Annotated in this window: 105 protein-coding genes (1 of these 105 only partly in view); 40 read left to right on the top strand and 65 right to left on the bottom strand. The window is 68.0% G+C overall.

The genetic code is table 11. The features are described from left to right. The 5 genes from ACIIOY_RS07885 to ACIIOY_RS07865 form a co-directional block, all read right to left on the bottom strand. Window positions 1-524, bottom strand: the start of a protein-coding gene (locus tag ACIIOY_RS07885; RefSeq protein WP_411034096.1) for a CobW family GTP-binding protein. 598 nt of this gene lie to the left of the window's left edge; the window shows 524 of its 1,122 coding nt (coding positions 1-524); it begins with the start codon at window positions 522-524; the stop codon falls past the left edge of the window. Beyond that, a complete protein-coding gene (locus tag ACIIOY_RS07880) occupies window positions 521-2,827 on the bottom strand; it encodes a xanthine dehydrogenase family protein molybdopterin-binding subunit (protein WP_411034095.1) in 2,307 nt (768 codons plus the stop codon). The genes ACIIOY_RS07885 and ACIIOY_RS07880 overlap by 4 nt, the downstream gene beginning before the upstream one ends. Further along, entirely contained in the window at window positions 2,824-3,306 is a 483-nt protein-coding gene (locus ACIIOY_RS07875; protein WP_411034094.1) for a (2Fe-2S)-binding protein, read from the bottom strand. The genes ACIIOY_RS07880 and ACIIOY_RS07875 overlap by 4 nt, the downstream gene beginning before the upstream one ends. Further along, a complete protein-coding gene (locus ACIIOY_RS07870) occupies window positions 3,303-4,166 on the bottom strand; it encodes an FAD binding domain-containing protein (protein ID WP_411034093.1) in 864 nt (287 codons plus the stop codon). Before ACIIOY_RS07870 ends, ACIIOY_RS07875 begins: the two co-directional genes overlap by 4 nt. A 63-nt stretch (window positions 4,167-4,229) precedes the next feature. Further along, the gene (locus ACIIOY_RS07865; RefSeq protein ID WP_411034092.1) at window positions 4,230-5,621 is read right to left on the bottom strand and encodes a nucleobase:cation symporter-2 family protein; all 1,392 of its coding nucleotides are present in this window, start codon (window positions 5,619-5,621) and stop codon (window positions 4,230-4,232) included. Between the two features lie 161 nt (window positions 5,622-5,782). Between ACIIOY_RS07865 and ACIIOY_RS07860 the strand changes: the two genes are divergently transcribed. From ACIIOY_RS07860 to ACIIOY_RS07820, 9 genes are all read left to right on the top strand, one after another. Then, entirely contained in the window at window positions 5,783-6,679 is an 897-nt protein-coding gene (locus tag ACIIOY_RS07860) for a LysR family transcriptional regulator (RefSeq protein ID WP_411034091.1), read from the top strand. A 160-nt stretch (window positions 6,680-6,839) separates the two neighbouring features. Continuing rightward, a complete protein-coding gene (locus tag ACIIOY_RS07855; RefSeq protein ID WP_411034090.1) occupies window positions 6,840-7,634 on the top strand; it encodes an aldolase in 795 nt (264 codons plus the stop codon). A 220-nt stretch (window positions 7,635-7,854) separates the two neighbouring features. Further along, window positions 7,855-9,150 (top strand): amidohydrolase family protein, encoded by a 1,296-nt coding sequence (locus ACIIOY_RS07850; protein ID WP_411034089.1) that lies wholly within the window; start codon window positions 7,855-7,857, stop codon window positions 9,148-9,150. 52 nt (window positions 9,151-9,202) lie between these two features. Next, window positions 9,203-10,195, top strand: a complete 993-nt coding sequence (locus ACIIOY_RS07845; RefSeq protein ID WP_411034088.1) for a BMP family lipoprotein — start codon at window positions 9,203-9,205, stop codon at window positions 10,193-10,195. A gap of 94 nt (window positions 10,196-10,289) precedes the next feature. Then, a complete protein-coding gene (locus ACIIOY_RS07840) occupies window positions 10,290-11,363 on the top strand; it encodes an ABC transporter permease (RefSeq protein ID WP_411034087.1) in 1,074 nt (357 codons plus the stop codon). A gap of 19 nt (window positions 11,364-11,382) precedes the next feature. Next, entirely contained in the window at window positions 11,383-12,315 is a 933-nt protein-coding gene (locus ACIIOY_RS07835) for an ABC transporter permease (protein ID WP_411034086.1), read from the top strand. A 5-nt stretch (window positions 12,316-12,320) separates the two neighbouring features. Further along, window positions 12,321-13,853 carry an ABC transporter ATP-binding protein gene (locus ACIIOY_RS07830; protein WP_411034085.1) on the top strand — a complete coding sequence of 511 codons (1,533 nt, stop codon included), beginning with the start codon at window positions 12,321-12,323 and terminating at the stop codon, window positions 13,851-13,853. 57 nt (window positions 13,854-13,910) lie between these two features. Further along, window positions 13,911-14,810, top strand: a complete 900-nt coding sequence (locus tag ACIIOY_RS07825; RefSeq protein WP_411034084.1) for a LysR family transcriptional regulator — start codon at window positions 13,911-13,913, stop codon at window positions 14,808-14,810. Window positions 14,811-14,944: 134 nt separating this feature from the next. Further along, window positions 14,945-16,723: a patatin-like phospholipase domain-containing protein gene (locus ACIIOY_RS07820; protein ID WP_411034083.1), complete on the top strand. Its 1,779-nt coding sequence runs from the start codon at window positions 14,945-14,947 to the stop codon at window positions 16,721-16,723. A 49-nt stretch (window positions 16,724-16,772) separates the two neighbouring features. Here ACIIOY_RS07820 and ACIIOY_RS07815 read toward each other — a convergent pair whose 3' ends face one another. After that, window positions 16,773-17,693: a LysR family transcriptional regulator gene (locus tag ACIIOY_RS07815; protein ID WP_411034082.1), complete on the bottom strand. Its 921-nt coding sequence runs from the start codon at window positions 17,691-17,693 to the stop codon at window positions 16,773-16,775. 143 nt (window positions 17,694-17,836) lie between these two features. On the opposite strand from ACIIOY_RS07815, the gene ACIIOY_RS07810 reads away from it, so the two are divergent. The 3 genes from ACIIOY_RS07810 to ACIIOY_RS07800 all read left to right on the top strand — a co-directional run bounded on the left by ACIIOY_RS07810 (window position 17,837) and on the right by ACIIOY_RS07800 (window position 23,208). Continuing rightward, window positions 17,837-18,634 carry an alpha/beta hydrolase fold domain-containing protein gene (locus ACIIOY_RS07810; protein ID WP_411034081.1) on the top strand — a complete coding sequence of 266 codons (798 nt, stop codon included), beginning with the start codon at window positions 17,837-17,839 and terminating at the stop codon, window positions 18,632-18,634. Between the two features lie 54 nt (window positions 18,635-18,688). Beyond that, entirely contained in the window at window positions 18,689-19,879 is a 1,191-nt protein-coding gene (locus ACIIOY_RS07805; RefSeq protein ID WP_411034080.1) for an efflux RND transporter periplasmic adaptor subunit, read from the top strand. 122 nt (window positions 19,880-20,001) lie between these two features. Beyond that, window positions 20,002-23,208 carry an efflux RND transporter permease subunit gene (locus tag ACIIOY_RS07800; protein WP_411034079.1) on the top strand — a complete coding sequence of 1,069 codons (3,207 nt, stop codon included), beginning with the start codon at window positions 20,002-20,004 and terminating at the stop codon, window positions 23,206-23,208. A 73-nt stretch (window positions 23,209-23,281) separates the two neighbouring features. On the opposite strand, the gene doeB is transcribed toward ACIIOY_RS07800, so the two are convergent. The 10 genes from doeB to ehuR all read right to left on the bottom strand — a co-directional run bounded on the left by doeB (window position 23,282) and on the right by ehuR (window position 32,968). Further along, on the bottom strand, window positions 23,282-24,289 hold the full coding sequence (gene doeB, locus ACIIOY_RS07795) for a N(2)-acetyl-L-2,4-diaminobutanoate deacetylase DoeB (RefSeq protein ID WP_411034078.1): 1,008 nt from the start codon (window positions 24,287-24,289) through the stop codon (window positions 23,282-23,284). Window positions 24,290-24,292: 3 nt separating this feature from the next. After that, entirely contained in the window at window positions 24,293-25,474 is a 1,182-nt protein-coding gene (gene doeA, locus ACIIOY_RS07790; RefSeq protein WP_411034077.1) for an ectoine hydrolase DoeA, read from the bottom strand. Between the two features lie 10 nt (window positions 25,475-25,484). Beyond that, the gene (gene eutC / locus ACIIOY_RS07785; protein ID WP_411034076.1) at window positions 25,485-26,477 is read right to left on the bottom strand and encodes an ectoine utilization protein EutC; all 993 of its coding nucleotides are present in this window, start codon (window positions 26,475-26,477) and stop codon (window positions 25,485-25,487) included. After that, on the bottom strand, window positions 26,474-27,457 hold the full coding sequence (eutB, locus tag ACIIOY_RS07780; RefSeq protein WP_411034075.1) for a hydroxyectoine utilization dehydratase EutB: 984 nt from the start codon (window positions 27,455-27,457) through the stop codon (window positions 26,474-26,476). The genes eutC and eutB overlap by 4 nt, the downstream gene beginning before the upstream one ends. Before the next feature lie 3 nt (window positions 27,458-27,460). Then, window positions 27,461-28,228: an ectoine utilization protein EutA gene (gene eutA / locus ACIIOY_RS07775; RefSeq protein ID WP_411034074.1), complete on the bottom strand. Its 768-nt coding sequence runs from the start codon at window positions 28,226-28,228 to the stop codon at window positions 27,461-27,463. Continuing rightward, window positions 28,228-28,890: an ectoine/hydroxyectoine ABC transporter permease subunit EhuD gene (gene ehuD / locus ACIIOY_RS07770; RefSeq protein ID WP_411034073.1), complete on the bottom strand. Its 663-nt coding sequence runs from the start codon at window positions 28,888-28,890 to the stop codon at window positions 28,228-28,230. The genes eutA and ehuD overlap by 1 nt, the downstream gene beginning before the upstream one ends. Window positions 28,891-28,892: 2 nt before the next feature. Beyond that, complete coding sequence (gene ehuC, locus ACIIOY_RS07765; RefSeq protein ID WP_411034072.1) at window positions 28,893-29,552, bottom strand: ectoine/hydroxyectoine ABC transporter permease subunit EhuC; 660 nt, start codon at window positions 29,550-29,552, stop codon at window positions 28,893-28,895. A gap of 203 nt (window positions 29,553-29,755) precedes the next feature. Further along, window positions 29,756-30,607, bottom strand: coding sequence for an ectoine/hydroxyectoine ABC transporter substrate-binding protein EhuB (gene ehuB / locus ACIIOY_RS07760; RefSeq protein ID WP_411034071.1), 852 nt, complete (start codon window positions 30,605-30,607; stop codon window positions 29,756-29,758). A gap of 67 nt (window positions 30,608-30,674) precedes the next feature. Next, on the bottom strand, window positions 30,675-31,460 hold the full coding sequence (gene ehuA / locus ACIIOY_RS07755; protein WP_411034070.1) for an ectoine/hydroxyectoine ABC transporter ATP-binding protein EhuA: 786 nt from the start codon (window positions 31,458-31,460) through the stop codon (window positions 30,675-30,677). A 122-nt stretch (window positions 31,461-31,582) separates the two neighbouring features. Further along, the gene (ehuR, locus tag ACIIOY_RS07750) at window positions 31,583-32,968 is read right to left on the bottom strand and encodes a MocR-like ectoine utilization transcription factor EhuR (RefSeq protein ID WP_502226613.1); all 1,386 of its coding nucleotides are present in this window, start codon (window positions 32,966-32,968) and stop codon (window positions 31,583-31,585) included. A 103-nt stretch (window positions 32,969-33,071) separates the two neighbouring features. On the opposite strand from ehuR, the gene ACIIOY_RS07745 reads away from it, so the two are divergent. The 3 genes from ACIIOY_RS07745 to ACIIOY_RS07735 all read left to right on the top strand — a co-directional run bounded on the left by ACIIOY_RS07745 (window position 33,072) and on the right by ACIIOY_RS07735 (window position 36,651). Then, window positions 33,072-33,554: an Lrp/AsnC family transcriptional regulator gene (locus ACIIOY_RS07745; RefSeq protein ID WP_411034068.1), complete on the top strand. Its 483-nt coding sequence runs from the start codon at window positions 33,072-33,074 to the stop codon at window positions 33,552-33,554. A gap of 194 nt (window positions 33,555-33,748) precedes the next feature. Continuing rightward, window positions 33,749-35,245, top strand: coding sequence for an NAD-dependent succinate-semialdehyde dehydrogenase (locus tag ACIIOY_RS07740; RefSeq protein ID WP_411034067.1), 1,497 nt, complete (start codon window positions 33,749-33,751; stop codon window positions 35,243-35,245). 32 nt (window positions 35,246-35,277) lie between these two features. Continuing rightward, window positions 35,278-36,651 (top strand): aspartate aminotransferase family protein, encoded by a 1,374-nt coding sequence (locus ACIIOY_RS07735; RefSeq protein WP_411034066.1) that lies wholly within the window; start codon window positions 35,278-35,280, stop codon window positions 36,649-36,651. A gap of 55 nt (window positions 36,652-36,706) precedes the next feature. Here ACIIOY_RS07735 and ggt read toward each other — a convergent pair whose 3' ends face one another. Then, window positions 36,707-38,299, bottom strand: a complete 1,593-nt coding sequence (gene ggt, locus ACIIOY_RS07730) for a gamma-glutamyltransferase (RefSeq protein WP_411034065.1) — start codon at window positions 38,297-38,299, stop codon at window positions 36,707-36,709. Between the two features lie 131 nt (window positions 38,300-38,430). Beyond that, window positions 38,431-39,300 (bottom strand): LysR substrate-binding domain-containing protein, encoded by an 870-nt coding sequence (locus ACIIOY_RS07725; protein ID WP_411034064.1) that lies wholly within the window; start codon window positions 39,298-39,300, stop codon window positions 38,431-38,433. 97 nt (window positions 39,301-39,397) lie between these two features. On the opposite strand from ACIIOY_RS07725, the gene ACIIOY_RS07720 reads away from it, so the two are divergent. Continuing rightward, on the top strand, window positions 39,398-40,387 hold the full coding sequence (locus tag ACIIOY_RS07720; protein ID WP_411034063.1) for a bile acid:sodium symporter family protein: 990 nt from the start codon (window positions 39,398-39,400) through the stop codon (window positions 40,385-40,387). Here the strand turns inward: ACIIOY_RS07720 and ACIIOY_RS07715 are convergent. After that, window positions 40,336-41,094 carry a DUF8692 domain-containing protein gene (locus tag ACIIOY_RS07715; protein ID WP_411034062.1) on the bottom strand — a complete coding sequence of 253 codons (759 nt, stop codon included), beginning with the start codon at window positions 41,092-41,094 and terminating at the stop codon, window positions 40,336-40,338. The two genes, ACIIOY_RS07720 and ACIIOY_RS07715, sit on opposite strands and share 52 nt — an antisense overlap. A gap of 205 nt (window positions 41,095-41,299) precedes the next feature. After that, window positions 41,300-42,196 carry a LysR family transcriptional regulator gene (locus ACIIOY_RS07710; RefSeq protein WP_411034061.1) on the bottom strand — a complete coding sequence of 299 codons (897 nt, stop codon included), beginning with the start codon at window positions 42,194-42,196 and terminating at the stop codon, window positions 41,300-41,302. Window positions 42,197-42,292: 96 nt separating this feature from the next. Between ACIIOY_RS07710 and ACIIOY_RS07705 the strand changes: the two genes are divergently transcribed. Both ACIIOY_RS07705 and ampC read left to right on the top strand, forming a co-directional pair. Continuing rightward, window positions 42,293-43,042 carry a sulfite exporter TauE/SafE family protein gene (locus ACIIOY_RS07705; protein ID WP_411034060.1) on the top strand — a complete coding sequence of 250 codons (750 nt, stop codon included), beginning with the start codon at window positions 42,293-42,295 and terminating at the stop codon, window positions 43,040-43,042. A 223-nt stretch (window positions 43,043-43,265) separates the two neighbouring features. Further along, window positions 43,266-44,468: a class C beta-lactamase gene (gene ampC, locus ACIIOY_RS07700; RefSeq protein ID WP_411034059.1), complete on the top strand. Its 1,203-nt coding sequence runs from the start codon at window positions 43,266-43,268 to the stop codon at window positions 44,466-44,468. Between the two features lie 17 nt (window positions 44,469-44,485). Here the strand turns inward: ampC and ACIIOY_RS07695 are convergent, their stop codons facing one another. The 4 genes from ACIIOY_RS07695 to ACIIOY_RS07680 form a co-directional block, all read right to left on the bottom strand. Further along, entirely contained in the window at window positions 44,486-44,698 is a 213-nt protein-coding gene (locus ACIIOY_RS07695) for a hypothetical protein (RefSeq protein WP_411034058.1), read from the bottom strand. 71 nt (window positions 44,699-44,769) lie between these two features. Continuing rightward, entirely contained in the window at window positions 44,770-47,001 is a 2,232-nt protein-coding gene (locus ACIIOY_RS07690) for a xanthine dehydrogenase family protein molybdopterin-binding subunit (protein WP_411034057.1), read from the bottom strand. Next, the gene (locus tag ACIIOY_RS07685; RefSeq protein WP_411034056.1) at window positions 47,001-47,498 is read right to left on the bottom strand and encodes a (2Fe-2S)-binding protein; all 498 of its coding nucleotides are present in this window, start codon (window positions 47,496-47,498) and stop codon (window positions 47,001-47,003) included. The genes ACIIOY_RS07690 and ACIIOY_RS07685 overlap by 1 nt, the downstream gene beginning before the upstream one ends. Then, window positions 47,498-48,895, bottom strand: coding sequence for a c-type cytochrome (locus ACIIOY_RS07680; RefSeq protein WP_411034055.1), 1,398 nt, complete (start codon window positions 48,893-48,895; stop codon window positions 47,498-47,500). The genes ACIIOY_RS07685 and ACIIOY_RS07680 overlap by 1 nt, the downstream gene beginning before the upstream one ends. Window positions 48,896-49,072: 177 nt before the next feature. Between ACIIOY_RS07680 and ACIIOY_RS07675 the strand changes: the two genes are divergently transcribed. Next, window positions 49,073-49,531 (top strand): hypothetical protein, encoded by a 459-nt coding sequence (locus tag ACIIOY_RS07675; protein WP_411034054.1) that lies wholly within the window; start codon window positions 49,073-49,075, stop codon window positions 49,529-49,531. A gap of 103 nt (window positions 49,532-49,634) precedes the next feature. Next, window positions 49,635-51,605, top strand: coding sequence for a protein-L-isoaspartate(D-aspartate) O-methyltransferase (locus tag ACIIOY_RS07670; protein ID WP_411034053.1), 1,971 nt, complete (start codon window positions 49,635-49,637; stop codon window positions 51,603-51,605). An 11-nt stretch (window positions 51,606-51,616) separates the two neighbouring features. Here ACIIOY_RS07670 and ACIIOY_RS07665 read toward each other — a convergent pair whose 3' ends face one another. Continuing rightward, complete coding sequence (locus ACIIOY_RS07665) at window positions 51,617-52,360, bottom strand: sulfite exporter TauE/SafE family protein (protein ID WP_411034052.1); 744 nt, start codon at window positions 52,358-52,360, stop codon at window positions 51,617-51,619. Window positions 52,361-52,503: 143 nt separating this feature from the next. Here ACIIOY_RS07665 and ACIIOY_RS07660 point away from each other — a divergent pair, with 143 nt between their 5' ends. Then, complete coding sequence (locus ACIIOY_RS07660) at window positions 52,504-52,758, top strand: DUF982 domain-containing protein (RefSeq protein ID WP_411034051.1); 255 nt, start codon at window positions 52,504-52,506, stop codon at window positions 52,756-52,758. Here ACIIOY_RS07660 and ACIIOY_RS07655 read toward each other — a convergent pair. Next, window positions 52,745-53,410, bottom strand: coding sequence for a DUF6064 family protein (locus ACIIOY_RS07655; protein ID WP_411034050.1), 666 nt, complete (start codon window positions 53,408-53,410; stop codon window positions 52,745-52,747). The two genes, ACIIOY_RS07660 and ACIIOY_RS07655, sit on opposite strands and share 14 nt — an antisense overlap. Beyond that, window positions 53,410-54,321: an aldo/keto reductase gene (locus tag ACIIOY_RS07650; RefSeq protein WP_411034049.1), complete on the bottom strand. Its 912-nt coding sequence runs from the start codon at window positions 54,319-54,321 to the stop codon at window positions 53,410-53,412. Before ACIIOY_RS07650 ends, ACIIOY_RS07655 begins: the two co-directional genes overlap by 1 nt. 365 nt (window positions 54,322-54,686) lie before the next feature. On the opposite strand from ACIIOY_RS07650, the gene aztD reads away from it, so the two are divergent. Together aztD and ACIIOY_RS07640 are read left to right on the top strand one after the other, a co-directional pair. Further along, the gene (aztD, locus tag ACIIOY_RS07645; RefSeq protein ID WP_411034048.1) at window positions 54,687-55,922 is read left to right on the top strand and encodes a zinc metallochaperone AztD; all 1,236 of its coding nucleotides are present in this window, start codon (window positions 54,687-54,689) and stop codon (window positions 55,920-55,922) included. A gap of 572 nt (window positions 55,923-56,494) precedes the next feature. Then, entirely contained in the window at window positions 56,495-57,319 is an 825-nt protein-coding gene (locus ACIIOY_RS07640; protein ID WP_411034047.1) for an ABC transporter permease, read from the top strand. 75 nt (window positions 57,320-57,394) lie between these two features. Here the strand turns inward: ACIIOY_RS07640 and ACIIOY_RS07635 are convergent, their stop codons facing one another. From ACIIOY_RS07635 to ACIIOY_RS07610, 6 genes are all read right to left on the bottom strand, one after another. Beyond that, window positions 57,395-58,549, bottom strand: a complete 1,155-nt coding sequence (locus ACIIOY_RS07635; RefSeq protein WP_411034046.1) for a mandelate racemase/muconate lactonizing enzyme family protein — start codon at window positions 58,547-58,549, stop codon at window positions 57,395-57,397. Between the two features lie 13 nt (window positions 58,550-58,562). Beyond that, window positions 58,563-59,771 (bottom strand): D-mannonate dehydratase ManD, encoded by a 1,209-nt coding sequence (gene manD, locus ACIIOY_RS07630; protein ID WP_411034045.1) that lies wholly within the window; start codon window positions 59,769-59,771, stop codon window positions 58,563-58,565. Window positions 59,772-59,774: 3 nt separating this feature from the next. Continuing rightward, window positions 59,775-61,487, bottom strand: a complete 1,713-nt coding sequence (locus ACIIOY_RS07625) for an ABC transporter ATP-binding protein (protein ID WP_411034044.1) — start codon at window positions 61,485-61,487, stop codon at window positions 59,775-59,777. Continuing rightward, window positions 61,484-62,638 (bottom strand): ABC transporter permease, encoded by a 1,155-nt coding sequence (locus ACIIOY_RS07620; protein ID WP_411034043.1) that lies wholly within the window; start codon window positions 62,636-62,638, stop codon window positions 61,484-61,486. Before ACIIOY_RS07620 ends, ACIIOY_RS07625 begins: the two co-directional genes overlap by 4 nt. After that, the gene (locus ACIIOY_RS07615; protein ID WP_411034042.1) at window positions 62,635-63,621 is read right to left on the bottom strand and encodes an ABC transporter permease; all 987 of its coding nucleotides are present in this window, start codon (window positions 63,619-63,621) and stop codon (window positions 62,635-62,637) included. Before ACIIOY_RS07615 ends, ACIIOY_RS07620 begins: the two co-directional genes overlap by 4 nt. A gap of 77 nt (window positions 63,622-63,698) precedes the next feature. Next, entirely contained in the window at window positions 63,699-65,639 is a 1,941-nt protein-coding gene (locus ACIIOY_RS07610) for an ABC transporter substrate-binding protein (protein WP_411034041.1), read from the bottom strand. Between the two features lie 168 nt (window positions 65,640-65,807). On the opposite strand from ACIIOY_RS07610, the gene ACIIOY_RS07605 reads away from it, so the two are divergent. Next, entirely contained in the window at window positions 65,808-66,506 is a 699-nt protein-coding gene (locus tag ACIIOY_RS07605) for a GntR family transcriptional regulator (RefSeq protein ID WP_411034040.1), read from the top strand. Between the two features lie 23 nt (window positions 66,507-66,529). Here the strand turns inward: ACIIOY_RS07605 and ACIIOY_RS07600 are convergent, their stop codons facing one another. From ACIIOY_RS07600 to ACIIOY_RS07570, 7 genes are all read right to left on the bottom strand, one after another. After that, window positions 66,530-67,276 carry an SDR family NAD(P)-dependent oxidoreductase gene (locus tag ACIIOY_RS07600; RefSeq protein ID WP_411034039.1) on the bottom strand — a complete coding sequence of 249 codons (747 nt, stop codon included), beginning with the start codon at window positions 67,274-67,276 and terminating at the stop codon, window positions 66,530-66,532. 14 nt (window positions 67,277-67,290) lie between these two features. Next, the gene (locus ACIIOY_RS07595; RefSeq protein WP_411034038.1) at window positions 67,291-68,382 is read right to left on the bottom strand and encodes a glycerol dehydrogenase; all 1,092 of its coding nucleotides are present in this window, start codon (window positions 68,380-68,382) and stop codon (window positions 67,291-67,293) included. Then, window positions 68,373-69,146, bottom strand: a complete 774-nt coding sequence (locus ACIIOY_RS07590; protein WP_411034037.1) for an SDR family NAD(P)-dependent oxidoreductase — start codon at window positions 69,144-69,146, stop codon at window positions 68,373-68,375. Before ACIIOY_RS07590 ends, ACIIOY_RS07595 begins: the two co-directional genes overlap by 10 nt. Before the next feature lie 114 nt (window positions 69,147-69,260). After that, window positions 69,261-70,763, bottom strand: coding sequence for a xylulokinase (locus tag ACIIOY_RS07585; RefSeq protein WP_411034036.1), 1,503 nt, complete (start codon window positions 70,761-70,763; stop codon window positions 69,261-69,263). A gap of 57 nt (window positions 70,764-70,820) precedes the next feature. After that, on the bottom strand, window positions 70,821-71,792 hold the full coding sequence (locus tag ACIIOY_RS07580; protein ID WP_411034035.1) for an ABC transporter permease: 972 nt from the start codon (window positions 71,790-71,792) through the stop codon (window positions 70,821-70,823). A gap of 11 nt (window positions 71,793-71,803) precedes the next feature. Beyond that, window positions 71,804-73,315: a sugar ABC transporter ATP-binding protein gene (locus ACIIOY_RS07575; RefSeq protein ID WP_411034034.1), complete on the bottom strand. Its 1,512-nt coding sequence runs from the start codon at window positions 73,313-73,315 to the stop codon at window positions 71,804-71,806. An 85-nt stretch (window positions 73,316-73,400) separates the two neighbouring features. After that, entirely contained in the window at window positions 73,401-74,381 is a 981-nt protein-coding gene (locus ACIIOY_RS07570) for a sugar ABC transporter substrate-binding protein (protein WP_411034033.1), read from the bottom strand. 199 nt (window positions 74,382-74,580) lie between these two features. On the opposite strand from ACIIOY_RS07570, the gene ACIIOY_RS07565 reads away from it, so the two are divergent. From ACIIOY_RS07565 to ACIIOY_RS07540, 6 genes are all read left to right on the top strand, one after another. Beyond that, on the top strand, window positions 74,581-75,204 hold the full coding sequence (locus ACIIOY_RS07565) for a glucose-6-phosphate isomerase family protein (protein WP_411034032.1): 624 nt from the start codon (window positions 74,581-74,583) through the stop codon (window positions 75,202-75,204). A gap of 28 nt (window positions 75,205-75,232) precedes the next feature. Continuing rightward, window positions 75,233-75,886, top strand: coding sequence for a bifunctional 4-hydroxy-2-oxoglutarate aldolase/2-dehydro-3-deoxy-phosphogluconate aldolase (eda, locus tag ACIIOY_RS07560; RefSeq protein ID WP_411034031.1), 654 nt, complete (start codon window positions 75,233-75,235; stop codon window positions 75,884-75,886). Then, window positions 75,883-76,836, top strand: a complete 954-nt coding sequence (locus ACIIOY_RS07555) for a shikimate dehydrogenase family protein (protein WP_411034030.1) — start codon at window positions 75,883-75,885, stop codon at window positions 76,834-76,836. The genes eda and ACIIOY_RS07555 overlap by 4 nt, the downstream gene beginning before the upstream one ends. Continuing rightward, window positions 76,833-77,771, top strand: a complete 939-nt coding sequence (locus ACIIOY_RS07550; RefSeq protein WP_411034029.1) for a phosphoglycerate dehydrogenase — start codon at window positions 76,833-76,835, stop codon at window positions 77,769-77,771. The genes ACIIOY_RS07555 and ACIIOY_RS07550 overlap by 4 nt, the downstream gene beginning before the upstream one ends. A 6-nt stretch (window positions 77,772-77,777) precedes the next feature. After that, complete coding sequence (locus ACIIOY_RS07545) at window positions 77,778-78,641, top strand: MBL fold metallo-hydrolase (protein ID WP_411034028.1); 864 nt, start codon at window positions 77,778-77,780, stop codon at window positions 78,639-78,641. 131 nt (window positions 78,642-78,772) lie between these two features. Next, entirely contained in the window at window positions 78,773-79,663 is an 891-nt protein-coding gene (locus ACIIOY_RS07540; RefSeq protein ID WP_411034027.1) for an SIS domain-containing protein, read from the top strand. A gap of 14 nt (window positions 79,664-79,677) precedes the next feature. On the opposite strand, the gene ACIIOY_RS07535 is transcribed toward ACIIOY_RS07540, so the two are convergent. The 7 genes from ACIIOY_RS07535 to ACIIOY_RS07505 form a co-directional block, all read right to left on the bottom strand. After that, window positions 79,678-80,829 (bottom strand): DUF2218 domain-containing protein, encoded by a 1,152-nt coding sequence (locus ACIIOY_RS07535; protein ID WP_411034026.1) that lies wholly within the window; start codon window positions 80,827-80,829, stop codon window positions 79,678-79,680. Next, entirely contained in the window at window positions 80,826-81,620 is a 795-nt protein-coding gene (locus ACIIOY_RS07530) for an ABC transporter ATP-binding protein (RefSeq protein WP_411034025.1), read from the bottom strand. Before ACIIOY_RS07530 ends, ACIIOY_RS07535 begins: the two co-directional genes overlap by 4 nt. After that, a complete protein-coding gene (locus tag ACIIOY_RS07525; RefSeq protein ID WP_411034277.1) occupies window positions 81,617-82,666 on the bottom strand; it encodes a FecCD family ABC transporter permease in 1,050 nt (349 codons plus the stop codon). The genes ACIIOY_RS07530 and ACIIOY_RS07525 overlap by 4 nt, the downstream gene beginning before the upstream one ends. 11 nt (window positions 82,667-82,677) lie before the next feature. Then, a complete protein-coding gene (locus tag ACIIOY_RS07520) occupies window positions 82,678-83,805 on the bottom strand; it encodes an ABC transporter substrate-binding protein (RefSeq protein WP_411034024.1) in 1,128 nt (375 codons plus the stop codon). Between the two features lie 70 nt (window positions 83,806-83,875). Continuing rightward, window positions 83,876-86,422 (bottom strand): TonB-dependent siderophore receptor, encoded by a 2,547-nt coding sequence (locus ACIIOY_RS07515; RefSeq protein ID WP_411034023.1) that lies wholly within the window; start codon window positions 86,420-86,422, stop codon window positions 83,876-83,878. Between the two features lie 163 nt (window positions 86,423-86,585). Continuing rightward, on the bottom strand, window positions 86,586-87,539 hold the full coding sequence (locus ACIIOY_RS07510; RefSeq protein ID WP_411034022.1) for a FecR family protein: 954 nt from the start codon (window positions 87,537-87,539) through the stop codon (window positions 86,586-86,588). Window positions 87,540-87,659: 120 nt separating this feature from the next. Then, window positions 87,660-88,172 carry an RNA polymerase sigma factor gene (locus tag ACIIOY_RS07505; protein ID WP_411034021.1) on the bottom strand — a complete coding sequence of 171 codons (513 nt, stop codon included), beginning with the start codon at window positions 88,170-88,172 and terminating at the stop codon, window positions 87,660-87,662. A gap of 205 nt (window positions 88,173-88,377) precedes the next feature. On the opposite strand from ACIIOY_RS07505, the gene ACIIOY_RS07500 reads away from it, so the two are divergent. Further along, window positions 88,378-88,995 carry a flavodoxin family protein gene (locus ACIIOY_RS07500; RefSeq protein WP_411034020.1) on the top strand — a complete coding sequence of 206 codons (618 nt, stop codon included), beginning with the start codon at window positions 88,378-88,380 and terminating at the stop codon, window positions 88,993-88,995. A gap of 16 nt (window positions 88,996-89,011) precedes the next feature. Here the strand turns inward: ACIIOY_RS07500 and ACIIOY_RS07495 are convergent, their stop codons facing one another. From ACIIOY_RS07495 to ACIIOY_RS07485, 3 genes are all read right to left on the bottom strand, one after another. Beyond that, window positions 89,012-89,215, bottom strand: coding sequence for a hypothetical protein (locus tag ACIIOY_RS07495; protein WP_411034019.1), 204 nt, complete (start codon window positions 89,213-89,215; stop codon window positions 89,012-89,014). A 62-nt stretch (window positions 89,216-89,277) separates the two neighbouring features. Beyond that, window positions 89,278-89,583 (bottom strand): hypothetical protein, encoded by a 306-nt coding sequence (locus ACIIOY_RS07490; RefSeq protein ID WP_411034018.1) that lies wholly within the window; start codon window positions 89,581-89,583, stop codon window positions 89,278-89,280. Between the two features lie 85 nt (window positions 89,584-89,668). Further along, window positions 89,669-89,899 carry a hypothetical protein gene (locus tag ACIIOY_RS07485; protein ID WP_411034017.1) on the bottom strand — a complete coding sequence of 77 codons (231 nt, stop codon included), beginning with the start codon at window positions 89,897-89,899 and terminating at the stop codon, window positions 89,669-89,671. Window positions 89,900-90,259: 360 nt separating this feature from the next. Between ACIIOY_RS07485 and ACIIOY_RS07480 the strand changes: the two genes are divergently transcribed. Further along, window positions 90,260-90,649, top strand: coding sequence for a BON domain-containing protein (locus ACIIOY_RS07480; protein WP_411034016.1), 390 nt, complete (start codon window positions 90,260-90,262; stop codon window positions 90,647-90,649). A gap of 25 nt (window positions 90,650-90,674) precedes the next feature. Here ACIIOY_RS07480 and ACIIOY_RS07475 read toward each other — a convergent pair whose 3' ends face one another. Continuing rightward, entirely contained in the window at window positions 90,675-91,169 is a 495-nt protein-coding gene (locus ACIIOY_RS07475; protein WP_411034015.1) for a BON domain-containing protein, read from the bottom strand. 143 nt (window positions 91,170-91,312) lie between these two features. On the opposite strand from ACIIOY_RS07475, the gene ACIIOY_RS07470 reads away from it, so the two are divergent. After that, window positions 91,313-91,597, top strand: coding sequence for a DUF2188 domain-containing protein (locus ACIIOY_RS07470; protein WP_411034014.1), 285 nt, complete (start codon window positions 91,313-91,315; stop codon window positions 91,595-91,597). Here ACIIOY_RS07470 and ACIIOY_RS07465 read toward each other — a convergent pair. Both ACIIOY_RS07465 and ACIIOY_RS07460 read right to left on the bottom strand, forming a co-directional pair. Next, window positions 91,587-92,225: a UdgX family uracil-DNA binding protein gene (locus ACIIOY_RS07465; RefSeq protein WP_411034013.1), complete on the bottom strand. Its 639-nt coding sequence runs from the start codon at window positions 92,223-92,225 to the stop codon at window positions 91,587-91,589. The genes ACIIOY_RS07470 and ACIIOY_RS07465 overlap by 11 nt on opposite strands. A gap of 37 nt (window positions 92,226-92,262) precedes the next feature. Further along, window positions 92,263-92,778, bottom strand: coding sequence for a sigma-70 family RNA polymerase sigma factor (locus ACIIOY_RS07460; RefSeq protein ID WP_411034012.1), 516 nt, complete (start codon window positions 92,776-92,778; stop codon window positions 92,263-92,265). 140 nt (window positions 92,779-92,918) lie between these two features. Between ACIIOY_RS07460 and ACIIOY_RS07455 the strand changes: the two genes are divergently transcribed. Further along, window positions 92,919-93,164: a DUF6894 family protein gene (locus ACIIOY_RS07455; RefSeq protein WP_411034011.1), complete on the top strand. Its 246-nt coding sequence runs from the start codon at window positions 92,919-92,921 to the stop codon at window positions 93,162-93,164. On the opposite strand, the gene ACIIOY_RS07450 is transcribed toward ACIIOY_RS07455, so the two are convergent. Next, a complete protein-coding gene (locus tag ACIIOY_RS07450) occupies window positions 93,142-93,852 on the bottom strand; it encodes a Crp/Fnr family transcriptional regulator (protein WP_411034010.1) in 711 nt (236 codons plus the stop codon). The genes ACIIOY_RS07455 and ACIIOY_RS07450 overlap by 23 nt on opposite strands. 294 nt (window positions 93,853-94,146) lie before the next feature. On the opposite strand from ACIIOY_RS07450, the gene katE reads away from it, so the two are divergent. Further along, window positions 94,147-96,264, top strand: coding sequence for a catalase (gene katE / locus ACIIOY_RS07445; RefSeq protein WP_411034009.1), 2,118 nt, complete (start codon window positions 94,147-94,149; stop codon window positions 96,262-96,264). A 39-nt stretch (window positions 96,265-96,303) separates the two neighbouring features. Here the strand turns inward: katE and ACIIOY_RS07440 are convergent, their stop codons facing one another. Together ACIIOY_RS07440 and ACIIOY_RS07435 are read right to left on the bottom strand one after the other, a co-directional pair. Then, a complete protein-coding gene (locus tag ACIIOY_RS07440) occupies window positions 96,304-96,858 on the bottom strand; it encodes a DNA-3-methyladenine glycosylase (RefSeq protein ID WP_411034008.1) in 555 nt (184 codons plus the stop codon). Between the two features lie 41 nt (window positions 96,859-96,899). Then, complete coding sequence (locus ACIIOY_RS07435; protein ID WP_411034007.1) at window positions 96,900-98,048, bottom strand: helix-turn-helix domain-containing protein; 1,149 nt, start codon at window positions 98,046-98,048, stop codon at window positions 96,900-96,902. Window positions 98,049-98,201: 153 nt separating this feature from the next. Here ACIIOY_RS07435 and ACIIOY_RS07430 point away from each other — a divergent pair, with 153 nt between their 5' ends. Further along, window positions 98,202-98,861, top strand: a complete 660-nt coding sequence (locus ACIIOY_RS07430) for a DUF6766 family protein (RefSeq protein WP_411034006.1) — start codon at window positions 98,202-98,204, stop codon at window positions 98,859-98,861. 100 nt (window positions 98,862-98,961) lie between these two features. Here ACIIOY_RS07430 and ACIIOY_RS07425 read toward each other — a convergent pair whose 3' ends face one another. From ACIIOY_RS07425 to ACIIOY_RS07395, 7 genes are all read right to left on the bottom strand, one after another. Next, the gene (locus ACIIOY_RS07425) at window positions 98,962-99,213 is read right to left on the bottom strand and encodes a YMGG-like glycine zipper-containing protein (protein ID WP_411034005.1); all 252 of its coding nucleotides are present in this window, start codon (window positions 99,211-99,213) and stop codon (window positions 98,962-98,964) included. Between the two features lie 157 nt (window positions 99,214-99,370). Continuing rightward, complete coding sequence (locus ACIIOY_RS07420) at window positions 99,371-99,967, bottom strand: general stress protein (RefSeq protein WP_411034004.1); 597 nt, start codon at window positions 99,965-99,967, stop codon at window positions 99,371-99,373. 22 nt (window positions 99,968-99,989) lie between these two features. Beyond that, on the bottom strand, window positions 99,990-100,307 hold the full coding sequence (locus ACIIOY_RS07415; RefSeq protein ID WP_411034003.1) for a PepSY domain-containing protein: 318 nt from the start codon (window positions 100,305-100,307) through the stop codon (window positions 99,990-99,992). Window positions 100,308-100,403: 96 nt separating this feature from the next. Next, entirely contained in the window at window positions 100,404-101,168 is a 765-nt protein-coding gene (gene budC, locus ACIIOY_RS07410; RefSeq protein ID WP_411034002.1) for a meso-2,3-butanediol dehydrogenase, read from the bottom strand. 86 nt (window positions 101,169-101,254) lie between these two features. After that, the gene (locus ACIIOY_RS07405; RefSeq protein WP_411034001.1) at window positions 101,255-102,358 is read right to left on the bottom strand and encodes an AI-2E family transporter; all 1,104 of its coding nucleotides are present in this window, start codon (window positions 102,356-102,358) and stop codon (window positions 101,255-101,257) included. Window positions 102,359-102,524: 166 nt separating this feature from the next. Then, window positions 102,525-103,217, bottom strand: a complete 693-nt coding sequence (locus tag ACIIOY_RS07400; RefSeq protein WP_411034000.1) for a DUF72 domain-containing protein — start codon at window positions 103,215-103,217, stop codon at window positions 102,525-102,527. Between the two features lie 79 nt (window positions 103,218-103,296). After that, on the bottom strand, window positions 103,297-104,793 hold the full coding sequence (locus tag ACIIOY_RS07395; RefSeq protein WP_411033999.1) for a sensor histidine kinase: 1,497 nt from the start codon (window positions 104,791-104,793) through the stop codon (window positions 103,297-103,299). 278 nt (window positions 104,794-105,071) lie between these two features. On the opposite strand from ACIIOY_RS07395, the gene ACIIOY_RS07390 reads away from it, so the two are divergent. Then, window positions 105,072-105,329: a hypothetical protein gene (locus tag ACIIOY_RS07390; RefSeq protein WP_411033998.1), complete on the top strand. Its 258-nt coding sequence runs from the start codon at window positions 105,072-105,074 to the stop codon at window positions 105,327-105,329. Between the two features lie 247 nt (window positions 105,330-105,576). Here ACIIOY_RS07390 and ACIIOY_RS07385 read toward each other — a convergent pair whose 3' ends face one another. Continuing rightward, a complete protein-coding gene (locus tag ACIIOY_RS07385) occupies window positions 105,577-106,227 on the bottom strand; it encodes a GntR family transcriptional regulator (RefSeq protein WP_411033997.1) in 651 nt (216 codons plus the stop codon). A gap of 190 nt (window positions 106,228-106,417) precedes the next feature. On the opposite strand from ACIIOY_RS07385, the gene ACIIOY_RS07380 reads away from it, so the two are divergent. The 3 genes from ACIIOY_RS07380 (at window position 106,418) to ACIIOY_RS07370 (ending at window position 110,806) form a co-directional block, all read left to right on the top strand. After that, the gene (locus tag ACIIOY_RS07380; RefSeq protein WP_411033996.1) at window positions 106,418-107,809 is read left to right on the top strand and encodes a malonyl-CoA decarboxylase; all 1,392 of its coding nucleotides are present in this window, start codon (window positions 106,418-106,420) and stop codon (window positions 107,807-107,809) included. A gap of 23 nt (window positions 107,810-107,832) precedes the next feature. Next, window positions 107,833-109,353 (top strand): malonate--CoA ligase, encoded by a 1,521-nt coding sequence (locus ACIIOY_RS07375; protein WP_411033995.1) that lies wholly within the window; start codon window positions 107,833-107,835, stop codon window positions 109,351-109,353. A 112-nt stretch (window positions 109,354-109,465) separates the two neighbouring features. After that, window positions 109,466-110,806 (top strand): SLC13 family permease, encoded by a 1,341-nt coding sequence (locus tag ACIIOY_RS07370; RefSeq protein ID WP_411033994.1) that lies wholly within the window; start codon window positions 109,466-109,468, stop codon window positions 110,804-110,806. A gap of 47 nt (window positions 110,807-110,853) precedes the next feature. On the opposite strand, the gene ACIIOY_RS07365 is transcribed toward ACIIOY_RS07370, so the two are convergent. Next, window positions 110,854-111,297: formyltetrahydrofolate deformylase (locus tag ACIIOY_RS07365; RefSeq protein ID WP_411033993.1), on the bottom strand; the 444-nt coding region annotated here is incomplete at its 5' end.

Here is a 111,297-nt window from a genome sequence, read left to right as displayed (position 1 = left end):
GCAAGGTCGATCTTGTTGACGAGGATGCGGTCGGCCGCGACGATCTGGTTGACGGCCTGGTTGTCGCTGCCGTCGAGCACCGGGTCGTAGAGGTGCTGGTCGATGTGCTTCGCGTCCACCAGCGTCACGACGGCGTCGAGCTCCACCTCCTCGGCGACGCCCCGGTCGACGAAGAAGGCGGTGGCGACGGGCGTCGGATCCGCGAGGCCGGAGGTCTCGACGATGATGTGGTCGAACTTGTCCTTGTGGCTCAGGAGCTTCTTCATCACGTCGATCAGGTCGTTGCGCACGTCGACGAAGCAGCAGATGCAGCCGTTCTGCATCTGGAAGATCTCCTCGTCCGAGGCGAGCACCAGGTCGCTGTCGACGTCCACCTCGCCGTATTCGTTCTCGATCACCGCGATGCGGTGGCCGTGGCGCTCGGTGAGGATGTAGTTGAGCAGCGTCGTCTTGCCCGATCCCAGGAACCCAGTGAGGATCGTGATCGGGAGTTTGCGGTTCGCCGGCTGGATGTGCATGTTCATGCGCCCTTCTCCCTCAAGGCTTTCAGGATGTCTTCCGGGGTGATCGGATAGTGGTGGAAGCGCACGCCGATCGCGTCGTGGATGGCGTTGGCGATGGAGGGGCCGATGGCGATGATCGGGTCTTCGCCGACGCCCTTGGCGCCCCAGGGCCCGCCCGGATCGGGCGCGGCTTCGAGGATGATCGTCTCGATGTCCGGCATGTCCATGGACAGCGGCATCTTGTAGTCGACAAGGCCGGCATTGAGCGAGCGGCCGGTCTTCTTGTCGATGACGTAGTCCTCGGTCAGCGTGTGGCCGATGCCCTGCTGGATGCCGCCCTCGATCTGGCCCTCGGCGGCGACCGGGTGGATGACCCGGCCGACGTCGTGCACCGGCACGACGCGCTTGACCTCGACGATCCCGGTCTCGGTGTCGACCTCGACCTCCGTGAAGTGCGCGGCGAAGGAATAGGACTTCGTCGGCTCGTAGGTGCCGTTGCCGACGATGTTGGCGGCGGGAATGCCGCGCGAGGGGCCCATCGCCTCGGCCACCGTCATGAAGCGGCCCGGCTCGGCCTTGACGAAGATTTTCCCTTCGGAAAGGTCGATCTCGCCGGCCTTGACCTGGAGCTTCATCGCCGCCCGCCCGAGAACGGCCTCGCGCACCTTGCCGGCGGCCATCTTGGCGGCGGTGCCGACGAGATAGGTCGTGTGGCTGGCAAACGCGCCGATGTCCCACGGCACGACGTCCGTGTCGCCATGGACGACGCCGACATCCTCGAAGCGCACGCCGAGCTCCTCCGCGACGATCTGCGCCAGCGCGGTATGGGCGCCCGTGCCGAGGCCGGCCGCGCCGGTCAGCAGCGTCACCGTGCCGTCCTCGTTGACCTTCACCGTGGCGTTGCCCTGCTCCTTGATGCCCGGATAGGCGGAGGAGCCGTGCATCTCGCAGCCGACGCCCCAGCCCTTGCGGATGTGCGGGCGCTTCGGGTCCGGCGTGCGGTCGCGCTCGCGCAGCTTCTTCCAGCCGACGGCCTCGATGCCGTGCTCGATGCAGGTCTCCAGCCCATGGCCGATGATCGGATGGCCGGAGGGCGCGATGTCGCCCTGGCGCACGGCGTTCTTCAGCTTCAGGTCCGCCGGGTCCATGCCGAGCCGTTCGGCCGCCTCGTCCATCTGGATGTCGAGGGCATAGTAGCTCTGCACCACGCCATAGCCGCGGAAGGCGCCGTTGATCGGCGTGTTGGTGTAGACGCAGCGCCCTTCGAGCCGCACGTTCTCGCAGCGGTAGAGCGAGGTCGCGGCATTGGTGCCGACGATGGTCACGCCCGGGCCGTGCGAGCCGTAAGCGCCGGAATCGTAGACGAGCTTCATGTCGCGGGCGACGAGCGTGCCGTCGTTCCTGAAGCCCTGCTTCAGCCAGATCCTGCAGGGGTGTCGGGCGCGCCCGGCCACGAAGGTCTCGTGGCGGGTGAACTCCATCTTCACCGGCCGGCGCGTCTCCTTGGCAAGGAGCGCGCAGAGGAATTCGTGCTGGAAGAGGTCCTGCTTGGCGCCGAAGCCGCCGCCCATGTGGTCGACGAGGACGCGCACCTTGGTCAGCGGCAGGCCGAGCACTTCGGCCAGGATGCCGCGCACCATGAAGGAGGTCTGGGTCGAGGTCCAGAAGGTCAGCTTGTTGGAGCCGTCCCAGTCCGCGATGCAGACATTCGGCTCCATGTAGGCCGGATGCGGCCGCCCGCCGGAGAAGGTGCCTTCGAGCACGAAATCCGCCTCGGCGAAGCCGGCCTCGACATCGCCGCGGCTGACGCGCACCGGATCGAGCACGAGGTTGCCGCCGGGGCCGACGTCGTGGATGAGCGGCGCGCCCGGCCGGGCCGCGTCTTCCGGCTCGAAGACGGCCGGCAGGGCCTCGTATTCCACCTCGATCAGGTCGAGCGCCTCGTCGGCGATCTCCTCGCTGGTCGCGGCGACGGCGGCGACGCCCTCGCCCCAGAACCGCACCTTGCTGTCGAGGATGTACTGGTCCTTGGTGCAGGAGGCCGAGCGCGGGTGCGGCGAGCCGTAGTGCAGGACGCGCGGCACGTTCTCGTGCGTCAGCACCGCTTTTACGCCCGGATAGGCGAGCGCCTTGCCGACGTCGATGCTCCTGATGCGGGCATGGGCGACGGCGGCGCGCTTGATCTTGCCGTAAAGCATGCCGGGCAGCTTGATGTCGCCGGTGTACTGCGCCTCGCCCGTGACCTTTTCGAGCACGTCCTCGCGCCGGACGCTCTTTCCGACGATCTTGAACGCGCGCTTCTCGATAGGGGTGGTGATGTTCATGATCTTGCTGCCTCCATCGCGCGCGCGGCGGATTTGATCGCGTCGAAAATCTTGGTGTAGCCGGTGCAGCGGCAGATATTGCCGGAGAGGCCGAAGCGGATGTCCTCGTCGGTCGGGTTCGGGTTGTCGTCGAGCAGCTTCTTGGCCATCATCAGGATGCCCGGCGTGCAGAAGCCGCATTGCGAGGCCCCGTGCCGCATGAAGGCGTCCTGCAAGGGATGCAGCTCGCCGACGTCCGGCTGGAGCCCCTCGATGGTCTCGACCGTGCGGCCTTCCGCCTCGACGGCGAGCATGAGACAGGCATTGACCGGCTCGCCGTCGACGACGACGGTGCAGGCGCCGCAATCGCCGACGTCGCAGCCCTTCTTGGTGCCGGTGAGGCCGACCTCGTCGCGCAGCGCGTCGAGCAGCGAGCGGCAGGTCTCGACCGCGATCTCGCGCGCCTCTCCGTTCACGGTGAATTCGACGATCCGTTTCATGCGGAAGCCTCCAATGCCTGTCTGATGGCGCGGCCCGTCAGCACGCCGACCATGTCGCGGCGGTAATCGGCGCTGGCGCGCACGTTGCTGATCGGCGTGCACTCCTCCATCGCCCTCGTCGCGGCGCTTTCGACCGTTGCCGCATCGAGCGCCGTGCCGCGCAGCATGGCTTCGGCCCCGGGGGCGCGCAGCACGGTCGCGCCGACCGCGCCGAGCGCGATGCGGATGTCGCTGCACAGGCCGTCTTCCATGGAGAGGCTGACGGCGACGCCGACGGTGGAAAGCTCCATCGCCTTGCGGCGGCCGTGCTTGATATAGGCCTTGCCGGCGTTGTCGGCGGCAGGCGGCACGGTGATGCCGGTGACGATCTCGCCCCTGGTAAGCACGGTCCTGCCGGGGCCGGTGAAGAATTCGGCGAGCGGCACGACGCGCATGTTCGTGGGGCTGTAGATGTGGATGAAGGCCCCGTCCGCGACGAGCGGCGGGATCGTGTCCGCGGACGGCGAGGCGCGACAGACGTTGCCGGCGACCGTGGCGCGGTTGCGCACCTGGATGGAGCCGAGCGAGGCGAGCGCGGCGCGCAGGTTCGGGTAGCGCTCGCGCACCAGCGGCAGGCGCTCCAGCCGTCCCACGGTCACAAGCGCGCCGAAGGTCAGGCCGCGCGTCTCGTCATAGGCGATGTCGGACAGGCCCGGGATATGCTTGATGTCGACGACATGGCGCACGCGGCGCAGCCGCTCGCGGATCTCGACCAATAGGTCCGTGCCGCCGTTGAACAGGAAGGTGTCCTCGCCGAGGTCGGTGAGAAGGCGGGAGGCATGCTCCAGCGTCTCCGCCCGATGGTATTCAAAGCGCCTCATGGCATTCCTCTTGGGGTTCGGGGCTCCGGCGGCGCCAGGCCGCCGGACTGATGCTTCGGCTCCTCAGGCCGGGTCGGCCGCGGGCGCGCCGTTCTTGAGCTCGGGCGCGTCCGTCTCCTTCGCCGGTATGCCGTTGAAGAGGATGTTGAGGAGCGCCGCCGCGAAGGTGCCGACGAGCACGCCGCTGTGCAGGAACTTCTCCATCGCCGCGGGCAGCTTGTCGAAGATGTTCTCCGCCACCACCGGCACCATGGCGAGGCCCACGCTGACGGCCACGATGTAGAGGTTGCGCCGGTTCGCGGCGAAATCGACCTTCGACAGGATCTTGACGCCCGTCGCCGAGACCATGCCGAACATCACGATGGCCGCGCCGCCGACGACATAGCTCGGGATGGACGCGCTGACGAAGGCGACCTTGGGCAGCGAACCGAGCAGGATCAGGATGACGCCGCCCGCCGCCACCACCCAGCGGCTGAGGACCCCGGTGATCTGGAGCAGGCCGACGTTCTGCGCATAGGTCGTGTAGGTGAAGGTGTTGAGCAGGCCGCCGATGATGTTGCCGACGCCGTCGGTCCTCAGGCCTCGGGCAAGGTCGGCCTGCGAGATCTTGCGTCCCGCCATGTCGCCGACCGCCAGGAACTGCCCGGTCGATTCGATCATCATGACCGTCATGACCGCACAGAGCGATAGGATCGACCAGAACTCGAAGACCGGCCAGCCGAAGGCGAGCGGATGGATGATGCGCACCCAGTCCGCGTCCGCCACGCCGTGGAAATCCACCCTGCCGGCGGCGATCGCGATGGCAAAGCCGATGCCGATGCCCATCAGCACCGCGAGATTGGACAGGAAGCCTTTCAGGACGCGCGTCAACAGCAGGATCGACAGGAGCACGATGGCCGCGACGGCGAGCGCGAAGGGCGCGCCGTAGGCGGGATTGGGGATCATGCCCTCCGGACCGCGGATCATCGGCTGGCCGCCCGCGGCCCAGTTCACGCCGACGCGCATCAGCGAGAGCCCGATGACCAGCATGACCGTGCCGGTGACGACCGGCGGGAAGAACCGCACCCAACGGCCGAAGAAGGGAGCGGCGATGATGGTGAAGACCCCGGAGCCTATGACGGCGCCGATGACGCCGGGCATGCCGAGATCGGGATTGGTGCCCGTCGCGATGATCGACGGGACGGCGGTGAACGAGATGCCCATCATGATCGGCAGCCGGATGCCGACGTTCCAGATGCCGAGCGACTGGATGATGGTGACGATGCCGCAACAGAACAGGTCCGCGCTGACCAGCATCGCGATCTGTTCCTTGGGCAGTTGCAGGGCGCTGCCGACGATGAGCGGCACGGCGACCGCCCCGGCATACATGACAAGAACGTGTTGCAGGCCCAGAGCCATGAGGCTCGGGACAGGATACATCTTCTCGACGGGATCCGTCGTTGCAGGATGGGTCATTCGCTTTCCTCCCAGCGAATAGCGTTCCGGCGCGGTGGGGGGCATCTTGGCCTCATGGTTCGTCACCGCACGCCGTACCAGGGGATCATGCGGCTGGCCAAATCAGTAAACAATCGGCATAATTATATTTATTCATCTAATGACTGAATGAATGGATCGGCATGGACATCACGCTGAAGCAGCTTCGGGCCTTCGTCACCGTCGCCAATCTCGGGCAGTTCACGCTGGCCGCAGACAGGCTCGGCTCCTCGCAGTCGGCGGTCAGCACGCTGGTCCGGCAGCTGGAGAACAATCTCAACCTGCGCCTCTTCGACCGGCACACCCGCCTTCTTCGCCTGACGCAGGCGGGCATGGACATCCTGCCGGTCGCGGCCCGCGCCGTCGCGGACATCGAGGGCATGGTGGAAAGCTCGCGGGAGCTGAACGCGCTCCGGCGCGGCAAGGTGTCGATCGCCGCCGGCACGGTGCAGGCCGCGCTCCTGCTGCCGCAGCTCGTCAACGCCTTCAACAAGCTCTATCCCGAGATCACTGTCGCGCTCCACGACGTCGCAGAGAAGATCGTGCTGGAGCACGTCGCCAACGGCTCGGTGGACCTCGGCCTCGGCACGGTGCCGGAGGAGGACGCCGATCTCGTCGGCACGCGGCTCATGACCGACGAGTTCCTGGTCGTGCTGCATCCCGACGACCCTCTCGTCAAGGTCCCGAAGCTCCGCTGGAACGACCTTTCCGAGCGCAGGCTCATAGGCCCGCAGCGCGGCAACCCGATCCGCGAACGGCTGGAAAGCGAGCTGGCGCGAAACGGCATCATCCTGCCGCTCGACAAGGCGATGCAGGAGGTGGCGCTGCCGCTGACCATCATCGGCATGGTCGAAGGGGGGCTCGGCGTGGCGATCATGACCTCGGCGGTCGTCAGGCTCGCGACCTCCATGGGCCTCGTCGTGCGCACGCCGACCGAGCCGCACATCAAGCGCGAGGTGAGCCTGATCCAGAAGCGGGCGCGCTCCCTCTCCCCCGCCGCCCGGCGCTTCCGCGATTTCCTGCTGAAATCGGCGCATTGACCCGGCGAGGGATTGGGCGCTAACTCATGGCGCTGCTGGACTGCGCGACGCGCAGGCAGGCAGGGCGCAGCGTCCGCGACAGCTCCGCTGCGCGCGGCGGCCGGCGCCGATACGCCGCCCGGCCAGCCGCCGCTCCAGCCACACCAGACCAGGAGCACCCATGGCCCACTCCCTGAAAGACCGCGCCGCGCAGGAACACGCCCGGCCGAATCGCCCCGACCTCTCCACCGACGCCATCCGCACGGCAAGGGAAGACCTCGCCGCCTGCTTCCGCATGGCGGCCCGCAACGGCTTCGAGGAAGGCATCTGCAACCACTTCTCGGCGGTCGTTCCGGGGCACGACGACCTGTTCATCGTCAACCCCTACGGCTATGCCTTCCGCGAGCTGACGGCCTCCAGGCTCCTCATCTGCGATTTCAACGGCACCGTCGTCGAGGGCGAGGGCGAACCGGAGGCGACGGCCTTCTACATCCATGCCGAGATCCACCGCCGCCTGCCGCGCGCCAGGGTCGCCTTCCACACGCACATGCCCTATGCGACCGCGCTTTCCATGACGGAGGGCCCGCCGCTGATCTGGGCCGGGCAGACGGCCCTCAAGTTCTACGGCCGCACCGCCGTCGACGCGAACTACAACGGCCTGGCGCTCGACCACCGCGAGGGCGCGCGCATTGCCGATGCGGCCGGCGACGCCGACATCGTCTTCATGAAAAACCACGGCGTGCTGGTGCTCGCGCCGACCGTCGCGGAAGCCTGGGACGACCTCTACTACCTCGAACGGGCGGCCGAGGTGCAGGTGCTCGCCCTGTCGACGGGCCGCGAGGTCCTGCCTGTCGATCCGGCGATAGCCGAGGCCGCCTACCGGCAGATGCGCGAAGGCGATCCCGGCTCCGCCAAGGCCCATCTCGCCGCCATCCGCCGCCAGCTCGACGCGGAGGAGCCGCAATACCGGCATTGAAGCCACCGGCGGGCCTGCGCTGACGCCATGCGGCCGGCGCAGGCCTGATGAAGCCATAATGCATTGATTTCATTTTATTTTCTTGAAAGCATCCCGCAGCTGCGAAAAATCCTGGCATCCGCGATTATTGTCAATATTTTATTAAATCATTGAAATAATGAATTTGTTTGAACTAATGGCCCGTGCTTAGTCTTCCGCCATAACAAGAAGGTGGGGACGAATGGTACGTGACAATCCAATCGCGTCGCTCGCAGATCTGGCCGCCGGCCGGTCCTTTGCGCTCACGGGCGGAACCGTCATCCAGGCGGACGGCTCGCAATCGGCCAGCGACATCATCGTTGGGGCGGACGGGCGCATCGCCGCCGTCGAACCGTTCCTCGACACCGGCTCCTGCGGCGCCTGCGCCGACATTTCCGGCATGCTGGTCTCGCCCGGCTTCGTCGATGCGCACCAGCATCTCGACAAGACCGGCGTGCTGCGCTTCACGCCCAATCCTTCCGGCACGCTGCAGGGCGCCCGCGAGGCCTTCGCCAGATATGCCCGCACCGCCGGCCCGGACGACATCCGCAAGCGGGCGGCCCGCACCCTGGAGCGATGTCTTTCCCGCGGCACGACGGCCATCCGCAGCCACATCAACGTCGACAAGGACGCCGGCTTCCACGGTATCGAGACGCTGGCCGGCATCCGCGATGCCTCGAAGGACCGCATCACGCTCCAGCTCGTCGCCTTCATGACGCCGCATCCCGGCCAGGACTTCGACTGGCTGGGCGAGAACATCGACGGCGCCGTTGCGCTTGCCGACGCCGTCGGCGGCACGCCCGCCGTTTCGGAGGACCCGCCGCGCTATCTCGACATCCTGTTCTCCGCGGCCGTGAAGGCGGCAAAGCCGGTCGACCTGCATCTCGACGAGCATCTCAATGCCGGCGTGCACTTGCTGGACGCGGCCCTCGACCGGGTCGAGCGCTTCGGCATGCAGGGCCGCACCGTCTTCAGCCACGTGTCGGTGCTGAGCGCCCTGCCCCGCCGGGACTTCCAGCGCATCGCCGAGCGCATCCTGGCGCTCGACGTCGGCGTCGTGACGCTGCCGGCGGCCAACCTCTACCTGCAGGGCCGCGATGCCGAGACGCTGCCGCCGCGCGGCCTGACGCGCGTGGCCGAGCTCCACCGGGCCGGCGTCGCCATCGCCACGGCCTCGGACAACATCCAGGACCCGTTCGTGCCGACCGGCTCGGGCGACATGCTGGAAATCGCCCGCTGGACGCTGCTGGCGGGGCACCTGCGCGGCGACGAGCTTGCCGCCGCCCACCGCATGATCACGGCGGCCCCGGCCCGCCTGATGGGCCTCGGCAGGGACTACGGGCTGCGCCCGGGGGCCCGCGCCGACTTCGTCGTCACCGACTGCATCGACACCGATACGCTGGTCGCCAGCGGGCCGGACCGTGCCTTCGTCTTCTCGAAGGGGCGCCTCGTCTCGCAAAGCGCAACCGAAAATACCCGCATGAAGGAGGACGCATAAGGGAACGGCGACTCCGGGGGGATTGGAACTTCAATCTAATGGGAGGAATGAAATGAAGAAGACTGCAATTTCACGTCGTTCGCTGCTTGCGTCCGTTCTCGGACTGGCCCTTGCCGGAGTGCTCTGGCAGGACCTCGCGCATGCCGAGGACTTCAAGATGGGCCTCCTCGTGCCCGGCAGCGTCTCGGAGGAGGGATGGAACCGGATCGGCTACAACGCGCTGAAAGGCGTGGAGGAGCAGCTCGGCGCCAAGATCAGCTATGTCGAGCTGCAGCAGAACCCGGCCTCCTTCGAAAAGGCCTTCCGCGATTATGCGAGCCAGGGCTACAAGGTGATCCTCGGGCACGGCTTCGAGTTCCAGGACGCCGCGCTCGACGTCGCCCTCGACTATCCGGACACCTATTTCCTGATCTCGTCGAGCGCCATCCATGAAGGCAACGTCATCGGGCTCAACACCGATACCAGCCAGCCCTTCTACCTGATGGGCGTGATCGCCGCGAAGATGGGCCGCAAGGCCGGTCTCGTCGGCGGCATGGAGATCCCGCCGATCCAGCAGGCCTTCGCCGGCTTCAAGAACGGCGCCAGGAGCGTCAATCCGGACTTCCCGATCAGCGAGGCCTATATCGGCAACTTCACCGATACGACGGCCGCCAAGGAGGCGGCGCTGAGCATGATCTCGCAGGGCGCCGACTTCGTCGTGCCGAACGCCTCCGGCGCCACGGTCGGCGGCTACCAGGCCATCGCCGAATCGGGGCCGGACGTGCGCTCCTTCTCGATCTTCAGCGACTTCACCCAGGTCGCGCCCAACAACATCCTCGGCCTCTACGTCGCCGACTATGCGCAGGGCGTGGTGGAGGTCGTGCGTTCGATTCGGGACGGCAATCCGCCGACGGAGAACGTCGTCTTCGGCCTCAAGGACCCGAAGGTCATCTCCTTCTCCTTCCGCGACGACGGCCCGGTCTCCGTGCCGGACGACATCCGCGCCGAAGTGAAGGCGATCAGCGAGAAGATCGCGGCCGGAAAGATCAAGACCGACGCCGAGTGACCGGCATGCGCTGCGGCCGGCCCGGCCGGCCGCAGCGCACGCTTCCGCGCCACACCAACATCCGGACCGACCCATGGAACAGGTAAACCAGGGAGTGCGTGAGACCGTGTATCCTCAAGCAGCCCGAACCCTCCGCCGCACGCTTTCGCAGGTCGCGATCAGCGCCGTCACCCCGATCGCGGCGGTCCTCGTCGCCCTCGCCTGCGGCGCCGTCCTGCTCTGGCTCAACGGCTTCGACGGCAGCGACGTCGTCACCGTCATGATCTTCGGCTCGTTCCAGGACATGCGCTCGGTCGGCGAAATCCTCCTGAAGGCGACGCCGCTCATCCTCATCGGCGCGGGCCTGTGCGTCGCCTTCCGATGCTCGATCTGGAACATCGGCGCGGAAGGCCAGCTCTATGTCGGGGCGATCGCCGCCACCCTCGTCGGCACCGGCATCGACGGCCTTTCCGTCTGGATCCACGCGCCGCTCGTCATGCTGGCCGGGGCGCTGGCGGGCGCGGCCTGGGCGGGCATCGCCGGCTATCTCAAAGTGCGCTTCCAGGCGAGCGAGATCGTCACCACCATCATGCTCAACTACATCGCGCTCATCATGACGAGCTACCTCGTCACCGGCCCGATGCGCGATGCGAGCGCCGCCTATCCGCAGTCCGCGCGCCTCGTGCGCGAAGCCTGGACGCCGCGCATCGTCTCCGACTTGCGCCTGCATATCGGCATCCTCGTCGCCGTCGTGCTGGCGGTCGCGCTCTACGTCTTCCTGCAAAGGAGCAGCCGCGGCTTTGCGCTGCGCGTCGTCGGCCTCAACCCGCATGCCGCCCGCTATGCCGGCATGGACGTCGCCCGCAACGTGATGGTCGCCATCTGCATCAGCGGCGCGATGGCGGGCCTTGCCGGCGCCTTCGAGGTCGCGGGCGTCACGCGCCGGCTCTACCAGAACATCTCGCCGGGCTACGGCTTCGAGGGCATCGCGGTGGCGCTTCTGGCCAACAACAATCCGCTGGCGGCGATCTTCTCCGGCGGGCTCTTCGCGACGCTGCGGTCCGGCTCGGAGATCCTCCAGATCACCTCGCAGGTGCCGCAGGTCCTCGTGCTGGTCATCCAGGGCATCGTCATCCTCTCGGTCGTCGCCTTCGTCAAGTTCCGCGACATCCTGAGAATCCTGACTTAGCGGCAGAAGGACCGGTTCAATGGACGACATGATGTTCCTCACCTTCCTTGCGGCGCTGACCGGCGCGGCCTGGAGGCTTGCGACACCCCTCATCTTCGCCTCCATCGGCGAGGTCTTTTCCGAACGGGCCGGCGTGCTCAACATCGGGCTGGAAGGCACCATGCTCGTCGGCGCCTTCTGCGGCTTCGCGGCGGCCTTCGCCACGGGCAGCATCCCGCTCGGGCTGCTTGCCGGCGTTGCGGGCGGCATGCTGTTCGGGCTCGTCTTCGCCTTCTTCACGATCACCGTCAAGGCGGACCAGATCGTGGTGGGCGCGGCGCTCAACCTGCTCGGCATGGGCCTCACGGCCTTCCTCTTCCGCACCTACTACGTCTCGACCGGCAAGGGCATCGAGATCGCCCAGCCGGTCGACATCCCCTTCCTCAGCGACCTGCCCTTCCTCGGCGAGGCCTTCTTCCGGCAGAACCTCATCGTCTATTCGACGATCCTCGTCGCCGTCCTCGCGACGCTCGTGCTCTACCGCACCTCCTTCGGCCTGACGCTGCGCGCGGTCGGCGAGCACCCCAAGGCCGTCGACGTGGCCGGGCGCAACGTGGCGGCCTACCGCTACGGCGCGGTGCTGGTCGGCACGGGGCTCGCCGGGCTCGGCGGCGCCTTCCTGACGCTCGGCCATTCCAACCAGTTCGTCGAGGGCATCACCTCGGGGCGCGGCTTCATCGCGCTCGCCGTCGTCGTCTTCGCCCGGTGGTCGCCGGTCGGGGCCTTCTTCGTCTCGCTGCTCTTCGGCCTGTTCTACGCCCTGCAGCTGATGCTCCAGGCGCAGGCGTCCATCGTCGTGCCCTACCAGCTCCTGCAGGCCCTTCCCTACATCATGACGATCATCACCCTCGTCATGGTCCGCGGCAAGGGCGCGGCGCCCGGCAAGCTCGGCCAGCCCTACGAGATGAGGTGACGGACATGTCCCGCAAACCCTTCCTGCGCATCGACAACATCCGCAAGCGCTTCGGCCCCATCGTCGCCAGCGACGGCGTGTCGCTGGAGATCGAGGAGGGCGAGATCCACGCGCTGCTCGGCGAGAACGGCGCCGGCAAGAGCGTGCTGATGAGCATGATCTGCGGCATGGTGCGGCCGGACGAGGGCGAGATCGTCTACAAGGGCGAGGCCGTGCGCTTCAACAGCCCGCGCGAGGCGATCCGCCAGCGCATCGGCATGGTGCACCAGCACTTCATGCTCGTGCCCAACCTCACGGTCGCGGAAAACTACATCCTCGGCCAGGGACCGGCGCTGCGCGTCATCAACGACATGGACAAGGTCCACGCGAGGATCCGCGAGCTTTCCGACCGCTACGCCCTCGACGTGCGCCCGGACGCCCTGGTGGAGGACCTCTCGGTCGGCGAGCAGCAGCGGGTCGAGATCCTGAAGGTGCTGTTCCACGGCATCGACCTTCTCATCCTCGACGAACCGACCGCCGTGCTCACCCCGCAGGAGACCGACCGGCTGCTCTGCCTGATGGGCGACCTCGTCAAGGACGGCAAGACGGTGGTCTTCATCTCGCACAAGCTCGACGAGGTCATGCGCGTTTCCAACCGCATCAGCGTGATGCGCGACGGGCGCGTGGTGCACACTGTCGATGTCGGGAAGACCGATGCGCGCGAGCTTGCCCGCATGATGGTGGGCCGCGACGTGCGCATGGAGCTGCCGCGCAGCCCTGCCGCACCCGGCCGGACCGTCCTGTCGGTGGAAGACCTCGTCTGCCGCAGCGAGAGCGGCCTTCCCGCCGTGCGCGGCGTGAGCCTTGCCGTGCGCGCCGGCGAGATCGTCGGCATCGCCGGCGTTTCGGGCAACGGCCAGACCGAGCTGTCGCTCGCCCTTTCCGGCCTGCTGCCCGTCGATTCCGGCCGCGTGGTGCTCGACGGCAAGGACATTACCGGGCTCGACCCCGCCCGCATCAATGCCAGCGGCTTCTCCCACATCCCGGAGGACCGGCACAGGCACGGCATCGTCATGTCGCTGTCGCTCGGCGAGAACGCCATCCTCCAGCGCTACGACCAGCCGCCCTTCGCCGTGCGCGGCATGCTCAACCGGAGAGCGATCGGCGAGCATGCCCGCGACCTCGTCAAGCGCTTCCGCGTGAAATCCCGCGACGAGGAGCAGCGGATCGGCGACCTGTCCGGCGGCAACCAGCAGAAGCTGGTGGTCGCGCGGGAACTGGCGCGCAATCCCGGCTTCATCCTCGTCAACCAGCTGGCCCGCGGCATCGACATCGGCGCGATGGAATTCGTCATGGAGGAGATGCTGAAGCAGCGCGACAGCGGCCGCGCCATCCTGCTGATCTCGACCGAGCTGGAGGAGCTTTTCGCGATCTGCGACCGCATCCTCGTGATGTTCCACGGCAAAATCCTCGGCGAGCTGCCGCCGGACCGCACCCGCCTCGACGAGCTGGGGCTGCTGATGGCGGGCAAAACCGAACAACCGGCGCTTGCGGACTAGACAGGAACAGGTGCGGCAGGGTTTGATGGAGGCCGCAAACGGGAGGGCCGCGCATCCATGAACATAACCCTGCGGCAACTCAGGGCCTTCATCGCGGTGGCCGAGCTCGGCCAGTTCAATCTCGCCGCGCGACACCTTCACCTCACCCAGTCGGCGGTCAGCATCCTCATCCGCGACCTGGAATCGGAGATCGGCGTGCGCTTGTTCGACCGCCATACGCGGATGGTCTCGCTCACCCTCGTCGGCCAGGAATTCCTGCCGCAGGCGCGCAAGATCCTGAAGGACCTGGAGCTTGCCGTGGGCGACGTGCGCGACAACGCCTCGCTGAAACGCGGCCAGGTGACGATCGCCGCCGCGATCGTGCTCGCGGCCACCATCGTGCCGCCGATCATCGCCCGGTTCCTGCGCATGTATCCCGAAATCTCCGTCAGCATCCGCGACATGCCGGAGGAGCAGATCAGTCCCGCGCTCAAGCGCAACGAGGTGGACATCGCCGTCGGCACGCTCTCGGAGGACGATCCCGAGATCAACGCGACCCCGCTGCTGCGCGACAAGCTGATGCTCGTCTGCCGGGAAGACCATCGTTTCGCCAGGCGCAAGACGGTGCGCTGGGCCGAGCTGAAGGACGAGAACCTCATCACGCTCGCGGCCGCCAACCCGCTGCGCAGCATCGTCGAGCACAACCTCATCCGCGTCGTGCCGAACTACCGGCCGAAATACGAGGTGCGCTTCTCGACCACCGCCATCAGCATGATCGCCGCCGGCATGGGCGTCGCCGTGCTGCCGGAAAACTCCAGCCAGCTCGCTTCCGCCGTGCGCGTGACCACCGTCGACCTCATCGAGCCCCATGTCATGCGCGACGTCTCCCTGCTGCAACGCCGCCACCACAGCCTCTCCCCCGCCGCCGAGCACCTGAAAGCCGTCTTCATCGCCAGCGCCGCCGACCGCGAGGGCTGAGCCCGGTCCGCCGCAGGGCGGGTTGCCGCTCGCCAGAAACAATCCAAAGGTGTATTCCAATGGAAGCGGAAATCCACGCGGGGCGCGGCGCGGATATCCTTGCGGCCCGGCCGAGGCGCCGAAGGGAGGAGCGATTGGAAACGTTCGACGCAGGCAGACTGGCCGACCCGTCGCTTGAATGCGACCTCATCATGAAGGGCGGCATCACGTCGGGCGTGGTGTTCCCCAAGGCGATCACCCGCCTTGCCGAACGCTACCGCTTCGTCAATATCGGCGGCACCTCGGCAGGATCGATCGCCGCGGTGATGGCGGCGGCGGCCGAATACCGCCGGTCGCTCGGCGGCAGCGAGGAGGACAGGGCCGCCGGTTTCAAGGTCATCGAGGAGATGGCCGATGATCTCGCCCGGAACCTGAAGACGCTCTTCCAGCCGTCGGCCGCGACCCGGCCGCTGTTCGTGCTCGCAATGAGCGTCATCGCGTCGAACGGAAAGGCCGGCGCCTTCTTCGCCGGCGCGCTGCGGGCCTATCCCGCCGAGGTCGCGCTCGCCGCCCTCCCCGGCCTTGCCCTGCTCGCCTGGGCGGCTTGCGGCGCCTTTCTCTGGGCGGGCCTTGCCGGCCTGCTCCTGCTCGTCGCCGTTCCCGCCGTCACGGTCGCGCTCAAGCTCTGGCGGGCGATCACCGTCGTGCTGCCCGCCCACGACTACGGCATTTGCAGCGGCCTTTCCGCCGCGCCGCAGGGCGTGCCCGCCTTCACCGACTGGATCGCCGCCAAGCTCGACGCGGCGAGCGAGCGCGACCCCGCGGACGGCAGCGGCTATCGGCCGCTGACGGTCTCGGACATCCGGGAAAGGGGCATCACCGTCGCCAGCGTCACCACGGACCTTTCGTCGGGGCGGCCCTATCAACTGCCGCTCGGCACGCGCATCTTCTCCTTCCGCAAGGCGGAGTTCGAGCGGCTGTTCCCGCAGCGCATCGTGGACTACCTCGTCAGGACGGGCGGGCGCGCGAAGACCCAGGACGACCAGCCCCTCACGGACGAGAACGGCAACGGCGACTATTACAGGCTGCCCGCCGAGGGCGAGTTCCCGGTTCTCCTGGTGGCGCGCCTCAGCCTCAGCTTTCCCGGTCTCATCAGCGCCGTTCCGCTCTACCGGTTCGACAACACGGTGAAGGACGCGGCCGGAAAGAGGGGCGTGCTGGTGCGCTGCCTGTTTTCCGACGGCGGCATCACCAGCAATTTCCCGATCCACTTCTTCGACGCCCTGCTGCCCGGCCGGCCGACTTTCGGCATCGCGCTCGGCAGCCTCGACGAGCGCGTGCCGGACGCGCCGCGCGTCTTCCTGCCGACCGGCATCCGCCAAGGCTCGGCGACCGCCGCCCATGCGATCGTCGGGCTGCTGGATTTCGCCAACGCCATCCTGACCACCGCGCGCAACTGGCAGGACACGCTCCAGAGCCGCCTCCACGGCTATCGGGAGCGCATCGTCGAGATCAGGCTCGACGACGACAAGGAGGGCGGCCTGAACCTTGCCATGGACGAGAAGACCATCGACGGCCTGATTGCCTTGGGCGACGAGGCGGCCGGCAGGCTCTTGGACGCGAACGACGGCTTCGACTTCGACGAGCACCGCTGGCGGCGCGCCGTCACCGCCCTTCCCGCGCTCGCGGAAGCCCTCGAGCGGTTCTCGCGCGTGTGGGGCGCGCCCTACAGGACCCTGCTGCTCGAGCACGATCCAAGCGGCCTGACGGGCGTGACGCGGGCCGGCCGGCAGGATCTCGTCGCCTTCGCCGACGCGCTCGCCGCGCTCGGCGGGCAAACGAGGGACAAGCCGCTCCCCAAGCCCTCCGCGCAGCGCGCGATCGTGCGGGTGGTGGCGCGCGTGGACACGGACGAGAGCCCGGCAGGCGGTTGAAGGGCAGGAGGCTTTTCACGGAAACGCGGAAACGCCGATCTGTCTGTTCCTACGCGTTTCCGGACGCCGTCAGCGGTGCGCGCGCGAGGAGCCGCACCAGCCAGTCGACGAAGACGCGGACCTTGTTGCTGAGGTGGCGGTTCGGAGGATAGATGACGAAAAGCGGGATCGGCTCGACCGCCCAGCCGGGCAGGACGGGAACGAGCTGGCCGGCGGCGATCGCGTCCCTCGCCATGAAGCAGGGAAGCGGCGCGATGCCGAGGCCGGAAAGGGCGGCGGCAAAAAAGCTCCGGGCGTCGTTGACCGAGACGATGTAGCGGCCGTTGATCTCCAGCTTCCTGCCGTCCCGCCCGAACTCGAAGGGCACGATGCGGTTGGTCTGGGCGAGGAAATAGTTCACGCAGTGATGGCTGGTTTCGAGCTCCGACGGATGCCCGGGCATGCCGAAGGCCGCGATATAGCCCGGCGAGGCGCAGGCGACAACGTCGATCTCGCCGACCCGCCGGGCGATCAGCGACGGGTTGCCCGGCGCCCCGGCGCGCAACGCGCAGTCCACGTTCTCGGCAAGGTAGTCCACCGTCCGGTCGCCGACGCCGAGGTCGATATGGATGTCGGGGTATTTTTCATGGAAATCGCCGAGCTCGGGGATGATCAAAAGGTCCGCGAAGGCGCCGGACATTTCCACGCGCAGGCGGCCGCTCGGGTTCATGCGGGAATGGGACAGGCTGCCGTCCAGCTCGTCGATCTCGGCGACGATCTGGTTCGCCCGTTCGTAATAGAGCGCCCCGTCGGTGGTCACCATCACGCGGCGGGTGGTACGGTTGAGGAGCTTGGTCTGGAGATGGGTTTCGAGATTCTGGATGAGGTTGCTGACGGTCGCCTTGGGCATGCCGAGCGCCATGGAGGCGCGGGTGAAGCTGCCCGTCTCCACCACGCGGAGGAAAGCGCGCATCGCAGAAAGCTGATCCATGGAACATTCCTACTAAGAAAGGCATGATTGTTCGAATTCTTGGACAGTGAAATCGGTTTTACCACACTTATCTGGAAAAAATGACTGACGATATAAATGGTGAGGGCCCCTCCTATTTCCAAGCGGGCCACAGGAACAAAACCATGCCGGTAGAGATCAAGGATGTGACATTCGATACGGTGGCCCCCGGCCCCGTCTCCGTGCGCATCTACCAGGGGGCCGACTGCGCCAGGGGCGCGCCGGTCCTGCTCTACTTCCACGGCGGCGCGTTCATGGAGATCGGCCTGAAGCCCTGCCCGCTTGCCGAATGCATCGCCGGCACCGGCGCCATCGTCGCCGTGCCGGACTACAACGCGCCCGGCGGCGGCATCTTCCCCGAGCCGCTCGAAGTCGGCTTCGCGATCTTCTCCTACCTTGCCAAGAAGCGCGCCGGGCTCGGCGACCGCCGGTCGCCGTTCCTCATCGGCGGCGAGGAGGCCGGCGGCAATATCGCGGCCGGCGTCGCGCTCAAGGCGCGCGATCATTTCGCGGACGAGCTGGACGGCCAGGTTCTCCTCTCGCCGCTGCTCGATCCCTTCATGGCGACCCAGTCCTTCCGCAAGGCGGACGAAATCGGCATGCGCCAGCGCTGGGCCGAGGGCTGGAGCCACTATCTCAGCGCCGGCGTGTGCCATCCCTATGCCGCGCCGTGCCTCTGCTCGCGCCTTTCGGGCCTCGCGCCGGCACTCGTCATCTCGGCCAAGGACGATCCGCTCCTCGACGAGACGCTCGGCTATGCGAACCGCCTGCAGGCGGCGGGCGTGACGGTTCAGCAGCATGTCCTTCCCGCGGGAACAGGCTGGCCAACGATCCACAGCGGGACACCCAATGGGACCGGGCAATGGGCGGACATCCTTCCCCGCCAGTTTTCCGGTTTTGTTCAAAATATTAGCATCCACTGATTTTATACGGAACCAAAGGATAGCGTGGCCCAGGGGGCCATAAGGAGAAGAGCAATGATGTCGAAGCGCAAACGCTGGGCCCTCTCGGGCGCCGGCCTGGGACTTGCCGTGTCCGTTTCCGCCGCAGCCCTGATGTTTCAGCTGCCGGGCAACGTCGCGCAGGCGGAGGCCACCGTGACGGCGGACGTGCCGGCCGTGCCGGTGACGGTCGCCGTGGTCGAGAACCGAAACGTGGTGAGCTGGCAGGAGTTTTCCGGCCGCCTGGAAGCGATCGACCGCGTGCAGATCCGCTCGCGCGTCGCCGGCGCCATCCAGTCGGTCCATTTCCGCGAGGGCGCCCTGGTGAAGGCGGGCGACCTTCTCTTCACGATCGATCCCGAACCCTACAGGACCGCGGTGACGCAGGCCGAAGGCCAGTATGCCTCGGCCGCGGCGCGGGTGAAGCTCGCCAGGACCCAGCTGGAGCGCGGCCAGCGCCTCGCCCACAGCAACAGCATCTCGCAGAGCGACCTCGACCAGCGCCAGAACGCGCTGGCGGAAGCCGAGGCCGGGTTGAAAACGGCCGAAGCGGCCCTGCACGCGGCCAAGCTCGAGCTCAGCTACACCAACGTGCGCGCGCCCGTCGCCGGCCGCGTCGGCAAGGTGGAGATCACGGCAGGCAACCTCGTCGCCGGCGGCTCGGCCTCGCCCGCGCTGACGACGCTCCTGTCGGTCGATCCCATCTATGCCGGCTTCAACGCCAGCGAGGAGATGGTGGCGGCCGCGCTCGCCGCCCTGCCCGCCTCCGACGGGGCGCTGCCGCCGATCGAGCAGATCCCCGTGGAGGTCGGCACGCTCGCCGATGCCGGCACGCCGATCCGCGGCAAGCTCCAGCTGATCGGCAACGAGGTGGATGCGGCGAGCGGCACCATCGCCGTGCGCGCGGTCTTCGACAATCCCGGCGGCAGGCTGATCCCCGGCCAGTTCGTGCGCATCCGCATGGGCGAGCCGCGTGCCGAAAGCAAGATCCTCGTCAGCGAGCGGGCGATCGGCACCGACCAGGACAAGAAGTTCGTCTTCGTCGTCGACAAGGACAACAAGGTCGCCTACCGCCCGGTCGTGCTCGGCAGCCTTTCCGGCAGCGAGCGCGTCGTCGAAAGCGGCCTTGCGGCCGGCGACAAGGTCGTCGTCAACGGCCTGCAGCGCATCCGCCCCGGCGCCGTCGTCGATCCGCAGGTGCAGGAGAACGTCGCCTCGGCGAAGTAGGCAGGCGAAGACCGGCAGGACGCAAGCACGCCCTGCCCCGAACAACCGTCAATCCAATGCCCGCCGGCGCGAAACCGCTTTCCGCCGGCCGGGTCCGTTCGTCCCTGGAGAGGGGTATCGTTATGAACATCTCCCGTTTCTTCGTCGATCGCCCGGTCTTCGCCGGGGTATTGTCGATCCTCATCGTGGTGGCAGGCCTGATCGGCATGCGCGCCCTGCCGATCTCCGAATATCCGGAGGTCGTCCCGCCTTCCATCGTCGTGCGCGCCGTCTATCCCGGCGCGAACCCCGTCGTCATCTCCGAGACCGTCGCCACGCCGCTCGAAGAGCAGATCAACGGCGTGGAGGACATGCTCTACATGAACAGCCAGGCCACCTCCGACGGGGTCCTGACGCTGACCGTCACCTTCAAGCTCGGCACGGACCCCGACAAGGCGCAGCAGCTCGTGCAGAACCGCGTGTCGCAGGCCGAGCCCCGCCTGCCGGCGGAGGTGCGCGCGCTCGGAGTCACGACCGTCAAGAGCTCGCCGGACTTCATCATGGTGGTGAACCTCGTCTCGACGACGGACCGCTACGACGTCACGTACCTGCGCAACTACGCCACGCTCAACATCAAGGACCGCCTCGCCCGCATCGAGGGCGTCGGCCAGGTGCAGGTGTTCGGCGCGGGGGACTATGCGATGCGCGTGTGGATCGATCCGCAGAAGGCCGCCGAGCATGCGCTCGCCGCCAGCGACATCACCAACGCCATCCGCGAGCAGAACGTGCAGGCCGCCGCCGGCATCATCGGCGCCTCGCCGACGCCGGACGAGGTGAACCTCCAGCTCAACGTGAATGCCCAGGGGCGCCTGCGCACGCCGGAGGAGTTCGGCAACATCATCGTCAAGGCGGGCGCGGAGGGCCAGATCACCCGCCTCAGGGACGTCGCCCGCGTCGAGATGGGCGCGGCCGACTATACGCTGCGCTCGCTGCTCGACGGCCAGCCCGCCGTCGCCATCGCCGTGCTCCAGGCGCCCGGCTCGAACGCCATCGAGATCGCCGACAACGTGCGCGCGACCATGGACCAGCTCCAGCTCGCCATGCCCGACGGCGTGAAATACGAGATCGTCTACGACACGACGGAGTTCGTGCGCGCCTCCATCGACAAGGTCGTCGACACGCTGCTGGAAGCCGTCGCCCTCGTCGTCCTGGTGGTGATCCTCTTCCTCCAGACCTGGCGCGCCTCGATCATCCCGCTGCTCGCCGTCCCCGTCTCCATCATCGGCACCTTCGCCGTCATGTACGCCTTCGGCTTCTCGGTGAACGCGCTGACGCTGTTCGGCCTGGTGCTCGCCATCGGCATCGTGGTGGACGACGCCATCGTCGTCGTCGAGAACGTCGAGCGCAACATCGAGAACGGCCTCAGCCCGCGCGATGCGACCTATCGCGCCATGCGCGAGGTCTCGGGGCCGATCATCGCCATCGCGCTGGTGCTCGTCGCCGTCTTCGTGCCGCTCGCCTTCATCAGCGGCCTGTCCGGCCAGTTCTACCGCCAGTTCGCCCTGACCATCGCCATCTCGACGGTCATCTCGGCCATCAACTCGCTCACCCTGTCGCCGGCGCTGGCCGCGCTTCTCCTGAAGGATCACCATGCGCCGAAGGACTGGCTGACGCGCGTCATGGACCGCCTGTTCGGCTGGTTCTTCCGCGGCTTCAACCGCGCCTTCGGTGCGGCCGGCAACGGCTATGGCCGCAGCGTCGGCGGGCTCGTCTCGCGAAAATCCCTCGTCATGGCGGTCTACCTCGCCCTCGTCGGCGCCACCTATGCGGTGTTCAACGCCGTTCCGGGCGGCTTCGTGCCGGCGCAGGACAAGCAGTACCTCATCGGCTTCGCCCAGCTTCCGGACGGCGCCACGCTCGACCGCACGGAGGAGGTTATCAAGAAGATGAGCGAGATCGCGCTGGAACAGCCGGGCGTCTCCCACGCCATCGCCTTCCCCGGCCTGTCGATCAACGGCTTCACGATCGGCTCCAACTCGGGCATCGTCTTCGCCACGCTGGACAGTTTCGAGGAGCGCACCACGCCGGAGCTTTCCGGCGGGGCCATCGCCATGCAGCTCAACCAGAAATTCGCCGGCATCCAGGATGCCTTCATCGCCATCTTCCCGCCGCCGCCGGTCAACGGCCTCGGCTCGACGGGCGGCTTCAAGCTGCAGATCGAGGACCGCGCCGGGCTCGGCTACCAGGCGCTCGACGAGGCGACGAAGGCCTTCCTCGCGAAAGCCTACGAGACGCCGGAGCTGGCGGGCCTGTTCTCCAGCTTCCAGGTCAACGTGCCGCAGCTCTATGCCGACCTCGACCGTTCCAAGGCCCAGCAGCTCGGCGTGCGCGTGACGGACGTGTTCGAGACGCTGCAGATCTACCTCGGCTCGCTCTACGTCAACGACTTCAACGCCTTCGGGCGCACCTACAGCGTGCGCGTGCAGGCCGATTCCGCCTTCCGCGCCAAGCCGGAGGACATCGGCCAGCTGAAGGTGCGCTCGCAGTCGGGCGAGATGATCCCGCTCGCCGCCCTCCTCAAGGTCGACGCGACCACGGGGCCGGAGCGCACCACGCGCTACAACGGCTTCCTTTCGGCCGACATCAACGGCGGGCCGGCGCCGGGCTTCTCCTCCGGCCAGGCGCAGGCCGCCATCGAGAAGATCGCCGCCGAGACCCTGCCGGCGGGCATCGACTTCGAATGGACGGACCTCACCTACCAGCAGATCCTTGCCGGCAATTCGAGCATCGTCGTCTTCCCGCTCGCGCTGCTGCTCGTCTACCTCGTGCTGGCCGCGCAATACGAGAGCCTGACGCTGCCGATCGCCATCATCCTCATCGTGCCGATGGGCGTGCTCGCGGCGCTGGCGGGGGTCTGGTACACCGGCGGGGACAACAACATCTTCACCCAGATCGGGCTCGTGGTGCTCGTGGGGCTTTCGGCGAAGAACGCCATCCTCATCGTCGAGTTCGCGCGCGAGCTGGAGTTCGAGGGGCGCAATCCCGTCGAGGCCGCCATCGAGGCGAGCCGCCTGCGCCTGCGCCCGATCCTCATGACCTCCATGGCCTTCATCATGGGCGTCGTGCCGCTGGTGCTGTCGACCGGGGCGGGCGCGGAAATGCGCGCCGCCATGGGCCTTGCCGTCTTCTGCGGCATGATCGGCGTCACCTTCTTCGGCATCTTCATGACGCCGGTCTTCTACGTGCTGCTGCGGCGCCTTGCCGGCAACCGCCCGCTCATCCAGCACGGCCGGTCGACCATGGCCGCCGACGATGCCGAGCCCGAACGGCTGCCGGCGCCGCAACATTGACGGGTGACGCAAAATGGCCGGGTGTGTCCCGGCCATTTTCTTGCTCGAACCGTGCGAAGCGCTCGCGCGGCCCTCAATCGACGACGGTCGCCAGCACGCTGACGCAGTCGCCGGGCTTGACGAGGCCGGGGAAATGGCGGGCGGCGAGGATGCCGTCCATCTTCGCCTTCACCTCCAGGGGGGCGATGCCGGTGCGCCCGACGGGATGGATGCGGGCGACGACGGCGCCGTTCTTCACCCGGTCGCCGAGGTCATGAAGCGGTTCGATGAGGCCGCCGTCCTCGGCGAAGGAGAAGCAGTTGCCGTCCGGCATGTCGAGCCAGGTGGTCTTCGCCGCCTCGACCGCGCCCTTGAGGATGCCCGCCGCCTTCAGGACGTTGGCGACGCCGCGCTTGGCGACGCCGGCGCTTTTCGCCGTCGCCGTGCCGCCGCCGCCGAGCTCGGTGGTGACGAAGACCTTGCCCATCTCCTCGGCCGCCGTGTCGTACATGCCGACCGCGTCGATCTCCAGCATCTTCATCGACCAGGGCGCGCCGAAGGCGGAAACGAGCTCGAAGGCCTTCGCCTCCTGCGCCTTGTCGGGCAGGATGTGCGCGGCGCAGAAGGGCAGGAAATCCAGCGTCCTGCCGCCCGAATGGAAGTCGAGCACGATATCGGCGAGCGGCAGCAGCGCGCGCTGGAAGTAGTCGGCGATCTTCTGCGTCACCGTGCCGTCCGGCGCGCCGGGGAAGCTGCGGTTCATGTTGCCCCTGTCGATCGGCGAGGTGCGCGTGCCGGCAAGGAACGCCGGGTAGTTCATCGCCGGCACGATGATGACGCGGCCCGTCACCTCCTCGGGCTTCAGCGTGCGGGCGAGGTCGAAGAGCGCGATCGGCCCCTCGTATTCGTCGCCGTGGTTGCCGCCGGTGAGAAGCGCCGTCGGCCCCTCGCCGTTCTTGACCACCGTCACCGGGATCATCACCGAGCCCCAGGCGGAATCGTCCCGGCTGTAGGGCAGGCGCAGGAAGCCGTGCTGCACGCCCTCGGCCGAGAAATCGACCGTGGGGGTGATGGGCGAGGGCCGCAGGGAACGCTCCAGCATGGCTCAGTCCTTCACGAAAAGCTTGCGCGGCACGTCGGCGAGGCACTCGACGCCCGTCTCGGTGATCAGGATGCTTTCCGTCGTCTCGAAACCCATGTCCTCGAGCCACAGGCCCGTCATGAAGTGGAAGGTCATGCCCGGCTTCAATTCGGTCCGGTCGCCGGGGCGCAGGCTCATCGTGCGCTCGCCCCAGTCCGGCGGGTAGGAAAGGCCGATCGGATAGCCCGTGCGGTTGTCCTTGACGATGCCGTACCTCTTGAGCACGGCGAAGAAGGCGTTGGCGATGTCCTCGCAGGTATTGCCGGGCTTGGCGACGGCAAGGCCCGCCTCCATGCCCTCCAGCGTCGCCTTTTCCGCGTCGAGGAAGGCCTGCGTCGGCTTGCCGAGGAAGACGGTGCGCGACAGCGGCAGGTGATAGCGGTGGTAGCAGCCGGCGATCTCGAAGAACGTGCCCTCGCCGGACTTCATCGGCCGGTCGTCCCAGGTCAGGTGCGGCGCGGAGGCCTCGACGCCGGAGGGGAGCAGCGGCACGATGGCCGGATAGTCGCCGCCGATGCCCTCCGTGCCGCGGATGCCGGCATCGTAGATCTCGGCGACGAGGTCGCACTTGCGCATGCCGACCTCGATCCTGTCGAAGATGCGCTGGTGCATCTTCTCGACGATGCGCGCGGCATTGCGCATGTACTTGATCTCGGTCTCGCTCTTCACCGCCCGCTGCCAGTTGACGAGCGCGGTGGCGTCGATGAAGCGGGCATTCGGCAGGTGCTTCTGGAGGGAGGCGAAGGCGGCGGCGGAGAACCAGTAATTGTCCATCTCGACGCCGATCGTCAGCCTGTCGAGGCCGCGTTCGGAAAGCTTGCCCGAAAGATAGTCCATCGGGTGGCGCTCGGTGGACTGCACGTAGTCGTCCGGGTAGCCGATGATGTTCTCGTGCTTCAGATAGGCGGTGAACTTCGCGCCGTTGGCGTCCTGCCCGCGGCCGTACCAGATCGGTTCGCCCGTCGGCGGCACGACGACGCACTGGTGCACGTAGAAGGACCAGCCGTCATAGCCCGTCAGCCAGTTCATGTTCGACGGATCGCTGACGATCAGCACGTCGATGCCCTTGGCCTCCATGGCCTTGCGCGTCTTTTCAAGGCGCGCTTCGTACTCCGAAAGGGAGAACTTCAGGTTCGCTTGTTTCATGGGTATTTCCTCAGCTTTCGAAAGTCGTGCCGGCATTGGCCGCCGCCGCGCGGGCGGCGGCGAGCGTCGCGATGGCCGTGTCCTGGATGCCCGTGCCGGTGAGATCCGCCACGGTGATCTCGTCGGGGCCGCTGCGGCCCGCTTTCCGCCCGGCGACGATCTCGCCGAGCTCGGGGAAGACCGCCCCCTCCGTCACGAGGCCGGCCTCGATGGCATGGTGCAATTCGCCGAGCCGGCGCGTCTGCATCAGGCTGTCGGCGACATAGAGGCCGGCGCCGGTGATGACGGCAGGCTCGATCTCGTTCTTGTGCTCGGCGTCCGAGCCCATGGCGGTGACGTGCTGGCCGGGTTGCAGCCACTCGGCCTTGAGGACCGGCACCTCGGAGGGCGTGGTTGTGACGACGACATCCGCCCCGTCGACCGCCGCCCGGCCGTCCGCCTCGGCGCGGACGGGAATGCCGAGCTTCACCGTCAGCTCCTCCGCCGCCGCCTCGGCCTTCGCCATATCGCGCGCCCAGATGCGCGCCTCGCGGATCGGGCGCACGAGCGTCAGGGCTTCGAGCTGGAGCTTCGCCTGCATGCCGGCGCCGAAGATGGCGGCGACCGTGGCGTCCGGCCGTGAGAGGTGCCGCGCCGCGACCGCGCCGGCGGCGGCGGTGCGCACGTCGGTGAGGTAGCCGTTGTCGAGCAGCACGGCCTGGACGAGGCCGGTCTTCGCCGAAAACAGCACCATCAGGCCGTTGGTGCTCGGCAGGCCGATCTTCGGATTGTCGAAGAAGCCGGGGCTGATCTTGATGGCGAAGCCGTCGAGGCCCGGCACGTAGGCCGTCTTGACGTCCACCTCGCCGCGATGCTCGGGAATGTCGAGCCGGAGGATCGGCGGCATGGCGACGGCCTTCGTGGCGAGCGCATGGAAGGCCGCCTCCACGCAGGCGACGGCTTCGAGGTCGAGCGGCACGATGCGCCGGAGGTCCGCCTCGGTGAGGATTTTCATTTTCGTCACGCCGCGTCCTCGCCGTTGATGACCCGAAGGTGCTGGTCCATGTCCACGTTGCGGCCGGAAAGGATGACGGCGACGGGGCCGTCCAGCCTGCCGAGCCGGCCGGAAAGCAGCGCCGCGATGCCGACCGCGCCGGCGCCTTCGACCACCTCGCGCTCCTCGCGGTAGGCATGGCGCATGCCGGCGGCGATCTCGGCTTCGGAAAGCAGGATCACGTCGTCCAGCAGCGCGCGGCACATCTGAAAGGTCACTTCATTGGCAAGGCCGATGCCGCCGCCGAGGGAGTCGGCAAGGCTCGCCACCTCCTCCACCTGCACCGGGTGCCCGGCATCGAGGCTCGCCTTCATCGCCGCGCCGCGCTCCATGGTGAGGCCGATCACCCGCGTCTTCGCAGAACGGCCCTTCACCGCCGCGGCGACGCCCGCCGCGAGCCCCCCGCCGGAGAGCGGCACGAGCACGGCCGCGGCGTCCGGCATGGCGTCCGCGATCTCCAGCCCGAGCGTGCCCTGCCCCGCCACCACGGCGGGACCGTCGAAGGGCGGCACCATGACGAGGCCGTCCTCCCTAACCAGCCGGTCCACCTCCACCTGCGCCTCGTCCTGCGAGCGCCCGACGATGCGGACATCGGCGCCGAGCCGGCGGATTTGCGAAACCTTGTTCTCCGGCACGAGCCGGGACATGCAGATCGTCGCGACCGACCCCTCCGCCTTCGCGGCATGGGCGAGCGCCCGGCCATGGTTGCCCGTGGAGGCGGCGACGACGCCCCGCGCCCGCGCCTCGGGCGAGAGCGAAAGCACCGCGTTCGTCGCCCCGCGCAGCTTGAAGCTGCCGGTCGTCTGGTGATGTTCGAGCTTGAGGCCGACCGGCACGCCGCAGCGCCCGGTGAGCGCGGCCGAGAGCACGAACGGCGTTGCAAGGACGCGGCCCGCGATGCGGCGCGCCGCCTGCTCGATATCCGCCAATGTCACGGGAAGGTTCGTCATGGCTTACCGGGCGGGATAGGAGAGCGTCATCAGCCGGCCGAGCTCCGGCCGCGCGGCCGCGTCGCCGCACAGCCTGAGGCACGCCCAGGCGGTGGCGAGGTTGCTGGTGACGACCGGCTTGCCGATAGCCGCCTCGATCTCGGCGGCGACCCCCGCCGCCCGCACGGCGGTGCAGGAGATGAAGAGCGCGTCGCTGTCCGGCGCCGTCGCCTCCTTCGCGAAGGCGACGATTTCCTCCGGGGCGATGCGCGCCATCTTCCGGTCGTCGGTGAGGCCGAGGCAGGTGAAGCGGGCGATGTCGAAGCCGAGCGCCAGGAAATAGTCGGCCATCGGCCGGCTGGTTGCGAGCGTGTAGGGCGTGAGGACGGAGATGCGTTTGGCGCCGAGGGCCTTGAGGCCGCAGACCGCCGCGGCGGTGGGCGTGACGACGGCGGCGGCCGGCTTGGCGGCCTTCACCGCCTTCTCTATCTCCGCATCGCCGATGACCACCGAGGCGGAGGTGCAGGAATACATGACGACGTCGAGCGGCTCGTCCGGCAGGATGAGCGCGGCCCCGGCCGTCAGCGAGGGCTGCATGGCGCGCAGGTTCTCCGGCGTCACCGGGTTGGCATAGGGGATGCGGGTGGCGTAGACGCCGATCCGCCCGCCCGCCACCATGCGCTGGAAGTCCACCTCCGTCGTGTGGTCGGTCGCAAGGATGATGAGGCCGACGCGCTTTTCGAGCGGGCGCTCGTCGAACCTCGGCGTGCGGGAGGCGAGCGTAAGGTCCATCAGCGTTCCTCCACCCTTGCGTAGCGTTCCTCCAGCCAGCGCAGGAAGACGACGGAGATAAGGCTCATGATCAGGAAGAACACGCCGACCAGCGTCATCGGCTCGATGTAGCGGTAGCTGCTGTTGGCGACGCTTTTGGCCTGGTTCATCAGTTCCAGCACGGTGATGGCGGAGAGCAGCGGCGTCTCCTTGAACATGGCGATGAGATAGTTGGCGAGCGCCGGGATCATCGGCGGGATCGCCTGCGGCAGGACGACATGGACCCAGGTCTGGCGGCCGGTGAGGTTCGTCGCCTTGGCCGCCTCCCACTGGCCGCGCGGCACGTTCTCGATGCCGGCGCGGTAGACCTCCGCCGCATAGGTGCCGTAGTGCAGGCCGAGCCCGATCACGCCGGCAAGCAGGGCCGGCAGGCGGATGCCGATGTCCGGCAGCACGTAGAAGATGAAGTAGAGCTGCACGAGCAGCGGCGTGCCGCGGATGAACTCCACGATGAAGCCGGTGGCCCTGGCGACCGGCTTCGGCGCCGTCATGCGCAGGATGGCGAAGACGAGGCCGACGGCGGCGGCGAGCGCCGCGCCCAGAACGGTTGCCAGCAGGGTGATCTTCAGGCCCTCGAGGAGGGTCGGCATGATCTGCCAGACGAAGTTCCAGTCCCATTCCATCGTCAGGTCCTCACACCGTCGAGGCCGCGGGTGACGCGCCGCTCCAGCCAGCGCATGGCGTAGGAGATGGCGAGCGCCATCAGGAAGTAGAGCACGAGGATCGTCGCGAAGGGGATCAGCGTGTTGCCGGTCTGCGCGCGCACCACCTGCGCCTGGAAGGTCATGTCGGTGAGCGAGATCAGCGAGACGACGGCCGTGCCCTTCAGGAGCTCGATCGCGTTGTTGCCGAAGGTCGGCAGCATCAGCGGCAGCGCCTGCGGCAGGATGACGTGGCGCATCGCCTGGATGCGCGTGAGGTTGAGCGCGATGCAGGCCTCGCGCTGCTCGCGGCCGATCGCCTTCACCGCGCCGCGCACCACCTCCGCCCCGTAGGCCCCGACATTGAGGCCGAGCGCCAGCACGCCGGCCTGGAGCGGCGTCAGCGTGATGCCGGCGAAGGGCAGCACGAAATAGGCCCAGAAGAGCTGGACGAAGATCGAGGTGCCGCGGAAGAACTCGATATAGGTGGTGGCGAGCGCCCGCACCGCCATGAAGCGGCTGACGCGCCCGAGCCCGGCGAGGAACGCCATGACGACGGCGAGCGCCGAGCCCATGACGGTGAGCTGAAGCGTCACGAGCGCGCCTTGCAGGATCAGACCTATGTAGCCGGACCAGTCGGTCATCGTGTGTTCCAAGTTAGCGTCGACCGGGCAAGGCCCCTCATCCGCCTGCCGGCACCTTCTCCCCGCAAGCGGGGCGAAGGGCGAACCGGCATGGCTTTCCCGATCATCAGCGCAACCGACGACGGGAAACCGGCGCCGCAAGCCCCTTCTCCCCGTTCACGGGGAGAAGGTCGCGGCAGCGGGATGAGGGGCGAGCGCCCCTATCACTGCGCCGCGCAGAGCTTCTCGCGCGTCGTCGACATCGCGGCCGCGGCGGAGAAGCCGTAGGGCTCGATGATCTTGGCGAAGTCGCCCGATTCCTTCAGCTTGGCGAGCTCGACGTCGAAGGCGTCGCGCAGCGCCTCGTCGCCCTTGCGGAAGGCCGCGCCGTCGCAATAGACCGGGGCGCCCTCGACCGGGGCCACGACCTCGATGTTCGGGTCGTTCGCCTTGGAGACGAGGTCGTTGATGGAAAGGACCGGCAGCGAATAGACGTCGATGCGGCCGTCCTGCAGCATCTTCAGGCCGCTCTGGCCGTCCGGCACGACGATGACGCGGTCGCGCGGAACGCCCGCCTCGAGCGCCAGCTTCTCTTCCGTGCCGCCGCCCGGCGCGCCGATCTTGGCGTCCGGATTGTCGGCGATGTCCTTGTAGCTCTTGAGGCCGAGCGGGTTGCCCTTCTTCAGCGCGAAGGCCTCGGCGTCGCAGAGGATCGGCTCGGAATAGGCGACGGCGGCGCAGCGCTCCGGCTTCATGAAGAGGCCGGCGGTGATGACGTCGTGGCGGCCGGCCTGGAGGCCCGGGATCATCGCGCCGTATTCCGAGATCGAGGCGACGATGTCGGCGACGCCGAGGCGCTTGAAGATCTCGCGCGCGACGTCGGGCGCGGCGCCCGAGACCTTGCCGTCGGCGGCGACCGCCGTGAACGGCGGCTCGTTGGCGATGGCGACGCGGGCGAAGCCCTGCTCCTTCAGTTCCTCCAGCTTGCCGTCATCGGCGAAGGCCGGTGCGGCGGCGACGGCGGCCGTCAGCGCGCTCGCGCCGGCGGCCATGGTCAAAAATTTCCTGATCTTCATCGTTCCGAACTCCTCTGGCTGTCCTGGTTGTTGCTTGGAGCCTTTGTTTCCGGGCGGCCGAAGCCGCTCAGACGCGGTGCCCTGCCGCGATGATCTTGCGCAGGAAGGTCTGCGTGCGTTCCTGCCTGGGATTGCGGAAAATCTCGTCCGGCTTGCCCTCCTCGACGATCCTGCCGCGGTCGAAGAAGAGGATGCGGTCGGCGAAGTCGTGGGCGAAACCCATCTCGTGGGTGACGAGCAGCATGGTCATGTCGGTCTCGGCGGCGAGCCGGCGCATGACGTTCAGCACCTCCTCGACCAGTTCCGGGTCGAGCGCGGAGGTCACCTCGTCGAAGAGCATGATCTTCGGCGAGAGCGCCAAAGCCCGGGCGATGGCGACGCGCTGCTTCTGCCCGCCGGACAATTGCGCGGGCATGCTCTTCGCCTTGTCGGCGAGGCCCACCATGTCGAGAAGCTCCATCGCCCGCTTCTGCGCTTCCGCCTTGCCCACGCCCTTCGTCAGCATCGGGGCCAGCGTGACATTGTCGAGCACGCATTTGTGCGGGAAGAGGTTGAAGTGCTGGAAGACCATGCCGATCTTCTCGCGCATCCTGTGCAGGTGCCGGTCGTCCGCCGGCACGAGGCCGCCGTTCTTCGGCATGTGGTAGAGCTGCTCGCCGTCGATCTCGATATGGCCGCCGCTGATGCCCTCCAGCGTCATGAGGATGCGCAGGATCGTCGTCTTGCCCGAGCCGGACGGGCCGATGAGCGCGAGCTTCTCGCCCGGCAGCACCTCCATCGACAACCCGTCGAGCACGGTGAGCGGACCGTAGCGCTTCGTGATGTTGTCGATGCGGATGATCGGTGCGGCCATGCATGTCTCTTTCTGTCGGGACACGGTATGCCTTAACGATGCGCGGCGATCAAAATCATGTCAATCCGAATAATAATATCAGTACAATTATTCTTGAGCCGCCCAATTGGCGGGCAATTCCTTCAAATCGCGAGCAGCAGCGCTTCCGGGTTGCCGCTGGCGAGCGAGGCGAGGATGCCGAGGCCGGTGCGAAGCTCCTGCTCGGTGGTCGAGCCGAGCGAGATGCGCACGGCCGGATGCCAGTGCTGGTCGCAGGTGCGGAAGGAGGAGCCGGGCGCGATGGCGACGCCGCGCAGGCGCGCCTGCGAGACGAAGCCCTCCTCCGTGTGGCCTTCCGGCAGCGGCAGCCAGACATGCAGGCTCTGCGGATGGGCGCGGTACGGCAGGCCCGCGAAGGTCTCCTCCGCGATGGCGTGGCGCGCGGCCAGCGCCCGGCGCTGCCAGGTGACGAGCTCCATCGCCGTGCCGTCGCCGACCCAGCGCGTGGCGATCTCGGCGATCGAGGGCGTCGCCATCCAGTTCGAGACGAGGTGCCGGTTGGCGACGGCCGCGACATAGCGGTCGGGCGCGGCGAGATAGCCGATGCGCAGGCCCGGCACCGTGATCTTGGTGAAGCTCGTCACGTAGAGCGTGCGCTCCGGCGCGTAGGCGGCGAGCGGCGGCGCCCTGCCCTCGACGAGCGGGCCGAGGATGTCGTTCTCGATGATCGCGATGTCGTGGCGCCGCGCGACGTCCGCCAGGGCCTGCCGGCGTTCCGCGCTCATCAGCGTGGCGGTCGGGTTGATGACGGAGGGCTGCAGGAAGACGGCGCGGACGACGCCCTTGCGGCACGCCTCGTCCAGCGCCTCGGGGATCATGCCGTCGCGGTCGATCGGCAGGCCTTCGAGATGGAGGCCGAGATAGGTGGAGAGCGGCACCAGCGTATGATGGCTGATCGCCTCCGTCGCCACCGTCGCGCCCGGCGGGGCGACGCTCATCAGCGCCACCGTCATGCCGGAGGTCGCCCCGTTGGTGAGGCTGATGTTGAGCGGCGAGATGTCGAGGCCGCAGCGCGCCAGCCATTCGGCGGCGACCGCGCGGTGGCGCGGGAAGACCATGTTGGGCCGGAAGGAGAGCGCCGAGCTCGACGGCAGGTTTTCCGCAAGCCAGCCGAAGGCCTCGCGCATGCGCTCCAGATGGATCTGCTCGCAGACGGGCTTCAGGATCGACAGGTCCACCAGCTCGCCGAGGCGTTCGGGCAGGTAGGGCGGCTCCGGCTCCCGCGGCCGCGTCTGCACGAAGGTACCGCGGCCGACCTCGCCGGAGATGAGGCCGCGGCGGATCAGCTCGTCATAGGCGCGGCTGACGGTCTGCACGGAGAGTTTCAGGTCGTCGGCGAGCTTGCGGTGCGGCAGGAGGCGCGTTCCGTTCGGCAGCGTCCCTTCCTGGATGGCGCGGGCGATCTGTTCGGCAAGGGAGAGATAGGCCGGCCGGCGCAATTGGGATATGTCGGGACGCCAATTTGTCATGATTTCAACAGTGCTCAAATTCAGGTCAATTGACAACGTCTAAATGGCTTTCCATTGTCTTTTTCCGACGCTTTGACATGATCCCCGCCCGGAGGGCGACCCGATGAAACTCGACGCCATCGACCTGCGCATCCTGGAGGCCATCCAGGAGAACGGGCGCATCACCAAGCTCGCGCTGGCGCAGAAGGCCGGCCTCTCCCCCACCCCCTGCTGGCTGCGCCTGCGCAAGCTGGAGAAGGCGGGCATCGTCGCCGGCTACCATGCGCGCGTCGCCGTGCGGCGCGTCGCGCCCGTCGCGAGCGTGATGATGGAGGTGACGCTCGCCAACCACCGCCAGGCCGATTTCGAGCGCTTCGAGCGGGCCGTGGCGGCGACGCCGGAGATCGTCGCCTGCTGGTCGGTCGGCGGCGGCGTCGATTACATCCTCAAGATCATGGCGCCGGACATCGACGCCTACCAGCGCCTCGTCGACGGCCTGCTCGACCGCGAGCTCGGCATCGACCGCTACTTCACCTACATCGTCACCAAGACGGTGAAGGAGGAGACCGTGCTGCCGCTGGCGACGCTGCTGCCGGCGTCGGGGTGAGGTTCGCCGCCGCTCCTCCCCTCGGGGAGAAGGGGACTCGCCGCAAGGGCGTCCGGCGGGCCATCGCCGCAATAGAGAGATTGTCTACGGCCGCCCGCGCCTTTGGCCAAAGTCTCTGCGGCCCGCCCCGGCAAATAGACAATCTGTCGCCCGGCCTCTGGCAGACTCCCTCCATACAGCCAGAGGAGGCCGCCATGACCGCCCTATTCGCCCGCACGACCTTTCACGACGCGCTTGCCCGCCTCGCCGATCCCCACCTCCTGCGCGAACTCGCCTATGTCGGCGGGCGCTGGGTGGCCGGACACGAGGGCAGGAGCTTCAAGGTGACCGACCCCGCCACCGCCGCGACGCTCGCCTGGGTCGCCTCGCTCGACGGCGAGCAGACGGCGGAGGCGATTGCGGCCGCTTCGCAGGCCTTTCCCGCCTGGCGGGACATGCTGCCGCAGGAGCGCGCCGCGATCCTGCGCCGGTGGCACGGCCTCATGCTGGAGGCGCGCGAGGACCTTGCGCTGCTGATGACGCTGGAACAGGGCAAGCCGCTGGCCGAATCCCGCGGCGAGATCGACTATGCCGCCTCCTTCATCGAATGGTACGCCGAGGAGGGAAAACGCCTCAACGCCGAGAGCGTCACCAGCCACCTGCCGGGCGCGGAGATGATCGTGCGCCGCGAGGCGCTCGGCGTCGTCGGCGTCGTGACGCCGTGGAACTTCCCCTCCGCCATGATCACCCGCAAGGCCGCCGCGGCGCTTGCCGCCGGCTGCACCGTGGTCGCCCATCCCTCCAGCGAGACGCCGCTTTCGGCGCTGGCGCTGGCCGAGCTCGGCGAGCGGGCCGGCCTTCCCGCCGGTGTCTTCAACGTCGTGACGGGCGATGCGGCGACCGTCGTCGGCCGCATGAATGCCGATGCCCGCGTGCGCGCCATGAGCTTCACCGGCTCGACGGAGATCGGCCGGCTGATCGCCGGCCAATGCGCGCCGACCATGAAGCGGCTCGTCATGGAGCTCGGCGGCCACGCGCCGCTGATCGTCTTTGCCGATGCCGACATCGACAAGGCCGCCGGCATCGCGGTCGACGCCAAGTTCGCGACCTCGGGCCAGGATTGCCTCGCCGCCAACCGCATCTATGTCGAGCGCCCCGCCCTTGCCGCCTTCACCAGGGCGTTCAAGGCGCGCATCGAGGCGCTGAAGGTCGGCGGCGGGCTGGAGGCGGGCGTGGAGATCGGCCCGCTGATGCACGAGCGCGCCGTCGCCAAGCTGGAGGAGCAGGTCGCCGACGCGGTCAAGCGCGGCGCGAAGCTGCTCGCCGGCGGCAAGCGGCACAAGGCGGGAGCGCTGTTCTACGAGCCGACGCTGCTGACGGACGTTCCCGACGATGCGCTGATCATGCGCGAGGAGACCTTCGGCCCGGTCGCCGCCGTCACCGCCTTCGACGGCGAGGCGGAGGTCATCGCCCGCGCCAACGACACCCAATACGGCCTCGTCGCCTATGTCGTCACGCAAAACGGCGCGCGGCAGATGCGGCTTGCCCGGGCGCTCGAATACGGCATGGTGGCGGTCAACCGCGTGAAGATCACCGGCGGGCCGATCCCCTTCGGCGGCTGGAAGCAGTCCGGCCTCGGCCGCGAGGGCTCGCGCCACGGCATGGAGGCCTTCACCGAGCTCAAATATCTCTGCATCGACACCGCTGCCTGATCACGGGCACCGAAATACCGAAAGGAAAGACCATGCTCGACAGACGCAACGAACTCACCGCCTGGGACCGCGACCACTTCTTCCATCCCTCCACCCATATGGGCATGCACGCCCGCGGCGAGACGCCGACCCGCGTCATCGGCGGCGGCGAGGGCGTCTACATCACCGACGTGGACGGCAAGACGAGCCTCGATGCCTTCGCGGGCCTCTACTGCGTCAATGTCGGCTACGGCCGCCAGAAGATCGCCGACGCGATCGCGAACCAGGCGAAGAACCTCGCCTATTACCACGCCTATGTCGGCCACGGCACCGAAGCCTCGATCACCCTTTCCAAGATGATCATCGACCGCGCGCCGGAAGGCATGAGCCGCGTCTATTTCGGCCTCTCGGGCTCCGACGCCAACGAGACGAACATCAAGCTCATCTGGTACTACAACAACGTGCTCGGCCGGCCGGAGAAGAAGAAGATCATCTCGCGCTGGCGCGGCTATCACGGCTCGGGCGTCATGACCGGCTCGCTGACGGGCCTCCATCTCTTCCACAACGCCTTCGACCTGCCGCGCGCGCCGATCCTGCACACCGAGGCGCCCTATTTCTTCCGTCGCCCGGATCGGTCGATGGACGAGGAGCAGTTCTCGCAATATTGCGCCGACAAGCTGGAGGAGACGATCCTTGCCGAAGGGCCGGAGACGGTCGCCGCCTTCATCGGCGAGCCGATCCTCGGCACCGGGGGCATCGTGCCGCCGCCGAAGGGCTATTGGCAGAAGATCCAGGCCGTGCTCGACAGGTACGACATCCTGCTCGTCGCCGACGAGGTCGTGACCGGCTTCGGCCGCCTCGGCACGATGTTCGGCTCGGACCATTACGGCATGAAGCCGGCGCTCATCACCATCGCCAAGGGCCTCACCTCCGCCTATGCGCCGCTCTCCGGCACCATCGTCTCGGACAAGGTCTGGCAGGTGCTGGTGAAGGGCTCGGACGAGCTCGGCGCCATCGGCCACGGCTGGACCTATTCCTCCCACCCGATCTGCGCCGCGGCGGGCGTCGCCAACCTGGAGCTCATCGACGAGCTCGGCCTCGTGGAGAACGCCGGCGCGACGGGCGCCTATTTCCGCGCCGAACTGGCGAAGGCCGTCGGCGATCACCGCCATGTGGGCGAGGTGCGCGGCGACGGGCTGATGGCCGCCGTCGAATTCGTCGAGGACAGGGACGACCGCGCCTTCTTCGATCCGTCGAGAAAGATTGGACCGCAGGTGGCCGCCGCCCTCCTCGAACGCGGCGTCATCGGCCGCGCCATGCCGCAGGGCGACATCCTCGGTTTCGCCCCGCCGCTCTGCCTGACAAAGGACGAAGCCGACATCGTGGTGAAGGCGACCGCCGACGCGGTGAAGGCCGTTCTCGGCTGACCGGGGCCGAAAAACGGGCGGGGAGGGGAAAAAAGCCCCTTCCCGCCCCCATCCGTCAAAGGCCGAGGGCGATGCCGTCCTTGCGCGGCTCGGAACCGCCGAGGAGCGTCCCGTTCCGCCAGTCGATACGGATCGCCTGGGCCCCGCCGATGGGATCCTCGGCCGGCGTGATCACGAAGCCGCGCCGTTGCAGCTCCTGCGCGGTTGCGGCCGGCAGCGTGTGCTCGGCCTCGACCCGCGTGCCGCCGGGCCTCGGGATCAGCCGGGGCAGGTCAATCGCCTCCTGGAGGTCCATGCCGTAGTCGAAGACCTTCGAGATCAGGTGCGCGTGGCCGAGTGCCTGGTAGTAGCCGCCCATCACGCCGAAGGGCATCTCCACCCTGCCGTCGCGGGTCACCATGCCGGGGATGATCGTATGGAGGGGGCGCTTCGACGGCGCCACGGCGTTGGGATGGCCGGGCTTCAGCGAAAAGCTCTGGCCGCGGTTGTGCAGGACGACGCCCGAGCGCGGCGCGACGAGGCCCGTGCCGAAACTGTCGAAGACCGAGTTGATGAAGCTGACGGCGTTGCGCTCGCGGTCCACCACGGAAATATAGACCGTGTCGCGGTGCAGCGGCATATCGAAGGGCGGCAGGTCGGTCAGCGCGCGGCGAAGGTCGATCATGCCCGCCAGCCGGTCGGCAAGCGCGTCGGAGAGCAGTTCCTCCACCGGCACGTCCGCCTTGTCCGGGTCGGCGATCAGGGCGTCGCGGGCGGCATAGGCAAGCCGCGTCGCCTCGATCTCGACATGCATCCGGTCCGGCGACTGCGGATCGCCCCTGGCCTCGAAGCGGCTGAGGATGTTGAGGATGAGCAGCGCTATGATGCCCTGCCCGTTGGGCGGGCATTCGTGGACCGTATGGCCGCGGAACACGGTGGTGACCGGCGTGACATACTCGCCGCGCGCATCGGCAAAGTCCTTCAGCGTGTGCAGCCCGCCGAGCGAGCGGAGATAGCCCACCATGTCCTGCGCGACCGGGCCCGCATAGAAACCGTCGCGTCCCTCGGCGGCGATGCGCCTCAGCGTCTCGGCCAGCTCCGGCTGGCGGTGCACCTCGCCGACCTTCGGCGCCCGCCCGGCCGGCAGGAAGATGCGCGCCGCGGCCGGATCGGCCGCCAGCAGCTCCTGTTCCAGCAGCCAGTCGCGATGAACCCGCGGGCTGATCGCATAGCCCTCCTCGGCGAACCGCACGGCGGGCGCAAGCACGTCGGCGAAGGGCAGCCTCCCATGGTCGGCATGAAGCCGCGTCCATGCGTCGATGGCGCCGGGAACCGTCACCGCCGCCGGCGACCGGCGGGGCACTTCGGCAAGGCCCCGCTCGGCGAACCAGTCGAGCGTCAGGGCGGCCGGCGTGCGGCCGGAGCCGTTGTAGGCGATCACCTCGTCGGACCCGTTCGGCGCGAAGAGCACGAAGCAGTCGCCGCCGATGCCGGTCGAGCCCGGCTCGACGGCGCATTGCACGGCGGAGGCGGCGATCGCCGCATCCATGGCATTGCCGCCCGCTTCCATGACCTGGAGCGCCGCAAGCGTGGCGGACGGATGCGAGGTCGCGGCCATCGCGTGGCGGGACACGGCGACGGATCGCGTCGGCTTCTCGAAATTGCGCATTCTGTTCGTCCTCCTCGAATGTCGGCAAGCGCCCGGCGCGCCGGTGACGGCGAGTCGGCAGCAATGTAGATCGCGCCCGCGACGGCGAAAACCTCCGCCCGCGCGATACGCCTCATCCGCACCGGAAAATGTCAGTCGGCATCGCGCCTCGGGACGAAGCCGCCGCCGAACCGCTCCCGCACCCGGCGGGAAAAGGCCGAGACGGTCGCGCGGTCGGCGGAAGGGGACGTGACGAGCACGAACTCGACGTCCTCCAGGGCCGGCAGGCGGGGCGAAGCGATCTCGCGAAGCCCGGCGGGGGCGAGGCTGCGCGGCTGGACGAGCACGCCCATGCCGGCCCGCGCCGCCGCAGTCAGGCCGCTGAGGCTGTGGCAGGAACAGACGATGCGCCACGGCGTGCCGCCGCGCTCCAGCGCCTCCATCAGCAGGAGGCGGGTCAGGCTCGGCGGGGGAAAGACGATCAGCGGCAGGACCGGCTTGGCAAGCACGGCCTCGGGGTCGCTCGCCAGCCAGACGAGCGGCTCGCGCAGCACGCCGTCGCCCCGCCTGTCGCCGATCCTGCGCTTGGCCATGACGAGATCGAGCGCGCCGCGGTCCTGCATCTCGGCAAGCGTCCTCGACAGCGCGACGGAGAGCTGGAGATCGACGGATGGATAGTCGGCGATGAAATCCTCGAGCAATCCCGGCAGCTGCCCGCTCACCAGGTCCTCGGAAACGCCGAGCCGCAGGACGCCCCGCGGCGTATCCGCCTCGAACTGGGCGACGGCCTGGCGCTCCAGCGCGAGAAGCTGCCGGGCGTGCGGCAAAAGGGCCTCGCCCTCGGCGGTGAGCCGGACCGTGTGCGTGTCCCGGTGCACGAGCCGCCGCCGCAGGCTGCGCTCCAGCCGCTGCAGGTGCTGGCTGACGGTCGACTGGCTGAGATGCAGGCGCTCGGCGGCGAGCGTGAAACTCCGCACCTGCGCCACCGTCACGAAGCTGCGCAACTGCACGAGATCAAGCATATCGCGATTCTCAATAACTGTTATTTCTTGCATTGCGATTCAGGATATCCAAGATCGGCGGCCTGTCGAGACCCGAACGATCCCGGACCGCCCCCGCATGAAGACCCTCATTCCCGATACGTTCACCCTGCTTCTCGTTGCGGCCGTGGCGCTCGCCTCGCTCCTGCCGGTTTCCGGCGAGCCGGCGGCGTGGTTCGCCGTCGCCACCAATGCCGCGATCGCGGGCCTGTTCTTCCTGCACGGCGCGCGCCTTTCCACCGATGTGGTGATCGCCGGCTTCCTGCACTGGCGGCTGCAGATCTTCATCCTGGCCGCCACCTTCCTGGCATTCCCGCTGCTCGGCCTCGGCCTCGGCTTCCTTTCGCCCTGGCTGATCCCCCAGCCGCTCTATCTCGGCCTGCTCTTCCTGTGCGTCCTGCCGTCGACGGTGCAATCGTCGATCGCCTTCACCTCGATTGCCGGCGGCAACGTCCCGGCGGCGATCTGCGCCGCCTCGACCTCCAACATCCTCGGCATCTTCCTCACCCCCGCGCTGGTCGCCATGCTCTTTTCCGCCGGCGGCCATGTCGGCGTCTCGTTCGACATGGTCCTGAAGATCATGCTCCAGCTGTTCCTGCCCTTCGTGGCCGGCCAGCTGCTGCAGCCGTTCATCGGCAACTGGGTGCGCGCCCGCAAGGCGCTGCTCATGCCCTTCGACCGCGGCTCCATCCTGATGGTCGTCTACCTCGCCTTCTCGGATGCGGTGACGGAGGGGGTCTGGCACCAGCTGGAGGCGCGGGACCTCGCCCTTCTCGTCGCGCTCGACGGCCTGCTGCTTGCGGCCGTGCTCGTCATGACCAACCTCGGCGGAAAGCTGCTCGGCTTCAACCGCGAGGACCGCATCGCCGCCGTCTTCTGCGGCTCGAAGAAGAGCCTGGCGAGCGGCGTGCCGATGGCGGGCGTGATCTTCGCCGGCCAGCCGATCGGCGCGATCGTCCTGCCGCTCATGCTGTTCCACCAGATCCAGCTGATGGTCTGCGCGTGGCTGGCGCGGATCTATGCCGAACGCAAGGAGGCGGCCGCGGCGGACCCCTCGCCCGCCGCCTGACCCGCGACCGGCTCCGTCAGCGGCGCGCCGCCTGCCCTGCCGACCCCGCGCAGGTTCGCGGCAACGCCGGCACCCGCCTCGATCCGGTCCGCCGCCAGCCGCGCCTTCAAGGCGGATTGGCCGACCGCGAGCAGATAGACGGCGAGCATCGCGATGCCGAGCAGCTTGAAGCTCTCCTCGATAAACACCTGCGCCGGAAAATGCACCGGATAGACATCGACCGCCAGGGAGAGGCCGAACGACGTCACCGACATCGCCAGCGTGCGCCAGGGCGTTCGCGCGCGGACGAACCATGCATGGTAGCAGAGCAGGGCCAGAAGCAGGGCATGCGGCAGCAGGACGGCGGGCTCCGGCACGCCGGCGCCGGCAACCGATTCATGCAGCATGAAGAAGTCGTCCAGCCCCATCAGCGCGGCGAACAGGCCGCCGGTCAGGAGCACGCCCCCGACATGCCCGGCCGGCCTCCTTCCGAGCGCCGCACGCGCCTGCAAGGCGCCCGCCGCGCCGGAAATCCACAGCACGATGCCCAGGTTGGAAACGAGGCCGAAATAATTGGGATTGCCCGCTATGGCGTTCGGATCGCGCACGAGATGATAGTGGTCGACGCCCCACCATTGATCGGCGGCAAGCACGAGGGCCTGGATCGCGAGCACAGCCATGCCGGCGAAAGCGGCCAGGGCGATGTCGGCCCGGATCACGGAGCGCACGCAGCCGTGCAAAAAGGTGTCGGAAGTCCCATCGAACAGCCTTCCCTTGCGGTCCAGTCACCCCTGCAGGAAGAAGACCTCCACCCCATTTACGACAGTTTTATGACACCGGGCTGGCGGGGGACATCGCGGCATCACCCCGCGCCGGGATGCCGGTCCTCCGGCCCGCGCGCGGACGTCCTCCTGCCGGAGGCGGCGGCGCATGTCACACGCGGGCCTTCCCTGCGCTTCCGAGATGGTCGAGCAGGCTTTGGGCGAGCGGCGGCAGCCGGGCATCGCTGCGGATGCAGAGCGACAGGCGGCGCACCGCCCAATCGTCCGACAGGCGCGTGAGGGAAATCCGCATCGAACGCCGGCAGCGGTGCGCGGCCGTCTCGGGAACGATGCCGATGCCCACGCCGGCCCCTGCCATCCGGCAGATGTCGTCGAAGCCGCGCAGGCGGATGCGGGGCCTGATCCGCAGGCCGATTCGCGCCGCCTGCGCGTCGAGGTGATCCTGCAAGGCGCTTTCGGCGAGAGCGACGAAGGGCTCGCCGCCGAGGTCGGCAAGCCGGACCTGCCGCACCGCCGCAAGGGCATGGCCGCGCGCCGCCACGACGACGAGCCGGTCCGTCGCGAAGGGACGCAGGGTCAGCCCGGCGGTCTCGACGGCATCCGAAAGCACGCCGATCTCGGCAAAGCCGAGGGCGACGCCGCGGGCGATGTCGGCGCTCTGGCGCTCCTTCAGTTCGACGTCGGCCTGCGGATGCGCGGCCAGCCAGGGCGCAAGCCGGGCGGGCAGGAACTCGCAGGCCGCCGCCGTGTTGGCGAGGAGCCGGACGGTGCCGCGCCGGCCCGTCGCGAACTGGCCGATTTCGCCGCGCAGCCGCGCCGTCTGGCCGAGGATCAGCCGGGCATGGTGCAGCAGCGCCTCGCCGGCTTCGGTGGGCGCCACCCCGCGCCGCCCGCGCGCCAGCAGCGTCACCCCGCCCGAGGCCTCCATCGCGCGCAGCCGCTCGCTGGCCGCGGGCAGCGACAGGCCGGCCTCGGCCGCGCCATGGGTTATGCTGCCGGCCTCCGCCACGGCGAGAAACAGGCGCAGGTCGGTCAGATCGAAGCGCATGCGGCAAGATAAGCGGGAACCAGCCTTCGGTCCAGCCATAGGCTGGCCACGGCATTTGCGCATTGCGCGTCGCGCGCGGCGGGCTATGACCGGGGCATGACCGACCCGTCCCTTCCCGTCCTCGGCGCGATTGCCGTGACCTTCTTCGCCGCCGGCATCGTCAAGGGCGTGACCGGCATGGGCCTGCCGACCGTGGCGATGGGGGTGCTCGGCGCGCTGATCTCGCCGCTGGCGGCGGCCAGCCTGCTGATCGTGCCGTCCTTCGTCACCAATGCCTGGCAGCTTCTGGCCGGACCGGCCCTCGGTCCGCTCGTCCGCCGGCTCTGGCCGATGATGCTGGCGATCTGCGCCGGCACGATGCTGGGCGCGACGTGGCTCGCCAACGCCGAGGCCGGGGCGACCACCGCCGCCCTCGGCGCGGCGCTGGTCGCCTATGCCGGCTACACGCTGCTCGCGCGCCAGATCCGCGTGCCCGCGCGCCTGGAGCCGTGGCTTTCGCCTCCCGTCGGCGCGGTGACCGGCGTCGTGACCGGCGCCACCGGGGTCTTCGTCATCCCGGCGGTCCCCTACCTGCAGTCGCTCGGCCTGCCCCGCGACGATCTGGTGCAGGCGCTCGGCCTCTCCTTCACCGTCTCGACCCTCGCGCTCGCGGCGGGGCTCGGCGCGCACGGGGCCTTCGAGCCGCAGGCGCTGTGGCTGTCCGCATTGGCGCTCGGCCCCGCGCTCGCGGGCATGCATGCCGGCCAGGCGCTGCGCGGGCGGCTCAGCCCGGCCACCTTCCGGCGCCTGTTCCTGGCCTGCCTGCTGCTGCTCGGCGCGGAAATGTCGCTGAGGCCGTTCGTGTGACACCGTGCGGCCGCGAGGCGCTCATCCGCGCCCAGCCCCTCCAGGAAAACCAGTTCGGCACGCCGGGCGCGCTTTCCACGCGGCGGTAAGGGGCGCCGTCCGCCAACGAAGGCCAAGCTTTTCTCATGCCTCCGCCGAGATCTCCTCATTTGCCCGACCGCCGGACAGCCCTCTATACCCGTCGGCGAACCCGACACCGATGCCGAGAGGATTCCGCACAGCCATGAGAAAATTTCAGGACCTGAACCGCCCGCTCGCCGTGGGCTTCTGCTCCCTCCTCGCCTTCGCAGCCGCCCCGCCGTCCCATGCAGGGGCCGAGGACATCGAGCGCCGGATCGCGCCGGTCGTCGAGAAGGCCGTCAAGGCGGTGATGGCCGAGAACGGCGTGCCCGGCATGGCCGTCGGCGTCACGGTTGCCGGCCGTCATTACGTTTTCAACTACGGCCTTGCCGACAAGGAGAAGTCGAAGCGCGTCGGCGGCGACACGCTGTTCGAAATCGGCTCCGTCAGCAAGACGTTCACGGCCACCCTCGGCGGCTATGCCGAGGCCGAAGGAAAGCTCGCCTTCTCGGACGCGGCGAGCGATCACCTTCCGGCGCTCGCCGGCAGCGCTTTCGATCGCATCGCCGTGCTCGACCTCGGCACCTACACGGCGGGCGGCCTGCCGCTCCAGTTCCCCGACGACGTGACCGACGACGGCGCGATCATCCGCTACTTCCGCGGATGGCGCCCCGGCTACGAGCCCGGCACCCGCCGCGTCTACTCCAATCCGAGCATCGGCCTCTTCGGCCGCCTCGCCGCCGAAAGCCTCGGGAGACCCTTTGCCGCGCTTATGGAGGACAGGCTCTTTCCGGCGCTCGGCCTTCGAAGGACCTACATCCGGGTTCCGGAGGCCGAAACGGAGAACTACGCCTTCGGCCATGACAGGCAGGGCAAGCCGGTGCGCGTCAATCCGGGCGCGCTCGACGCCGAGGCCTACGGCGTCAAGACGACGGCGGGCGACATGCTGCGCTTCCTCGATGCCAATATCGATCCCTCGCGGCTCGAACCGTCGCTGCAAAAGGCGATCGCATCCACGCAAACCGGCTACTACCGCATCGGCGACACGTTCCAGTCCCTCGGATGGGAGCTCTACGCCTGGCCCGCGAGCCTCGATACGCTGCTTGCGGGCAATTCCTCCGACATGGCGCTGAAGCCGCAGACCGCGATGCGTCTGGTGCCGCCGCAGCAGCCCGCCGGCGAGGTGCTTGCCAACAAGACCGGCTCCACCGGCGGCTTCGGCGCCTATGCGGCCTTCGTGCCGGCGCGCCGGATCGGCGTCGTGCTTCTCGCCAACCGCAACTATCCGATCGCCGAGCGCGTCAAGGCGGCCTACACGATCCTCACGGCGCTCGAAAGGCACGAGGGCGAGGCCGGTCCGCGATAGCCGGCGCAGGCCTTGCCTCATCGCTCGTCGTGTTCGTTGGCGAGCGCGGTGGCGAGATAGCCCGCCGCGAAGGCCGATCCCAGGCCGTAGGCGACGAGAAGGACCTCGAGAACGCTGGTCGGGCCACCGAAGGCGGCCGGATTGACGAGCAGGATGCCGGCCGCGCTGATCGTGCCGAGGACAAAGCCGGTGCACAGCCGGGCAAGGATATAGCGAACAAGCACAGGCATCGGACCGCCTCCCAGCGTCGTGACATGCGCCGAACCGGAGCCGGCGCCACAATGTTCCCGCGCGCTGCCCTTCAGGCCCGAAGGCCGCGCACCCGCTCGCGCGTCAGCGGCAGGTCGTAAAGGCGCCGGCCGGTGGCATTGCGGATGGCATTGCCGACGGCGGCGGCGGTCGGCCCCTGCGCCGCCTCGCCCGTGCCGAGGAACGGCTCGCCCGGACGCTCGACGATGTGCACCTCGACGCTGTCGGGCACGCTGGCGAAGCGCAGGATCGGATAGCTCGACCAGTCCGCGCTGGTGATGCGCGTGCGGTCGAAGGTCACCTGCTCGTAGAGCGTCCAGCTGATCGATTGCAGGATGCCGCCCTCGGTCTGGTTGCGGATGCCGTCCGGGTTGACGATCTCGCCGCTGTCGATGGCCGAGACGGCGCGCACCACGCGCACGCGGCCCGTCTCCGGCTCGACCTCCACCTCGAGCGCGACGGCGAGATAGGCGGCGAGGTTCTTGTAGCGCGCGAAGGCAAAGCCGCGGCCGTGGTTCTGCGGCAGGCCGGGGCCTGCCCAGCCGAAGCGCTCGGCGGCGAGCTCCACGACCGTCCGGGCGCGCGCGTCGTCGAGATGGCGAAGGCGGAACTCGACCGGGTCCGCGCCGGCCATCAGCGCCAGCTCGTCCATGGCGCTTTCGTTCGCGAACGTGTTGGCATAGGCGCCGAGGCCGCGCAGGGCCGAGACCCGCAGCGGCATGTCCGGCAGGAAATGCCATTGCACCTTCTTGTTGGGGATCGCGTAGAGCGGATCGGCGTTGCGGTCGCCGTTGCCCGAGGGGCTGATCTGGAGCCTTGCCGGGCGCGGCTGGAACGCCCCAGCCTTGTGCCGGGCCGCCAGCAGCGCCCCGGCGCCGCCCGGCCGGGTCGAATGGGTGTTGCTCCAAAGGTCGTAGGTCCAGCTGGCGATGCGGCCGTCCGCGCCGAGCGCGGCCCGCACGGTGCCCAGCATCGCCGGACCGTAGGGCTCCCACGCGTGCTCCTGCTCGCGCATCCATTGCACGCGCACGATGCGGCCGGGCAGCTTCGTGGCGATCAGCGCCGCATCGGCCGCGGCGTCGTCGGCGCCGTTGTGGCCGTAGCAGCCCGATCCCTCGACATGGATGACACGGACCCGATCCTCCGGCATGCCCAGCATCTCGGCGATCGCGCTGCGGTCCGGGAACACGCCCTGCGTATGCGACCAGACGTCCAGCGAGCCGTCCGCCTTCACCTGCGCCAGCGCGCAGGACGGGCCGATCGAGCCGTGGATCTGGTAGGGCCGCGTGAAGGTCGCCTCGAAGACCTCGCCGTCGAAGACCGGCGTCCCGCTCTCCGCGACCGTGCCGACCTCGCGCTCCAGCCCCTTGAGGACAGCGGCAAGGTCGGACTGGTCCGGCAGGGTCTCCCGCTCGCTCCAGCGGGCCGCGGCGGCGAGCGCCCGCATGGCGCTGACGGCCTGGAACTCCTTCTCGGCGACCACCGCCAGGAAGCGCCCGTCGCGGATGACGGAGACGACGCCGGACATGGCCTCGACCGCGCCGGTATCGACGTCCGTCAGCTCCGCCCCGGCGCTGGGCGGGCGCACCACCCGCGCATGCAGCATGCCTTCCGGCCGCATGTCGTGAATATAGATCGGCGTGCCGGTGACCTTTGCGGGAATGTCGACCCGGGGCAGCGACGTGCCGATGATCCGGAATGCGTCGGGCGGTTTCAGCGGCGATTGCGGCTCCGCCTCGACATGCAGCAACTGCTCGGAGACGAGCTCGCCATAGCTGAGCCGGCGCCCGTCCGCAGCCATGACCGCGCGGCCCTCTGTGCGCAGCTCCGCCGGGGCGAGGCTCCAGCGGCGGGCCGCCTGCGCGACGAGGAGCGCGCGCACCTGCGCGGCGGCGTTGCGGATGGCCGTTCCGCTGTTCTGCATGGACTGGCTGCCGGCCGTAAAACCCTCGTCGGGCGTGCGGCCGGTATCGGCCGTGACGAAGGTGATCTCGCTTGGCTCCACATCGAGCTCCTCGGCGGCGAGCTGCAGCAGCGCCGTGCGGATGCCCTGCCCAAGCTCGGCCTTGCCGGTGAAGACGGTGACGGCGTTATCGGACGAGACCTTGATCCAGGAATCGAGGAAAGGCGCGTCGTCGAGGCTGCCCGGCCGCTTGACGGCGCCTGCCGCCGGGGCGGCCCCGCCTTCCTGCGCGCGGGCGCCGGTGAGCGAGAAGCTGACGACCAGGGCGCCGGTGCCGGCGAGCAGCTGCCGGCGGGTCACGGCGAGCGAGAGCGCGTCCATCAGCCCGCCCTCCGTGCCGGATCGCCCGGTGCGGCGGCCTGCATCAGCTCGCCGGCGCGCCTGATGGCGGCGAGGATGCGCATGTGCGTGCCGCATCGACAGAGATTGGTGGCCAGCGCGTCGCGGATCTCCCTGTCGCTCGGCGCGGGGTTGCGCGCAAGGAGCGCATGGGCGCTCATCATCATGCCGGGGATGCAGTAGCCGCACTGGGCCGCCTGCACCTCGATGAAGGCCTGTTGCAGCGGCCCCGGCCTCTCGATCGTTCCGAGCCCTTCGACGGTGGTGATCTCCCGTCCCTCCATCAGCATGACCGGCGTCATGCAGGACAGGACCGGCTCGCCGTCGACCGCCACGGTGCACGAGCCGCACTGGCCGAGGCCGCAGCCGTATTTGGCGCCGTTGAGCGCCAGATCGTCCCGCAGCACATAGAGGAGCGGCGTCGCCGGATCGGCATCGACCTCGTGGCTGGTTCCGTTCACGTTCAGGGAAATGGCCATCAGTCCTCCTTCGCGCCGACATTGCGCGGCGCCCTTTCGATGCCGTCCGCCGGCCGCACGGCCACGTGACGCGTTCCGTCCCGGGTTTCCCGGACCTGCCGGGCGAGGTCCTGCCATGGCGGACCGCCGGAAAAGCGCTCGCGCATATAGGCAAGCAGGTCCGCCATCTGCGCGTCGCCCAGCGTGTTGGCGAAGGCCGGCATGATGGCGCTCGCCTCGCCGTCGGCCGGCGGCAGGCCGAACAGGGTGACGGTGATGATGTTCTGCGGATCGGGCGCGTTGACCGCCGTGCTCAGCGTGAAGTCGAGCCCGCCATAGGGCTGCGGCCGGCCGCCCTCGTGACAGTTGGCGCAGGCCGACCGATAGAGCGCCTCGCCCGGATGGCCGGTGCCGCGTGCCTGCCCCGAAACGTCCGTCTGGCTGTCGGACGCCTGCACGAGCCGCCCGCCCGTGCCGAAACGCTCCTTCAGGCGCTCTCCCCGCTCGCGCCGCTCCGCGGACGGCTCGCCCATCACCGAGGCGACATAGGCCGCCATCGCGCGGATGTCCTCGTCGGGAAGCAGGCCGAGATTGCCCGTCACCTCCGCCATCGGCCCGCGCGACACGCCGTGCAGCTCGTGCCAGCCGTTGCGCAGGTAGAAGGCGAGGCTGTCCTCGTCCCACGGCACCGGGGCCTGCGAGTCGGCGTTGATCGCATAGGCCTGCCAGCCCTCGGCCTCGCCACCGCCGAGGTTGCGGCTCCTGTCGACGGCGCCGAGCGCATTGCGCGGCGTGTGACAGGCGCCGCAATGCGCAAGGCCCTCCACGAGATAGCGTCCGCGGTTCCAGGCTTCGCCTCGGGCCTCGTCGACCGGATGGGGGCCTTCTTCGAGAAAGAGCAGTTTCCAGCCCGCAAGCAGCGGGCGGAAGCCCAGCGGGAACGGCAGGTCGTTGGGCTTTCCTTCGGCCCTGACCGGCTGGCGGGTCATCAGGAAGGCATAGAGCGCGTGGTTGTCCTCGTCGGTCACGCGCGTGTAGTGGTCATAGGGGAAGGCGGGGTAGAGATAGTTGCCCTCGCGGTCGACGCCTTGGCGCATCGCCCGGCGGAAGGCCTCCTGCGTCCAGGCGCCGATGCCCGTTTCGCGGTCGGGCGTGATGTTCGTCGAATGGATCGTGCCGAACGGCGTCGGCAGCGCCAGCCCGCCCGCGAAGGCCCGCTCGCCGGGCACGGTATGGCAGGCGATGCAGTTGCCCACCGCGGCAAGCTGCGCGCCCCGGGCGACCACGTCCGGCGGAAAGTCCTGCTGCTCGTTCTCGGCCAACACGGCAAGGCTCGGCTGCCAGGCGACCGCATAGGCCGCAGCGCCGAGCAACAGACAGAGGGCCAAGAGCGAAAGGAGAAGGCGTCGCGCATTCATCGGCCTGGCTCGGATGCTGAAAAAGGCCAAACAGCGCAGGACGCGGATTGTTCCAGCCGGAACCCCGGGCAGGCTCTGCGGGTTTACTCCGTCAGGATCGTTGTGGCCCTTACACGGAGCGATGAGATGAAAAGAACATATCCCGCTGTGCTCTTGGGCTGTGCCGCGATGCTTTCCATGCCCGCGGCCCAGGCGAGCGAAGAACAGTTCCTGAACACCCTCGAAGGCCAGTACGAAGGCCAGGGACGCGTCAGGCTGAGGACGGACAAGGCGCCGATCGACGTCAGTTGCACGTTCAACTCGGAAACCTCGTCCGGCTCGCTCTCCCTGAACGGGCGGTGCCGCGGCCTGCTCGTGGTTTCGCGCGCCGTGGGCGCGGACCTGCAGATAAAAGGGAACACCTATCGCGGCTCCTATCTGGGAGCGGGTTCGGGCCCCGCCTCGCTTTCCGGCAAGCGCAAAGGCAACACGCTGAACCTTACGATCCGCTGGGCGAAGGAGATCAACGGCGACCGGCGCGCCAACCTCTCGGTGGCCAAGGTCGGCGACAGCGGCCTGACCCTGACGACCACCGACAAGGACCCCGCGTCCGGAAAGACCATCGTCACGAGCGAGATCGTCCTTCAGCGCAAGTAGGAAGGCCCGGCCGGCTCCGGCCAAGCCTGTTGACACCTGTCAATCGGCTTCCGGCCGGTTCGACCGGACGGGCGGCGGCCTAAAGCGCCGCAGGGAGGACCATATGCTCGATTACGAACATGCCAGGCGCCGGATGGTCGAGCGGCACCTTGCGCGCCGCGGCATCGCGGATGCGCGCGTGCTGAAGGCGATGGACGCCGTGCCGCGCGAGACCTTCGTCGAGGAGGGGTTCGAGGAATTCGCCTACGAGGATTCCCCGCTGCCGATCGCCGAGGGGCAGACCATTTCCCAGCCCTATATCGTCGCCCGCATGGCGGAAGCCGCCGAAATCGAGAAAACCGACACCGTGCTGGAGGTCGGCGCCGGCTCCGGCTACGCCGCCGCCGTGCTGAGCCATCTCGCCCGGCGGGTCTTCGCCATCGAGCGCCATGCCGCGCTCGCCGAAAGGGCCGCGGCCCGGCTGGCGGGGCTGGGGCTGCGCAACGCGGAGGTCCGCGCCGGCGACGGCACGAAAGGCTGGCCGGAAAAGGCGCCCTTCGATGCGATCCTCGTCTCCGCGGGCGGACCGGCGGCACCGGCGGCGCTGAAGGCGCAGCTGGAAATCGGCGGCCGCCTCATCATACCGGTCGGGCGGCAGGAGCGGTCGCAACGGCTGCTGCGCATCACCCGGCTCGCCGCCGACCGCTACGAGGAGGAGGACCTCGGCGGCGTCTTCTTCGTGCCGCTGGTGGGCGAAGCCGGCTGGAGCGAGCACCCCGAGGAGGCCGGTGTCCGCCTGCGGCAGCGCCTGCCCGAACGGATCGCGGACGCCGGCGAGGACCTGCCGTCCCTCGACGATCCCGCCTTCGCCGACGCCTTCGAGCGGTTCGCCGACCGCCGCGTCGTGCTGCTGGGCGAGGCCAGCCACGGCACGTCGGAATTTTACCGGGCGCGCGCCGCCGTCACGCGGCGCCTCGTGGAAAGGCACGGCTTCACCATCGTGGCGGTGGAGGCCGACTGGCCCGACGCCGCCGCGATCGACCGGTTCGTCCGCGGGCGGGAGGAGACGGGCGGGGAACCGCCTTTCCGGCGTTTCCCGACGTGGATGTGGCGCAATGGCGAGGTCGTTGCCTTCGTCACCTGGCTGCGGTCGCACAATGCGGGGCGCAGGGACGGCGCGCAAACCGGCTTTTACGGGCTCGACATCTACAACATGCGCGCCTCGATCGCCGCCGTGCTCGCCTATCTCGACGCGACCGACCCCGACGCCGCCGACGTGGCGCGCGAGCGCTACGGCTGCCTGACCCCATGGCAGAACGCGCCCGACACCTACGGGCGCGCCGTGCTCACCGCCGGCTACCGCACCTGCGAGGATGCGGTGGTCCGGCAATGCCGCGAGCTCCTTCGCCGCGCGCTCGAAAAGACCGGGGACGGCGGCGATGCGCTCTTCGACGCGGCGCAGAACGCCCGCCTGGTGGCGTCCGCCGAGCGCTACTACCGCATCATGTACTACGGCGGGGCGGACGCCTGGAACCTGCGCGACCGCCACATGTTCGAGACGCTCGACCACCTGCTCGAAAGGGCCGGGCCGCAGGGCAAGGCCGTGGTCTGGGCGCACAATTCGCATGTCGGCGACGCCCGCCACACCGACATGGGCGAGGTCCGCGGCGAGCTCAGCATCGGCCAGCTCTGCCGCGAGAAATACGGCAGCGGGGCCGCCCTGATCGGCTTCGGCACCGACAGGGGAACGGTCGCCGCGGCCACCGACTGGGACGGGGAGATGGAGATAAAGGCCGTCCGCCCGTCCCGGGAAGACAGCGTCGAGCGCTGCTTCCATCTCTCGGGCAAGAGGCGGTTCCTCCTGGATTTCGCCGGGCACCCGCCTGTCGCGGAGGCCCTCGCCGCCAGGCGGCTCGAACGCTTCATCGGCGTCATCTACCGGCCGGAGAGCGAGCTGGCGAGCCACTACGCCAATGCCGGGCTTTCAAGGCAGTTCGACGCTTATGTCTGGTTCGACGAGACCCGCGCCGTCACGCCGCTTGCCGCAAATGCGCAGAAGGATCGCATGCCGGACACCTTCCCCTTCGGGCTCTGAGCGCGCCTCCGCTAGATGAAGCGAACGGCGGCCGTACCGGTGATGACAAGCGAGACCGCGATCATCAGCGGCTTGACCGGAAGCCGGCTGACGATGAGCGCGCCGAAGGGCGCGGCAAGCACGCCGCCGATGATGAGGCCGACCGCCGACGACAGCTGCGACCAGCCGAGCGCGAGCACGAAGGTGATCGAAATGACCATCGTGACGGCGAATTCGGTGAGGTTCGTCGAGCCGATGACCTTCTTCGGATCGTGGCCGCGTCCCAGAAGGCTGCTCGTCACGATCGGCCCCCAGCCGCCGCCGCCCATCGCATCGAGCACGCCGCCCAGGCCGCCGACATAGGGCACGATCCAGTCCCGCACGTCCCGCGGCCAGGACGGGTTGAAGGCCTTGTAGAGGATGAAGAGCCCGACCGCGACCAGGTAGGCGGAGACGAACGGCTCGATCGCCTTCCCGTCGATGTTCGACAGGAGATAGGCGCCGATCGCCCCGCCGATCATGCAGGCGGGGGCGAGCCTTGCCACCAGCCGCCAGTCGACGTTGCGATGATAGGCATGGGAGAGGCCGGACGCGGCGGTGGTGAAGCACTCGGTGACGTGCGTCATGGCGCTTGCGGCCGCCGGCGGCACCCCCACCGCCAGAAGGCTCGTGGTCGTCAGCACCCCGAAGGCGAGGCCCAGCGCGCCGTCCACGACCTGCGCCAGGAAGCCGATGGCGACGAAGAGCAACAGATCGGCGGTCAGGTAGTCCGGCATGAAGGCCTCCCGGCATGTGCACGCGATCGTCTAGAAGACCGGCCCCGACCGATTGGTTCCGGCGCTTCGCCCGCCAGGCATCGTGGAACATTTTCCGCCATCCCTGATTGTAGGATTGAGGATCACGAAAGCGAGGCTTCTCCATGGAAAGCGCTCATACCTGGCAATTGCCCGTCGTGCTGGCCAACGCGCAAGCGCAGTCGTTCGTGGTGGTGCGCAGCTCCGTCGAAGCGGCCGCCTATCTCCTGCAATTCTGGCCCAAGCAGCACGGCGCCGCCTTCTACAGGGCCATCCGTGTCTGTGCCGAGGCGCTCGAGGGCGAGGTGGAGGACGAGGAGGTGCGTGACGCCTTCCTGGCCGCCGCGCACGATGCGGACATCGCGATCACCGTTCACTGAGCCGGCGCAGGGCGAGAAGGACGACCGGCACGCCCGCTGCCGAAAACGGCAGCCAGGCCTGCGGATCGCCCATGGTGTGCAGCGTCAGCCCGCTGAGCAGGAGCCACAGGAGCGGGACCGGCAGCAGCAGGAAGACGAGCCGGCCGCTCGCCGCAAGCAGGATGCCGAGCGTTGCGGCCGCGGTCGGATCCGGCGCGATGCCGAAGACCTCGGCGCCCGCCCAGGGCCGCCCGAACAGCGGCGGCACGAGCGGATAGGCGGCAAGCGCGGCGAGCGCCAGCACCGAGCCGAGCCGCGCGGCGATGTCCCGCCGATCGAAGACGAGGCCGCCCGCCGCACCGGCGGCAAGCAGCAGCGCCTGAAGCCAGAAGGCCGGCGCGGCATAGGCGATCGCCCAGTTGATCGCCGCATAGCGGTTCCACAGGAAGGAGAGGCCGACGAAGGCCCAGAGCGCGGCGAGGACCAGCGCTATCCAGAGGCCCCGCCCCTGCCGCGGACGCAGAAGCAGGAGCAGGACGATGCCGAGCCCGGCGGCGAGGGACACGGGATGCAGCGGCCAGAGGGCGGCGTTGTGCAGCTCGAACATGCGCCAGTAGACCCGCGGCGAGAAGAGCAGGAAATCCTCCGGCCGGTAGGTCCACCATTCCGACATCACAGGTCCCGGACATAGGCCGCCATCCGCTCGCGCAGGGCGGCGTCCGGAAGCGGGCCCGCGGCAGCGGCGACGTTCTCGCGCACGTGGTCGACGCGGGTTGTGGCGGGAATGGCGACGGTGACGGCCGGGTGGGCGAGGATGAACTTCAGGATGAATTGCGCCCAGCTCGCCGCGCCGATCCCGGCCGCCCAGTCCGGCAGCGCCTCGCCTTCCAGCCGGCGCGTCAGCGCGCCCTGCCGGAAGGGCCGGTTGACGATGACGGCCATGCCGCGCTCGGCGGCCAGCGGCAGCAGCCGCTCCTCCGCCTCGCGGTCGACGATGTTGTAGCTGAACTGCACGAAGTCGAGCGGCTGGCTCCGCATGATCTCCTCGAAGAGATCGTGGCGGCGCCCCTCGGAGGTGGTGATGCCGACATAGCGGACCCGTCCGTCGGCCTTCATGGCGAAAAGCGTCTCCAGATGCGCCTCCCATGCCAGGAGGTTGTGGACCTGCAGGAGATCGAAGCGCGGCACGCTCCAGAACCGGCGCGACTGCTCGATCTGCGCGGGCCCGCCCGCCGCCGAGGACGTCCAGACCTTGTCGGCGGCGAACAGCGTCCCGGGCCGGCCGAGCCGTTCCAGCCCGTGGCCTGTGACGGGCTGGGAGGAACCGTACATCGGCGAGGAATCGATCATGCGCCCGCCGGCCGCGAAGAAGGCGGCGATCACGTCGGCGCATTCGTCGCGCAGGACCGGATCGTCCCCGACATTGAAGGTGATCCAGGTGCCGAGCCCGACGGCGGGGATCGCCTCGCCGGAGGAGGGAATGAGGCGGGTCAGCGGCGCCTGCCCGGCCGCACGCCCCGGCACGGCCAGCGCCGCGACGGACGCGGCGCCTGCCTTCACGAATGCCCTGCGGGTGATGTCCATTCGTCCGCCATGTCCCGGCCATGTCCCGGCTCGGCGCCGGGCTGCAAAACAAAGGTCTCGCCGAAGCATAAGGCAGAACGGCGCATGCATGAAGGCGCTTCGCGCGCCGATCACGGCATCGTTCATGCGTGTGAGGCGGGAACGGTGCCCTGACCGGCCCGGTGGGCTGCCATGGCTATCGGGGATTGACAGCAGGCGGATAAGTAATGTTATTACGTTCATCAAACGATGAGTAACGTAATAACATATTCATTTTCACCGGCCCCCGACAATCGGCGGCTCCGGCACCCATGGCGGAAGGACGACGAAGAGCAGGCCGCCATAGCCCCCAACCCTTTGCCCATACCAGAAACGGAAGGATACCCATGACCCTCAAACCGACACGGAACCGCCTGATGGCCGCCGTCGCCGCCGGGCTCGCCCTTGCGGCATCGAGCGCCTTCGCCGACGACCACGAGACGAAGGAGGCCTGGCGGCTGTTCGTCGCCGACCACACGCAGCCCGTCGTGCGCGCCATCGACCTCGAAAGCGGCAAGGAGCTCGGCCGCTACGACGTCAAGGGCTATGCCGCGCTGACGGCCAGCGCCTCGGGCCGCACCGTCTTCGCCGCGCAGGGCGAGGCCGACGTCATCAACGCCATAAAGACGGGCATCGATTTCTCCGACCACGGCGAGCACCGCGACCTCGAGGTCTCCGATCCCGGCCTTCTGCCGGTGAGCTTCGAGGGCAAGCGGCCCGCCCATGTCGTTCCGCACGGCAACGAGGTGGTGCTGTTCTACGACCGGGGCGGCAAGGCCGAGATCGTCGACGAGGGCGCGCTGCTCGACGGCAGGCGGGAGGTGCGCGAAATCGACACGACCGCGCCGCACCACGGCGTGGCGGTGACGATGGGCCGGTTCGTGCTGGTCTCGGTTCCCGATGCCGAGGCCAAGGTGAAGCCGGACGAGCTGCCGCCGCGCGTCGGCCTGCGGGTCCTCGACGAGAAGGGGGAGCAGGTGGGCGAGGTCGCTCCCTGCACCGACCTGCACGGCGAGGCGACGTCGGCGCGGCTCGTCGCCTTCGGCTGCAAGGAGGGCGTGCTGATCGCCCGGCCGGGCGGCATCGACGGCCCGAAGCTGGAGATGCTGGCCTATCCGGACAGCCTGCCGGAGGGCTACACCGGCACGCTGCTCGGCGGCAAGGCCATGCAGTTCTTCCTCGGCAACTACGGCGAGGACAAGGTGGTGCTGATCGACCCCGACAGCGACGAGCCCTATCGCCTCGTCGAGCTTCCGACGCGCCGCGTGGACTTCACGCTCGACCCGGCCGACCCGCGCAACGCCTATATCCTCACCGAGGACGGCGACCTGCACATGCTCGACGTCATCAAGGGCGAGATCGTGCGCAAGGGCAAGGTGACGGAACCCTACAGCAAGGACGGCCATTGGCGCGATCCGCGCCCGCGGCTGGCGGTTGCGGACGGGAAGATCGCCGTCACCGACCCGCGCCACGCGCTCGTCCGCCTCGTCGATCCCGAAACGGTGAAGGAGACAGGCACGATCGCTGTCGAGGGCCAGCCCTTCGCCATCGTCGCCGTCGGGGGCTCCGGCGCATCGCATTAGACGGCGAACCCGTGATCCGGCGCCGCTGCGGCGGCGCCGGATCGCCTCCTCCGGCAGGAGATCCTGGGACGCAGGCCCCGTAGAGCGCGGCGACGAGGCTGCCGAGCACGGCGATGCCGAGCGCGTCCGACGGCATGTGCGGACTGGACGGCCGGCGAGATCGCCGCCACCTTGATCATGCCGTCCCGACGCGGCCTGCTGCCCTCCGTGCGCGTCGTGGCCGAGCAGCTGCGCGACTGACCGCCGTCAATCCAGCGGGTTGCACGGAGTTCAGACACCAATAAACCACAAACGAACCTGAAACGTAGACGGGAACCGAGTGAGAAACCGCGAGGCGCCGCGAACCGGAGATTGCCGACGTCACCGCGTCCATCTGGAAAAAAGGCCTTCTCGGCATGCATATTCCGGGCTACGGCTTTGCGTGGTTCGATACGGGCACGCCCGACAGCCCGAGACCGCCGGATTGTCGCAACGCTCCAGCATAGCCGCGGCGTCGGTTTGCTGTCTTGAGGAATGGCTTCTCGCTCAAGCCGAATTATGAGACGTGCCGAGGCATTGGGTAAGGGTAGACTGTGAGAGATTCATCGCCGGCCACAACGAATTCTTCGCCGATCGGATTCGGCATAAGAGATGCGCTGCAGCAGAAGCTGAACGTGATGCATGCGGTAATTCTGCGCGACATCCGCAGCCGTTTCTTCAATCACGGGCTGGGGTTTCTTATTGTCCCCCTTTTCCCCGTCAGCCACGTCATATTATTGCTCGGCGTGTATAGCATAGTAGGAAGGGCCGCCGTCTTCGGCGACGACCTGCTCCTCTTCTTTGCCACCGGGCTAGTTCCGGCTCTCACGTTCATGTATGTTTCCCGGTTTATGTCAATATCGTTGCTGGCAAACAAATCGATGATGGCTTTCCCTGTTGTGAGGCTGCTCGACATAGTCCTTGCAAGGGCCTTCTTGGAAATCATGGGCATCGTGATCTCGCTTTTCATCATGTTCGTTTTCCTGGTTTCATTCGGAACGAACCCATACCCCACGAATCCATCGCAAGCACTGGAGGCTTTTTTATACACGATAGTCTTAGCGCTTGGCCTTGGCATTATTGCAAGCGTAATATCTAGCATAGCACCTGTATTTTCCATGATATACAGCTTATCCATGATAGTTTTTTATCTCTCTTCAGGAGCTCCTATATATTTGTATTCTTTTCCAGAGCAGCTCGTGCATGCTTGCGCATGGAATCCACTGTTCCATTCGGTTCAATGGATAAGATCGGCATATTATCTCGGATACCCTACACAAGACATCGACAAGACCTATCTTATCGGCTTTTCAATCGTGTCGGTTGCACTGGGACTATTTCTTGAGCGGATACTGCGCCCATATATATTAAACAAATAAACCTCCATGGCTCCATCTGGACGGGTTCCTCCTGTCCGCATATCGGCCGCACCGACGTGCGCAGCATCAGAGCGGCTACCAGTTCGTCACGGAACCGTCGCGGCGCTTCAGGTGCGGCGCTTCCCAGAACGCGAAGCTCTGCCTGGCGATCAGCGCCTCGTTGACCTCGATGCCGAGGCCCGGCGCGTCGGGAACCGGGTAGTGCGCCCCTTCCAGCCGCGGCTGGACGGGGAAGAACTCCGAATTGTCGAAGCCGAGATGGGTCTCGGCCGGGCTGCTGCGGGTTTCCAGCCAGGAAAAGTTCGGCACTGCGGCCGAGAAATGGATCGTCGCCGCCGTGCAGACCGGGCCGAGCGGGTTGTGCGGCATCATGTCGACGTAATGGGCCTCGCTCCAGGCCGCGACCTTCATGCTCTCCGTCAACCCTCCGACATTGCAGACATCGATGCGGTTGAACTGGTGGATGTCCCGTTCGATGTAGGGAATGAACTGCCATTTGGAGGAGAACTCCTCGCCGATGGCGAAGGGAACGTCCGTCAGCCGGCGCAAGGCCTCGTATGAGGAGGGAGATTCGTCGCGGATGGGCTCCTCGAGGAAATCGAGCGTGCCGGACGGCATCTTCTGGCAGAAGCTCGCGGCCTCGGCCACCGTCAGGCGATGGTGATAGTCGATGCCGAGCACGACGTCGCCGCCGAGCGCCTCGCGCGCCTTCACGCACCATTTCGCGGTCGTGGCGATATGCTCGCGCGGCTCGTAGACGTCCTTCATCTCATGGCCCGACGGGGACAGGCGCATCGCCGTCCAGCCGTGCTCGACCAGCATCCGCGCCTGCTCGATCATCGCCGGCCCCGGTTCGGCGAAGGTGGTCGCGAAGGTGGGGATGCGGTCGCGCTGCTTGCCGCCCAGCAATTCATGGACCGGCACGCCCAGCGCCTTGCCCTTGATGTCGTGCAGCGCGATGTCGATGGCCGAGATCGCCGCCTGGAGGACGCGGCCGCCCTCGAAATACTGGCTGCGGTACATCTCCTGCCATAGCGCGCCGATCCGGAACGGATCGCGCCCGCGCAGGAATTCGGCATAGTGCTCGATCGCGCCGACGACGGCCTTTTCCCGGCCGGACAGGCCGCTCTCGCCCCATCCGAAAATGCCCTCGTCGGTCTCGACCTTCACGAGCAGCTGGTTGCGGATGCCGACCTTGACGGCATAGCTCTTGATCGCGGTGATCTTCATCTGGTCCCCCGGTTCACCAGTGCCACAGCGTGCCGTCTTCCAGACGGTTCACCGGCAGATAGGCACGCTGGTATGGATATTTTTCCGCAAGCGCCTCATCGATATCGACGCCGTGGCCGGGCGCCTCGCCCGGATGCAGGTAGCCGTCGGAAAGGCTCCAGGCGCTAGGAAACACGTCGAGGATTTCCGGCAGGTAGCCGGAATATTCCTGGATGCCGAAATTGGGGACCCAGAGGTCGAGATGCAGGTTGGCGCCGAGGCAGACCGGCGACATGTCCATGGCCCCGTGGCAGGCGGTACGCACATTGTAGACGCCGGCGAAATCCATGACGCGGCGGAGCGCCGTGACGCCGCCGGCATGCACCGCGGTCATGCGGATATAGTCGATGAGCTGCTCCTCGATCAGAAGGCGCGCATCCCAGATCGTGTTGAACACCTCGCCGACGGCAAGCGGCGTCGTCGTGTGCTTGCGCACCAGCCGGAACCCCTCCTGATGCTCGGCGGCCACCGTGTCTTCCAGCCAGAAGAGGCGGGCGGGCTCGAGGTCCTTGCCGAGGCGGGCGGCCTCGATCGGCGTCAGGCGGTGATGGGTGTCGTGCAGCAGCTCGACGTCCCAGCCGTGCGCCTCGCGGACGGCCTCGAACAGCTTCGGGATCTGGCGCAGGTACTTCGAGGTCGACCAGACCTCCTCATGCGGCACCGCGTCGTCGGCCGCGTTGTTGGTGACGGACTTCCTGCCGGTGCCGTAGACGTCCGGAAGGCCCGGGATGCCGACCTGCACGCGGATCGCCCTGTAGCCCTCCTCGATGCGCCTGCCGACGGCCTCCACGGCCTCGGCGATGTCGGTCCCCTGGGCGTGGGTGTAGCAGAGCACCTTCTCGCGGCTCGCCCCGCCGAGAAGCTGGTAGAGCGGCATGCCGGCGGCCTTGGCCTTGATGTCCCACAGCGCCGTGTCGATGCCGGCGATCGCCGCCATGGTCACCGGGCCGCGGCGCCAATAGGCTCCCTTGTAGAAATATTGCCAGATGTCCTCGATGCGCGCGGGATCGCGGCCGATCAGCAGCGGCACGAGATGGTCCCGGAGATAGGCGACGACCGCCTTTTCGCGGCCGTTGAGCGTCGCGTCGCCGACACCTGTAAGCCCCTCGTCGGTGAAGACCTTGACGGTGACGAAATTGCGCCCCGGCGAGCAGACGATGATTTTGACGTCGGTGATTTTCATGACTTATCCGATGGCTGAAATGGAGCGTGCGGGATCGTAGCGGAAGCGCTTGTGGATGCGCCTGTCGCGCGGGTCGGGATGCGGGATGGCCGAGAGCAGCGCGCGCGTATAATCGTGCTGCGGCTGGTTGACGACCTGGTCGGTGTCGCCCGTCTCGACGATCCTGCCGCGGTACATGACCGCGACGCGGTCGCACATGTAGCGGACCACCGACATGTCGTGGGAGATGAAGACGTAGGAGAGGCCGAGCTGGTCCTGCAGGCCCATCATCAGGTCCAGCATCTGCGAGCGCAGCGACACGTCGAGCGCCGAGGTGGCCTCGTCGGCGATGATGAGGCGCGGCCTCACCGCGATCGCCCGGGCGATGCCAATGCGCTGGCGCTGGCCGCCGGAGAAGGCGTGCGGATAGCGCTCCCGCCAGGCGGGGTCGAGGCCGACCTGCCGCATCAGCTCGGCGACGCGGTCCTCGGCCTCCCTGCCCTGCACGCCGGCGAGCTTCAGGGGCTCGGCGATGATCTGGCCGACCGTCTTGCGGGGGCTGAGCGAACCCACCGGGTCCTGGAAGATCATGCGGACCTCGCGGCGGATGTCCTTCAGCGCCGCCTTTTCGGCGGTGCGGATATCCACTGTGCTGCCGTCGGCGCGGCGATAGTCCATCACGCCGGCCTGCGGCTCGTAGATGCGCAGCAGGCAGCGGCCCATGGTCGTCTTGCCCGAGCCGGACTCCCCGACGATGCCGAGCGTCTCGCCCGGCCGCACGGCGAGCGACACGTCGTCCACCGCCTTGAGGCCCGAAGGGAAGGTCAGCGACAGGTTCTTCACGTCGAGCAGCGGCGCGGCCTCGGCCGGGATCGGCGGGCGGGCGAGGCGCACCTCCGCCTTCTTCTCCAGCCTGACGACCGAGCCGATCAGCCGGCGGGTGTAATCGTCCTCGGGGGCATGGAAGATCTGCTCGACCGGCCCCCTCTCCATCACCTTGCCGCGATACATCACCAGCACTTCGTCGGCGATCTCGGCGACGACGCCCATGTCGTGCGTGATGAACAGCACGGCCATGCCGTGGCTCTGCTGCAGCCTCCTGATGAGGTCCAGGATTTCGGCCTGGGTCGTGACGTCCAGCGCGGTGGTCGGCTCGTCGGCGATGAGGACCGAAGGATTGCAGGCGAGCGCCATGGCGATCATCACGCGCTGGCGCATGCCGCCGGAGAACTCGAACGTATAGCGGTCGATCGCCGTCTCGGGCCGCGGAATCTCCACCTGCCTGAGCAGTTCGAGGACGCGGGCGCGCTGCTCCTTCTTCGGCGTGCCGAAATGGATGCGCAGCGCCTCGCCGATCTGCGTGCCGATGCGGTGCACCGGCGACAGCGAGCTCATCGGCTCCTGGAAGATCATGGCGATCTCCCTGCCGCGCACCGAGCGGATCTCCCTGCCGCGCGGATCGAGCTTCGCAAGGTCGCTCACCGTGCCGTCGGCGCGGGTGAGCTCGATCGACCCGCCCTCGATGCGGCCGGGCCGGTCGACGATCTGCAGGATCGAGCGTGCCGTCACCGACTTGCCCGAGCCCGATTCGCCGACGACGCAGAGCGTCCTGCCGCGCTTCAGCGCGAAGGACACGCCGTCCACGGCCTTGAAGATGCCGGTGCGGGTCGGGAAGTAGGTCCTGAGGTCCTCGACCTTGAGGATCGTGTCGCCGGACGTCTTTGGCGTCATGCTCATGATACCGATTCGTAGGGGTCCGCGGCGTCGCGCAGGCCGTCGCCGAGGAAGTTGAGGGAAAGCACCGAGATGACGATCGCGGCGGCCGGCGTGAAGAGAAGCCAGGGCGCCTGCGCCACCGCGCGGATGTTCTGCGCCTCCTGCAGGAGCACGCCCCAGGAGATGATGGGCGGCTGGAGGCCGATGCCGAGGAAGGAGAGCGCCGTCTCGGCAAGGATCATCGAGGGGATCGCCAGCGTCAGCGTCGCGATGATGTGGCTCATGAAGGACGGCACGAGATGGCTGAAGATGATGCCGATCTCGCTCATGCCGTCGAGCCTTGCGGCGATGACGAAGTCCTCGTTGCGCAGCGACAGGAACTTGCCGCGCACCTCGCGCGCAAGGCTCGTCCAGCCGATCAGCGAAACGATCAGCGTGATGATGAAATAGGTCCGGAGCGGCGGCCAGCCGACCGGGATCGCCGCGGCAAGCCCCATCCACAGCGGAATGGTCGGGATGGACCGCAAGAGCTCGATGGCGCGCTGGATGCCGAGATCGAGCCAGCCGCCGAAGAAGCCCGATATGCCGCCGATCGTCACGCCGAGAACGAGGCTCATGAAGACGCCGACGAGGCCGATGGACAGCGAGATCTTGGCGCCGTGGACGACGCGCGAGAAGATGTCGCGGCCGAGGCGGTCGGCGCCGAAGACGTAGAGGCTGTCGCCGGGCTTCGGGTCGACGAGGCCGAAGAGCTTCGTGCGCATCGGGATGAAGCCGAGCAGCTCGTAGGGCTGCGGGGCCGGCACGAAGAAGCCGACGGCGACCGGCCTTTCCGGGTCCGGCTCGAATTCGCGGCGCATGGACTGCGTGTTCAGCGTCATCTTGAGCTGGTTCACGTGCGGCTGGAACGAACCGTCGCGGATCAGCGACAGGCCCTGCGGCGGCGCATAGGTGAAGCGCGCATTGGTGGCGTTCGGATCGAACGGCGCGATGAAGTCGGCGAACGCCGCCACGAGATACATGAAGACGATCACGACCAGGCTGACGAGGGCGATCCTGTGCTTCTTGAACTTGAGCCAGAACAGGCGCCACTGGCCGGCGACGGCGATGTCCTTGCCGCGCAGGTCGAGCGAGGGGCCGGTTTCGGGCGGGAGGTTGGTGATGTCTGTCATTGGAACCGGATCCGCGGGTCGGCGATGGCGAGCAGGATGTCCGAGATCAGGGTGCCGATGATGGTGAGCACCGAGATCAGCAGGATGAGCGAGCCGGCGAGGTACATGTCCTGCGCCAGCAGCGCGCGCAGCAGGAGCGGCCCCGTGGTGGGCAGGCTCATGACCACCGAGACGATGATCTCGCCCGAGATGACCGCCGGCAGGATCCAGCCGAGCGTCGAGATCAGCGGGTTGAGCGCAAGCCGGACCGGATAGCGGATCAGCAGCTCGAATTCCGACATGCCCTTGGCGCGCGCGGTGGTGACGTAGGGCTTGGAGAGCTCGTCGAGCAGGTTGGCGCGCATGATGCGCACCAGCGCGGCGAGCGAGCCGAGGCCGATGACGACGACCGGCAGCCAGACGTGCTTGGCGAAGTCGACCAGCTTGCCGAAGCTCCAGGGCGCATCGACATAGTCCGGCGAGAACAGGCCGCCGACGCTCTGGCCGAACCAGGCGGACATGATGTACATGGCCGACAGCGCCATCAGGAAATCCGGCACCGCCAGAAAGAAGAAGGCGAGGAACGTCGCGGTGTAGTCGGATATGGAATATTGCCGGACCGCCGACAGGATGCCGATCGGAATGGCGATCGCCCAGACGAAGCACAGCGTCAGCACCGACAGGAGCAGCGAAAAGCCGAGCCGGTTCCAGATGAGCTCGGTCACGGGCTTGCCGAGCTCGAACGAGATGCCGAAATCGCCCCGGGTGAGGATGCCCCAGATCCACTTGTAGTATTGATAATAGACCGGCTGGTCGAGGCCGTAGCGCTCGCGCATGGCGGCGACCGTGCCGGCTTCCACCGCGCCGCCCTGGCTTGCCCAGTCGGCCATCAGGGTCGTCAGGTAGTCGCCCGGCGGAAGCTGGATGATGACGAAGGCGACGATGGAGACGGCAAACAGTGTCGGTATCGCGAACACAAGCCGCTTGATGAGGAAACGGAGCATGGATCTCGCCGCTCGATTGCGATCGCGGGGGCGGCCGGCGGCGGCATTCGCGCCGCCGCCGGCCTTCGGGAGGAGCCTCAGTCGGCCGGCTTGTCGAAGTACCACTGGGTCAGCGTCGGCGCCGGGTGCCAGAGGTTGCCGGTGATCGGGATGCCGTCCACGACGTTCTTCAGGGTCTTCGCGGCCATCATGTATTTCGGCATGGGCCGGGAAATGCCGATGTTCAGGAAGTTCTCGGCCGACAGCGAGAGGAACTCCTTCATCCTTTCGCGGCGGTCGTCGTCGGTGACGGCGGCATTGACCTTGTCGTAGGCCGCCATCAGCGCCTTGATCTCCTCCGGCGGCTCCTCTCCCGTGGCGGGGTTGGCATACCACTCGGCCCAGCGCATGGCGAAGAAGATGTCCGCCTTCTGGAACGGCATGTAGCAGCGCGGGTCGGTGTAGACTTCCGAAAGGCCGCCGACGCAGTTCCAGATATAGGCGTCCTGCTCGTTGGCCGCCCACATCGTGTTCAGGCGGGCGCGGTCGGTGGTGCGCAGCTGGATGTCGATGCCGACGTCCCGGGCATATTGCTGCACCATCTGCATGACGTCCGGATAGGACAGGCCGAAGACGTCGGCCACCATGAAGTTGATGGTGAAGCGCTTGCCGTTCTCGTCGAGGCGGAAGCCTTCGGCATCCTTCTCGGGCATGATCGCGTCGAGGATCTCGCTCGCGCGCTTCGGATCGTACTCGGTATATTGCGTGGCTTCGCGCTCGTTGAAGAGCTCGTGCTCCGGCTGGACGGCGACCTGCGCCGGCGCGCCCTGCCCGACATAGACGAGATCGATGATCTCCTGGCGGTTGATGGCATGGCTGAGCGCGATACGGAAATCCTTGTTCTGGAAGACCTTGCGCTTCACCGGATCGGTGGAGTTGAGGTTGAGCAGGATGACGGCGTCGTTGGCCGGCAGGTCCTTGACGTCGACGAACCGGTAGTTGCCCGTCTCCTGGCCGTCGAACAGGACCGACTTGAATGTGGCGTTGTTGATGTGGCGGAAGGCGAAGTCGAACTCGCCGGACGTCATCTTCAGCGCCATGAGCTGCGGATCGTCGAGCTTCGCCCAGGTGATGCCGTCGATATAGGGAAGCTGGTTGCCCTCCGGATCGACCTTCCAGTAGTAGGGGTTGCGGGTCGCCACCACGCGGTCGCTGTCGGCATAGGGCACCGTCAGGACCCAGGGGTTCAGGGTCGGCAGCTCCAGGTTCTGCCAGTAGGGCGGCTGGAAGGTGAGCGAGACCTTGGAATTGAACAGCGCCACCCAGTCGCCCGCCGCCGGGTTGGCCTTCAGCAGCGCCGGAATGCCGTCCTTGTTGTACTTCTCGTGGAACTGCTTGAGGTAGTGCTTGGGATAGATGACCGGCAGATGGCCCTGGCCGTAGGCGAGCTGCTGAAGGAAGAGCCCATAGGCAGACTCGAACCTGAACTCGACGGTAAGGTCATCGATCCTCGTGACCTTGACCGGCTTGCCGGCCACCGTGAACGTGGGGTTCTTGGCCGGCGAGAGCGCGTCGTTCATGAACACGTCCTCGTACCAGAACATGATGTCGTCGGCGGTGAACGGCTGGCCGTCGCTCCATTTGAGGCCCTTGCGGAGCTTGAACGTGTAGGTCGTCGCGTCGTCGGATGCCGTGAAGGACTCGGCCAGCGAGGGCACGATCGTCTTCCACTGCGGATCCCAGCGGACCAGGAGCTCGTTGGCGATGGTGCGGGTCAGGTTGTACTGGTCGCCGTTGGCGAGGATCGTCGTGCGCAGCGTGCCGCCATATTTGCCGACCCCCTCGACCATCGTCTCGACAAAGGGCTTTTCCGGAAGCCGCTCGGCGACGGCCGGCAGGGCGCCGCCCTGCACCCGCTCGTCGAGCATCGGCGACTGCCTGTAGTCGGCCGCCAGGGCCGGAACCGCCGTCCCGGCGAGCGTGATCGCCATGAGCCCCGTCGACAGGACGAGGCCACGCAGCCTGTGCTGGTAACCCATTCTCTCCTCCTTCGCCCGGCCTCCCGCCGGGCTCCTCCTGAATGCAGCCTTGCCGGCCCTTGTGTTGGACGAAAGCTTTCAGATCGTACATTCTTTGTCAACATCAGTGTATGAATTTAAGCGCTTTGCTCTTGGCAAGCGGGTCGAAAGTGCTTTACAAGCAAGACCATGCGCACGATCAGCACCATCCGGCAGGCGGCTTCAGAGGCCGACGATCTGGCTGAGGACAGCGGCTCCTCGGTCTACGAGCGCCTGCGCGACGACATCATCCACGGCCGCGTCAAGGCCAACGAGCGGTTGAAGGTGGCCGAGCTCGCGAGCCGGATGGGAACGTCGACCAATCCCATTCGCGAGGCGTTGCAGCAGTTGCGCGGCGAAGGCTTCGTCATCATGACGCCCAATCGCGGCGCGCGCGTCAGGCCGATCGACGAGGAATTCGTCCGCGACATCTGCGAGATCGAGGTGCTGATCGAGCCGGCGCTGACCCGCTGGTTCGTGGGCATCGTCACGAAGGCGGAGATCGAGGAGCTGGAGCGCCTTCAGGCGGAGATCGAGGCGCTGAACTTCGGCGACGAGATGAAGCATTCCAATCTCGACCTGCAGTTCCACCGCCTGATGTACGACCGGCACTACAACCGCCATGCGGTCGACCTGTGGGTCCGCCACCGCCAGATCCTGTGGGCCATCAGCCGCGGCTTCCCGACCTCCCTCAGCCGCCAGGCGAACGTGCTGGAAGAGCACCGCGAGCTGATCGCCTGCATCAAGGCGCAGGATGCCGACGGCGCGGCCCGCGTCATCGGCCGCCATGTCGAGGGATCGGGGCGGCACATCATCGAGCGGATGCGGCTCGACAGGCGGAACCCCTGACCGCCCGCCTGCGGGCGCGGTTTTCAGCCGACGTGGTAGCCGCCGTCCACCGGCAGGGTCGCGCCGGTGACGAAGCCTGCTGCCGGCGAGGCGAGGAAGAGAACGGGGCCGACGAGGTCTTCGCTCGTGCCCCAGCGCTTCAGCGCGGAGCGGTCGCTGATCTTCCGCTCGCTCTCCGGAACGGACCAGAGCGCCTTCGTCATGTCGGTGCGGTGATAGCCCGGCGCGATCGCGTTCACGCGCACGCCGTCGCGGCCATACTTGTGGGCGAGCACGCGCGTGAGACCGACGATGCCCGTCTTGCTTGCCGTATAGGCCGGCACCGTCTCGTCGGCGAGATAGCTCAGCATGGAGGCGACGTTGACGATGCTGCCGCCGCTCGCCTTCAGGAGCGGAAAGGCTTCGCGCGCAAGGCGCATGGCGCTCGAGAGGTTGATGTCCATGACGTCCATGAACGTCTCCTCCTCCCATTCCGCGTCCGGCCGCGCGACGCCCTGGCAGTTGACGAGCACGTCCAGCCGGCCGAGCCCGGCGAAGAAGGCGGCGACGGCTTGCCTGTCGCGGACGTCGAGACGCCGGAACGCAAGGCCCGCGCCCTCCTCGGCCCGCGCCGCCGCCAGCCGGCTTTCCGAGCTCCCCGTCGCGATCACGCGCGCGCCGGCCCCGGCGAAACCCTTGGCGATCGACAGGCCGATGCCGCTGGTCCCGCCCGAGACGACAACCGTCTTGCCGGCGAAGATCCCGGCCCTGAACGCATCCGCTTCCTGCATCTTTCCCTCCGTCTTCACACCAGCGCCGCGAGCGCCCGCACGACCATGTCCTCGCGGACGGGCATCGGCTCGTTGTGGATGATCTCGCCCGCGCGGCAGGCGCGTCCCGCCACGACCGCCAGTTTCTCCGGCGTCGCTTCCGCAATGCCTATGTCGGCCAGCCGCGCCGGCAGGCGGACGGACCGGCAGAACGCGCGCACGCGCTCGAATTCGTCCTCCAGCCCGTGCAGCTTGAGGCCGGCCAGCACGCCGATCGCCACCTTCTCGCCGTGCAGGTGATGATGCACGTCGTCGAGCTCGCACAGCCCGTGGTGGATCGCGTGGGCCGCCGCCACCCCGCCCGATTCGAAGCCGATGCCGGAAAGCAGGATGTTCGCCTCGACCACCCGCTCCAGCGCGGGGCCTGCGGCGCCGGCGTCGCATTCGGCAAGCGCCTCGGCCCCGAACGCGAAGATCGTGTCGCGGCAGAAGCGCGCCACCTCATAGGCGAGCGGGACGCCGGGCATCCTCATGCAGTTGAAGGCGCCGCTCCGCCGGCAGGATTCCGCCTCGTACCAGGTGGCGAGCGCATCCCCGATGCCGGCGGCGAGGAAGCGCGCGGGGGCCCGCGCGATGAGGGCGGTGTCCACCAGGACGAGGTCCGGATTGCGCGGCAGGAACGTGTCGTAGGCGACCGTGCCGTCCTCGTTGTAGACCACGGCCAGCGCGCTGCACGGCGCGTCGGAGGCCGCGATCGTCGGGAAGACGATGACCGGCAGCGCCGCATCGCGGGCCGCCGCCTTCGCCGTGTCGAGCGCCTTGCCGCCGCCGGCGCCGACGATGACCGAGGCGCCCGCGGCCTGCGCGGCGGCGCCAAGGGCCGCGATCGCCCCTTGCGAGCATTCGCCGCCATGGCGCACGATCTCGACCGCGGGCCCCTCCGCGAAGGCGGCCTCCACATCGGCCTTCAAGAGATCGAAGACACCGTTGTCGAGCAGCACAATCGCCCTCTCGCCGAAAGCCTTCGCCTCGGCGCCGAGCCGTGCGATGACACCGGGTCCCTGGATATAGCGTCCCGGGAAACGGGCACCGCGCACGACATTCGCCCCGTCCGCCTTCACCAGCATATGTAGCCTCCGTCGGCGAGCACGATGGAGCCCGTCATGAGGCTTGAAGCGTCGCTTGCCAGGAACAGGATGACGGATGCGACCTCGTCGGTGCGCCCGAGCCGGTTCATCGGCGTGCCCCCGACCCAATGGCGGTACATCTCCTCGTTCTCGTAGACGTACCTGTTCATCTCGGTGTCGATATAGGTCGGCGCGACGGCATTGACGCGAACGCCCCGCGCGCCCCATTCGGCGGCAAGCGACCTCGTCAGGTGATGCACCGCCGCCTTGGAGGCATTGTAGTTCGCCTGCTCCTGCGGCCGGTTGACGATGAAGCCGGACATGGAGCCGACATTGACGATCGCGCCGCCGCCCTGCCGGAGCATCGTGCTGCCGAAGGCCCGGCAGCACCAGAAGACGCCGTTCAGGTTGACGTCGATCACCTTGTTCCAGACCTCGTCCGCCATCGTTTCGGCCGGATGGTTGGAGATGGCGATGCCCGCATTGTTGACGAGCACGTCGACGCGGCCGTGGCGCGCGAGGATGGCATCGTGCGCCGCCTCGACCGCCTTTGCGTCGGTGACGTCGAGCACCGCGCTGTCGACCGGAAGGCCCTTGGCCTTCAAGCCTTCCGTCGCGGCGGAGAGGAGCTCGGGGTTCATGTCGGTGAGCACGACGGTCGCGCCGGCTTCGGCCAGCGCCTCGACGGCCGCAAGGCCGATGCCGCGCGCGGCACCCGTGACGACGGCGATCTTGCCGGTGAGCTTGAACTTGTCGAGATACATGTCAGGCGATCCTCGCAACGGACAGGGAGTTGAGGGAACTGGAAGGAAGCGGCGCCGGCGTGGCGGGAAGATCGTGCGGACCGGCAACCCTGCCGGAAAGAGCGGCCTTGCAGCTCATGACGGCAACCCGTCGAGATCGTCGTAGAGCGACTGGCTGTGGAAATAGAGCTTCTCGAAGAAGGCCTGCATCGGGCGGTAGGTCTCCGCCCAGGCAGGATCCGGCAGGATCTCCTCGGCATAGGAGACATAGGCGGCGGCAGCGTCCTCGACACGGGAGTAAAGGCCGGTCGCCGCGGCCGCCATCGCCGCGCAGCCGACGATGCCGCACTCCGCCTCGCTCGGGACGAGGATCGGGATGCCGTAGACGCTCGCCTTGATCTTCAGCCAGAGCCGCGTCCTCGCCCCGCCGCCGGACGCGATGACGCGCTCGATAGGCGCGCCGGAGATGCGGTCGAGGATGTCGATATGCCGCTTGACGGCGAAGGCGACGCCTTCGAGGACCGCCCGGTGCATATGGGCGAGCCCGTGCGCGGCGCCGATGCCGAAATACTGCGCCCGCGCATTGCGGTGCTCGCCCAGCCGCTCGCCGGCAAGATAGGGCATGAAGAAGAGGCGTTCGGCGCCGGCCGGCGCCTCGGCCGCCTTGGCGACGATCTCCTCGTAGCTCGCCTGCTTCCCGTGGAAGGCGCGCCGCGCCCAGCGCATGGCGTCGCCGCCCGATTCGAGCAGCATGAAGGCGCCCCAGTTGCCCTCGACCGTGCCGACATTCGACACGGCCGCGTCGAGCAGCGGCTTTTCGGCGATCGCCGTGATGATCGCGGAGGTTCCCATCACCTCCGAGCCGATGCCGGGCCGGCAGACGCCGGAGCCGAGCAGGGCGACCGGATAGTCGGCGCCGCCGACCAGCACCGGCGTTCCCTCGGCAAGGCCCGTCTCGCGCGCGGCGGCCGCCGTGACGGGGCCGAGGATCTCGACGGGATTGCGCAAGGGTGCGAGCTTTTCCCTTTCCAGCCCGAGCAGGCCGAGCATCCGGTCGGACCATTCGCCGCTGCGCGGGTCCATCAGGAAGCTCGCGCCGCCATCCGTGCGGTCCATGGCGATGCGGCCGGTGAGCTTGAGGTTGATCCAGTCCTTCGGCATCAGCACGGCCGCCGTCCGCCGCCAGGCATCCGGGTCCCGGTCGCGCAGCCATTGCAGCTTGAAGCCCGGCCAGGCCGGCGTCGCCGGATTGGCGCTGTCGGCAAGATAGGTCTCGGGCCGGTGCGCCTTCTCGAAGGCCTCGACATGGGCGACGGTGCGCTTGTCGTTCCAGAGCGGCGCCGTATCGCGGGTGAGGTTCCCGCGGTCGTCCACGAGGACCGTGCCGTGCATCTGCCCGCAGGCGGACACCGCCGAAATGCGGCGGCGCGCGTCCGGCTCCCTGCCGAGGACCTCGCGGATGGCGGCGGCGACGCCGGCCCACCAGTCGGCCGGCCGCTGCTCGGACCAGCCGAATTGCGGCACGATCTGCTCGTGCTCGCGCGCGGCGATGACGAGGATCCTGCCGCGTGCGTCGACGAGGGCCGCCCGCACGCTGCCGGTCCCGACGTCGATCGTGAGAAAAAGGTCTTGCGCCATCGGTATGCCTGTCCTCCGCCTCCTCCGCGGCCCCGGAAGGGGCCGGCATGCCCGCGCCTAGCGGCGCAGCCAGTTGGACGCATATTGCAGGAGCATGGCGCCGATGATGATGCAACCCATGAAAACCTGCTGATGATAGCCCGGCACGCGGGCAAGGTTCATCATGTTGGCGATGATGCCGAGAACGATGACGCCGATGAAGGTGTTGAAGGCGCCGCCGCGCCCGCCCATCAGGCTGGCGCCGCCGATGACGACGGCCGCGATCGCGTCGAGTTCCGCGCCGACGCCGATATTGGCCGAGCCGACGCCCGTGCGGCTGGCCGAAACGACGCCCGCGGCCGCGGCGAGCACGCCGGAGATGACGTAGACGGACATGGTGTACCAGGCGACCGGTATCCCGGACAGCCGGACGGCCTCGTCGTTCGAACCGATCGCCTTCACCAGGCGCCCGTAGCGCGTGAACGTCAGCACCGTTCCGGCGACCAGGAAGACGACGGTCATCAGGATGACGGGATAGGGGATGCCGGCAAGGGAGCCCGAGCCGAAAGCCGTTATCAGCGCGCCGCTGTCGCCCATCACGATCGGCTGGCCCGCCGAGATGATGAGCGAAAGGCCGCGCGCCACCGTCATCATCGCGAGCGTCGTCACGAAGGGCGGCAGCTTGAGGAAGGCGACCAGGACGCCGGAGACGAGGCCGCAGGCCGCCCCCGCAAGAAGCGTCGCGCCGAGCGCAAGGCCCGGGCCGTACTGCTGGATGAGGATCGCCGAAAGCACGCTGCCGAGGGCGGCAACGGAGCCGACCGACAGGTCGATGCCGCGCGTCAGGATGACGAAGAGCATGCCGACGGCCATCAGGCTCGTACCGGAGATCTGGCGCAGCACGTTGAGGATGTTGCGCTCGGTCAGGAACACGTCCGACATCGAGGCGGCGACGATCACGAGCGCCACGAGAATGGCGATGGTGCCGTAGCGTTGCAGGATATGGCTGAGGTTCAGCGACGGGCGTGCGGTTTCGGCAAGGTCTGTCATGGCGGTCCCCATCAGTTCACGACCATTTTCTCGGGCGAGGCGGCGGGGCTCACCATCGCAAGCTTCAGGAGTTTTTCCTCGGTATAGTCCTGCGGGCCGAGCGCCCCGGTGATCCGGCCCTCGCGCATCACCAGGATGCGGTCGCAAAGGCCGAAGAGCTCGAGGTGCTCGGAGGAGATGACGAGCACCGCGCGTCCTTCCGCCGCCAGCGACTTGATCAGCGAGTAGATCTCCATCTTGGCGCCGACGTCGACGCCTCGCGTCGGCTCGTCGAAGATCAGGATGTCGCCGCCGGCATGAAACCACTTGGCGAGCACGACCTTCTGCTGGTTACCGCCCGAAAGGCTCGAGGCCGGGTCGCCGAGGCTGCCGGCCTTGAGGCGCAGCCGGCGGGCAAGGTCGCCGGCGACCGCCTGTTCCCGCGCCCGGCGCACGAAGCCGAGCCGGTTCACCAGCGGCGCGAGCCTGGCCATCGTCGCGTTGACGCGGATCGGGAAATCGAGGATGAGCCCCTGTTCCTTGCGGTTTTCCGGCACAAGGCCGATGCCGGCCCTGACCGCATCGCCCGGCGAGCGGATCGCCGTTTCCTTGCCGCGGATGAAGATGCGGCCGGATTGCGCGCGTTCCGCGCCGAAGACCAGCCGGACGAACTCCGTGCGCCCGGCCCCCACCAGCCCGCCGAGGCCGACGATCTCGCCGGCGCGCACCGTGAGCGACACGCCCTTGATCCGGTCCCCGTCGGTAAGGTCCTCGACGCGCAGCACCTCCTCGCCCGGCGTGCGGGCGACGTCCTCGCCGAACAGCGCCTTCAGCGAGCGGCCGACCATCATGCGGATGACGTCGTCGATCTCGACCTCGTCGCGCCCGACGGTGGCGACGGAGGCGCCGTCCTTCATGACCGTGATGCGGTCGGCGATGCGGAACACCTCGTCGAGGCGGTGCGAAATATAGATGACGCCGACGCCGCGGTCGCGCAGCGTGCGGATGATGCCGAGCAGGCGTTCGGCGTCCTGCACGGAGAGCACCGCGGTCGGCTCGTCGAACACCATGACCCGCGCATTGCGCGACAGCGCCTTGGCGATCTCGACCACCTGCTGGTGCGCGACCGAAAGATCGCCCACGGTCGCGGACGGATCGATCGCGAAGCCGAGGCTGTCGATGAGCGCCTTCGCCCGGCGATTGAGGTCGCGCCAGGAGATGACAGTGGGAATCTCCGAAAGGAAGATGTTTTCGGCGACCGTCAGGTCCGTGGCGAGCGCCATTTCCTGGTGGATGATTGCAATGCCCTTGGCGATCGCGTCGGACGGCGCGCGGAAATGCGGCTCCTCGCCGGCAACCTCGACGGTACCGGCGTCCGGCCTGTATTCCCCGCCGAGCACGCGCATCAGCGTCGACTTGCCGGCGCCGTTCTCGCCGAGCAGGGCATGCACCTCTGCGGCCCGGAGCGCGAAATCCACGCCCTGCAGCGCGCGGACGCCGCCGAAGGACTTGCGGATGCCTGAGAGCTGAACGAGGTTTTCCATGGACCTGCGATGTCTTTCCATGTTCGCGGAGCGAAATGCGGCGGACGGGCCATTCGCGGCCCGCCCGCCCCGGGAGGATCGGCGGTCAGAAGACGGCGTCGGCCTTGTAGTACTGGTCGACATTGTCCTTGGTGATGGCCACCGGCGTCGTATAGGTGATCTTGGACGTATCGGCGGGCAGCTCGCCGTCCAGCGCCTTCTTGGCAAGATCGACCGCCGTCGAGGCGACGAGCGCCGGGTCGTTGAGGCCGGTCGCGCCGTAGGAGCCGTCCTTGATCATCTCGAGCGCTTCCTTCTGGCCGTCGGCGGCGGCCAGCAGCAGCACGCCCTCGAGGCGGCCGGCCTGTTCCAGCGCCTTCTTGGCGCCCAGCACCATGGAGTCGTTCTCGCCGAGCACGACGTTGATGTCCGGGTTGGCGACGAGCAGGTCTTCCATGGCCTTCAGGCCGCCCTCGTGGCCCCACAGGCCCCAGCCCTGGCCCACGACCTCGAAGCGGGCGCGGCCCTCGTTCTTCAACTGGCCCTCGAGCAGGCCGGCGAGCACGCCGAGACGGCGCTCCTGGCCGACTTCATTGCCCTTGTCGCCTGAAAGGAGGGCAATCTTCAGTTCCTTGCTCTTCGTCTGGTCGGCGAGCCACTGGCCGACCAGCATGCCGTTCTGGCTGTTGGAGGACTGGACGAGCGTGACGAAGTTCGCGGCCGGGTCGAGCGTGGAATCGATCACGAAGACCTTCACGCCCGCGGCCGAGGCGGCGTTGACGGCCGGAACCATGCCCTTGCTGTCGCGCGGATTGACGATCAGCGCGCCGATGCCCTGGGCGACCATGTCCTCGATATCGGCGATCTGCTTGTTCAGGTCGTTCTGGGCGTCCGCCGAGATCACCTCGCAGCCGAGCTCCTCCGCATGCTTCTTGGCGGAAACCTCCTGGGCGGCGAAATAGGGCGCGTCGAGCGTCTTCATGGAAATGCCGATCTTGCAGTCCGCCGCCTGCGCGGCGCCGATCGCAAGCAGCGAGGCTGCGGCGGCCATGGCGATTTTCAGGGCAGTCTTACCTGTGCGGGTCATGATTACTCCTCCGGGTGGAACGCGATCGATCGCGAGCCATTTCTCTTGGCTGAAATGTAGCGTAGTTACAGATAATTTTATCGTCAACATAATTTTTGGGCAGATTTAACGAATTTTTGCACTGCATCATGGCGATTTTTCCTCTTGCACGTCCATGATCCGTAATTTATGTAATTTCACTACGAAATTGGAGGCGATCATGTTGAGAGAACCGGTCATCAACGTCGTCGACCCGGAGACGGGCGGCATGGGGGGCAGGACGGGCCGCTACGAGAAGCGGCTAACCGACCTGGAAGGCCTCTACGAGGATGCCGCGGCCCATGCCCGGCTGACCGCCGCGCTCGGCAATCCCGTCGTCTACGCCGTCGAGGACTTCCGGCCCGGCGACCATGCCGGCGACCTCATCTACGGCGTCACCCGCATGAGCCCGGGCCGCATCGCCGACGAATTCTACCTGACGCGCGGCCATATCCACGCCAAGGCGGACCGGCCGGAGATCTACTACGGGCAGAAGGGCAAGGGCCTGATGCAGCTGGAATCGCCCGCCGGCGAGACGCGCATCGTCGAAATCGGCCCGCAGACGATCTGCTATGTGCCGCCCTACTGGATCCACCGCTCGATCAACATCGGCGAGGAGGACCTGGTGATGGTCTTCGCCTATCCCTCCGACAGCGGACAGGACTACGGCATCATCGAAGCCTCGAACGGCATGCGCCACCGGGTGAAGACCGACGGCAAGGGCGGCTGGCGGCTCGCCGAGAACCCCGCCTACCGCCCCCGCACCGATACGACCGTCGAAAGCCTGATGAAGCGATACGCCTGAGCCGGCCGGCGGCTGCAAGGAGAAAACCATGGCCAATCCCATCGACCTCATCGCCGGCCTCGGCGTCGTGCCCGTCATCGCGATCGAACGCGCCTCCGACGCCGTGCCGCTCGCGGACGCCCTTCTGGAGGGCGGCCTGCCGGTCGCCGAGATCACCTTCCGCACGCAGGCGGCCGCCGAGGTGCTGGCCGCCATCCGCGATGCGCGGCCGGAGCTGTGCATCGGCGCCGGCACCATCCTCGACGAGGAGAGCCTGCGGCGCGCGGTCGGGAGCGGCGCCCGCTTCGCCCTTGCGCCCGGCTACGATCCGCAGATCGTCGACGCGGCGAAGGCGGCCGGCCTGCCGTTCTGCCCCGGTATCATGACGCCGAGCGACCTGACGCTGGCCGCGGCCCGCGGCGTGCGGCTCGCGAAGTTCTTCCCGGCGGGCCTTGCCGGCGGGCCGAAGGGGCTTGCCGGCATTGCCGCGCCCTTCGCCCATCTCGGCGTGCGCTTCATCCCGACCGGCGGCGTCACGGAGGCGACGATCGGCGAGTGGCTGGCGGTCCGGCAGGTCGTCGCCGTGGGCGGCACGTGGATCGCCAGGACCGAGGACATCCGCGAGGGCCGCTTCAAGGACATTGCCCGCAACGCCGCCGAAGCCGTGAAGGCGGCAAGGCTTGCCCTGGAGAAGCGCGCGTGACCCGGTACCAGCCAGCAACCCGGCCGACGCTCTACTTCATCGGCGTCACCACCGGCAAAAGCTCGATCATGAAGGTCTTTCCCGCCTGGGCCGACTATCTCGGCCTGAAGGACGCCGTCATCAAGGGCATCGACTTCGAGCTGCACGACACGCCGGACGCCTATCGCGCCGCCGTCGAGTTCATCCGCGACGACCCGCTCTCCAGGGGCGCGCTCGTCACGACCCACAAGATCGACCTCTTCGCCGCCTGCAAGGACCTCTTCGACGTCGTCGATCCGCATGCGAGGCTGATGGACGAGACGAGCTGCATCTCCAAGCGGGACGGCAAGCTCGTCTGCCACGCCAAGGACCCGATCTCCTCAGGCCTCGCCATCGACGGCTTCCTTGGCGAGGGCTATTTCGCCCGCACCGGGGCCGACCTCTTTTCCATGGGCGCCGGCGGCTCGACCATCGCCCTGACATGGCACCTGATGCGCCGCGCGCGCGGCAACGACGTGCCGGGCCGCATCGTCGTCTCCAACCGCAGCCGGCACAGGCTCGACGAGATCCGGCGCATCCACGAGAGCATCGCGACGGACGTGCCCGTCGACTACGTGCTGGCGCCGAAGCCCGAAGACAACGACGCCGTGCTTTCCAGCCTCAAGCCCGGCTCCCTGGTGATCAACGCGACGGGGCTCGGCAAGGACGCTCCCGGCTCGCCGCTCTCCGATGCCGCCGTCTTCCCGGAAAAGGCCGTCGCCTGGGACCTCAACTATCGCGGCGACCTCATCTTCCTCGACCAGGCACGCCGGCAGGGAAAGGCCCGCTCGCTGCGGATCGAGGACGGCTGGACCTATTTCCTTCACGGCTGGACGCAGGTGATCGCCGAGGTCTTCGCGATCGACATCCCCGCATCCGGCCCCGTGTTCGACCGCATTTCCGAGATTGCAAGCGAGGCCGCCGGACGATGAGCGCCGATGCCCGAATCCTCGTCACCCCCCGCTCGCTGACCGCCGAGCCGCACCCCGACATCGAGCGGCTGCGCGAGAACGGCTTCGAGATCGTCTATTCCCGCGCCGGCCGGACGCCGACGGAGGATGAGCTGGTCGAGCTCGTGCCGGACTGCGTCGGCTGGCTGGCCGGCGTCGAGCCCGTGACGCCCCGCGTCGTCGAGGCCGCCGGCAGCCTCAAGGTCATCAGCCGCAACGGCGTCGGCGTCGACAACCTGCCCGTCGACATGCTGGCGCAGCGGGGCGTCAAGGTCGTGATCGCCGAAGGCGCCAATGCGCCCGGCGTCGCCGAGCTCACCATCGGCATGATGTTCAGCGCCATGCGCTCCATCCCGCTTGCCGACGCGGGCATCAAGGCCGGCGCCTGGCCGCGCGTGCGCGGCATGGAGATCCGCGGGCGCACCGTCGGCATCGTCGGCTGCGGCGCCATCGGCCGCGAGGTCGCCCGCATGGTCGCGGCGCTCGGCGCGAAAGTCGTCGCCTACGATCCGCTTCGCCCCAATCTCGACCTTCCCTCCTCCCAATTCGCCTATCGGGAGATCGACGACATCCTCGCCGAAGCCGAAATCCTCTCGCTCCATTGCCCGCTGCCGAAAGACGGCTCCGCCCTGCTCGATCGCCGCCGCCTGGTGCGCGTGCGCGACGGGCTCGTGCTCGTCAACACCGCGCGGGCGCGGCTGATCGACGAGGAGGCGCTGATCGAGGCGCTGGAGGACGGCAGGATCGGATGGTACGCGACCGACGTCTTCGAGCCGGAGCCGCCGGTCTGCCTTCGCCTGGCCGGGCACCCGCGGGTGATCGCGACCAGCCATATCGGCGGCTTTACCGCGGAGAGCGTCGACCGCGCGACGCGGATCGCGGCGGACAACCTGCTGGCCGCGCTGAGGAACGGATAGAAGACGATGGCGGGGACGCTGCGCGAAGGACCGTTCGAAGGACCGCTGGAGGATGCGCTCGCCGGCGGTCCCGGCTCTGCGCTGCGCCTTTACTGGCTCGGCCAGGCGGGCTTCGTCATCGACATCGCCGGAAGACGCCTCGTCGTCGATCCCTATCTTTCCGATTCGCTCGCCACCAAGTACCGCGGCACGCCCTATCCGCACGTGCGCATGATGCCGGCGCCCATCGCCCCGGCCGCGCTGACGCATGTCGACTTCGTGCTCTGCACCCACGCCCATACGGACCACATGGACCCGGGTACCCTGCCCGGCCTCTTCGCCGCCAACCCGGCGGCCGAGCTCATTGCGCCGCGGGCCGTGCGCCACGCCGCGCTGGAGCGCTCGGGCCTCGATGCCGCGCGCATCCGGCTCGTCGATGCCGGCGAGCGGATCGCGCTCTCGGCCGGCCTCCACGTCACGCCGACCCGCGCGGCACACGAGACGCTCGAGCGCGACGAGGCCGGCAACCACCGCTTCCTGGGCTACGGGATCGCCGCCGCGGGCGTCACGCTCTGGCATGCCGGCGACACGGTCCCCTTCGACGGCCAGGTCGGGGAGGTCGAGCCGCTTCGGCCCGACATCGCCCTCCTTCCCGTCAACGGCCGGCGGCCGGAGCTTTCCGAGCGCGGCATCGCCGGCAACCTCACGCTCCGCGAGGCCGTGGCGCTCGCCCGCTCCGTCGGCGCCTCCGCCATGATCGCCCATCACTACGGGCTCTTCGCCTTCAACACGGCCGATCCCGAAGAGATTGATTCGACAGCCAAATCGACGGACGATCCGGCCGTGTCGCGCGCACGGCCCGCAATCGCCTTCGAATGGGCGCCTGGCTAGGGCGTCTTGCATGCGGGCGGATTTGCCTGCGTGCGGAAAAGATGCTCTAGATTCAATATGTAGAGCGTGCCTTGCGCGTCCTTCCGCACGCGCGGCGCGCTGGCATGGAGCCGACAGGAGATCTTGCAGGCATGGATACGGATTCGCGCACCGACGGCCGGAACCTTGGCGGACGCAACATCATCGAGCTCATCCGCACGATGCGGCCGGACCTGCGCAAGTCGGACCGCAAGGTCGCCGACGTGGTGCTGGAGGATCCGCGCAGGATCCTCAACGCCACGGTGGGCGAAACCGCCGCCCTTGCGGATGTCAGCCAGCCGACCGTGCTGCGCTTCACGACCGCGATCGGCTGCAGCGGCTTTCCGGACTTCAAGATCCGGCTGGCGCAGAGCCTGGCGCTCGGCACGCCGGCCACCCACTCGGTGCTGCTCGACACGGACGAGCCGGAAACGGTGGCCGAGAAGATCTTCGACTATACGATGACGAGCCTGGACTGGGCGCGCTCCCGGCTCGACAAGCAGGCGCTGCACAAGGCGATCGACGTGCTGACGGAGGCGCGCTCCATCGTCTTCTTCGGCTTCGGCGCCTCCGGCATCGTCGCGCGCGACGCGCAGCAGAAGTTTCCGCTGTTCGGCGTGCCCTGCGGGGCCGAGCTCGATTCGCACCAGCAGGTCATGGTCGCCTCGATGATGAAGCCCGGCGAGGTCGCCTTCGTCATCTCCAACACCGGCACGACGCGCTCGATCATCGAGATCGCCCGCATCGCGCGGGAGAACGGCGCGACCGTCATCTGTCTGACCGGATCGGACTCGCCGCTCACCAGCTATTGCGACGTGTCGCTGATCGTCGAGACGCTCGAGAACACCAACATGTACACGCCGACGATCTCCCGCATCGCCGCGCTCGTCGTCATCGACATCCTGTCGACCAGCGTCGCCATGCGCCGCTCCCCGGAGCACCAGAGCCGCGTGCAGCAGATGAAGCGCCAGCTCTCCGACATGCGCCGCATGCAGCCGATCTGAGGCGCCCCGCCCGTTCAGCGCGAGAGCGGGTTGATCCGCGTGCCGATCGAGGCCGCCGCCTTCGACAGGCGTTCCAGGCGCTCGGCTCCGTCCTCGCTCCAGCCCCTGCGCCAATAGGCGGTTACGAGATGGGCCTCCTTCGGCAGGCGCCAGGCCTTGCGCAAATGGGCGCGCACCGCCTTGAACGCCTTGAACTCGCAGGACACCCAGGCGAACAGCCCGCCGACATCGGCGGGCACCGGCAGCGCCTCCACGGCATCCTGCAGCACGGTCGTCGTTCCCGCCGGCGCCGGCCCGCGGTGCAGCCAGCGCACGTCGATGCCGGTGCGGTTGGCGATACGCTGCTCCTCGTGCGCGCCGGCGACCTCGATCAGCGCGACGCCCCGCGCCTGCGCGGGCAGGGTTTCCAGGAGCCGGGCGATGGCGGGCAGCGCCGTCTCGTCCCCCGCAAGCAGGTAACGCGCGGCCGGCGGGACCGAGCGGCCGCCGGGTCCGACCAGGCCGACGGTATCGCCGGGGCGGGCATCGGCCGCCCAGGCGGAGCCCGGCCCGGCATCCTCGTGCAGCACGAAATCGATGTCGAGCCAGCCGGCATCGGGGTCCACGGCGCGGATCGTGTACTTGCGGACCGCCGGCCGGCCCGGCCCGGCGGGCCAGGCGAAGCGGCCGTGCCGGTCGAGGGCGGGCCATTCCGGCACCCGCCCGGCAGGCGGGATCAGCAGCTTGCAGTGGAGGTCCCGGCTGCTGGCAAAGCGCGCGAGGGCCGGTCCGACAAGGCGTATCCGCCGCATGTGCGGCGTCACGGCGCGCACATCCACGACCGTCATCAGCCGGAAGTTCGGCGGCGCGTCGAGGACGCTTGCGTCCCCCTCCCATGCGATCGAACCGGCGGGCAGGCGGGCGAATTCCTCGACATGCTCGGCAAGCTCCGTCTTGACCTCGTGGAGGAACGCCGCATCGGGCGCCTCCGCCTGCAAAAGGAGCGTGTCGCCCTCGGCGCGCAGGATGCCGCGGCAGAACTCGAAGGCCACGACCGTTTCGCCGCCCTGCCCCTCGGCGATGCGCGCGCCGTGATCCACGAGATGGGCGGCGACGGCGGGGATGAGACGCTGCGGGTCGCGCAGCCTCACCCGGGCGCGGGCGACGAGTGGAAGGGTCCGGTTCATGGCGCCTTCTCCTTGAACGGTTCCTCAACGACGTCCTCGATGGCAATCCGCAAGCCATCGCCGGCGGAAACGCGCGCCTCGACGCCGTAGACCTGCCGCAGCATGCCGGGGGTGACGACCTCCCGCGGGGTGCCGGCGGCAAACAGCCCGCCCTCGCGCATGACGACGATCCGGTCCGCCCAGCGGGACGCCATCTCCAGGTCGTGCAGCACCACGATCACGATGCGTCCCTCCCCCGCCAGCGAGCGGATCGTGCGCATGACGCGGAACTGGTGGCGCAGGTCGAGCGCGCTGACGGGCTCGTCGAGCAGCAGCAGCTTCGGATCGGCGACGAGCGCCTGGGCGAGGCTGGCGATCTGCTTCTGCCCGCCCGAAAGCCGGCCGAGCCGGGCGAGCGCCAGAGGGAGGATGCCGAGCCGGCCGAGGATGCCGGCCGCGCGCTCGCGCGCCTTGGCGACCGGACAGTCCGGCTGCGAGACCTTGAGGGCCGTCATGACGCTGTCGAGCACGGTCAGGCCGATGTCGCCGGGAAGCGCCTGCGGCATGAAGCCGACAATCCCTGCGCGCGCGGCCGGCCCGGCCGCCAGAAGGTCGCGCCCGCCGAGCGTCACCGAGCCCGCCGCGGGCAGGAACCCGGCGACCGCTCTCAGCAGCGTCGACTTGCCCGCGCCGTTCGGGCCCGCCAGCACCGTCACCGTGCCCTCGGCGAGCGAAGGCAGGGTGATGCCGGCGACGACCGGCCTGCGGCCGTAGCCGGCGGAAAGGGCCTTTATGGCGAGGGCGTCCGTCATGCCTGCGGCCTTCTCGATCGGTGGATGAGCAGGATGAAGACCGGCAGGCCGACGAGCGACGTCACGATCCCCACCGGCAGCAGGAGGCCGGGAACGAGCGCCTTCGACAGGATGGAGGCGAGCGACATCACCAGAGCGCCCGTAAGAAGGCTGGCGGGCAGGAAGAAGCGATGGTCCTCGCCCGTCAGCAGCCGCGCGATATGCGGGCCGACCAGCCCGACGAAGCCGATCGTGCCGACGAAGGCCACGGCCGTCGCGGCGAGCAGGCTGGCGCGCAGCAGGGAGAAGAAGCGCAGCCGCGCGACATCGACGCCGTAGCTGCGCGCCCGCTCGTCGCCGAGGCGCAGCGCCGTCATCCGCCAGGCGGAAAGCAGCGAGAAGGGAACGATCGCGGCCACCGCGCCCCCGAGGATCGCGACCGGCGGCCAGTCGGCCTCGGCGAGGCTACCCATGCCCCAGAAGACCAGCTGCTGCAGCGAATCGGGCGAGGCGACGAGCTGGACGAGCGCCACGAGGGCGTTGAAGGTGAAGACGAGGGCGATGCCGAACAGGACGAGCGTTGCGACGTCCGATCCCCTGCCGCGCGCGAGGAACTGCAGGAAGAGCACCGAGGCGAAGGCGAAGAGGAAGGCGTTGGCGACGACGGCGAGATGCGGCGGCAGGAACGGCAGGCCGAGGCCGAGCACGATGGCGAGGGCCGCGCCGAAAGCGGCGGCCGAGGACACCCCGAGGGTGAAGGGGCTGGCGAGCGGGTTGTCGAGGATGGTCTGCATCTCGGCGCCGGCGAGCGAAAGGGCGGCCCCGACCAGGAGCGCCAGCAGGGCGGCGGGAAGCCGGACCTGCCAGACGATCACCCGGAGCGCCGGCGCCGTCTCGGGCGCGCCCGTCAGCGCGCCCCGCAGGTCGGCGGCCGAGACGCCGGACGGCCCCGTCAGCAGGTCGGCCAGCAGGGAAACCGCCATCAGCACGCCGAGGAGCGCGACGGTCGCGGCGCGGCGGCGCGCCAGCCGGCGATGGCCTTCGATGATCCCGGCGGCAAGGCCCATCCCCTCCGCCGTCACGGCCCGGCCTCCCCGCCGGCCGGCGCGAGATCGACCCACATCGTTCCCGTCAGGGGAACCGCGAGGAAGCGGCGGTCGATCTCGGCGAGGGTTTCGGCGGGATCGACATCGGCGAAGCGCTCGGGATGCACCCACCGCGCCATGGCCTCGATGGCGACGATGTTGATCCCGGAAATGGCCAGCGCGTGCCACAGGCCGTGCGCCCGGCCGGAAGAGGCCGCCGGCGTCTGCGCAAGCCCCGGCCGCCGCAGCGCCTTTTCGAGGGAGGCGCGCGCCTGCTCGGCGCTGTAGGACGGCGCGACGGTCAAGCCGCCGGCGGCCTTCATATAGGCTCCGCCCGTGCCGATATAGACCGCCGGGCCGGCGGCGAGCGCGTATTCGGGGCTGATCTGCCCGGCCATGCCGGGCACGAGGTCCGCGCCGAGATTGCGCCCGCCGACGAAACCGACGAAGTCGCCGATGCCCTGCCCGGCGCCCGCGACGAGGCAGCAGGCGCCCCGCCCGGCATGCGCCTCCAGGAGGACGAGCGGCCGGCCGGCCTCGCCGAGCCCCGCGAGCCGCGCGCGGATGCGCTCCAGCCGCGATCCGACGAAATCGGAGAAGGCGCGGCCTTCCGCCTCCCGGCCGATCAGGACGGACAGCCGCCTGAGCCCGGAGGCGGGTTCCGCATCGCGCAAGGACGGCGTCAGCGCGAGCACGGCCACGGCGATGCCCGCCGCTTCCAGCTGCCGGATCGCAACGCCGGCGCGGTTGTCGTAGGGGTCCAGCACGACGAGGTCCGGCTGGAGCGCGATGAGTGCCTCGACCGCGGCCGGCCCCGACCGCAGTTCGCCGATGTCGGGCACGGCGTCGATCGCCGGCACCTTTCGGCGGAACGCCGCCAGCGCATCGGCGTCGAGCCGGGCCCTGTTCCAGCCCGCCAGCAGGCCGACCGGATCGCGGGCGATGGCGGCGAGGCCGACCAGCCCCATGCCGTCCGTCAGCACGATCCTCCCGGCCGGCTTCCCGATCGTCACCGTCCGGCCGGCGTCGTCCGTGATGGACAGGGCATCGGCCGCGGCCGCGCAAACCGGCAGGAGGAGGCACAGGGCCAGAAGCAGGGCGCGAAAGCGGATGGATTTCATGGCATCTGTATCCGGCACGCACGAGGCGGCTGCATCCGGATGCCGCCGCCCTGCCGCGCTCTCCTGCCGCCTACCACTCGTAGCTCAGCTTGAACGAGACGGCGCGCCGCTTGCCGTAGGAGCAGGTGCCGTAGCCGTTGCAGGCCGCGACATAGTGCTTGTCGAGGAGGTTCTCCGCCGAAACCCGCGCCTGCAGCCCCTCGTACTTCTCGTCGAGCGCACCGAAATCGTAGCCGAGCGAGGCGTCGAGGACCGCGAAGGCCGGCACCTTCGACGGCTGGCCGGCATAGGCATATTCCGTCGCGCCCCAGACATTGCTGTCCGTCGCATAGCTCGTGCCGACATAGCGCACGCCCGCGCCGAGGCTCCAGCCGTGGCCGGCACGATCTTCGGGAACGGTGTAGTTCAGCCAGAGCGAGGCGGTGACATCCGGAACGCCGACGACATGGCGGTCCAGCGCGACACCCTGATACTCCTTCCAGCGCATCTGCTGCCACGTGGCGGCGGCGATGACGTCGAGCCCTTCGGCCAACTGCGCCCGCGCTTCGAGCTCGATGCCCCTGCTCGTCGCCCGCGTGTCGTCCGTGAAGCAGCGGTCCAGCGGGCCGGCGGACGGGAAGGCGCAGGCCGCCTGCGCCCCGACCCCTTCCTTCTCGCCCGCGAACGCGGTGGCGCTCCAGAACAATTCGCCGTCGCCGGACTGGTAGCGCAGGCCCGCCTCCACCATTTCGCCCGTATAGGGCTTCAGCATGGTGCCGTCGTACCGGAAGCTCGGCTGGGGATTGAAGGAGGTGGAATAGCTGACGAAGGGCGCAAGCCCGTTGTCGAAGAGATAGACGGCGCCGATGCGCCCGGTGAGCGCGGAATCCGACGACGAGGCCCTGCTGGAAAGGCCGTTCAGCGTGACGAGGGTGGAGCTCGACGCATCGACCTTGTCGTAGCGCAGACCGCCGAGGAAGCGCCAGTTCCCGAGCGCCACCTGATCCTGCACATAGGCGCCGGTCTGCCGGTAGGGCTGCTCGAAGACGCGGAACGTGCCGAAAGCGTTGGGGGTCACGCCGCGCACCGGGTTGAAGATGTCGATGGTCGGATACTGGAACCGGTCCCAGCCGTCCTCGTGCCCGCCCGTCAGCCGCTGGTGGTCGATGCCGAAGACGAGCGTGTGCTCGGCCTCGCCCGTGTTGAACCTCCCCTCGGCGAAGACGTCGCCCGTCAGCGAGGTGTTGTCGTGCTCGGCCAGATAGATGGTGCGCATCATCGTGGTCGGATCGACCATCGCCGTGTAGTCCATCGCCCGGGTCGTGCTTTCCAGCCGGCCGTAGCGCGCCCTGGCGGTCACCTTCCAGTTCTCGGTGAAGCTGTGCTTGAACTCCATGCCGACGGCGGATTCGGTGCGGCTGTATTCGTCCCAGTCCGGATCGCCCTGCCAGAAGCTGGCCGGCACGCGGCCGTAGCCGGGAATGGGCAGGACAGAGCCGTAGGCGGGCAGGAAGCCCGCATCGGCCGCCTGCGGATCGCGCTGGTAGAGCGCGCTCAAGGTGAGGCTGGTCTCGTCCGTCGGCGCGAAGGTCAGCGACGGGGCGAGCAGGACGCGCTCGCCCTTCTGGTAATCGACGCCGTTGCCCTCGATCCTGCCGAGGCCGACGAAGCGATAGGCGAACTGGTCGCCGAGGGGGCCGGTCAGGTCGACGCCGGCGGCCGCGCTGTCGTAGCTGCCGCCGCTGACGAAGACGCGGCCCTTCTTCTCGAAGCTCGGGCGCTTGGACACGAGGTTCACCACGCCGCCCGGCGTGCCCGCGCCGAAGAGGGCCGAGGACGGCCCCTTCACCACCTCCACGCGCTCCAGCATCCACGGGTCGAACTGCACGGTCGTGCGGTCGGAAAAGCGCCAGCGCATGCCGTCCAGCGTGCTGGCATACTGGGCCGCGGCCGAAAAGCCGCCCTCGCCGCGAACGAAATAGCTGTCGTGGCGGTCGGCCTGTCCGCCGGCCGTGCCGGTGACGACGCCGGGCGTGTAGCGCAGCGCCTCGCCGACGGTGCTGACGCCCTGCTGCTCCATCTGCTCGCCGCCCACGACGTTGACGGTCTGCGGCGTCTCGATGATCGGCGTGTCGGTGCGCGTGCCGCTCGCCGCATTCCTCGCGATGATGCCGTCCACCGGCCCCCAGGCATTGCCGCCCTCGCCCTCGACCCTGATCGTCTCCAGCCGCGTCGAGCCGTCCTGCACGCCGAGTCCCTGGCCGCCGGCCGCCGCCGGATCGACGATCGTGACGGTGTTGGCGCCGGTGAAGCGCCAGGCAAGGCCCGTGCCGGCCAGAAGGCGGTTCAGCGCCTCCTCGCGGCCGAGCGTGCCGGCAACGCCGGGCGACCGCTTGCCGCGCACCAGCGCGGCCGGATAGAGGACCTGGAGATCGGAGACGTCGCCGTAGCGCGCTATGGCGGCGGCAAGCGGGCCGGCCGGAATGAGATAGCCCGTCGCCGATGCGGCCTGCTGCGCCCGCGCCGGCGCCGCCGCGATCGCGGTGCAGAAGGCCGCCGATGCCAGCAGCGCCAGCCCCAGGCCGCCGATCCGGCCCCTGGCCGCGCCCGAAAGTCTACCCCCGAAAGACCTTGTCATGCCCCTGTCGCACTCCGTTCCTGCCTGCCAATGCCCTTCACGAAGGCACCTGAAGCAAGGACGAATCTCGAAGCCGCCCACCTCACCCCCAAAGTGGAAAATAATCGTCAGGATTTTATTCTGCCCGACCGGGGCCCCGCGATATGGGGAGAGGCGTGCGCCCTCAGACGGGGTGCAGGATGACCAGCCAGGGCGACAGCTCGAACGTGCGCACCGGCAAGGACGTGCGGATCGCCTCGAGCACGCCGTCGGGGTCGCTCACGTCGAAGATGCCGCTGACGCGCATGTTCAGCAGCCGCCCGTCCGTGACGCGGATGGTGCCGGCGCGATAGCGATTGACGTCGGCCAGGACCTGCCGCAGCGGCCGGTCCTCGAAGATCAGCTTGCCGCGCCGCCACGCGACTTCGGATGCGACATCGACGGAGGCGACGTCGCTCAGCCGCTGCCGGTCGTAGGTCACGTACTGGCCGGCCTTGACAACCGCGTCGCGCCGGTCCGGGCCGGTGACCGAAACCGCGCTCTCCTCGACCGAGACCGTGACCGTGCCGGACCATTCGTGCACGACGAAGCGCGTGCCGAGCGCCGTCGCGCTGCCTTCGGCGGCATGAACGGTGAAGGGACGCCGCGCGTCCTTGGCGACGTCGAAAAAGGCGCGGCCGCGCACGAGGCGCACGCCGCGCGCCGTCGCGCCATAGTCGAGCGCGATCGCCGAATCCGCGTCCAGCTCGACCGTCGTGCCGTCGGAAAGCGCCACGGTGCGCCGTTCCCCGGTTCCGGTGGCGTGATCGCTCGTCAGGAAATCCGGCGGGCCGACGGCGACCGCCGCGACCCCGGCGGCAAGGGCCGCCGCGCCGCCGGCCAGGAAGGCGCGGCGGGACGGCCGCGGACGACAGGCCGCCTGCGGGGCGGGCCTTGCGCGCGGATCGGGGATGCGGTCGAGGTCGGTCCAGATGTCCCCCAACCGGCCGTATTCCGCGCGGTGGCCCGGATCCGCGGCCATCCAGGCCGCATGGGCGGCCCGCTCGGCCGGCGTGGCGTCGCCCGAATGGAGGCGCACGAACCACGCCAGGGCCTCGTCACGCACCTTCCGCTCTGCCTCGTTGTCTGTCTTTGCCATCGGCGATACCGGCTATTTCCTTCCAAGCGGGGCCGGGCTTTCAGCGAACCGGGCGTCCGATACAAAGACGAATTCCGTAGGGCTGCACCTCACCCGCGTCAAACGCATTTCTCCCTTGTCCTAGTCGGTCACATCGCTCAGCCGGTCGCGCAGATGCGCCAGCGCCTTCATGACCAGCTTCTCCACCGCGCTTTTGGTGATCCCGAGCTCGCGGGCGATTTCCGCATGGCTCAGCCCGTCGATCTTGTGCATCAGGAAGACCTGCCGCTGCCGGGGCGGCAGGTCGGATACGGCCCGCTCCAGCAGGTCGAGGCGCTGGCGGTAGTCGACCACCGTCTCGGGCGACGGCCTCTCGTCGGCGCAGTCGGGATCCTCCGCCAGGGAAAAACGCCGGTCGAAGGCCTGCCGGGCCCTGATATGGTCCGTCGCCTGGTTGCTCGCCATGCGGAACAGGTAGGACCGCGGGTTCTTGATCTCCGCTTCCGCCGAGACGTTCTGCAGGCGCAGGAACGTGTCCTGCAACACGTCCTCCGCCTCCACATTCGATCCGAAACGCCGCGAGAGATACCGCGACAGCTCCTTGTAGCTGGCGGCAAAACCTTCGAGGATCGTTTTCCTGGTGTCACCGGACATCTATCGGGGTCTATTCCTCGTCTTGCGGGTGACGTCAAAGAGGCAGCGGAACCGACCGTCCGAATGCGCCGGGCCGGGATCGACACATAAAATATTGAACCCGGCTGTCAAGTTTCATACGGCGGCCGGGCCCCGGTCAACAGGGCTCCCGGAACATTCGGCAGGCGTGGCGGTTGGTGCCCCGTACCGACCGGAGAGGCGAACGATGACCCTGACCGCACTGGCGCTCAACTGCACCCTGAAGACGAAGACGGCGAAGGAGCCTTCCTCCACCCAACGCATGCTGCAGCTTCTTGCCGCCGCGATGCAACGCCATGACGTGACGACGGAATTCATCCAGCTTGCCGACCACGACATCAAGCCGGGCGTCACCTCCGACGAGGGCGAGGGCGACGCGTGGCCGGCCATCCGCGAGAAGATCCTCGGCGCCGACATCCTCGTCATGGGCACGCCGATCTGGATGGGCCAGCCGTCGAGCGTGTGCAAGCGGGCGCTGGAACGCATGGACGCCTTCCTCGAGGAAAAGGACGGCAAGGGCCGCATGGTCTCCTACGGCCGGGTCGCCGCCGTCGCGGTGGTCGGCAACGAGGATGGCGCGCACCATGTCTCAGCCGAACTCTTCCAGGCGCTCAACGATGTCGGCTTCACCATTCCGGCCAATGCGGTGACCTATTGGGTCGGCGAGGCGATGGGCTCGGTCAATTTCGTCGATCTGGAGCAGATTCCAGAGGTCGTACGCTCGACGCTCGACCTCGTCGCGCGCAACACGGCGCACCTCGCGCGCCTCCTGCGGAAAGAGGCCTATCCGGGCGAGGAAGAGTGACGCCGCAGAATGGGGCTCAACGCAGGCCCCGCCCGGCCAGCGCGCCGGGCTTGAGGGCCTGCTTGGCCGGTTCGTCGTTTTCATCCGGGTTGGGAAGCGGCGTCTCGTCCGGCAGCCGGTCCGGTTCCGGCTCCTTGACCGGCGGCGTCGGCTCGTCGATGGGCGGAAGGTCGGGGACGGGGTTCGGACCGGGATTGGGATCGTTCGGAATGATGGCCATGGCAATCTCCTTTCCCGCCCAAACCGCCGCGCGACGCGATTGTTCCTGCGAAAAACGGCCCGCTACCGCACCAGGACATTCTGCGCGCCGGCCTCGCGGAAGGCCTGCTCGGCCTTCAGCACGTCGGCGTCCGTGATATCGGCGGATACCCGGATGTCGCCGTGAAGCGGCGCGTCCGCGCGGGCGCCGTCCTCGACGACGTCTCCGCCCGAGGGCGCCGTGCCGACGGTGTTGTCCTGCGCGCTCGCCTCCACGAAGACGTTGGCGCGGGCGATGCCGCATTGCTGCACGAGGCGCTCGACCGCCCGCTCGGCGCTTTCCCGGGTCGGGAATTGCGCCCACATGGTTTTCACGCTGTCGTCGGACATTGCACCACTCCTCTTCTTCAGGGACCGGGTACCAACGCGGGCGAGGAGGCTGCGGTTTCATCGCCCCACGGCTTTCGTCCGCAAATCAGGCGTCGTCCTTCGTGTAGAACATGCGGGCGGACGCCTCGATGATCGAACGGTGCTTCACCGGATCGAAGGTGACGGCGGGGAACGTCTCGAAGAGATACCGCGCGAAGCTCTCCTTCGCCTCATCGGAAGGATCGAACCAGGGCTGCGACGTCAACTCGTCGAAAAGGTGCTTCAGCGCGCCCAGTTCTTCCGGCTCGAAGGTTCCCTTGGAAGTGTAGCTGCCCACGCCCGCCTCCTCTGTGCGATCAGGGCAGATCGTAGAGCGGCCGTCCTGCGATTCAAAGCGGGAACAATGTACGAAACCGTACGAAGCTTGCGGAAAGTGCTGGAGCATTTCCGGTGAAAACGGGCCGGAAATGCTCTATCCCTTTGTTTCCACGCAATTCCGGACGCAAAACCGCTGCGCACTTCTGCCGGAATTGCTCTAGCTTTGGCGGCGGTTCTCCTGGTTCCGCCCCCGGACCATGATGCGCTCGTCGGCATCCGCAAGGTCGATGGCGGGCGTCGTGAGCTTGCCGGTTTTCCCCGTCATGGAACATTTCATGGCATCCCCGGTTCGGTCTTGTCCCGGTCGATGGAGGAACCGATGCCCGAAAATCCATCCCTTTTCCAGCAACTGCCCTGGCGGAAAGACACCCGCAACGAAGCCGGCAACCGCCCGGATCTCGACTTCGGCAGCAGCGCTTCCCCGGCGGCGCGCCATCGCGGCAAGGGTCCGAAAGGTTACGAGCGCCCGGATGCGCGCATCCACGAGGAGATCTGCGAGCGCCTTGCCGAAGACGGCGACATAGACGCCTCCAGGATAGAGGTCTCCGTCTCCGGGGGAGAGGTGCGGCTGAGCGGCTTCGTCGACACGCCGCGCGAAAAGCACCTGGCGGAACGGCGCGCGGAGGCGGTCCTCGCCGTCCGCCATGTCCGGAACGACATCCGCATCATGGTTCCGGGCGAGCCGATCGCGACCGAAACAGGCCATTGACGCCGCCCTTGGGCCGCGGGCGCTTCTATTCCCCGGAATCGCGCGGAATGTGGCTATCGACGCCGCGCGTCAAAAGCCCGCCGGCGCGCACCTCGCGCACGCCCTTCACCCGGCCGAAGAGAGCGACGAGATGGCGGCGGTCGTCCTCGCTGTCGACGGCGCCGTCCAGCACGGCGATGCCGTCGCGGATGGTGAAGCTCAACGAGTCCAGGTCGACGCGGCCGTCCTCTTCCAGCGCCTCCGCGATGCGCGCTTCGAGATCGTCGTCCGCGACGGCCTCCCCGCCGTCGTCGGCGAACGGCAGCGGCGCGCCGTCGACGTCCCGCGCCGCGGGATCGCCGGCCACCGCGATGCCGTCGCCGTCCGCCTTGTCGAGGCCGGCGTCGGACGCTCCATAGGGCGCGTTCCGTGCTGCGCGGCGGGTATCCTCGTCGTCCGCGTAGGGCCAGCCGTCACGGATGTCCCTCTGCTCGTAGTCGCGAAACTCCTCTTCCCGGGAGGCATTCTTGCGCTCGTTCATCGCCTGGCTCCTCATGTCCGATGGTTCGGTAGGCGAACCGATCAGGCGGGCCTTTGTTCCGCATCCGCCGGGAACCATTCGTGCCGCCGCCGGTTGGTCTTCCCATGGATTCAAGCGCCATTAATCGAGCGATGGAGGGAAAGATGCCCGTCACCTATCATGTCGTGCCGCACGAGGACGGCTGGGCCTACCGGCTGGACGACGTCTTTTCCGAAACCTTCCCGAACCATGCCGCCGCGCTCGCAGCGGCGCGCCTTGCGGCGGAGCGCCATGAGAGGTCCGACGAGGATCGCTTCATCTCCTACCAGTCCGAGGACGGCCGCTGGCACCACGAGGTGGCCGCCGCCGCCGACCGGCCGCAGGCCGAGGTCGAGGATTCGGCGCAGACGGCGACGGAGCGCTCCCGCTCCGAGGGCCTCACTCCGTAAGGAACGGCTTCATCTTCTGCAATTCCGCCACGAACCGCGCCCGTTCCTGCGCCGCGTCGGGCCGCCCCCGGCTGCGCAGGAGGGCCGAGGGATGCACGGTGATCAGGACGGGCACGCCGTTTTCCGCCTCGACGATGCGCCCGCGGTCCGCCGTCACGGCGTAACGCTTTCCCAATACGGCGAAGGTGGCGGTCGCCCCGAGCGCGACCAGCAGGGCCGGCTTTATCCGGTCGATCTCGCCGCCGAGCCACCAGGCGCATTGCCGGACCTCGCCGGCATTGGGTTTCTCATGGATGCGCCGCTTGCCGATCCGCCTGAACTTGAAGTGCTTGACCGCATTGGTGAGGTAGCAGTCAGCGCGGTCGATGCCGGCCTCCTCCAGGCAGCTTTCGAGGAACCGGCCCGCCGGCCCCACGAACGGCCGGCCGAGCTGGTCTTCCCGGTCTCCGGGCTGCTCGCCGACGAGAACCACCCGGGCATGCCGTGCGCCTTCGCCGAAAACGACCTGCGTCGCGTCCCGGTAGAGGTCGCATCGCCGGCATTCGGCCGCCTCTTCGCGCATCCGTCCGAGCGCGCCGGCGGCGTGTTCCTGAAAGGCCGGGCCAACGGCAATCGCTTTCTTCAGCATGGTCCTGTCCGGCCGGCGGCAACCGGGCGCTGTTCCGTCACAGGGCGCCGGGGCGGCCGATCTCCTCCTCCAGCATCTTGCGCGCCCGGTTGACGCGGCTTTTCACCGTTCCGATCTCGCAGGCGCAAAGACGCGCCGTATCGATGTAGCTCACGCCCATGGCCACGAGCAGCAGCGTCCGGCGCGAGCCGGGCGGAATGCGGCCGAGGGCCGAGCGAAGCTCGCTGCGGCGCACGGCCCATTCCTGCGGCGCGGCGACGCCCGTGCGCTCGACAAAACCCTCGTCGAGCCCGACGACCTCCCGGCACCGGCGGCGATACTCGGTGTTGAACGTGTTGCGCATGATGGTGAAGAGCCAGGAGCGCAGGCGCGTGTCGGGGCGGAACTGGTGGGAGGACCGCAGCGCGCGCATCACGGTTTCCTGGATCAGGTCCTCGCGGTCGCAGGCCGAGCGGGTCAGCCGCTGGGCAAACCGGCGCAAGGCCGGAAGCTGCGCCTCGATGGAAGCATGCACCGAGAAGGCGGACGATTCGGGAAGCTGAATATCGTTCATTTGTCCCTCCGTTTCGGGAAGGAACGACGCACGGCGGGGGAGGTTGCGGTACGCTAGCGTACAAAGGCCGCCGAAGAAGGAATGGAACACATGGCCTCTTCGTTAGTCGGTAGGGCAAGCCAATCGACATAGAGGCGAACATGGGCCGCTACTTCTTTCACATCTGCAGCCGGAACGAACGGATCGAGGATCTGGAGGGCGAGGATTTCGATACGGTGCAGGCCGCGCTCGCCGAGGCGCGGATCGCCGCCCGCGAGATCCTGGCGGACGACATCCTGAAGGGCCAGACGGACGAAACGCGCCGGTTCGAGATCGTCGACAGCCAGGGGCACCTCGTCGCGCGGGTCCCGTTCAGCGAGGCGCTCAGCCACCCGGCCGATCGGTGATCGGGCCGATGAGCCGTTCGTATTCCTTCTCGCATTCGCCGTAGGCGTCCCGGGCGAAGGCCTCGAGGCCCGCCCGGTCGCGCACGATGACGAGGCCGCGCTCGGAATAGATCAGCTTCTTGCCTTCGAGGACGTGAAGCGCCGTCGTCACGCTCGGACGACGCACGGCGAGCATGATCGACAGGAACTCGTGCGTCAGGCCGATCTCCTCTCCGTCCGTGCGGTCGTGGCACATGAGGATCCAGCGTGCCAGACGCTCGTCGATATGGTGCACCGCATTGGAGAGGGCGGTATAGGCGTGCTGAACGGCAAGCGCCTGGGCGTAGCGGGCAAAGAGGCTCTTTGCCTCGCCGTCCTTCCCGATCGCCGCCTTCAGGGCCGAGACCGGGATCCGATAGGCCTCTCCCTGCATCTGCATGAAGACGGAGAAGGGATCGACGTCCGCATCGAGGATGGCGGCGGTGGGACACATGCCGTCCCTGCCGATGATGCCGATCTCGGTATGCTGGCCTTCGGGAGACCGGACGACGACGGAGGCGATGCCGCTTTCGAAGAAATAGGCGTGCTCCATCGCCTGATGGGGAGACGACAGCTGATAGGAGCGGGGAAGCTGGACATGCTCCAGCTGGGGTTCAAGCCGCGCCCGACTCCGTGTCGGCAAACGCCGAAGCAGGTTGTTCCGAAACATGCCCTGCCGACCTTCCCCCATTGAACATTCCCGTGCGGTTCCGCGACCGCAAATCTGCCGAAGGCCCCGGTCTCAATGGTCGTCCATCTATGACCATAAAATCGGGGAAACAACCCGGCACCGGGCGTCGGTACGGTAGCGGACAGAGCGGCCGGGACGATGTTCGCGTCGTCTTGACCGCTGTCGCGCTGCGGGAACGGCGCCCTGCGGCGCCGCCATAAGTTGCGCGGATCGGAGGAACAAGGCGGGTGCTGATCGGTTAGGGCAGCGCGAAACGATCCCGAGGAGATTTCCATGGCCAAGAAAGCGACTCCCAGCACGAAGATGAAAGAGGCGACCGTGCACGACCAGAAGCTCCACCGCGCAAATGGCGGCGAGCTGCACCAGATCGCCGGCGACGGCGGGCCGGTGCTGACGACGGCGCAGGGCGCACCGGTCGCCGACGACCAGAACACCCTTCGCGTCGGCGCGCGCGGGCCGGCGCTCATCGAGGACTTCCACTTCCGCGAGAAGATCTTCCACTTCGACCATGAACGCATTCCCGAGCGGGTGGTGCATGCCCGCGGCTACGGCGCCCATGGCTATTTCGAGACCTACGAGTCGCTTGCCGCCTACACGCGCGCCGACGTCTTCCAGCGCGCCGGGGAGAAGACCCCGGCCTTCGTGCGCTTTTCCACCGTCGCCGGCAGCAAGGGCTCGTTCGACCTTGCCCGCGACGTGCGCGGCTTCGCGGTCAAGATCTACACGAAGGAGGGCAACTGGGACCTCGTCGGCAACAACATACCGGTCTTCTTCATACAGGACGCCATCAAGTTTCCCGACATCATCCACGCCGTCAAACCCGAACCGGACCGGGCCTTCCCGCAGGCCCAATCCGCGCACGACAATTTCTGGGACTTCATCAGCCTGACGCCGGAAAGCATGCACATGATCATGTGGGTCATGTCGGACCGGGCCATCCCCCGCTCCTTCCGCTTCATGGAAGGTTTCGGCGTGCATACCTTCCGCTTCGTCAACGCCAGGGACGAAGCGACCTTCGTGAAGTTCCACTGGAAGCCGAAGCTGGGCCTCCAGTCGGTCGCCTGGAACGAGGCGGTCAAGATCAACGGCGCCGACCCGGACTTCCACAGGCGCGACCTCTGGCAGGCCATCCAGTCCGGCAACTTTCCGGAATGGGAGCTGTGCGTCCAGCTCTTCGACCAGGATTTCGCGGACGACTTCGCTTTCGACGTATTGGATCCGACCAAGATCATCCCGGAAGAGATCCTTCCGCCCAAGCCCGTCGGCCGCCTTGTCCTCGATCGCATGCCGGACAATTTCTTCGCCGAGACCGAGCAGGTCGCCTTCATGACGCAGAACGTGCCGCCGGGCATCGACTTCAGCAACGATCCGCTGCTGCAGGGCCGCAACTTCTCCTACCTCGACACGCAGCTGAAGCGCCTCGGCAGCCCGAACTTCACCCACCTGCCCATCAACGCGCCGAAGTGTCCCTTCGCGCATTTCCAGCAGGACGGGCACATGGCGATGCGCAACCCGTCCGGCCGGGTCAACTATCAGCCGAACTCGTGGGGCGAAGGCCCGCGCGAGTCCCCGCTTGCGGGCTACCGGCATTTCGCCTCCCCCGAGGCGGGGGAAAAGGTCCGGCTGCGGGCGGAGAGTTTTGCCGACCACTACAGCCAGGCGCGCCAGTTCTACATCAGCCAGACGCCGCCCGAGCAGCGGCACATCGCCATGGCGCTGACCTTCGAGCTCAGCAAGGTCGAGACGCCCGTCATCCGCGAGCGCATGGTCTCGCATCTCCTCAACATCGACGAAACGCTGGCCGGCAAGGTCGCCGCGGCCCTTGGCATCCACCCCATGCCGAAGCCCGCGCAGGCCGCGGTAAAGACCCGCGACGACCTCGAACCGTCGCCTGCCCTCAGCATCGTCGAACGCGGCCCGAACCGCTTCGAGGGCCGCAAGCTCGGCGTCCTCGTCACGGAGGGCGCCGACCGCGACCTCTTCACGGCGCTGGAAGCCGGCATCGCCGCCGAGAAGGCGGTGCTGGAGGTCATCGCGCCGAAGGTGGGCGGGGTAAGGATGTCGGACGGCAAGCCGCTCGCCGCGCAACAGATGATCGACGGGGGACCGTCGGTGCTCTACGACGCCGTCGTGGTGCTTGCCTCGACGGAGGGCGTTGCCGACCTCCTCAAGGAGGCGACCGCGCGTGACTTCGTCGCGGACGCCTTCGCCCATTGCAAGTTCATCGGCTATAGCGCGCCGGCCTTCGCCCTTCTCGAAAAGGCCGGCGTCGCCGGAGCGCTGGACGAGGGAACGGTGGAGCTCGGCGAGGCGGAGGCGGTCGCACCGTTCCTGCAATCGCTCGGCAAGCTGCGCGTATGGGCCCGCGAGCCTTCGGTGAAGCTGCCGTGAAGGGAACGAGCCCCGGCGTCCTGCCGGGGCCTGTCTCCGTCACGGGGAGACCCGCATCGGCTTGCTCAGATAGGGCGAGCCCTCGACCGCGAAGCGCCAGGGATGCTCCGCCGCCTTGGTGATCCCGATGCGCACGCCGCTTACCGACGCGAGCGCCTGGGCCGGCAACGCCACGAGGAACGGCGGCTTAAGCAGCGAAAGGCCGTTCATCGCGCCGGTGACGGCGAGCGCCCGGCACAGGTTGCCCGGCCCCGCGCACAGCCTTCTCGGCAGGTCGAGGCCGCGGCGGGCAGCCATCCTTTCCAGGCCGTGCGTGGGCTGCAACGCCCGGATCAGCACCGCGCTGCCCGGCTCGCAGACGAAATTGAGGCACCAGTGCAGGCCGTAGGACCGGTAGACGTAAGCGTGCGCCGGCGCGCCGAACATCGCGGCGTTCGCCGCGGTCTGTCCCCGATAGCTGTGCGAAGCCTCGTCATCCTTCCGGTAGGCCTCCGTCTCCACGATGAGGCCGCCGACGCCGTCGACCAACAGGCAAGCCCCCAGAAGATCGGGAGCGACGGCGACGGCATCCCGGTCGAAGAACTGTCTGTCCATGCCTTACCCGTCCGCCCTTCCCCCAATGCAGGTCGCCGGCCTCACACCTGCTTCGCGCGCCTTTGCCACGACCGCTCCTCTCCCGCCGGCGCGCCGGCATGCAGGGCAAAGCCCATGATGCGCCGGTACTCCTCTTCCGGCACACCATAGCTGTCGCCGGCAAAGGCAAGAAGCCCTTCGCGGTTGACGATCACGACCTCGCTGCGCAGCGAGCGGATCAGGCGTTCTCCTTCGAGGATGTGCAGGACGTTCGTCACGCCGGGCCGCCGGACACCCAGCATGACGGAAAGGTAGTTGTGCGTCAGCGTGAAGGAATTGCCGTCGACGCGGTCGTCCACCATCAGCAGCCAGCGCGCGAGCCGCCGTGCCAGGTCGTACCTGCCGTTCGCAAGCGCCGTATAGCTGACCTGGATGCCGAGAGAGCGACCGAACCGCCCGGCCATCTGGCGCAGCGCCGGGAACCTTGCCATCGCTCCGGCGAAATCCTCCGCCGGCATCACCAGGGCGGTGCCGGAAATCTGGTTCACCATCTCATAGGGGCTCCAGCTGTCCCCGCTCGCCAGCCCGAAGCCGGTAAAGCCCTCCCGGCCGATCAGCCCCGTCTCGATGCTGATGCCGCGCGGCGAGTGGGCGATCATCGAGATGACGCAGTCTATCGGGAAATAGACCTCCCGGACGGGCCGGTTCCTTTCCTCGATGGCGGCGCCCTGCCCCAGCGAGACGGAGCGCAGGAGAGGCGCGATCTCCCGCAGGTCCGCCTCCGGAAGGGCGTTCAGGATGCGGTTCCGGCCCGCCGCCAGCAGGGACGGCATCGGCCGGCTGACGAGCCCGAAGAGCGCCGCCTCCAGGCTGCGGTCGTCGAACGGTTTTTCAAGCAGGCCCCTGTCGGCGTAGCGATAGGGAATGATGTCGCGGCCGTATCCCGTCGCCAGCACGAACGGAAGGGCGCGGCGCGCAAGCTCGTCGGCAAGCGGGAAAACCATCCGTCCGCCGAGATTGACGTCGAGAAGCGCGCCGGAAAGATCAGGCTCGCTGTCGAGGAGGGCAAGGGCATCCTCCGCCGAGGCGGCCGGCCCCACCGCATCCACGCCCATGGCCTTCAGCCGGGTGATCAGGTCGGTGACGACGAGATAGTCGTCTTCGACGACCAGGATGCGCTTGCCCGCCAGGGGGTTTTCGGCAATGGACATCGATGCCTCCCGTGAACGGTCCCGTGCAAGAGAGGTGAACCGCCGAGCGCGCAGATGGTTCCCGGCGGCGCCTCGCACGCGCCGGCGCCAAGGAACTTAGTCGCCGGAAAGAGGTTCCCCGACGACAGGAAACGACCGTGCCGGGAGGGACCCATGAGGCCGTTGAGAGACACCAGCCTGACCATCGTGCTGACCGCCGCGACCTTGGCGACGCTGGCCGGCATGGTGATGACGGGGCTGTCGGTTCACAACGAGGAGCTGCTGCAGCATCACCGGCCCGCCGTCACCCTCATGGCCTACATGGCGAGCGGCCATTTCCTCTCTGCCGTCTTCGAGAACTGGGAAAGCGAGTTCCTGCAGATGTCGGCCTATGTGGTGCTGACGGCCTTCCTCTTCCAGCGGGGCTCGGCGGAATCGAAGGATCCCGATGCCGAGGCCGAACAGGACGAGGACCCCGCGGCCCACGCCGACGATCCGGACGCGCCGCTTCCGGTGCGCCTCGGCGGGCTGCCCCGCACGCTTTACTCCTACTCGCTGGGCATCGCGCTCATCGTCCTCTTCCTTCTCAGCTTCGCCCTTCATCTGCACAACAGCGCGGCGGCCGAGGCGGTCGAGGCATTGAGCCACGGCCAGCCGGCCCCCACGGTCTGGCAGCACGCCGGCAGCGCGAAATTCTGGTTCGAGTCCTTCCAGAACTGGCAGTCCGAGTTCCTTTCGACCGCCGTGCTCGTGGTCCTCTCGATCTTCCTTCGCTTCCGCCACTCGCCGGAATCGAAACCCGTCGCAGCGCCCCACTCCAAGACCGGAGGATAGGGACAAGCCCGCCGGGACGGCAAGGCGGCGTAAAAAAACATCTGCGCATGTCCCCGACGGGACATGCGCAGATGCGCCAGCCCATGCGCGTCGCTCAGATTCAGCAGCGATCGATATAGCGGCGACCGTAGCGGTCACGATAGTAGCACTGGCCGGGCTGGTCCTCGACGCTGCCGATCAATGCGCCGGCCACCCCGCCGACGGCGGCGCCGACCGCCGCGCCGCGGACATTGCCGGTCGCAACCCCGCCCACGACCGCACCCGTCGCAGCGCCGACGCCGGCGCCTCGTTCCGTTGCCGTGCAGGCGGCGAGCGAAAGACCGATGCACGCGATAAGGATCATCTTCTTCATTGTAACCTCCCTGTTTCGACGACCTACTAACCCGTGTACCGGGTGTAGGTTCCGTCGAAAGCCGGGATTGCCGCGCCCGCAAGGCTGCGAGGGCCCCGCAAACGGAGAAGAGCGGCCGAAGGGCCGCTCTTCCGTGACGGGGCTACAAGCCTTCCGCTCAGCGCCGGTAGCGCAGGCGCTCCTGCTCGATTTCGGAGGGTCCGTAGGGGTCGAGCGTTTCGTCGAAGCGCGTCCAGCCCTGCTCGGTATAGGCGGTGCGGCGCTCGACGGGATCGACCCGGTTGGACTGGCTCAGGATCGCCTCGGCTTCCGGATAGATGCTCTCGTCGACGCGCGCGGTGACGAGCGTTCCGCCCCGGCGCACGCCTTCGGCATAGACATGCGCATGCTCTTCCGGCACGCCGGATTCCGTCATGGCGCCGATCAGGCCGCCCGCCGCGCCGCCCGCGACCGCGCCGGCGGCGGCCCCTGCGGCGGTGGCGGCGAGCCATCCGGCGGCAACCACCGGCCCGACGCCCGGAATGGCCATGACGCCGAGCCCGGTCAGAAGACCGCCGACGCCGCCGACGGCCGCCCCGATGCCGGCACCCGCGCCGGCGCCCTCGGCGGCATTCGACTCGCGCGTGTAGCGGTCATCGACATTGTTCGAGACGATGCTGATGTCGTCCGAGGGGATGCCGCGCGCTTCCAGGGCGCTGACGGCGGCGCTCGCGTCGGCATAGTCGTCGAAAAGTCCAGTAGCCGTTTTCTTCATGGGAGTTTCCTCGATGTTGGAGTCAGTTGGCGGTGATGTTGCCCTGGTAGTCGAGCGCGACGTTGAAGGACTTGCCGTCCTTCATCGCCGTGCCGCGCCATACGCCCTTGTCGTCGAGCTTCAGCCCCGTGACGTCGGCATAGCCTGCCTCGACGATGCGCTCGCGCGCCTGGTCTTCGGTGAAGCTGTTCGCCCCTTCGACCGGCGCGGTGGCGTTCTTGCTGTCGGGGGTCGCGACAGCCGGCGTATCGCCGTCGGTGGCCGGCGCCGTCGACGTCTGCGCAAGGGCGGCAAGGGTGGATGCGCCGACGAACGCGGCGGTAATGAGTAGCTTGTTCATGATGTCGTCCTCGTTTCACGCCTTGGAAGGCATTGTGCAAACCGAGCGGACGGCGTTTGGTTCCTTGAAATTTCCGGCAAACGAAAAGGCGGGCCGTCAGACCTGCCTCGGCTGGCCGTTCGACGCGGTGAGCCCGCCGTCCACCGGCAGGATGGCGCCGGTGACGAAACGCGCGTCCTCGCTCGCGAGGAACGCGATCACCCCTGCGATGTCATCGGGCTCGGCATAATGGCGCAGGGGAATGCGGTCGACGAACGCGGCGATCAGGTCCTCGTCCGAAAACATCTCCTCGGTCATGCGCGTGCGGGTCAGCGTCGGCGCGACGGCGTTGACCCGCACGCCCCTTTCCCCGTAGTCCAGCGCGAGCGCGCGGGTGAAATTGGCGATGCCGCCTTTCGCGAGATTGTAGACGGACATTCCCCAGTCGCCGCCAAGCCCGGAGACGGAATCGACGTTGACGATCGCGCCCTTCGTCTTCACGAGATGGGGCAGCGCGCTTCGGCAGCCGAAGAAGACCCCGTCGACGAGCGTTCCCATCACGTGCCGATAGTCTTCGGTGGCGATATCGGTGACGTCGCCCTGCACGATGGTGCCGGCATTGTTGACGAGGACGTCGAGCCGGCCGAAGCGTTCGACGGCGACGCCGATCAGTTCCGCGACCGCCTCCTCGTCGCCGACGTCGGTTATCTGGATGAGCGTGCGGTCGCCGTCGAGGTCGGCCGCCACCCGCCGAAGGTCCGTCTCCGTGCGTGAGGCCAGCACCACGTTCGCGCCCTCCGAGGAGAAGCGCCGGGCCGTCGCCTCCCCGATGCCGGAACTCGCGCCGGTGACGACCACCGTCTTCTCCGAAAAGCGTGCCATGGCTGCGCTCCTTTCGCCTTCAGGGACAGCCTTTCGAATTCACACCGTCCGCATATGTTCCATGGCGCCTCGCGGGGCCTGTGCCCCTATTCGTCCTGCGGCAAGGCCGGCTGCGTCACGGTGCTCCTCGCCGGCCCGGGATCGTCCTCCGGGAAATGCCGCTCCGCCACGAAGATCGACCAGGCGGCGATGAAGAGCGCGGCCACCAGCGGCCCGATGACGAAGCCGTTGATGCCGATCAGCGAGATGCCGCCGATCGTGGAGATCAGCACCACATAGTCGGGCAGCTTCGTTTCCTGCCCCACGAGCGGCGGACGCAGCAGATTGTCGACGAGGCCGATCACGAAGACGCCGACGAGGCTCAGGACAACGGCCTGCCCCCACAGCCCCGAGAGGGCGAGGTAGGCCGCGGCGGGCACCCAGACCAGCGCGGCGCCCACGGCCGGAAGCAGCGACAGGATGCTCATCGCCACGCCCCAGAGCAGGGCGGGCTTGAGGCCGAGCGCCCAGAAGGCGACGCCGCCGATCAGGCCCTGGATGATGGCTATGATCACGTTGCCGCGCACGGTGGCGCGCACGACGGACGTGAACTTGGACGCGAACTGCTGCGTGTGATTGTCGCTCAGCGGGATTGCCCGCCGGACGGCCTGCGCCAGCTCGCGTCCGTCACGGAACAGGAAGAAGAGCAGATAGAGCATGATGCCGAAGGCCAGGAAGAACGCGACGGTATTCTGGCCGAAGCTGAGCGCCCGCCCCGCGAAGAAACCGCCGCCGCCGAGAAGGGCCGACGACAGGTTTTCGCGCAGCTGGGCAAACCCTTCCGTGTCGATCGCCTCGATGCGGTCCCTGATGAAGGCCGGCAGCGCATCCTGGAGGCTCTGCCAGAGGCCCGGAAGGTCTATCGCGCCGCTCTGCACGTTCTGGTAGAGCTGCGTCGCCTGCCGGACGAGGGCGCTCAGCACCACGAGGCCGGGCACGATCACGAGGCAGAGGCAGGTAAGGACGGAGATGCCGGCGGCGACGTTCCTGTAGCCGCCGAGGCGCCGGCCGATCCTGGCATGGAACGGGTAGAAGATGATCGCGAAGATCACCGCCCACAGAATGGCCGAGTAAAACGGCAGCACGACCGCGATGAAGGCTATCGTCACGAGCGTCAACATGACGATGAAGCCGATGCGCTGAGCGAGCATTTCCTTCCCCTCCGGATGCATGTTTTGTCACGCGGGCCCGGGCCCTCGCGGGTCCCGGCGGCACGCGGCGGCGGACAAGGCGGCTTCCCGCCGCCTCGCCCGGCTCCCTCCCAACATAGGGCTCGCCCGTCGACGGCTCCAGGGCCGGCCCCTTCAAACCCTCGTATCAGAGCAGGTCCAGCATCGTCAGCGCGTTTTCGATCGCGGCACCGGATGCCGTGTTGTCGAAAACGCACCAGCTGTCGGGGGCAAGCAGCCTTGCGAACGCCCGGATCTCCTCTTCCGTGTAGCTGGAATAATAGACTTTCGGCTTCCCGTGCAGGCGGACGTAGCAGGGCGGATCGGCAAACGCGGCGGACGGCCAAACCAGTGCGGGATCCGCCAGGACCCGGTCGATCGCGTACCGCCGAAGCAACGGCACGACCCGTTCCGACGCCCAGCTCGCATGCCGCACCTCGATGACGATCCGGCCCGGATCCGCGCTGCGCATCACGTCGAACGCACGCTCCATGACGTCCGGATCGAAAGCCAGGGACGGCGGGAGCTGGCAAAGCAGGGGGCCGCGCTTTTCGCCGAGGGGCGCGATGTCCTGAAGGAATGTCCCGAACGGCGCGCCGATGTCCTTCATCGCCCTGGTATTGGTGATCTCCCTCGGGATCTTGACGGCGAACCGGAAGCCTTCGGGCACGGCTTGCGCCCACCGGGCGAAGGTCGAGGGCTTGTGGCGGCGGTAGAAGGTCGAGTTGACCTCCACCCCGTCGAAGACCGAGGCATATCGCGAAAGCCCGCTTCCCTCCGCGGTAAAGCGGCCGGCGACGGTTTTCGGGATCGACCAGGCAGCGGTGGCGACGACCGGCAAATCGAATTTCCTCCTTTGCCGGACACGAGCGCGGCACATGCACGCTAACCGGCAAGCCGGCGCCCGGTTCCGAACCGGTCTATCCGCTTGCCGGGAACGTCATGCTGACCGTGGTGCCGGCCGAGGCGTCGATGTCCAGCGTGCCGCCGATCTGCGCGGCGAAACCGCCGACGAGCTTGCTGCCCATGCCTTTGCGCGCCGTCTCGGGGGAATAGCCGGGGCCGTCGTCCTTGAACACGAGCCGGGCCCTGCCGCCGTCGGCGGTCAATCGCACCGACAGGTGCCCTTGCCGCTTGTCGAAGGCGTATTTGAACGCGTTCGACACGACCTCGTTGACGATGAGGCCGATCGGAAGCCCGTGATCCCTTTCCACCCTGACGGGCTCCAGCTTCAGCTCGATGTCCACGTTGCCGGGAAAGCCCTTGGCGATCTCCCTGACAAGGCGCTCGACGTAGGGGGCGAGCTCGAGCTGGTCGAACTGGTCGGATTCGTAGATCTGCTCATGGACGGCGATCATCGCCGCGATGCGGCGCGACATGTCCGCCTTGCTTTCCTCCGGCAGAGGCTGCATCCGCAAGAGCGATGCGACGGCCTGGAGATTGTTCTTCACCCGGTGATGAATCTCGCGCAGCAGGAATGCGTTCCGCTCGAGCGCCTGCTCCAGCTGCGCGCGGCGCATGCCGTCCCTGCGCAAAAGGCTGGCGATCCACAGCGTGCCGAGCACCATGACCGCAACCGTCGGCACGCCGATCACGAGCCCGCCCAGGAGGCTGCTGCGGAAATATTCGAGGGCCTCGCCGCGCTCCACGCCCGTGGTCGCCACCAGCGGCCAGTTCTCCACCTTGCGGTAGCCGACGATCCGCGAGATGCCGTCGGCGGGGGATGCGGAGCTGTGGTAGAACCCGCTCGGCTGCCGGGGCAGGTAGTCGGCAAACAGCGGCGTGCCGCTGAAATCCATCGAGCGGTCGAGCTGGGGATGGCGGGCGATCAGCCAGCCGTCCGTGCGGATGGCCGAAACCGTCGAGTGCGGCCCCAGCTCCATCGCGCTCCAGAACTCGTCCATCGTCCTGGTGGGGATGGCGATGCTCGCCGCGCCGTGAAACGCGTTGGCGCGCGAGATGCGCCGCGCGATGACGAACACCTGCTCCCCGCTCAGGCGCTCTTCGAGCTGCGGCGAGATGACGACCATCTCGCCGGCCTTCAGCCGCTGGAAATACTCGCGGTCGGAGACGTCGATGCCGATCGCCTCGGGCACGCTGGACAGCCTCAGGCGGCCGGTCTCGTCGTAGACCGAATACTGGAACCCTTCCGGCAGGTCGCCGACGGCCTGCCGGATGTCGGCGATCGCACCGGCGGAGACCCCGACCGGATCGTCCGCGAGCGCGGAATCGATGCGCCTGAGAGCCTGGTCGCTCGCCTCGATCATCCATTCGAGGTGCGCCGCCACGATCTGCGCGGAAGACGTCGCCTTGGCTTCGCCGGCCCGCAAGGCCGCCGAATAGCTTTGCCAGGTCATCAGCGCCGCAAGCGCCGCGATCGCCGCCAGCAGGAAGGCCGCAAATCCGATCGCAGCCAAAGGGGTGCCGATGACAAAGCTCCAGCCCCGTGAGCGAACCTCCTCAGCCGACACGCCTCTCCCCCAACTCCACGCACACCCGGTTCGACCGATCCGGCCACGAGCCTATTCTTCTTCCATGAGGAAAGAAATCGCTTTCGTCCCGATCCGCCGTCCCTCGACGGAAAAGACCGGGCCGCACCCGCCTCGTACCGGTCGAAATCGTTCGCGAACGCGCTACATCGCCATGCACCGGCGTCGCGAGGCGGCCGGTTTCCCGTGGGTCGAGAAAGTGGCAGATGCGTTTTTCCTTTCCCCATAGCCATGCCTTCCCCGGCGGCCGCGTCACCGTCGAGGATGCCGCGGCGGCGGAGGGTTCCTGCGTCGTGGAGTTCGGCGACGGCATCGTGCTGATCGGCGAATGGCGCCCGGCCGGCACGGACATCGAACTGGACGTCCCGGCCTACCGCACCGCGAAGGGAACGAAAATCGACGCGCGGCGCTGGCGCCTGGTTCAGGGCGGCGATGGCCTCTGGCGCTCGCAACGCGCAGGCTGACATGTACGATTGACGCGTCTTGGAAGCTGATACGACCCGGAGCCTGCTGAACTGCCTCAAGCGCCTTCCCTCGCCGGACACCCCGGCTTGATGGCGATCAGCCACATCGTCACCGCGACGATCCCCTCCAGCACGCGCCAGGCGGCTGGATTGGCGAGGACCGGCCGCTGCTTCGCCGCGCCATGGTTTTCGGCCGGAGCGTTTCGAGGTTGGGGAACGGCTCCGGCCCGGGGCAGGCCCGTTCCGCTTACTGCTTCGACATCGTCGCCACCAGGTCGCTGAAGCGCTCGCCCTGGATCCCGACATGCTGGCGCAGCAGCGTTCGCGCGCGCTCCGCATCCCCGGCAAGTATCGCCTCGACGATCCCCGCATGCTCGGCGAACGAGGTGGCGACGCGGTTGCGCACGCGCAGTTGGAGCCGGCGGTAGGGTTGCAGGCGGCGATGCAGCGCCACGCATTGGTCGTTGAGGAAGCCGCTGTGGCTGGCGGCGTAGATCGCCTTGTGGAAACGCTCGTTGTCATAATAGTAGGCGTCGGTGTCGTCGGCCGAGGACGAGCGCTGGCAATCCTCGTGCGCGGCGAGAATGGCGGCCCGATCGGCATCGGTCAGCCTGCGGGCCGCGAGCGATCCGGCCATGCCTTCCAGCTCCGCCATCACTTCGAACATCTCGAACACGCGATGGGGACCGGGGTCGATCACGACCGCGCCGCGCCGCGGACGGATCTCCACGAGGCCGATGGCGTTCAACTGCATCAGGGCCTCCCGGACGGGCGTCCGCGACACGCCGAAACGCTTGGCGAGCTGCATCTCGTCCAGGCGCTCCCCGGGAGCAAACGTGTGGGAGATGATTCCGTTTTCTAGCTCGTCCCGCAGGCGCTGGACAACGTTTTCCGACATTCTCGAAGCCTCTTCCATTCACAAAAGCATTTCTTGCATGCAAGATTATTGACATTGCGTACAAGGCGGCGTATCCAAGCTACCATCAATTGGCAGTCGCACACAATCGAACCGGCATCTGCATCTGCGCGTCCCTTGAGGCTCGCGCGGATTGCCGCCGGCCCGGTTTCGGTCTGCGGGAGGAGTCTGCATGGCGGGAATGTCGTTCTTCAGTGACATGCTGCAAAGCATTACCGAGCGCGGCCGCCGGCTGCTCGCCTCCGGCGAGCCGAGCACCCGGATGGAGGCCGAAAAGGACATCTCCACCCTCTGCAAGACGCTGCTGTCCAGCCGCGGCGAAGCATCCGGCATGGCGCTCGCCGCCGAAATCCTGGAGCGGTGGTCGGCCCTCGACGCGGCCGGCCGGCAGGATTTCGTGCGCATGCTCTACGAGGAGTTCGGCCCCGACACGCTCCGCCTGGAGCGCGCCATCGAGAACTACCGTGACGACAAGAGCTCGGACGCGGTCATCGAACTGCACCGCGCCGCCGAGCCGCAGCGCCAGGAGCTGGTGCGGCGCCTCAATCTGGCGCCGGGCGGCACGGCAAAGCTCGTCGAGATGCGCCAGAACCTTCTTGCCATGAAGGACATGAGCGAGCAGTTCCGCGCGGTCGATGCGGACTTCTCGCATCTCTTTAGCTCCTGGTTCAACCGCGGGTTCCTCACGCTCAGGCCGATCGACTGGTCGACGCCGGCCGACATCCTGGAGAAGGTGATCAGGTACGAGGCGGTGCACGAGATCGCCGGCTGGGAGGAGCTTCGCCGCCGCCTGGTGCCGACCGACCGGCGCTGCTTCGCCTTCTTCCATCCCCGCCTGGCGGACGATCCGCTGATCTTCGTCGAGGTCGCGCTCACCACATCCATTCCCTCGGCCATCGCGGACGTGCTCAACGAAAACCGTTCGCCGATCGTGGCGAACGAGGCGTCGACCGCGGTTTTCTACTCGATCTCCAACTGCCAGGACGGGCTGCGGGGCATCTCCTTCGGCAATTTCCTCATCAAGCAGGTGGTCGAGGACCTGCGGCGCGAGCTGCCGGGATTGAAGACCTTCGTGACGCTGTCGCCGGTTCCCGGATTTGCCGGCTGGCTGTCGCGGCTGCGCAAGGCGGCGGACTCCGATCTCGACGGGCACACCCGCGACACGCTCGCGCTCCTGGACGATGCGGCATGGGCCGACGATCCGGCGAAGGTGCGCGCGGTCGAGCCCGTGCTGATGCCGCTTGCGGCGCGCTACCTGTCGAAGGAACGTTCCGACGGCCGCCGGCCGGTCGACCCGGTCGCGCGGTTCCATCTCGGCAACGGCGCCCGCCTCGAGCGGCTGAGCTTCCTTGCGGACCGCTCCGCCAAGGCCATGCGGCAGTCGCACGGACTGATGGTCAACTATCTCTACAAGCTCGACGACATCGAGAAGAACCACGAGGCCCTTGCGCAGCACGGCCAGATCGCCGCATCGGCGGAGGTCAGGAGGCTGGCCGCGACGGGCCCCGCCGAGACCGGAGGCGGCGCGGGCCGCCGACGCCAGGACGAAAAGCAAAGTGCCTGACAAGGCACGCGGAGAGGAAATCCATGAGCAATCACCTGTTTGATGCCATCCGGGCATCGGCCGGGGCGGGCGGCGCCGTCTTCATCGAAACCGCCGACGGCCGGCGCTGGACCTACGGCGAAGCGCTGCGCGTCTCGGGGCAGATCGCCAGCGCGATCGACGTGCTCGGCGTCCGGCCGGGTGACCGCGTCGCCGTCCAGGTCGAGAAAAGCCCCCTTGCCCTGCTGCTCTATCTGGCCTGCCTGCGCAGCGGCGCGGTCTACCTGCCGCTCAACACGGCCTATACGCTGGCCGAGCTCGACTATTTCATCGGCGACGCCCATCCGCACCTCGTCATCGTGTCCTCGAAGGCACGTGCCGGCGTCGAGGCGATCGCGCGCAGCCACGGCGCGATCGTCGAGACGCTCGATGCCGATGGCGGCGGCTCCCTCATGGAACTCGCCGCGGACGAGCAAGCCGATTTCATCGACGCGGCCCGCGGGCCCGACGACCTCGCCGCCATCCTCTACACGTCCGGCACCACCGGCCGTTCGAAGGGGGCGATGCTGACCCACGACAATCTCTTGTCCAACGCCCTGGCGCTCCGGGACTGCTGGCGCGTGACGCCGGAGGACCGGCTGATCCATGCCCTGCCGATCTTCCACACGCACGGGCTCTTCGTCGCGACCAACGTGACGCTCATCGCCGGCTCGTCGATGTTTCTGCTGCCGAAGTTCGACCCGGCGGAAATCCTTTGCCTGATGCCGCGCTCGACGCTGATGATGGGCGTGCCCACCTTCTATGTGCGGCTGCTCCAGCACGAAGGGCTCGACCGGGCGGCGGCGGCCGGCATGCGGCTGTTCGTCTCCGGCTCGGCGCCGCTGCTTGCCGAGACCCACGCCTCGTTCGAGGAGCGCACCGGCCACGCCATCCTCGAACGCTACGGCATGACCGAAACCAACATGAACACGTCCAATCCCTATGAAGGCGAGCGCAAGGCCGGAACGGTCGGGTTCCCGCTGCCGGGCGTTTCCGTACGCGTGAGCGACCCGGCGACCGGCCGGGTGCTGGAGCCGGGCGAGACGGGGATGATCGAGATCAAGGGCCCCAACGTCTTCAAGGGCTATTGGCGCATGCCCGAAAAGACGGCGGCCGAGTTCACCAAAGACGGCTATTTCATCAGCGGCGACCTCGGCAAGTTCGACGAGGAGGGCTACCTCCACATCGTCGGCCGCGGCAAGGACCTCGTGATCTCGGGCGGCTACAACATCTATCCGAAGGAGGTCGAGAGCGAGATCGACCGGCTCGACGGCGTGGTCGAAAGCGCGGTCATCGGCGTCGCGCACCCGGAATTCGGCGAAGGCGTGACCGCCATCGTGGTGACGGAGCCGGGCGCCGCCCTGACGGAAAAGGCCGTCCTCGACGCCCTCGGCGACCGCCTTGCCCGCTACAAGCAGCCGAAAAGGATCATCTTCGCGCAAGAGCTTCCGCGCAACACCATGGGAAAGGTGCAGAAGAACCTGCTTCGCGACCGGTATCGCGATCTTTATCAGAAAGCGCCCTGACACCGGCACCAGCGTTCCCGCGTCGCGCCTGGGAGTGAGCCCGGCGCGGGCTGTTCCGTAACGATCAAGATGGAGAACGGGCGCCGCACGGCGTTTCCCGAGGGAGGAACATATGAATATCCAGATCTTATCGATCGTGCTCTTGGCCGGCATGTTCGTCGTCGCGACAATCCAGCCGATCAACATGGGGGCGCTCGCGTTCGCCTGCGCCTTCCTCGTCGGCTCGCTCATCATGGCGATGAAGGCGAGCGAGATCTTCGCGGGCTTTCCGAGCGATCTCTTCCTGACGCTGGTCGGCATCACCTACCTCTTCGCGATCGCGCAGATCAACGGCACGATCGACTGGCTGGTCGAGGGGGCCGTCAAGCTCGTCCGGGGGCATGTCGCCTGGATCCCCTGGGTGATGTTCCTCGTCGCCGCCGTCATTACCGGCTTCGGCGCGCTCGGTCCGGCGGCGGTCGCGATCCTCGCGCCGGTCGCGCTCGGCTTTGCGTTCCAGTACCGCATCAGCCCGGTCCTGATGGGCCTGATGGTCATTCACGGCGCCCAGGCGGGCGGCTTCTCCCCGATCAGCGTCTACGGCGGCATCACCAACCAGATCGTCGAGAAAGCCGGCCTGCCGCTTGCCCCGACGTCGCTGTTCCTTTCGAGCTTCTTCTTCAATCTCGGCATCGCGGTCGTCGTCTTCTTCGTCTTCGGCGGCTGGAAGAGCCTGCGTGAGGGCGCGCCCGCATCCGGCCCGCTTCCCGATCTTCATCCCGAAGGCGTGTCGCAGGCGATCGTCGGGCACGGCGGCACGCCGGCCTCCCCGATCAGCCATCACGTCTTCGACAGCCAGGCGAAGGAGGCGCCGCGCCTCACCTCGGAGAAGCTGACGACGCTGGTCGGCCTGACGGCCTTGGCGGTCGGCGCCCTCGTCTTCAAGTTCAACGTCGGCCTCGTGGCGATCACGGTCGCCGTCGCCCTGGCGCTGATGTCCCCGAAGACGCAGAAGGCGGCCATCGACAAGGTCAGCTGGTCGACCGTGCTGCTGATCTCCGGCATCATCACCTATGTCGGCGTCATGGAGAAAATCGGCACGATCGACTATGTCGCGGACGGCATTTCCAGCCTCGGCATGCCGCTTCTCGTCGCGCTGCTGCTGTGCTTCACGGGCGCCATCGTCTCCGCGTTCGCCTCGTCCACGGCGCTTCTCGGCGCGATCATCCCGCTGGCCGTGCCCTTCCTGCTGCAGGGGCAGATCAGCGCGGTCGGCGTGGTCGCCGCGATCGCGATCTCGACCACCATCGTCGACACCAGCCCGTTCTCGACCAACGGCGCGCTCGTCGTCGCCAATGCCCAGGATGCCGAGCGGGAGAGCGTATTGCGGTCGCTGCTCGTCTACAGCGCGGCGATCGCCCTGATCGGGCCGGTGGTCGCCTGGCTCGTGCTCGTCGTGCCGGGCCTGGTGTGAGCACACCCGAACGGTGGCGCCGCCCCCGGCGCCACCTTGCGGGGGGCTCACCCCATGCGTTCTGACTTGTAGGATCCGGGGCTTGGCGGGAAGACGATGGTCTTGTTGCCGTTCATGAAGACGCGGTGGTGGATATGGGCGTGCACGGCCCGCGCCAGCACCTGGCTCTCCACGTCCCGGCCGATCGACACGTAGTCCTCCGCCGACTGCGCATGCGTGATGCGCGCCACGTCCTGCTCGATGATCGGGCCCTCGTCCAGGTCTTCCGTCACATAATGCGCCGTCGCCCCGATCAGCTTCACCCCGCGCTCGAAGGCCTGCTTGTACGGGTTCGCACCCTTGAACGACGGCAGGAACGAGTGGTGGATGTTGATGATCCGCCCCGACATCTTCCTGCACACCGCATCCGACAGGACCTGCATGTAGCGGGCGAGCACGATCAATTCTGCGCCGGACTGCTCGACCACCTCCATCAGCCGGGCCTCGGCCTG

Source organism: Shinella agrisoli (genome assembly GCF_046557955.1).
Lineage (GTDB): Bacteria > Pseudomonadota > Alphaproteobacteria > Rhizobiales > Rhizobiaceae > Shinella.
This window is presented reverse-complemented; position numbering and strand designations above follow the sequence as displayed.

Excerpts from the sequence above, each read along its gene's own strand:
- ACIIOY_RS07880 (WP_411034095.1), bottom strand. The coding sequence starts at position 2,827 with ATGAACATCACCACCCCTATCGAGAAGCGCGCGTTCAAGATCGTCGGA.
- ACIIOY_RS07875 (WP_411034094.1), bottom strand. The coding sequence starts at position 3,306 with ATGAAACGGATCGTCGAATTCACCGTGAACGGAGAGGCGCGCGAGATC.
- ACIIOY_RS07870 (WP_411034093.1), bottom strand. The coding sequence starts at position 4,166 with ATGAGGCGCTTTGAATACCATCGGGCGGAGACGCTGGAGCATGCCTCC.
- ACIIOY_RS07865 (WP_411034092.1), bottom strand. The coding sequence starts at position 5,621 with ATGACCCATCCTGCAACGACGGATCCCGTCGAGAAGATGTATCCTGTC.
- ACIIOY_RS07860 (WP_411034091.1), top strand. The coding sequence starts at position 5,783 with ATGGACATCACGCTGAAGCAGCTTCGGGCCTTCGTCACCGTCGCCAAT.
- ACIIOY_RS07855 (WP_411034090.1), top strand. The coding sequence starts at position 6,840 with ATGGCCCACTCCCTGAAAGACCGCGCCGCGCAGGAACACGCCCGGCCG.
- ACIIOY_RS07850 (WP_411034089.1), top strand. The coding sequence starts at position 7,855 with ATGGTACGTGACAATCCAATCGCGTCGCTCGCAGATCTGGCCGCCGGC.
- ACIIOY_RS07845 (WP_411034088.1), top strand. The coding sequence starts at position 9,203 with ATGAAGAAGACTGCAATTTCACGTCGTTCGCTGCTTGCGTCCGTTCTC.
- ACIIOY_RS07835 (WP_411034086.1), top strand. The coding sequence starts at position 11,383 with ATGGACGACATGATGTTCCTCACCTTCCTTGCGGCGCTGACCGGCGCG.
- ACIIOY_RS07830 (WP_411034085.1), top strand. The coding sequence starts at position 12,321 with ATGTCCCGCAAACCCTTCCTGCGCATCGACAACATCCGCAAGCGCTTC.
- ACIIOY_RS07825 (WP_411034084.1), top strand. The coding sequence starts at position 13,911 with ATGAACATAACCCTGCGGCAACTCAGGGCCTTCATCGCGGTGGCCGAG.
- ACIIOY_RS07815 (WP_411034082.1), bottom strand. The coding sequence starts at position 17,693 with ATGGATCAGCTTTCTGCGATGCGCGCTTTCCTCCGCGTGGTGGAGACG.
- ACIIOY_RS07810 (WP_411034081.1), top strand. The coding sequence starts at position 17,837 with ATGCCGGTAGAGATCAAGGATGTGACATTCGATACGGTGGCCCCCGGC.
- ACIIOY_RS07805 (WP_411034080.1), top strand. The coding sequence starts at position 18,689 with ATGATGTCGAAGCGCAAACGCTGGGCCCTCTCGGGCGCCGGCCTGGGA.
- ACIIOY_RS07800 (WP_411034079.1), top strand. The coding sequence starts at position 20,002 with ATGAACATCTCCCGTTTCTTCGTCGATCGCCCGGTCTTCGCCGGGGTA.
- doeB (WP_411034078.1), bottom strand. The coding sequence starts at position 24,289 with ATGCTGGAGCGTTCCCTGCGGCCCTCGCCCATCACCCCCACGGTCGAT.
- doeA (WP_411034077.1), bottom strand. The coding sequence starts at position 25,474 with ATGAAACAAGCGAACCTGAAGTTCTCCCTTTCGGAGTACGAAGCGCGC.
- eutB (WP_411034075.1), bottom strand. The coding sequence starts at position 27,457 with ATGACGAACCTTCCCGTGACATTGGCGGATATCGAGCAGGCGGCGCGC.
- eutA (WP_411034074.1), bottom strand. The coding sequence starts at position 28,228 with ATGGACCTTACGCTCGCCTCCCGCACGCCGAGGTTCGACGAGCGCCCG.
- ehuD (WP_411034073.1), bottom strand. The coding sequence starts at position 28,890 with ATGGAATGGGACTGGAACTTCGTCTGGCAGATCATGCCGACCCTCCTC.
- ehuC (WP_411034072.1), bottom strand. The coding sequence starts at position 29,552 with ATGACCGACTGGTCCGGCTACATAGGTCTGATCCTGCAAGGCGCGCTC.
- ehuB (WP_411034071.1), bottom strand. The coding sequence starts at position 30,607 with ATGAAGATCAGGAAATTTTTGACCATGGCCGCCGGCGCGAGCGCGCTG.
- ehuA (WP_411034070.1), bottom strand. The coding sequence starts at position 31,460 with ATGGCCGCACCGATCATCCGCATCGACAACATCACGAAGCGCTACGGT.
- ehuR (WP_502226613.1), bottom strand. The coding sequence starts at position 32,968 with ATGACAAATTGGCGTCCCGACATATCCCAATTGCGCCGGCCGGCCTAT.
- ACIIOY_RS07745 (WP_411034068.1), top strand. The coding sequence starts at position 33,072 with ATGAAACTCGACGCCATCGACCTGCGCATCCTGGAGGCCATCCAGGAG.
- ACIIOY_RS07740 (WP_411034067.1), top strand. The coding sequence starts at position 33,749 with ATGACCGCCCTATTCGCCCGCACGACCTTTCACGACGCGCTTGCCCGC.
- ACIIOY_RS07735 (WP_411034066.1), top strand. The coding sequence starts at position 35,278 with ATGCTCGACAGACGCAACGAACTCACCGCCTGGGACCGCGACCACTTC.
- ggt (WP_411034065.1), bottom strand. The coding sequence starts at position 38,299 with ATGCGCAATTTCGAGAAGCCGACGCGATCCGTCGCCGTGTCCCGCCAC.
- ACIIOY_RS07725 (WP_411034064.1), bottom strand. The coding sequence starts at position 39,300 with ATGCTTGATCTCGTGCAGTTGCGCAGCTTCGTGACGGTGGCGCAGGTG.
- ACIIOY_RS07720 (WP_411034063.1), top strand. The coding sequence starts at position 39,398 with ATGAAGACCCTCATTCCCGATACGTTCACCCTGCTTCTCGTTGCGGCC.
- ACIIOY_RS07710 (WP_411034061.1), bottom strand. The coding sequence starts at position 42,196 with ATGCGCTTCGATCTGACCGACCTGCGCCTGTTTCTCGCCGTGGCGGAG.
- ACIIOY_RS07705 (WP_411034060.1), top strand. The coding sequence starts at position 42,293 with ATGACCGACCCGTCCCTTCCCGTCCTCGGCGCGATTGCCGTGACCTTC.
- ampC (WP_411034059.1), top strand. The coding sequence starts at position 43,266 with ATGAGAAAATTTCAGGACCTGAACCGCCCGCTCGCCGTGGGCTTCTGC.
- ACIIOY_RS07695 (WP_411034058.1), bottom strand. The coding sequence starts at position 44,698 with ATGCCTGTGCTTGTTCGCTATATCCTTGCCCGGCTGTGCACCGGCTTT.
- ACIIOY_RS07690 (WP_411034057.1), bottom strand. The coding sequence starts at position 47,001 with ATGGACGCGCTCTCGCTCGCCGTGACCCGCCGGCAGCTGCTCGCCGGC.
- ACIIOY_RS07685 (WP_411034056.1), bottom strand. The coding sequence starts at position 47,498 with ATGGCCATTTCCCTGAACGTGAACGGAACCAGCCACGAGGTCGATGCC.
- ACIIOY_RS07680 (WP_411034055.1), bottom strand. The coding sequence starts at position 48,895 with ATGAATGCGCGACGCCTTCTCCTTTCGCTCTTGGCCCTCTGTCTGTTG.
- ACIIOY_RS07675 (WP_411034054.1), top strand. The coding sequence starts at position 49,073 with ATGCCCGCGGCCCAGGCGAGCGAAGAACAGTTCCTGAACACCCTCGAA.
- ACIIOY_RS07670 (WP_411034053.1), top strand. The coding sequence starts at position 49,635 with ATGCTCGATTACGAACATGCCAGGCGCCGGATGGTCGAGCGGCACCTT.
- ACIIOY_RS07665 (WP_411034052.1), bottom strand. The coding sequence starts at position 52,360 with ATGCCGGACTACCTGACCGCCGATCTGTTGCTCTTCGTCGCCATCGGC.
- ACIIOY_RS07660 (WP_411034051.1), top strand. The coding sequence starts at position 52,504 with ATGGAAAGCGCTCATACCTGGCAATTGCCCGTCGTGCTGGCCAACGCG.
- ACIIOY_RS07655 (WP_411034050.1), bottom strand. The coding sequence starts at position 53,410 with ATGTCGGAATGGTGGACCTACCGGCCGGAGGATTTCCTGCTCTTCTCG.
- ACIIOY_RS07650 (WP_411034049.1), bottom strand. The coding sequence starts at position 54,321 with ATGGACATCACCCGCAGGGCATTCGTGAAGGCAGGCGCCGCGTCCGTC.
- aztD (WP_411034048.1), top strand. The coding sequence starts at position 54,687 with ATGACCCTCAAACCGACACGGAACCGCCTGATGGCCGCCGTCGCCGCC.
- ACIIOY_RS07635 (WP_411034046.1), bottom strand. The coding sequence starts at position 58,549 with ATGAAGATCACCGCGATCAAGAGCTATGCCGTCAAGGTCGGCATCCGC.
- manD (WP_411034045.1), bottom strand. The coding sequence starts at position 59,771 with ATGAAAATCACCGACGTCAAAATCATCGTCTGCTCGCCGGGGCGCAAT.
- ACIIOY_RS07625 (WP_411034044.1), bottom strand. The coding sequence starts at position 61,487 with ATGAGCATGACGCCAAAGACGTCCGGCGACACGATCCTCAAGGTCGAG.
- ACIIOY_RS07620 (WP_411034043.1), bottom strand. The coding sequence starts at position 62,638 with ATGACAGACATCACCAACCTCCCGCCCGAAACCGGCCCCTCGCTCGAC.
- ACIIOY_RS07615 (WP_411034042.1), bottom strand. The coding sequence starts at position 63,621 with ATGCTCCGTTTCCTCATCAAGCGGCTTGTGTTCGCGATACCGACACTG.
- ACIIOY_RS07610 (WP_411034041.1), bottom strand. The coding sequence starts at position 65,639 with ATGGGTTACCAGCACAGGCTGCGTGGCCTCGTCCTGTCGACGGGGCTC.
- ACIIOY_RS07605 (WP_411034040.1), top strand. The coding sequence starts at position 65,808 with ATGCGCACGATCAGCACCATCCGGCAGGCGGCTTCAGAGGCCGACGAT.
- ACIIOY_RS07600 (WP_411034039.1), bottom strand. The coding sequence starts at position 67,276 with ATGCAGGAAGCGGATGCGTTCAGGGCCGGGATCTTCGCCGGCAAGACG.
- ACIIOY_RS07595 (WP_411034038.1), bottom strand. The coding sequence starts at position 68,382 with ATGCTGGTGAAGGCGGACGGGGCGAATGTCGTGCGCGGTGCCCGTTTC.
- ACIIOY_RS07590 (WP_411034037.1), bottom strand. The coding sequence starts at position 69,146 with ATGTATCTCGACAAGTTCAAGCTCACCGGCAAGATCGCCGTCGTCACG.
- ACIIOY_RS07585 (WP_411034036.1), bottom strand. The coding sequence starts at position 70,763 with ATGGCGCAAGACCTTTTTCTCACGATCGACGTCGGGACCGGCAGCGTG.
- ACIIOY_RS07580 (WP_411034035.1), bottom strand. The coding sequence starts at position 71,792 with ATGACAGACCTTGCCGAAACCGCACGCCCGTCGCTGAACCTCAGCCAT.
- ACIIOY_RS07575 (WP_411034034.1), bottom strand. The coding sequence starts at position 73,315 with ATGGAAAACCTCGTTCAGCTCTCAGGCATCCGCAAGTCCTTCGGCGGC.
- ACIIOY_RS07570 (WP_411034033.1), bottom strand. The coding sequence starts at position 74,381 with ATGACCCGCACAGGTAAGACTGCCCTGAAAATCGCCATGGCCGCCGCA.
- ACIIOY_RS07565 (WP_411034032.1), top strand. The coding sequence starts at position 74,581 with ATGTTGAGAGAACCGGTCATCAACGTCGTCGACCCGGAGACGGGCGGC.
- eda (WP_411034031.1), top strand. The coding sequence starts at position 75,233 with ATGGCCAATCCCATCGACCTCATCGCCGGCCTCGGCGTCGTGCCCGTC.
- ACIIOY_RS07550 (WP_411034029.1), top strand. The coding sequence starts at position 76,833 with ATGAGCGCCGATGCCCGAATCCTCGTCACCCCCCGCTCGCTGACCGCC.
- ACIIOY_RS07545 (WP_411034028.1), top strand. The coding sequence starts at position 77,778 with ATGGCGGGGACGCTGCGCGAAGGACCGTTCGAAGGACCGCTGGAGGAT.
- ACIIOY_RS07540 (WP_411034027.1), top strand. The coding sequence starts at position 78,773 with ATGGATACGGATTCGCGCACCGACGGCCGGAACCTTGGCGGACGCAAC.
- ACIIOY_RS07535 (WP_411034026.1), bottom strand. The coding sequence starts at position 80,829 with ATGAACCGGACCCTTCCACTCGTCGCCCGCGCCCGGGTGAGGCTGCGC.
- ACIIOY_RS07530 (WP_411034025.1), bottom strand. The coding sequence starts at position 81,620 with ATGACGGACGCCCTCGCCATAAAGGCCCTTTCCGCCGGCTACGGCCGC.
- ACIIOY_RS07525 (WP_411034277.1), bottom strand. The coding sequence starts at position 82,666 with ATGGGCCTTGCCGCCGGGATCATCGAAGGCCATCGCCGGCTGGCGCGC.
- ACIIOY_RS07520 (WP_411034024.1), bottom strand. The coding sequence starts at position 83,805 with ATGAAATCCATCCGCTTTCGCGCCCTGCTTCTGGCCCTGTGCCTCCTC.
- ACIIOY_RS07515 (WP_411034023.1), bottom strand. The coding sequence starts at position 86,422 with ATGACAAGGTCTTTCGGGGGTAGACTTTCGGGCGCGGCCAGGGGCCGG.
- ACIIOY_RS07510 (WP_411034022.1), bottom strand. The coding sequence starts at position 87,539 with ATGGCAAAGACAGACAACGAGGCAGAGCGGAAGGTGCGTGACGAGGCC.
- ACIIOY_RS07505 (WP_411034021.1), bottom strand. The coding sequence starts at position 88,172 with ATGTCCGGTGACACCAGGAAAACGATCCTCGAAGGTTTTGCCGCCAGC.
- ACIIOY_RS07500 (WP_411034020.1), top strand. The coding sequence starts at position 88,378 with ATGACCCTGACCGCACTGGCGCTCAACTGCACCCTGAAGACGAAGACG.
- ACIIOY_RS07495 (WP_411034019.1), bottom strand. The coding sequence starts at position 89,215 with ATGGCCATCATTCCGAACGATCCCAATCCCGGTCCGAACCCCGTCCCC.
- ACIIOY_RS07490 (WP_411034018.1), bottom strand. The coding sequence starts at position 89,583 with ATGTCCGACGACAGCGTGAAAACCATGTGGGCGCAATTCCCGACCCGG.
- ACIIOY_RS07480 (WP_411034016.1), top strand. The coding sequence starts at position 90,260 with ATGCCCGAAAATCCATCCCTTTTCCAGCAACTGCCCTGGCGGAAAGAC.
- ACIIOY_RS07475 (WP_411034015.1), bottom strand. The coding sequence starts at position 91,169 with ATGAACGAGCGCAAGAATGCCTCCCGGGAAGAGGAGTTTCGCGACTAC.
- ACIIOY_RS07470 (WP_411034014.1), top strand. The coding sequence starts at position 91,313 with ATGCCCGTCACCTATCATGTCGTGCCGCACGAGGACGGCTGGGCCTAC.
- ACIIOY_RS07465 (WP_411034013.1), bottom strand. The coding sequence starts at position 92,225 with ATGCTGAAGAAAGCGATTGCCGTTGGCCCGGCCTTTCAGGAACACGCC.
- ACIIOY_RS07460 (WP_411034012.1), bottom strand. The coding sequence starts at position 92,778 with ATGAACGATATTCAGCTTCCCGAATCGTCCGCCTTCTCGGTGCATGCT.
- ACIIOY_RS07455 (WP_411034011.1), top strand. The coding sequence starts at position 92,919 with ATGGGCCGCTACTTCTTTCACATCTGCAGCCGGAACGAACGGATCGAG.
- ACIIOY_RS07450 (WP_411034010.1), bottom strand. The coding sequence starts at position 93,852 with ATGTTTCGGAACAACCTGCTTCGGCGTTTGCCGACACGGAGTCGGGCG.
- katE (WP_411034009.1), top strand. The coding sequence starts at position 94,147 with ATGGCCAAGAAAGCGACTCCCAGCACGAAGATGAAAGAGGCGACCGTG.
- ACIIOY_RS07440 (WP_411034008.1), bottom strand. The coding sequence starts at position 96,858 with ATGGACAGACAGTTCTTCGACCGGGATGCCGTCGCCGTCGCTCCCGAT.
- ACIIOY_RS07435 (WP_411034007.1), bottom strand. The coding sequence starts at position 98,048 with ATGTCCATTGCCGAAAACCCCCTGGCGGGCAAGCGCATCCTGGTCGTC.
- ACIIOY_RS07430 (WP_411034006.1), top strand. The coding sequence starts at position 98,202 with ATGAGGCCGTTGAGAGACACCAGCCTGACCATCGTGCTGACCGCCGCG.
- ACIIOY_RS07425 (WP_411034005.1), bottom strand. The coding sequence starts at position 99,213 with ATGAAGAAGATGATCCTTATCGCGTGCATCGGTCTTTCGCTCGCCGCC.
- ACIIOY_RS07420 (WP_411034004.1), bottom strand. The coding sequence starts at position 99,967 with ATGAAGAAAACGGCTACTGGACTTTTCGACGACTATGCCGACGCGAGC.
- ACIIOY_RS07415 (WP_411034003.1), bottom strand. The coding sequence starts at position 100,307 with ATGAACAAGCTACTCATTACCGCCGCGTTCGTCGGCGCATCCACCCTT.
- budC (WP_411034002.1), bottom strand. The coding sequence starts at position 101,168 with ATGGCACGCTTTTCGGAGAAGACGGTGGTCGTCACCGGCGCGAGTTCC.
- ACIIOY_RS07405 (WP_411034001.1), bottom strand. The coding sequence starts at position 102,358 with ATGCTCGCTCAGCGCATCGGCTTCATCGTCATGTTGACGCTCGTGACG.
- ACIIOY_RS07390 (WP_411033998.1), top strand. The coding sequence starts at position 105,072 with ATGCGTTTTTCCTTTCCCCATAGCCATGCCTTCCCCGGCGGCCGCGTC.
- ACIIOY_RS07385 (WP_411033997.1), bottom strand. The coding sequence starts at position 106,227 with ATGTCGGAAAACGTTGTCCAGCGCCTGCGGGACGAGCTAGAAAACGGA.
- ACIIOY_RS07380 (WP_411033996.1), top strand. The coding sequence starts at position 106,418 with ATGGCGGGAATGTCGTTCTTCAGTGACATGCTGCAAAGCATTACCGAG.
- ACIIOY_RS07375 (WP_411033995.1), top strand. The coding sequence starts at position 107,833 with ATGAGCAATCACCTGTTTGATGCCATCCGGGCATCGGCCGGGGCGGGC.
- ACIIOY_RS07370 (WP_411033994.1), top strand. The coding sequence starts at position 109,466 with ATGAATATCCAGATCTTATCGATCGTGCTCTTGGCCGGCATGTTCGTC.